Below are 96,688 nucleotides of genomic sequence, written 5' to 3'. Positions count from 1 at the left end.
CGGCCGCCCCCCCCCGGGCGAGGCCGGCCCGCCCCCCCGCCCGGGGGGGGGGGCGGGGGCGCCGTCGTCGTGAGGAGGCGCGGGGCGAGGCCTCAGATCCACATGGCGGGATCGATGTAGGCCGCCGGGTCCACGAGCGGCTCCTGCTTGTCGGGGGTGCGGGCGCGGGCCTTGCCGGGGATGCCGGTGACGACGGAGTCGTCGGGCACGTCCTTGACCACGACCGAGTTGGCGCCCACGGCCGAGCCCCTGCCGATCTCGATGTCGCCCAGGACCTTGGCCCCGGCGCCCACGGTGACGCCGTCGCGGATCGTGGGGTGGCGCTTGACCTTGGCCAGGGAGGTGCCGCCCAGGGTGACCCCCTGGTAGAGCATGACGTCGTCGCCGATCTCCGCGGTCTCCCCGATCACGATGCCCATGCCGTGGTCGATGAAGAAGCGCCGCCCGATGGTGGCGCCCGGGTGGATCTCCACCCCGGTCAGGAAGCGCCCGACCTGGGAGACCGTGCGCGCCGCGCCCTTGGTCCGCTCCCGCTCCCACAGCCGGTGCGAGAGCCGATGCAGCCAGATGGCATGCAGCCCCGAGTAGTTCACGACGATCTCCGCGTCGGAGCGGGCGGCGGGGTCGAAGGTGCGCGCGGTGTCGATGTCCTCGCGCAGTCTGCTGAAGAAGCTCACGGATCTCCTCGTCGAAGCGTCACCGGGCGGGCAGAGCCCGGCGGGGCGGTGGGGCCGTCGGCGTCCGCCCGCGTCCGGGGGACGGAGGACGGCTGCAGAGGCGATGGCGGACGACGGGCCCGCCGCTCATCGACCCTATCGGTGCAGGGATCGGGAGCATGCGGGCCCGTCGTCGGGGCGCAGGCGCCCGGCCGGCCGGGCCGCAGGCGCTCGCGCTCGGCGGCGATCAGCCGCGGATGTCCTCGTACAGGACGGTGGAGATGTAGCGCTCGCCGAAGTCGGCCACGATCGTGACGATCAGCTTGTCGCGGTTCTCCTCCTTCTTGGCCTCCTCGAGGGCGGCGAACACGTTGGCGCCGGAGGAGATGCCGCCCAGGATGCCCTCCTTGGTGCCCAGCTCGCGGGCCACGCGCACCGCGTCGTCGACCTCCACGTCGTAGACGTCGTCGTAGATCTCCCGGTCCAGGACATCGGGCACGAAGTTCGCGCCCAGGCCCTGGATCTTGTGCGGGCCGGCCTTGCCCTCGGTGAGGATGGGGGAGTCGGCGGGCTCGACGGCCACCAGGCGGATGTCGGACTTCTGCGACCGCAGGTAGGCGCCGGCGCCCGTGATGGTGCCGCCCGTGCCGATGCCGGCCACCAGGATGTCGACCTCGCCGTCGGTGTCCTCCCAGATCTCCGGACCGGTGGTGTCGCGGTGGACCTTCGGGTTGGCCTCGTTCTCGAACTGGCGGGCCAGGATCGCGTTGTCGGAGCCCTCGACGAGCTCGCGGGCCTTGTCGACCGCCCCGCGCATGCCGTCGGCGCCCGGGGTCAGGACGATCTCGGCGCCGAACGCGCGCAGCATGGCGCGGCGCTCGGTCGACATGGTCTCGGGCATCGTCAGGATGACCCGGTAGCCGCGGGCGGCGCCCACCATCGCCAGGGCGATGCCGGTGTTGCCGGAGGTGCCCTCCACGATCGTGCCGCCCGGACGCAGATCGCCGGAGGCCTCGGCGGCATCGATGATCGACTTGCCGATGCGGTCCTTGACCGAGTGCGCGGGGGAGTAGAACTCGAGCTTCACGGCGACATTGCCGGGAAGGTCCTTGTCGAGCTGGTTGAGGCGCACCAGCGGGGTGCCGCCGATCAGCTCCGTGACGTTGTCATAGATCTTGCCCATGATGATTCCTTCCGAGGTGGTCGTGGGCCCGGGCTGCTGCGCCGGGGGCGGCGCGGCGGGTCGGCCGGGGAGGTCGGACTCTCTTCGAGCGTAGCGGCCGGGATCCGTGCCGCCGCGCGTCAGGCCGAGGTCAGAAACTCTGCGTAACCTTGCCGGACCTTGGCGAGCTTGGGGTTGATGACGAACTGGCAGTAGCCGTTGTAGGGCTGGCGGGCGTAGAAGTCCTGATGCACCGGCTCGGCCTCCCACACGGTCCCCAGCGGCTCGAGGGTCGTGACGATCGGGCGGTCGAAGTTCTCGGACATGCGCTCGATCGCGTCCTGGAAGAGCTGCTTCTCCTCGTCGTCCGCGTAGAACATCGACGAGCGGTACTGCGGGCCCACATCCGCGCCCTGGCGGTTCAGGCTCGTGGGGTCGTGCGAGGTGAAGAACAGGTCCAGGATGACGTCCGGGGAGACGACGTCCGGATCGAACGTCACGGCGACGGCCTCGGCGTGGCCCGACTGCCCGGAGCAGACCTGCTCGTAGGTCGGGCTGCTGACGTGGCCGCCGGTGTAGACCGACACGACGTCGCTCACGCCGCGCGTCTTGCGGTAGATGGCATCGAGGCACCAGAAGCAGCCGGCGCCCAGCACGTAGGTCTTGAGGCTCATATGCGCTGGAACCGCTCGAGCGCGCCGGGTATTCCGAACGGCCCTCGCCTGGCCGCGCCGCCTGTGCCCGCCGCGCCGTCGTGGTCTGCTCCTAGACTCGGGGCCATGAGCTCGATCCCCGCCCTGGCCGATGTCGTCGACGCCGCGGATCGGCTGTGGCCCTTCCGCACCCAGCAGCCCTGGGACGCCTCCGGTCTGGTCGCCGGGCGCCCGGAGGCCCCGGTGCGCCGGATCCTGATGGCGGTCGACGCCGTCACGCCCACGGTGGAGGAGGCCGCCGAGGTCGAGGCCGACCTGCTGCTGACGCACCATCCGCTGCTGATGCGCGGCGTCACCTCGGTGGCGGCCGACTCCTACAAGGGGCGGGTGATCCACGAGCTGATCGAGCGGCGGATCGGCCTGCTGGCCTGCCACACGAATGCGGATGCCGCGCGCGACGGCGTCTCCGACGTCCTGCTCCGCGCCTGCGGCGTCACCGAGATGACCCCGCTCGAGCCCCTGCCGGAGGACCCCGGCGCCGGGATCGGACGCGTGGGCGATCTGGACGAGGCGGTCACCCTGGCGGATCTCGCCGAGCGGCTGGCCGGGCTGGTCCCGCCCACGGCCCAGGGAGTGCGCGTGGCCGGCGACGCCCGGCGCCCGGTGCGCCGGATCGCGGTCTGCGGAGGCTCCGGCGACTCGCTGTTCGACGCCGTGCGCCGCTGCGGCGCAGATGCTTACGTGACCGCCGACCTGCGCCATCACCCGGCCTCGGAGGCCCGGGAGACGGCGATGACCGGCGGCGGGACGCCGGCGCTGATCGATCTCTCCCATGCGGCCAGCGAGTGGCTGTGGGTGCCGGTCGGGGCACGCAGCCTGGCCGCCGAGCTGTCCTCGCGCGGCTTCGAGGTCGACGTCCGCGTCTCGGCCCGCCGCAGCGACCCCTGGGACTTCCGCGTGGCCAGCCCCCATGACCCGCCGCAGGAGCGCTGGGCGCCCGACGCCGCGCAGTGACCGGCCTGCGCGCGGGACGGGCCGACGGCCCGGCCGAGCGGAGCACGGCAGACCGACCAGAGCAGAGCCGATCGACAGGAGCCGCACCATGACGACCGCCGCACCCGAGCAGTTCGAGGCGCTGCTGGCGCTGCAGACCCGCGATTCCCGCGCCGCCGCCCTGCGGGAGCAGCTGCGCGTCCTGCAGCAGGAGCCGCAGCTCGTGGAGTCCCTGAAGCGCCGACGGGCGGCCGTGGCCAAGGCGAAGGAGCTCGACAGCCGCCGCGGGGAGCTCGAGAAGGCGCGCGATGCCGCGCACCGCAGGGTCGACGACCTGCTGGCCAGGCTGCAGACTGAGCGCGCGCGACGCGATGCCGGGGGTTCGGCCAAGCAGGTCTCGGCGCAGACGCGGCAGATCGAGTCCCTCACCGCCCAGGTGGAGAAGGCCCGGGCCTCGGCGGACACGGCGGATCGCGAGCTCGCCGCCTTCCAGGAGGAGCGGGGGCGGCTGATGCCGCGGCTCAAGGCCGCGGATGCGGATGCCCGCGCCCGGGCGGATGAGGCCCAGGAGGCCGGGCGCCGCATGCGCACGGAGCTGACCGAGCTGGACGCGCGGCGCGACGAGCTGGCGGCCGGCGTCGGCAATGCAGAGCTCGTGGCCCGGTACGAGCGCATCCGCGGCGGCGGCACCGGCCGGGAGAAGATCGCCGCGGCACGTCGGCAGGCCGCAGCCTGCGGGGCCTGCGGCAGCCCGCTGAGCCCCGCGGAGGTCTCGGCGGTGGAGGCCGATCCGCAGTCGGTGGCCGCGTGCGCCGACTGCGGGGCGATCCTCGTCCCCTGAGCCGCGAGGGGGGGGGGAGACCGAGCTCGGCCGAGGTCGAGGGACAGGACGACCTGTAAGCCGGGTTCTGTGCACGCGCCCGGTCGCCCGGTGCGCGGCGGTGATCATCCATCTGGGCCCGTCGTCGCCGACGGGCTCGAGCGGTCTACCCGGATGCAGGACGAGCAGCCCTGTCGCATCCTGTCTGACCTTGCTCCGAACGGGGTTTACCGAGCCGCACCGGTCACCCGGTGCGCTGGTGGTCTCTTACACCACCCTTTCACCCTCACCGCGCGGCCGAGGCCGCGGGCGGTCTGCTCTCTGTGGCACTGTCCTGCGGGTCTCCCCGAGTGGCTGTTGGCCACCGTTCTGCTCTGCGGAGCCCGGACTTTCCTCGAGGCGCGCGAAGCGCCCCGCGATCACCCGGTCGTCCTGTCCGGCGCACGAGTGTACCTGCCGCCGGCCGATACCATGCTCGGATGCTCATCCTCCTGCCGCCGTCCGAGACCAAGACCGCACCGGCCTCCGGCGCCGCGGTGGATCCCGAGCAGCTGTCGTTCCCGTCGCTGGACGACGACCGGCGGAGGGTCCTCACGGCTCTCGAGAGGGTCAGCGGGCAGCGCAATGCCCTGGAGGCGCTGGGCGTCGGGGCCTCGCTGAGCGAGGAGGTGCGGCGCAATCTCTCGCTGCGCACGGCTCCGGCGGCCCCGGCGCTCGAGGTCTACACGGGGGTGCTGTACGACGCCCTGGGGCCGCAGACGCTCACCGAGGCCCAGCGCGCCGCCGCGGCGGAGTCCGTCGTGGTGATCTCCGCGCTGTGGGGCGCTGTGCGTCCGACGGATCGGATCCCGGCCTACCGGCTGTCCATGGGAACCGCCCTGCGGGGCCTCGGCCGGCGCGAGGCCATGCGGCTGTCGTCGTTCTGGAAGCCCCGGCTGAGGGCCGCGCTGGGCCCCGAGGCGGAGGGCCGGCTGGTCGTGGACTGCCGCTCTGCGGCCTATGCGGCCGCCTTCGAGGCCCCCGCGCGGTCGACGGTCGCCGTCCGGGCCGTCAGGGAGCAGGACGGGACACGCAGGGTCGTTTCCCACTTCGCCAAGCACACCCGCGGCGAGCTCGCCAGACATCTGCTGGAGCTCGCGGGCCAGGGCGCGGAGATCTCCACGGCGCACGAGCTGGCCGAGGCGGCCTCGGCCCGGTGGCAGGTCGAGCTCGAGGAGCCGGCCGACTCCCGGCCCGGGCGGCTCACGGTGGTGCTGCCCGGTCCGTGAGTCCGAGCCCGGCGGGGGGGCTCAGTGCCCGAACGGGTCCTCGTCGACCCCGGGCATCCAGGTGCTCCCCGCCTCACGCCAGCCCTCGGCCTTCATCGCCTTCCTGGCCTTGCGGCCCCACCGGTCGTCGAGGCGATCGAGGTAGAGCTTGCCGTCCAGGTGGTCGTACTCGTGCTGCATCACGCGGGCGAACCAGCCGGTGGCCTCCCAGCCGATGGGCTGCCCGGTCACGTCGAAGCCGGCGATGCGCACCCAGTCCGCTCGCTTGAGGGGAAAGCTGTAGCCGGGCACGGAGAGGCACCCCTCGGACTCCTCGTCCGGATCCGGCCTCTGCTCGGAGATCCTCCCGGCCGTCAGCACCGGGTTGATGATCTCCCCGCGGTCGGGGGCGTCGTCGTCGTTGGCGAAGACGAACGTGAAGATGCGCAGGCCCACTCCGATCTGCGGCGCCGCCAGGCCCACGCCGTGGGCGGCGTCCATCGTCTCGTGCATGTCGGCGACCAGCTCGCGCAGGGCGTCGTCGAACTCCGCGACCTTGGCGGCCGGGCGATGCAGGACGGGGTCCCCGGTGATGACGACGGGACGGACGGTCATGCGAGCACTCCTGAGGACCGGGGGAGGGATGCGGGGGCGCCGGGCAGACGGCGCGAGGGCGGCCACGATCCTACCGGGAACGGGCTCGATCGCCGCGTGCGCCCGAGCCCGCGGCCCGGGCGCCGAGCCGCTCGATCAGCCTGCTGTCGGCTCCCAGGCTCTTGTGCCAGATTGGAGGCATGACGAGCACTGCGCCCCCGATCCTCGATGACATCGCCCAGGCCGTCGGAACCACGCCGCTGGTGCGGATGTCCCGGCTGTTCGGCGCCTCCGGAGCGGAGGTGGTGGCCAAGGTCGAATCCCTGAATCCGGGCGGCAGCGCCAAGGACCGGCCCGCGCTCGGGATGCTGCGCGATGCCCTCGACTCGGGTCGGCTGGCCCCCGGGGGCACGGTCGTGGAGTCGAGCTCGGGGAACCTCGGCATGGCCCTGGCCCGGGCCTGCGCGGCCCACGACGTGCAGTTCGTGTGCGTCGTGGACACCCGCGCCAACCGCTCGACGATCGCGGCCATCCGAGCCCTGGGCGGTCGGATCGAGCTCGTGGAGCACCCCGACCCGGCCACGGGGGATCTGCTGACCGCGCGGCTGGCCCGCGTCCAGGAGCTGCTGGAGGAGATCCCCGGCGCGGTCAATCTGCACCAGTACGGCAATCCGGCCAACCCCGGGGCCCACCGCGACGGCACCATGCGCGAGATCGCCGAGGCCATGGAGCACCGGATCGACGACGTCGTCACCGCCTGCAGCACGACCGGCACGATCGGGGGGTGCTCGGCCTACGTGCGGGAGCACCGGATGGATACCCGGGTCATCGCGGTGGATGCCGAGGGCAGCGTCCTGTTCGGCGGGACCGCCGGGACCCGGCGCCTGCCCGGGATGGGCGCCGGGTTCGTGACCGAGCTGTCGCGCGACGTGGAGCCGGATCAGGTCATCCGCGTCAGCGAGCTCGACTGCGTCGCGGGGGCCCGCCTGCTGGCCCGGCGGGAGGGCATCCTGGCCGGGGCCTCGACCGGCGGCGTGGTGCATGCCGTCGCCTCGCTGCTGCCCGATCGCCCGGAGGGGACGCGGATCGCGATGCTGGTCCACGACGGCGGCATGCCGTACCTGGACACGATCTACGACGACGACTGGGTCCGGGAGTCCCTCGGCGCATCACCGGCCCGGGTCGAGGAGGCCGTCCAGGCCCTCCAGGAGCGTGCGGGAGGTGCCTGACGCGCAGCCCGGATCCATGGACCCCGCCTCGTCCCGCAGGGAGCCGGGCCTGCCGGCGCTGCGGATCGCCGTGATCGGCGCCGGGCCGAAGGCGCTGAGCGCGCTGGATTCGCTGGGACGCCGGCTCCGGGCGAGCACGCCGGACGACGGCCGGCCGGCCCGGCGGGTCCTGATCGACGTCATCGATCCGTCGGACCGGCCGGGCACGGGGGCCGCGTATGACCCCCGGCAGCCGTCGCACCTGCGGCTGAACGTCACGGCCTCGATCGTCGACGTCCACGAGCCCGGGGCGCAGGACCGGGTGACCCCGTCCTTCCGGCAGTGGGCCGCCCAGCATGGGGAGCCGGCCGCGGGGGAGGACTACCCGCCGCGCGCGGTGATCGGCGCCTATCTGGAGCAGGCCTGGGACGACGTCGTCGCGGCCATGCCGGAGCGCGTCCGCCTGCGGACGATCCGCGGGAGGGCCGCCGGGCTGCGGCGGGCGGCCCTCGAGCCGCGGGCCTGGGAGGCCCGGATCGAGACCCCGTCCGCGGAGCGCGGCGCGGCGCCGCGATGGCGGGGGCCGTACGACGAGGTGCTGCTGGCCACGGGCCACGCGGCCGATCACCCGGCGGCGCTGCGGCACTCGTGGCGGGGCGGCATCCCGCTCGTCCCGGGGGTCTACCCGACGACCGAGCGGCTCGGCACGGATGCCGTGGCCCCCGGCGCCCGGGTGGCGGTGCGCGGCGCCGCGCTGACCTTCATCGACGCCGCCCTGGCCCTGACCGAGGGCCGGGGAGGAGCGTTCGAGGACGGGCCCGACGGGCGCCTGTCCTACCGCCCCGGCGGGCAGGAGCCCGCGGCCATCCTGCCGACCGCACGCAGCGGGGTCCTGCTCGATGCCAAGCCCGATCCGGGGTCGGCGCCGGCGCAGGCGCTGCAGGAAGGGGCCCTGGCCGAGGTCGTCGCCGCCGGGCGGGCAGAGGTCCTGGCCGCCGAGAGCATCCCGGCGGTCCTCGAGGCCGTCGAGCGCACGGCCCAGCAGATCCTGCGGTGCTCGGAGGATCCGGACGGCGCTCGGGCGGCGACGGCGGATGAGCTGCTCGCCGCTGCGATGCCCGCGCGGATCGTCCGATCGGTGCGCACGACCCTGCACGGCGGGGCCGAGCCGGGGCCGAAGGCGGGCCGAGCGGCGCGTGCGCTGCGGCGCGGCATCGCCGCCGCCGAGGGCAGCGCGCCCGGCGGCCCCGCGTGGGCCCTGGGCCGGGCGTGGTCCCTGCTCTACTCGTCGATCGTGCAGCGGATCAGCTTCGCGCGGATCCCGCAGGAGCAATGGATCCGGTTCCGCACTGCAGCCGCCGCCTTCGAGCGCTGGGCCTTCGGCCCGCCGCTGCTCAACGCCCGCAAGCTCGAGGCGCTCGTCGAGGCCGGGATCGTGGACCTGGCCTGGCTGGACGAGGGCGTGCAGATCGACTCGGAGGGCTGCGCGTGCGCGCCGGACGGCACCCGGCGGCCCGCACCGGACGTGGTCGTCGACGCCGTGCTGGCGCCGCCGGGCATCCCGGCCGAGGACCCGCTGCTGCGCGGGCTGGTCGAGCGCGGCGTGCTGAGCGTTCCGCCGGGGCGCCGGGGCTGCCGCATCACGCGCAGCGCCGCGGCGCTGGATGCGGCCGGACGCCCCGTCGCCGGGCTCTCGGTCCTCGGACGGCCCACCGAGGACGTCGTCCTGGGCCATGACACCCTGAACCGCCGACTGCACAGCCAGCCGCAGCTGTGGGCGCAGCGCCTGATCGAGACACCGCAGAGGAGACCCATGACCGCCACCCCTCCGATCGAGGCGACCCTGCGCTCCGGTGCGCACGGGCGGCCCGCGCTGCCGGCGCGGCTGGAGCCCTGGATGCAGGAGCTGGCCTCCGATCCGCAGGCATGCGCCGACCTGCTGGCGGAGCACGGCAGCCCGGTCAACGTGCTGGATCCCCGGCCGCTGGAGGCCAATGCCGGGGAGCTGCTCGAGGCCGCCGGGCAGCGCGACGTCGATCTGCGGGTGTTCGTGGCGCGCAAGGCGAACAAGATGCTCGCGGTCGTGGACCGCGCCCAGGAGCTCGGGCACGGGATCGACGTGGGCAGCGAGCGCGAGCTGCGACAGGTCCTGGACCGGGGCGTGCCGCCCCGGGACATCGTGCTGACCGCAGCGATCAAGCCCGAGCCCGTGCTGCGCCTGGCCGTCGAGTCCGGCGTGACGGTGGTCGTCGACAACCGGGACGAGCTGAGCCTGCTGTGCGACGTGCTCGCCCGGCGGCCCGAGCCGGCCGGGCCCGTCGGGATCGCCCTGCGCCTGGCGCCGGACCCGGTCCGCGGAATCGCCCCCACTCGCTTCGGGGAGTCCGCGCGGACGTGGCGCCGCGAGCTGGGCGACGCCCAGGAGCTCGAGCGCTCCGCCGGGCTGCGGGTCATCGGCCTGCACTTCCACCTGCACGGCTACGACCCGACTCATCGCAGCGAGGGCCTGCGCCAGGCCGTCGCGCTCGCGGACGCGCTGCGCGAGCGGGGGCACGCGCCCGCGTGGATCGACATGGGCGGGGGAGTGCCGATGTCCTATCTGGAGGACCCCGAGCTCTGGGATGCCTTCTGGCAGGCCCACGAGGAGGCGGTGCTCGGTCGCCGCGAGCCGCTGACCTGGCGCGGGGACGGCTTGGGACTGCGGCGCGAAGACGGGCCCGAGGGCCCGCGGCTGGCCGGGACGCGCGATCTCTACCCGTATCACCAGCAGCTGACCCGCGGCTCGTGGCTCGGTCGGGTCCTGGACGCGGCTCTGGAGCCCGGGACCGACGGCGGCCAGGCCGACGACGAGCGCACCGGGACCTCCGTGGCCGAGGCCCTGCGCGCTCGCGGGCTGCAGCTGCGCTGCGAGCCGGGCCGGGCGATGCTCGACGGCTGCGGCCTGACCCTGGCACGAGTCGTGTTCCGCAAGCACACCAGCGACGGGGTGCCGATCGTCGGCCTCGAGATGAACCGGACGCAGTGCCGGTCGACGTCGGCCGACTTCCTGGTGGACCCGGTGCTCGTCCCGGGCCCGCAGCGCGGCGATGCCCGCGCAGCGGACCCCGATGACCCGTGGGACGGGCCGATCGAGGCGTTCCTGGTGGGCGCCTACTGCGTCGAGGCGGAGCTGATCCTCAAGCGGCGCATCGCCTTCCCGCGCGGGGTGGCCGTGGGGGATGTCATCGCGCTGCCGAACACGGGCGGCTACCTGATGCACATCCTGGAGTCCGCCTCGCACCAGATCCCGCTGGCGGCCAATGTCGTGCGCACGGCCGACGGCTTCGTGCGCGACGACATCGACCGCCTCTGATCGCCGATCCTCCGCGGGCGGGGCTCCCGGTCGCGGAGGGTGATCCAGCTGGCAGACCGCCGGCGGGGATGCGGCTAGGATCGGTGCTCGGAATCCATCGAGGCCCGCGGGACGACCCGCGCTTCCAGGGCACGGAGCAGGGACGGCCCCGCACAGGAGGCCTCGTCCCGTGACCGCACTCTCCCCGACCCTGCGCGACGTGCTGACCCCGTCCGTGCTGCTGCGGCTGCTGCTCGGCTGGGGCGCGTACATCGCGCTGCTGCTCGCCCAGCCCCTGCTCGAGGGCAGCCTCCCGACCGCGGCCCTGCTGACGGTCCTCGCGGCCATCGTCGTCGTCATCGTGATCTGCGCGTCCGGAGTGGTCGCCCAGGCCGAGCATCTGGCCCGCCGGCTGGGCGATCCCTACGGGACCCTGGTGCTGACCCTGTCGATCGTGCTGATCGAGGTCATCCTCATCTCCGCCGTCATGCTCGGCCCGGGGGACCACGCGACCATCGCCCGCGACTCGGTCATGGCCGTCGCCATGATCATCCTCAATCTCGTGATCGGCGTCTGTCTGATCGTCGGCGGGATGCGCCACGGCGGCCTGCGGCCCAACCGCGCGGGCGTCTCCGCGTACCTGACCCTGCTGATCGTCCTGCTCGCCACGGCCTTCGCCATGCCGGCCCTGATCGGCGAGGACGGCGCCTACCGGACCGGTCAGGCCGTGCTGGTCGCGCTGATGACCGTGCTGCTCTACGCGTACTTCCTCCAGCGGCAGATGGGGCCCCAGCGCGGGGACTTCCAGGACGTCGACGCGGCCGCGGGGACGACGGAGGAGCCGGAGGAGTCCTCGACCGGCTCGCTCGCCGAGGTCCTGCGCACCCATCGCAGCGAGATCCTCGTGCGCGCCCTGTTGCTCGTGGCCATCGTCGTGCCCATCGTGCTGCTGTCGCACGACATGGCCGCGCTGCTGGACGACGCCCTGAACCGCGCCGACGCGCCGGCTGCGCTGTCCGGGCTCGTGATCGCGCTGATCGTGTTCCTGCCGGAGACGATCACGGCCGTGCGGGCCGCGCTGGGCGGGGAGCTGCAGCGGGTGTCGAACCTGTGCCACGGCGCCCTGGTCTCGACCGTCGGCCTCACGATCCCGGCGGTGCTGGCGATCGGGATGCTGACCGGGCAGACCGTGGTGCTCGCCCAGACCCCGTCGAACCTCGCCCTGGTGGGGATCTCCCTGCTGCTGACCGTCGCCACGTTCTTCGGGGGCCGGGTCACGGCGCTGCACGGGGCCGGGCACGTCATGGTCTTCGCCCTCTACCTCATGACCGTGTTCGCCTGACGACCGCATGGATCCCGGCCGCCGGGGCCCATCACCGCGCCGATATGGTGAAGCGATGAGTGCATGCGCGGCCTTCGTCATCCCGACGTTCGACGACGACCCCGTCCACCTGCAGGAATCGGTGGCCGCCGCCGCGGCACAGGAGGGTGTCGAGGTCGAGATCGTCGTCGTGAACGACGGGTCCACGCGCGCCGACACGCTGGCGGCTCTGGCGGCCCTGCCGGAGGGCGTCGCTCGCCTGGACCAGCCGAACAGCGGGCCGTCCGCTGCGAGGAACGCGGGCATCGCGGCCACGACAGCCCCCTGGGTGATCCCGCTGGACGCGGACGACCGCCTGAGCCCGGACTACGCCGCCCGCGGCATCGCGGCTCTGGCGGCAGCGCCGGAATGCCGGTTCGCCTACGGGTTCGTGGACCGCTTCGGCGTCGTGAGCGAGCGGAAGACGCCCCCGCCGTCGGTGGACCTGGCGGCTCTGGCAGGCGGCAACCGCGTCGGCGTGACAGCGGTCTTCCGGCGCGAGGACTGGGAAGCCGTCGGCGGCTACGACGAGCTGCTGCGTCGCGGCTTCGAGGACTACGAGTTCTGGCTGCGCCTGCTGGCCCAGCTCGGAGGCCACGGGGCGCGCATCGATGCGGTGCACGAGTATCGGCAGAAGCCGGCATCCCGCCGTCTGGCCGACCTGGGCGAGGGGCTGGCGAGGACCCGTGCGCGGGTCCTGGCCAATAACCCCGATCACCACCACGTGCTCCTGGCCGCGGCCTGGGAGAGGCTGGATGCCGCCGCGGAGGAGACGCAGGCGGCATGGGGCGATCGTCTGCAGCTGCGCCGCTGGCTTCGCCCTGTGAAGCGGCTGATCCGCCGGCGTTCCCGGAGGGCGTGCGCCGCCATGGCGGGGCGGACGAGAAAAGGCCCCCGGGATCCTCAGGATCCCGGGGGCCTCGGCGGGGTGAGCGACGGGGGTTGAACCCGCGACCTCCTGGACCACAACCAGGCGCTCTGCCGACTGAGCTACGCCCACCATGCTGCTCGGATGCGACCGGGCCGTCTCCGGTGAGGAGACGTTGTCAGCCGCTGAGCAACGCGGACCACTGTAACCCATCCCGGGCGTCCGTGGGCGCGCGATGTGGATCGCGTCACGCCCGCGCGGCTCCCGAGGGAGCCCGGATCAGGGCTGCCGCTGGGCGGCGTCGTCCTGCGAGCCCTGCTCGGTCACCCGACGGGCCGCGATCACGCGGGAGGCCACCTCGCGGGCCTGATCCGAGGAAGGTCCGGGAGCGTCGACGAACACGGCATCGCGGTAGTAGCGCAGCTCGTCGATGGAGTCCTTGATGTCGCCGAGAGCGCGGTGGTTGCCGGTCTTCTCGGGGGACTGGAAGTACGCCCTGGGGAACCAGCGCCGGGACAGCTCCTTGATGGTGGAGACGTCGATGATCCGGTAGTGGAGGTGCTCGACCACCTCCGGCATGTCCCGGACCAGGAAGGTGCGGTCCGTGCCCACCGAGTTGCCCGCCAGCGGGGCGCGGCCCGGCTCCGGGACCCACGCCCTGATGTAGTCCAGGACCTGCTGCTGGGCCTGGGCCATGGTGGTCCCCGAGGGCAGCTCCTCGAGCAGGCCGGACTTCACGTGCATGTTCCGCACGAAGTCGCCCATCTGCTCGAGCGCCGCGTCATCGGGGCGGATGACGACGTCGACGCCGTCGCCCAGGACATTGAGCTGATCATCGGTGACCAGGACCGCGACCTCGATCAGGGCGTCGTCCGCCAGGGACAGCCCCGTCATCTCGCAGTCGATCCACACCATTCGTTCGTTTGAGAGAGCCACGCAGGCCACTGTAGTGCGGCCCTCGGACATCCCCGGCGCGCCCGACCGGGCCGGGTGGGCCCGACGGTAGGATGACGGCCAGCGCGCGGCCGGGCTGGGCCTGCGCGCGGCATGCACCGTCCGCGATCCGGGCCGGGCCCGGTCGCCTCGAGCGGCCCGCCATCCACATCCACGAGGGGATCCGTGTCAGAGACGAGCACCGAGAGGACGCCGGAGAGCGCGTCGACCGGCACCACGGCCGCCGAACCGCCCCTGAGGGAGGGCTCGGTGCTGCGCACCGTCGTCTTCGGCACCGTCGGGTCCCTGCTGCTGATGGTCGGCTCGTACGGGGTGGGCTGGCTCGCCGGGGTCTCGGAGCTGCGGCGCCACCCGCTGGTCATCGAGCTGCGCTTCACGACCCCCGGTGCGATCCTGTCGATCATCCTGGTCGCCATCGGGGCCATGATGCTCGTGCGCGAGTGGTTCCGCCTGGGCCAGAAGCTGCAGGGCTGGGGCCCCGGGACGCGGACGTGGGTCAGGGCCGCCATCGTGGCGTGGTCGCTGCCCATGGTCTTCTCGGTGCCGATCTTCAGCCGCGACGTCTACTCGTACATCGGCCAGGGCCGCGTCGCCGCGGCCGGTCTGAGCCCGTACGAATCCGGGGTCTCGACGATCGAGAACTTCTTCCAGCTCGGCGCGGACCAGCTGTGGAGCGAATCGCCCCCGCCGTACGGCCCGCTGTTCATCATGCTGGAGCGGCTGATCGTCGGGATCACCGGGGCCGAGCCCGACTCGTCGGTCTTCCTCTTCCGGCTCCTGTGCGTGCTCTCGGTCATGCTGATCGCCTGGACCGTGCCGCGGCTGGCGCAGCGCCACGGGATCGATCCCACGCGCGCCCTGTGGCTCTCGGCCGCCAACCCCCTGCTGCTCGTCAACTTCATCCTCGCGGTGCACAACGACGCCACCATGACGGCCCTGGCCCTGCTCGGCGTCCTGGTCGCGGCGACCTGGCGCGACTGGCGCGGCGGCATGGCCGGCACCGCCCTCGTCGTGCTGTCGATCGGGATCAAGCCGATCACCGTCGTGCTGCTGCCGTTCATCGGGCTGCTCTGGGCCGGCCGCGGCGCCTCGTGGCCGCGACGGTTCCTGATCTGGGCGCTGACCCTGGCCTGGGCCATCGTCGTGATGGCCGTGCTCGGGTGGATGTCCGGATTCGGCTGGGGCTGGATCGAGGGTCTGTCCACGACGGGCACGTCGTTCATCTGGTACGCGCCCATCGGCCTGCTGGGGCTGGTGGTCAGCGGGATCGTGGGTCTGTTCGGCGACGCCGGCCGCGCCATGGGCGCCGTGCACTCGGCCGGTCAGGCCCTGGCCGTGCCGGTCATCCTGTACCTGATGTTCGTCGGGCGCGACGAGCGGGTCGTGCGGCGCATGACGCTGGCCTTCGCCGCGATCGTGGTGTTCTCGCCCATGATCCAGGCCTGGTACGTCGTCTGGCTGATCCCGTTCTTCGCCGTCACCGGCATCCGCCCCGACTGGCAGACCGACGTCCTGCTGTTCCTCACCGTGTTCTTCATGATCTACGCGGTCTCGGATCAGCTCGACGTCTTCCCGTACCTCGACATCGACATCGGCTCCGGGCGCACGATCGCCGCGGTGATCGGCGTGGCCTACGGCATCTACCTCTGGTTCCTCGATCCCTCCACGAGGCGCAGCCGCAGGACGCGGTCCGCGGACCCGCAGCGGCCGGTCGTGATCTGAGGGCTCAGCTCCGAGCGTCCCGCAGGGCGTAGATCCAGGCCGTGGTCTCGGTGCCGTCGTCGAGCTCGACGCGGGCCTCGGTGCGCAGGTACTCGTCGCCCTCGAAGTCGTCCATCTCCTGCCAGCTGCGCGCCAGCCGGGGTGAGGTCAGCAGCCAGCCCTTCACGGGCTCCCCGGCCTCGTCCAGCTCGATGCCCGGGTGCCCGGTGGCCGCGCCCCAGCCCCGATCGAGCAGGCGCCCGCGGACGATCCCGCGCTGCCAGGTCCCGCCCATGGGCTCCATGACGTGCTCATTGGGCTGGCCGGGCGCCAGGGTGCCGTAGATGAACACGCGCTGGTCGAGGGACGAGCTCATGGGGTTCCTCCTGCTGACGGTGCGGGGTCGTCGCACCGGCCGGGCAGGGCCCTCGAGCGTGCGGGCGACAAAGCCCACCTGCTCGGACGTGAGATCCGTTCAGGTGGGCTTCCAGGTGCCCCGGGAGGGATTCGAACCCCCGACCAAGAGATTAGAAGGCTCCTGCTCTATCCCCTGAGCTACCGAGGCGGGCACCGACCATCCTATCGAACAGGCGCACGGCCCGTGCATCCTCCTCCACCGGCGCAGGATCAGCGCCGGCTCCTGCAGATCGGTGCACACCGCTCCCGCGGCCCGACGGCAACGGGCGCCGGCGGTCCACGCTGAGGCCACCCCGTCGGAGGCCGGCTGTGCGAGCCGACGTCCGACGACCATCGGCCGAGCGATCCCTCTCGGCCTCTTGTTCAGGAGGCGCCATGTTCGACACGATCACGGTCCGCGGCTTCGCGGCCACCAAGCCCGATCTGCGCACGCTGCCCGACGGGACCCCCGTGGCCTCGTTCCGGCTGGCCTCGACTCCGCGCCGCTTCGACGCGGAGTCGAGCAGCTGGGTCGATGTGGGCCCGACCAACTGGTACACGGTCAGCTGCTTCCGCAGGATGGCAGGCAATGCGGCGTCCTCCCTCAAGGTCGGCGACGCCGTGCTCGTCATGGGACGCCTGCGGCTGCGGCCGTGGACCACCAAGGAGGGCCACGAACGGGTCACCGTCGAGATCGACGCGAGCTCCCTGGGCCCGGATCTCGCCATGGGCACCGCCACGTACCGCCGCTCGGGCGGTCACCAGGGGCCGGACGGCTCCCGCGAGCAGTCCGCGGAGCACGAGGACGGCGCGGCCGGCGACGGTGCGCAGGACCGGGGCGACACGCGGGGCCTCGGTGAAGCGGCGGAATCCTCGCGGCGCGGCTGGCCGGACGACGGCCGCGTCGTCGATCCCCTGACCGGGGAGCTGCTCAGCGGCCGTCGGCTGCGGCCCGAGGACAAGGGCGAGGACGAGGGCGAGGAGTCGACATGGGAGGGAGACCCGGACGAGCTGCTGGCCGGCGCCGAGCGCGCCCCGGCCGGGGCCTGAGCCCGGGCGCCCGAGCAGCGGCCGTCGCCCGCCCGTGCCTGCGCCTCGACGGGGCAGGCACGGGTCGACGGCCCGCGACGGATCGTCGTCTCCCGCTATGCCGGGGGAGGAACCGGCGCCGGGGTGGTCCGGGACCCATCCGCGCCGGGTAGCCTGGGGCTCATGGCTGAATTCATCTACACCATGAACAAGGCCCGCAAGAAGGTGGGCGACAAGGTCATCCTGGATGACGTCACGATGTCGTTCTACCCGGGCGCCAAGATCGGCGTCGTGGGTCCCAACGGCGCGGGCAAGTCGACCATCCTCAAGATCATGGCGGGGCTCGACGAGCCCTCCAACGGCGAGGCGAGGCTCTCGCCCGGCTACTCCGTGGGCATCCTGCTGCAGGAGCCCCCGCTGAACGAGGACAAGACCGTCCTGGGCAACGTCGAGGAGGGCGTCGGCGAGATCAAGGCCAAGCTCGACCGCTTCAACGCCATCTCCGAGGAGATGGCCCAGCCGGATGCGGACTTCGACGCCCTCATGGAGGAGATGGGGAGTCTCCAGGCGGATATCGACGCGGCCAACGCATGGGATCTCGACTCCCAGCTGGAGCAGGCCATGGCCGCGCTCCAGTGCCCTCCCGGCGATGCGCCCGTCACGAGCCTCTCCGGCGGTGAGCGCCGCCGCGTCGCGCTGTGCAAGCTGCTGCTCGAGAAGCCGGACCTGCTGCTGCTGGACGAGCCCACGAACCACCTCGACGCCGAGTCCGTGCTGTGGCTCGAGCAGCACCTGGCCGACTACCACGGCGCCGTGCTGGCCGTGACGCATGACCGCTACTTCCTCGATCACGTGGCGCAGTGGATCTGCGAGGTCGATCGCGGCCGCCTGTACCCCTACGAGGGCAACTACTCCACCTACCTGGACACCAAGGCCAAGCGCATGGAGGTCCAGGGCAAGAAGGACGCCAAGCAGGCCAAGCGCCTCAAGGACGAGCTGGAGTGGGTCCGCTCGAACGCCAAGGGACGCCAGACCAAGTCCAAGTCCCGTCTGGCCCGCTACGAGGAGATGGCGGCCGAGGCCGAGAAGACCCGGAAGCTGGACTTCGAGGAGATCCAGATCCCGCCGGGCCCGCGTCTGGGCAACCTGGTGATCGAGGCCAAGGACCTGCAGAAGGGCTTCGGCGACCGCTCCCTGATCTCGGATCTGTCCTTCACCCTGCCCCGCAACGGCATCGTGGGCGTGATCGGCCCCAACGGCGTCGGCAAGTCCACGCTGTTCAAGACCATCGTGGGCAAGGAGCCGATCGACGACGGCGAGCTGCGCATCGGCGATTCGGTGAAGATCTCCTACGTCGATCAGAACCGCGAGAACATCGACTCCGAGAAGTCGCTGTGGGAGGTCGTCTCCGACGGCCTGGACTACATCCACGTGGGGCAGGTCGAGATGCCGTCGCGCGCCTACGTCTCCGCGTTCGGCTTCAAGGGCCCGGATCAGCAGAAGAAGGCCGGCGTGCTCTCCGGCGGCGAGCGCAACCGGCTGAACCTGGCGCTGACCCTCAAGCAGGGCGGCAACCTCCTGCTGCTCGACGAGCCCACCAACGACCTCGACGTCGAGACCCTGGGCTCGCTGGAGAACGCCCTGCTCGACTTCCCGGGCTGCGCCGTGGTCATCTCCCACGACCGCTGGTTCCTGGACCGGGTGGCCACCCACATCCTCGCGTGGGAGGGCACCGAGGAGGACCCGGACAACTGGTACTGGTTCGAGGGCAACTTCGAGTCCTACGAGCAGAACAAGGTCGAGCGCCTCGGCGAGGAGGCCGCGCGCCCGGGCCGCATGACCCACCGCCGCCTCACGCGCGACTGATCGCCTCGGGGGCCTGAGGCTCCGCGGGCACGGCCCGCCGTCGACGAGCACCCCCGGGTGCCCGCGGCGGCGGGCCGTCGTCGTCTCCGGCCCATCACGCGCTCGGCCGCCGCTGCGGCTCGCCGCCCGCATCGGCGCCGGGCTCAGCCCCCCGCCGTCCTCCTCTCGGCCGCCTCGCGGGGGAGGAAGGCCAGCAGCCCGGTCTTGTGCGGCAGCCGGATCTGCGGGCCGAGCTCGAAGCCGGTGCGGGCGAGGCGCTGCAGCGCCGGCCGGTTGCGGGCATCCGGCTCGGCCACGATCCGCCGCGTGGCGGGATCGCCGAGCAGGAAGGGGAGGATCACGGCGGCCAGGGCGCCGGTGAGCCCGGGCACGGGCCGCTCGGCCGGGGCCAGCAGCACGTGGATCCCCAGGTCGCCGGGCTCGGGGAGATACGCGCCGCCGATCGGGTCGGCATGCGGCTCATAGGTCTGCACCAGGCCGGCGGGGCGCCCGTCGAGCTCCACGACGAACGCGTGGTGGGTCGCGGCGGCATCGATCGCGGTGTAGATCGCCGCGATCTGCTGCGCGGTGCAGTCCGTCATGCCCCAGAAGCGGGCGCGCTCGGCCGAGACCCATCCGTGGATCACCGGGGCATCGGCGACCGGCTCCACCCGGCGGAGGGAGACCGCGTGATCGGGCGCCCCGGGCAGCGGGCCCAGCGCCGCGCGCCCCGACGTCCGGGCGGGACGCCCCGGCGCGACCCAGGGCAGCGCCTGGTCGATCTCCCCGCGCGCCCAGCGCCGGACCGGCCGGCTGCCCAGCCGCCCGCGGTCCACCGGGTCGGGGGTGATCCACAGCGACGCCGCGGGATCGGCGAGGTCCCACAGGACGCGCGCGGCGGGGACCCGCACGCAGCCGGCGCCCAGCCCGGGCAGCAGCCCCGTGGCCAGGATCGCGTCGGCGTCCCCGCCCACGGCCACGGCTGCGGGCCGCGGCAGACCGGGATGAGCGCGGAACGGGACGAAGGAGTGCGCCTGTCCCCACGTCGCAGCGTCCGGGCGCCCATCGAGCTCGGCCGCGGCGAGGGCCAGCGCCTCGAGGGCCGCCGGCACCGGGTCGAGCCCCAGACCCGGGCCGCGGGAGGCGATCGACTCGAGCGCCAGGCCGATCCGCCCGGCGGGCCCGAGCATCGGGGCCCAGAGCGGCGAGAGCTCGGTGTCCCGCTGCAGGGGCGCGAGCAGCGGATGACGGGCGATCCGCCGCGCCAGGTGATCGCGCCAGCAGGCGGCGGCCGCGGCGGTCGGGGAATCGGGGTCCATCCGCCCGTCCCACGACAGCAGACGCCGTCGCAGCGCCGCAGCCGCGGGATCCTCCGCCCCGTCAAGGGCCCCGGGCCCGTTCAGCAGGCCTCGCACCAGGCCCAGCAGCGAGGCGGAGTGCGTGTCGAGCTGGGCGGCCAGCAGGTCGTCGTGGGTGATCCGACCGTGCCGACGCAGGGCGCCGCGCAGCAGGTCCTCGGCGCGGCGGGCTCGATGGGCCGGTGCGCAGCCGATGCTCCGCATGCCGCCGGGGCCGTCGTCGCGCTGATTCGCTCGGATCAGCAGGTCCTCCGGCGCCCGGACCGGCGGCAGGGGGCCCGCCGCGGCGCCGGCCGTCAGATGGCGGCATGCGCCGTCGGCATCGGCAGCGATCACGTCGTTCACCGGCACGGCCCAGCCGCGCCAGGCCGCCGCCGCGTCATCGGCGGTGCGTGCCCGCAGCAGCTCGCGGCACGCCGCCAGGGCCCGGGACGGATCGCTCGGGGCGGCCAGGCGCACGGCGACCAGGTCCATCCGCTCGCCGTCGGCCAGCGACGCCAGCCGCAGCCGAGCGGGGTCCGAGACGGGCAGCAGGGGTCCGGCGCTGGAGCGCCGCAGCTCGCGCGTCCCCTCGACGGCGCGGGGCTCCCGCGTGATCTCGATCGGCGCGCCCGAGCCGACCTCCACGAGGACGCCGCCGCGACGGGTCACCGGGACGTCCGCGACCTCTGCGGTGACTGCCATGGCCGCGGTGATGGCCCAGGCCGCGGTGTCGGTGCGGCCGAAGTGCGGCACGCCGGGCAGCCCCACCAGGGCCAGGCCGCGCACGCGCAGCCCGGGCGCCGACAGGCACACCGGCTGGTACGGGCCCGATCCCTCGACCACCCGATGCGGGTCGGCCGCGATCATCGGCGCGCCCGAGACGGACAGCGGCCCCGGCACGAGCCACGCATTGGAGGCCGCGCTGCGCGGGGACTCGGCGTCCAGCACCGCGACCCACTCCTGACCCAGGGTGCGGCGCACGTGCCGCCGCCACAGCTGCTCGGGGAGGCTGCCGGCGAGCAGGTGCGCGTCCAGATGGACGGCGATCGGGGTCCAGGGCCGCCACGGCTCCGGCCGCCTGCCGGTCAGCCCCAGAGCACGGGCCTCGGGGGACCGGGCCCAGGCGTCCAGCTGCCCGTCGACGCCCCGGGCGTAGGCGGCCAGGAAGCGCTGATCCTCCGGGGAGGCCGCCTCGTACCAGGTGCGGGCGGTCTCCTGGACGCCCAGGGCGGCGGTGAGCTCGTCGGCGTCGTCGTGGGCGGGGCCCAGCAGGGCGGCCGAGCGGGCCTCGGCCCGGGTGCGCAGCACCTCCAGGTCCCAGGCGCGATCGACGGCGGTGATCGCCCCGTGCCCCTCGGCCAGCGCCGCGATGGACTCGGCCTGCACATGCGGGACGCCGTGCGGATCGCGGTGCACGCGCCAGCCCGGGCCGCTGAGCACGACGTCGGCTCCCGCGACGGGCTCGCTCGCGGATCCGCTCATGCCGGGCGTCCGGTCTCGAGGCGGGACGCGGCGGCGGCCAGCGGGTTCCCGAGCCGCCCGGCCATCGCCAGGGACCCGGCCGGATCGGAGAGGTCCACCATCTGCTGCGGATCGCGCAGCTGCAGCCGATTGAGGCAGGAGTGCTCGAAGCTCTCCCGCAGCAGGTCGTGGCGCCGCCACAGGTGCGGGTGCTCGTCGCGGTGGTCCCGCAGCACATCGGCGGCCAGCTCCCAGAAGCGGTCCTCGTCCAGGAGCCCGTCGACGTGCAGCAGGGGGGCCAGGTGGCGCAGCACGCCGTCGAGCACATCGGTGTGCACGGAGAGCTCCTGCTGCTCGGGGGCGATCACAGAGCGCAGCCGTTCGAGGCCCTCGGGCAGCGGCTGCTCGTCCATGACCACGATCTCCTCGCCCAGGTCCTTCCAGAACGCGCCCGTCGGCAGCCCGTCGCGCAGGCGCAGGATGACGTTCTCACCGTGCGGCATCAGCGCGATCGACCGGGAGAGCAGCAGATGCGCCACCGGCCGCAGGTACACCGTGAGCAGCGCTCGCACCCACTCCTCGGGGGAGGCCCCGCTGCGGTCGATCCAGGCCCGGACCAGGGGCGTCCCCTCGCGGTCCACGTGCAGGACCCCGGCCAGGCTCGCCGCGTGCTCGTCGGCCGTGAGCCGGCCGACGGGGGATTCGCGCCACAGCCCGGCCAGCTGCTTGGTGTGCTCCGAGCGGATCCCGGAGCGGTGATGCGCATCGCCCAGCCAGCCCACCGACGACCGCTCGCGCAGGACCGTGACGGCTGCCAGTTCGGGGTCCCGTGCGACGATCCCCGCCAGCCAGTCGCTGATCGCGGGCATCGCGCGCATGTAGTGCGGCGAGAGCCCCCGCAGGAATCCCATGGAATGCACGCCCAGGGCGGTCTTGGCGTAGTCGCGGGCGGTGTCCTCGACGTCCAGGAAGGTGCGCACGGACTGCTGGGCGCGCCACCGGTGCTCGCTGGTCCCGGCCGGGATCAGGTCCCCGCGCAGCACGTCGGGCAGCATGCCGGGCAGGATCCGGTGCTCCCACTGCCACGGGTGGACCGGGATCGGCGTGTACTCCTGCGGGTCCTCGCCGCATCCGCGGACCGCTGCCTCGAAGCGCTCGCGCTCGACCGGCAGCAGGTGCTCGGCCATGTGCTCGGCCTCGGTCATGCCCTCCGCCACGGAGACCACGCACAGGGACCGGCGGGCGGCCAGCCAGACGAGCCGCGCGGGCTCGGCGGCCTCCGGTGCCCACGCGTCCTGCTCGCCGGCGCCGAAGCCGATGCGCCCGGAGTTCGCCACGAACCCCGGGTGCCCCTCGTCGAGGTGCTGCTCCACCGTCTCGAGCGGCGCGGCGGCCAGCTCCGCCGCGGACGGGGCCGGCAGCGCCCGGCGCCGGGCCGTCGTGAGCAGCGTGGCCGAGAGCTCCTCGAGGTACAGCGGCAGGACCCGATCCGTCAGCCCGAGCGTGCGCCGCAGATCCAGCACGGCCTGCTGCGCATCCGCAACCGCGTGCTCGGGGGCGCCCGCCTCGTCGAGGCGGCGGATCGAGGCGGGGTCCACGCGCCAGTGCTCCAGGGCGTGGCGGGTCGCGCGGAAGCGCCAGCGCGGGAGGCCGCGGTCGTCGGCCACGACCCATCCGGAGCCGTCGGGCTGCGGCGCGAGAACGCGCTCGTGCGCGAGCTCGCCCAGCAGCTTGGCGACCTGGCGGCGCTGCAGCGCCTCGGCCTCGGCGGGGCCCAGGGCGGGCACGGGGGCGGGCGAGGCCGCGGCGGATGCTGCTGCGGGGGCGATCCGGGGGCTCATGCGGTCTCCTTCGGGTCCTCGGCCGGGACGCGCTCGCGCACCGACAGGCAGGCGGTCTTCCCCGGCAGCTGCACCGGGCCGATCTCGCGGAACCCGGCGGCCCGGTTCAGCGCGCGGATCGCGGCATTGCGCTCGTCGGGCTCCACGAGCACGCGCTGCACGGCCGGGTCGCTGAACAGCAGCTCCAGCGCGGCACCCATCACCGCGCGCGACGTCCCGGGCACCGGCGGGTCGGCCGGGGCCATCAGCAGGTGCAGGCCGGCGTCGCCGTCGCGCACCGGGAACACGCCGGCCACGGGGGAGCGAGCGGGGTCGTAGGTCTCCAGGAGCCCGCGCAGCACCTCGGTCTCGGCGCCGTCCCGGGCCGACTGCTCCGCCACGAGCCAGGCCGTCGCCTCGCCCGAGTCCATCAGGTCCCGGTACTCGCGGGCCACGGCCTCCCGGGAGGCGCCCACCAGCTCCCACGCGGCCGCCCGGGGCTGCGTGAGCCAGTCATGCAGGGTGCCCAGATCGCGGGGCAGCTCGACCGGGCGGATCGTGAAGCGCCGGCCGTCGGCCGTCGTCGTCGCGAACGGCCCCGCGAGGGTCCCCGGCCGCGGACCCCACGAGGACTGGGGGAGGCGGCCGAAGGACTGGAACATCGGGGCGCGCTCGATCGGGTACGGGCGCTCGCCGGTGACGTGATCCAGGATGATCGCCGCGCGCAGCGGCCCCATGCCCAGATCCGGGGCGGTCAGCGCGTGGGTGTGCTCGGTGTGGTTGAGCACGTGCACCGTCCCGTCGGCGCTGGCGCGGTGCTCGCGATCGGGCGTGAGCCGTCCCTGCTCGTCCCAGGTGAGCTGCTCGCGCACCGGGTTCAGCCACGGCAGATCGGCCGGCACGTACCCGGATCCGGCGACGACCGCATCGGTCACCGTCTCGCGCTCGTGCCCGTTCTCGACGCCGCGCCAGCGCAGCAGGGTGCGTCCCGCATGCGGCTGCGCGCCGATCAGCTCCGTGGCCGCCAGCAGGCGCACCGGGGCGCGGTCGAGGTCGCGGCGGATGCTCAGGGCCTCGTAGATCCGCGCGATCGTCGCCGCGGAGATCCCGCGGTGCAGCTGCGGCTGGGCGGCGTTGAGGGCATCGCGCCGGTCCGGGGGCAGCGAGCGGAAGTGGTCCAGGTACTCCGGGGAGGTGAGCTCCAGGGTCAGCTCGGTGTACTCCATCGGGTAGAACCGCGGCGAGCGGGTGATCCAGTCCACCGCCGGGCCGTCGGCCTCGAGCAGGTCCACCGCGATCTCGGCCGCGGACTGCCCGGAGCCCACCACCGTCACGTGGTCCCGGCCCATGAGCTCCTCGCGATGCAGCAGGTACTCGCCGGCATGCAGGGCACCGGTGCCCTCCAGGGCCTCCGGCAGCCGGGCGACGGTGCCGGCCCCCACCACGAGGTGGCGTGCGGACCACGACCTGCGTCGGCCGGCGGCGTCCTGGCTGAGGACCTCCCACGGGCCCTGCCCGGAGGGACGGCGGACCTCGACGACCCGCTGCCCCCAGTGCAGCTCCGGCAGCCGGGCGGCCGCCCACCGGCAGTAGGCGTTGTAGTCGCGCCGCAGCGGATAGAAGGACTCCCGCACGTAGTACGTGTACAGCCGGCCGGTGCGCTTCAGCCAGTTCAGGAACGAGAACGACGACGTCGGATCGGCCATCGTGACGAGGTCCGCCAGGAACGGGACCTGCAGGGTCGCATCGTCGAACATCAGTCCCGGATGCCAGTCGAAGCCCTCCCGCTGATCCAGGAATGCCGTCCGCAGGCCCTCCAGCGGATGGGCCAGGCACGCCAGGCCCAGCCCGAAGGGCCCGATCCCTACGCACAGCAGGTCCAGGGGATCCTGCTCGGTGCCGCGCGCGGCGCTCATGCGCTCACCGCCTGTCGGGCAGCGGCCGTCAGGTCCGCGCCGGCCGCGTGGACGTGCTCGAGCACCTCGGCCAGATCAGCGGTGCCGGCCTCGGGATTCAGGAGGGTCAGCTTGAGGCACGGGCGGCCCCCCACGACGGTCTCGGCCACGGTGCACTGCCCGCGATCCCACACCAGCCGGCGGATCGGGCGCACCCAGGGGTCGGCCGGGCCGCTCGGCGGCCGCCATCGGAACAGCACCGTGGAGATCGAGGGAGGGCACACGAGCTCGAAGCGCTCGTCGTCCTCGATCAGCTCGGCGACCTCCTGGGCCAGCTCCAGGCAGCGATCGACGAGCGCTCCGAGCGCATCCGCTCCGTGGGCGCGCAGCGTGGTCCAGATCTTCAGCGCGTCGAAGCGCCGGGTCGTCTGCAGCGAGCGGTCCACCTGATTGGGTTCCGGGGTGTCCGCGGGGTTCAGGTACGCCGCGTGGTGGGTGCAGTGACGCAGGGTGCGGGCGTCGCGGACGATCACGGTCGAGCAGGCCACCGGCTGGAACCACATCTTGTGGAAGTCCAGGGTCACCGAGTCCGCCTGCTCGATCCCGGCCAGCCGGCGGCGATGCGTCGCCGAGGTCAGCAGGCCGCCGCCGTAGGCCGCATCCACATGCAGCCAGGCGCCGTGCTCGCGGCAGATCCGTGCGATCGGCTCGAGCGGGTCGATCGCCCCGCGGTCGGTGGTCCCGGCGGTGGCCACGACGGCCGCGGCGCACAGCCCCTGCCGCGGCAGCTGCGCCAGTGCGGCCGCCAGGGCGTCGGGGCGCATCCGCCCGGAGGCATCGCAGGCCACGGTCACGACGGCGTCGTCGTCCAGGCCGAGCACATGCGCCGCCGTGCGCACGGAGAAGTGGGACTCGGCCGAGGCGAGGATCCGCAGGCGGGCCGCGCGCTCCGGCCGGGAGCCGCCGGCCCCGCGGGTCCGCTCGAGCGCCTCGTCGCGGGCGATCATCAGCGCCTGCAGGGTCGAGGTCGTCCCGCCGGGGGTGAACATCCCGTCGGCTTCGGGGCCGTCGTCGGCCGGACGGGTCCGGAAGCCCAGGCGCTCGGCCGTCCAGGCCAGGACCCGGCGCTCGATGAGCGTCGCAGCGGTCGACTGGTCCCAGGTGTCCACGGACGTGTTCACAGCGGCGGCCATGGTCTCGGCCGCCACGGCCGCGGTGGCCACCGGGCAGTTGAGATGCGCCGCGGTGCGCGGGTGGTGGAACCACACGGCGTGGGGCAGCCAGACGGCCTCCAGCTCGCGCAGCGCCGCGTCCACGTCGCCCAGCGGGGCGTCCAGGTCGATCGGCTCGATCAGAGCGCTGAGATCGGCGTGATCCGCGCTCGAGCGGGCGGAGCCGGCAGCGGCCAGATGCCGCAGGGCCGTCTGGGCCGCGGCCTCGATCTCGTGCTGCTGGCGCGTCGCGGTGGCTGCGTGCAGCAGGGGAGAGGCCGGCCGCTCGGCGGCTCGGAGGAGGGGGGCTGAGGACACGATCTGGACCTTCCGCCGGGGAATCGGGGCATCGCCGGCACTGCGGCGCCCGGGGACCCGGCGCGCCGCCCGGCGACCGAAGGTGAGGTTAGCCTAAGGTTAGTCATGCCGCAGTCAGCGGCCGGCGGCGCGTCGGAGGCGCGCTGTCCGCCGACCGGCGGCAGCCGGGCTCGAGCAGGAGGACGTCGATGGCGCGCTGGGAGGCCCTGGCCGTGCGAGCGCTGGGCTCCGTGGAGACGGAGCTGACGGTGCTGGCCAAGCAGCAGATCGCTCCGGCGTACCTGCGGATCGAGGTCGAGGACGGCGGCCTGCTGGCCCGGCGCGCGCCGTTCCCGACCATGTGGCTGCGGCTGTGGTTCACCCGCGACGGCAGGGACCACCAGCGCGCCTTCACCCTCGTGGACCCCGATCCGGAGACCGGGCGCTTCGCCCTGGAGTTCGCGCTGCACGAAGGGGCCGCCTGCGACTGGGCCCGGGCGTGTCGTCCCGGCGACCGGATCAGCGCCTCGCTGCTCGGCGCGAAGCAGCCGTGGGCCCCCGGCCGCCGTCATCGGGCCGGGGCGGGGACCGCCGAGCTCGGTGCGGACCTGCCGGACGGGGCGCGCACGGTGCTCGTGGGGGACTCGGCGGCTCTGCCGGCGCTGAACTCCCTGCTCGCGGAGCTGACCGGCCAGGAGGGCGTGGAGATCTGGCTCGAGCACCGGGACCCTGCCGATGCGGCTCTGCCGGTGCGCGCGGGCGCCGGGCACGAGCTGCACCGCATCCGACGCACGGGGTCGGGCGGCGCCCCGGCCGCGCTCGCCGAGCACTGGACCGCGAGACCGCCGGGCCCGGCCGACCGCGTGTGGATCGCGCTCGAGGCCGCTGACACCCGAGCTCTCGTGCGCACCCTGCGCACGGACCACCGCCTGCCCGAGGAGCGCATCTGCGCCACGGCCTACTGGAGGCACGCATGAGCACCGCATCCGGATCGAGCACCCGCGTCCCCGGGGAGCGCGGCCCGCAGCCCGCCGGGCAGACGACCGCGGCCGGAGTGCCCGCCGTCGTGCCCGCGGGGCTCTGGAGCCTGCTGTGGGCGCTGTACACGACGCAGTTCATCGGCGCGTCGTTCCTGTCCACGGGGCTCACCGGCATCCTGCGCGACGGCGGCGCGGCGCTGTCGACCCTGGGGACCCTGCAGCTGCTCGGGCTCATCTGGCCGCTGAAGGTGCTGTGGGCCCCGCTGCTGGACCGATGGTCGCCCTCGCCGTCGGCGGGGCACCACCGCGCCTGGGCGCTGCTGCTGCAGTCGCTCATGGTGGCGACGCTGCTGTGCCTGGCGCTGATCGGCGATCCCGTCGCGCAGCTGGGGCCGGTGATCCTGCTGGCCGGGCTGTTCGTGCTGTTCTCGGCGACGCAGGACATCGCCGCCGACGCCCTCTCGGTCCGTGAGCTGCCCGACGCCCAGCACGACCGCGGGGCCGCGGTGCAGGTGGCCGCCAGCTACGTCGGCACCGTGATCGGGGGCGGCGCCGCCCTGGCCGTGCATGATCTGTGGGGCTGGCGCGCGGCGGTGGGCCTGCTGGCGGTGTGCACCGCCGCGGCCATGATCCCGGTGCTGCGCCATCGCGAGGCCCCGCGGGCGGGGGCCGCCGCGGCCCGGCCGCGCTGGGCGGATCTGGTAGGCGTGCTCGCCGCGCCGAAGGCCCGGCTGTGGGCCTTCGCGGCGCTGCCGCTGGCCACCGGCGGATCCGCCGCGCTGTGGTCGCTCGTCACACCCGTGCTGACCGACGCCCAGTGGTCGCTCGCGCGCATCGGGCTGGTCACTTCGGTGGTGGCCGCCGTCCCCGCCCTGGCGGCCGGGCTGGCGGCCGGGGCGGCGCTGCCGCGCTGGGGCCGGGCCCCGGTGATGGCCGTCGGAGCGGGGATGCAGGCCCTGGGCGGCGTGCTGCTGCTGCCGATGGCCGCCGCCGCGGCGGGACCGGAGGCGGCGGATGCGACCGGCCCCGAGGGGATCTGCGCCGTGGCAGGCGCGTGCCTGCTCCTGGCCGGCTACACGGTGCTCAACACCGGGATGTACGCGGTCAACCTGGACCTGTGCCGCACCGGCCACGCCGGCACCGATTTCACGCTGCTGAGCTGCCTGGCCATGCTCGCCGGCACGATCGGCGCCTGGGCCGGGCTCAGCGCGGCCGCGGCGACCGGGTACCTGGTCGCGATCCTGCTCGGGCTGGCGGTCACCGCGGCCGGGATCGTCGTGGTCCAGCGGCATCAGCGCGCGACGGGCCGCCTCCCGGTCTGATCGGCCGCGCTGGGCTGGCCGGCTGTGCTGGGCTGGTCGGCCGCGGTGAGCGATGTCCCGTCGCCCGTCCGCGGCCGCTCAGGCCTGCGGGGCCGGGTCCCGGAACTCGGGCAGGCGCATCATGCCCTCCTGCATCGTCGTGGCCACGAGCCGGCCCTCCCGGTCGAACATCCGGCCCTCGCCCAGCGCGCGGGCCCCGGAGGCGGACGGCGAGGTCTGCACGTAGAGCAGCCACTCGTCGGCCCGGGCCGGGCGGTGCCACCACATCGCGTGATCGAGCGAGGCCATGGACATGCCCTTCTGGGTCCAGACCTTGCCGTGCCGGCGCAGCGCCGGCTCGAGCATCACGTAGTCGGAGACGTAGGCCAGCGCGGCCTGGTGCAGCTGCGGGTCGTCGGGCAGGCGGCTGTGGGTGCGCACCCACACCGCGTTGAACGGCTCCCGGTCCTCGTCCGGCTTCAGGTACAGCGGCTCGGTGATGTAGCGGATGTCGAACGGCCGCTCGATCACGGTCCGCGCCGCCGACAGCGGGACTCCCCGCAGCAGGGCCTCGGCGGTGGGCAGCGACTCCGGGTCGGGCATGCCCTGCGGCATGCGGTCCTGGTGCGTCACGCCGTCGGCCGGGGCCTGGAACGAGAAGATGCCGGAGAAGATCGTGGCCCCGAACTGGTACGCGTGGACCCGGCGGGTGGAGAACGAGCGGCCGTCGCGCATCCGCTCGACCCCGAACGTGATCGGCTCGCGGATGTCGCCGGCGCGCAGGAAGTAGGCGTGCATGGAGTGGATGGGCCACTCCGGCTGCTCGACGGTGCGCATGGCCGCGGTCACGGACTGGGCCATGACCTGCCCCCCGTAGACCGAGCCGCGCACGGCGGACAGCGTGCGCCCCACGAAGATGTCCTCGTGCGTGCGGGCGCCCCCGCCGTCGGCCAGCCGCAGCATGTCGACCAGGTCCTGGGTGCGCTGCGCGGGGTCCTTGGCCGGCTCCTCCGAGGCGCCCGGCCCGCCTGACGGGTCCGGGCTGCTGGGCACGGCGGTGGAGGGGCGGCGCTCGGCGCTGGGGTTCTCGCTCATGGGGCCCGATTCTACGGTCGCGCTGCGTGCGCGGGTCCGACGGTGCGCCGTCGGGGGCATGTGCTTCCATGGAGATCATGAACACGCTCACCATCCCCATCCAGATGCGCTTCGGCGACATCGACTCCTTCGGCCACGCGAACAACGTCATGCAGCTCCAGTACTTCGAGGACGCCAGGATCCGCCTCGGCGAGATGACGCTGGAGGACGCCCCGGGCGTCCCCGCCGGCACCACGTACCGGGAGATGGTCGGCGATCGGCTGACCGTCATCGGGCGCCAGGAGGTCGAGTACCTCCAGCAGATGAACTACCGGACCGATCCGGTCGAGGTCGAGGTCTGGGCATCGCACATCAGCAAGAGCTCCTACGTGCTCAACTACCGCCTGCAGGAGCAGGGCGGCGGGACGGTCTTCGCGATCGCCCAGTCCACGACCGTCGAGGTCGATGCGGAGACCGGCCGCCCCGAACCGCTCGGCGACGAGCAGCGCGCCTTCCTGGAGCACTTCAGCGGCGAGCCGACCGCCTTCAAGCGCCGTCCCTCCGGGACCGAGGGCGACGAGGAGGGCTGAGATGGGCCGCTCGCTGCGGCTGCTGGACCGGGAGTCGATCGAGGACGTCGGAACGTATCTGAGCCGCGCGCGGTCCGTGGACGACGACGGCGCCGTGCGCTTCCAGGCCGTGGGCGGCGCCGTGGGGATCTGGACCTGCGCGCTGGCCAAGCAGGGGCTGCTCGACTCCACCCCGACCGTGCTGGGCCTGCGCACCGCCGCGCTCGCGGAGCCCTCCGAGCTCGACGCGGTCGTGTCCCTGGGCGGGGTGCTGGACCGCATGCCCCGCGCCGATCGGGAGGACCTCCGTCTGGGCCTGCCGCCCCACGACGCCCAGGCCGCCTGGGCGGGCATCTCCCCGTCGCTGTCCGGCTGGGAGACCGTCGCCTCCGTGCCGGCCCCGGAGCTCGTGGCCACCGCCCGGGAGGGGATCGAGGAGGTCGCCCGCACCGTGCCCACCGATGCGGGGCGCGAGATGGTGGACCGGGTGCGGGCGCAGGTGTGGGGCAGGGTCTCCGCCTGGGGGAGCACACCCGGGGAGGGGACGGACATCCCGGACGGGGCGGCTTTCGCGGCCTGGTCGCTGGGCTTCCTGCGCGCCGACGACGACTCCCGGATCCCGGTGGCCGCGCATGGCGCCTGGGCCCGGCTGGCCTGCCCGGGAGGCTTCGTCCTCATCCGCCGCTGAGGCGCGCGCCCCGCGGGATCACCCGGGGGTGTTCACCAGCGAGCGCGCGGCGCGCTCGAGGTAGTCCCACAGGATGCCCTCGTGCAGGGGCGAGAGGTCCAGGGTGTCCACGGCCGCGCGCATGTGCCGCAGCCATGTGTCGCGGGCCTTCGCGTCCACCGTGAAGGGCATGTGCCGCATCCGCAGCCGGGGGTGCCCGCGCTCCTGCGAGTACGTGGTCGGGCCTCCCCAGTACTGCTCAAGGAACATCCGCAGTCGCCGCTCGGCCGGGCCCAGGTCCTGCTCGGGATACATCGCGCGGAACTCCTCGTCCTCGGCCACGCGCGCGTAGAACTCCCGCGTGAGCTTGGCGAAGGTCTCGTGGCCGCCGATCTGGTCGTAGAACGACGAGTTCTCGGACGCGTCCGCCCCGTCGGGCTCCTGGCCGTCCGGCGACCCGGCGGGTGCTCCCCTCTGCGGTCGGCGCATCGCCGACAGCGGGCGCCCCACCGGGATCAGCCGGGCATCGCTCGGCGCCGAAGCCCCGGTCCCGGTCTGCTGGGCGGGATCCTCGGCGGGGACGGGCCCCTCATCCGGTGCGGCGGGCTCGGTCATGGTGGCCTCCTCGTCGGTGTACCCGGCCCCGGCGGGCCGGTTCGTGGGCGTGGGTCGCGTGCTCCGACCGGGACCGCTCGCCCGAAAGCGGTCCCGGCGGCCCGGGCGTCAGTCCGTCGGGGTCTGCGGTGCGGGGGTCCGGGCCGGGGCAGCCGCATCGGTGTGTCCCGCCGGGCGGGCGCCCCGTGCCTCCGGCGAGGCGGGGTGCGCCGCATCGACCTGCTGCGCCGCCACGGCGCGGACCACGCGGTCGCGGCCCTCCAGGGCCAGTCGGCGCAGCCCGTTGAGGTCGTCGGGCAGCTGCGCCAGGAAGGCATCGGCCGCGTCGACCGTCTGCTGGACGGGGGTGCGGGGGAACAGGCCCACCGCGATCTGCTCCGCGAGCTCGTGCGAGCGGCTCCGGTAGATCTCGGCGATCTGCTCGAAGTAGCGCTGTGTGTACGGCGCGAGCAGCTCGGCGTCCGGGGTGCGGCGGAACCCGGCGATCGCGGCCGCCTGGAGGGAGTTGGGCATGGTGCCCTCGTCCACGACGGCCCGCCAGGTCTCGGCCTTGGCCTCGGGGGTCGGGATCGCGGCCCGGGCGGTCGAGGCGGAGATCGCGCCGTGCTCGGTGTTGTCGGCCTGCAGGGCGGCCTCGATGTCCTCGGCGCCGGCCCGTCCGCCGGCGGCCAGGGCGATCAGCAGGGACCAGCTCAGCTCGGCGTCGATCTCGAGGCCCTCGAGCCGACGCCGACCGGAGCGCAGCTGCTGGACGAGGTCCAGGTGGTCCTCCTCGGCCGCGCGCCGGGCGAAGGAGGTGACGAACTGGAGCTGGTGGTCGGATCCGGGATCGGCCTGCTCGGCCAGCTCCCACAGCCGCTGCGCGGCCTCGCGGTCGGTCGCCTGCCGCGCCTCGGGGGCGACGTAGGAGTCCAGCACCAGGTCCAGCTGCTTGAGCTGCAGGTTCACCGTCGTGGAATCGGTCTCCGTGCCGATGTTGTGCAGCACCGTGTCCACGTAGGCGCGCGCCGGGGTGACGCCGTCGTGCACGCCGTCCCAGACCGCCTGCCACACCAGAGCGCGCGGCAGGGAGTCCGCGAAGTCCTTGAGGTGCTCGGCGGCGGTGTCCCGGGAGCACTCGTCCAGGCGGATCTTGGCGTAGGCGAGGTCGTCGTCGTTGACCAGGACCAGGTCGGGGGCCTCCCTGCCGATCAGCTCGGGGACCTCGGTGCGTGCGCCGTCGATGTCGAGCTCGTGGCGGTGGGTGCGCTGCAGCCGGCCGGTGGCGTCGTCGACGTCGTAGAAGCCCACCGCCAAACGGTGCGGGCGCAGGGTGGGCAGCTGCTCGGGGGCGGTCTGCTCGATCGCGAACGAGGTGATGACGCCGTCGTCGTCGCGCTCGAGCGCGGGGATCAGGGTGTTGACCCCGGCGGTCTCGAGCCAGCGCCGGGACCAGTCCTTCAGGTCGCGGCCCGACGCCTGCTCGAGCTCGACCAGGAGATCCTTCAGCTCGGCGTTGGCCCAGCCGTGGGCGTCGAAGTAGGTACGCAGCCCGGCCATGAACTCCTCCTGGCCCACCCAGGCCACGAGCTGCTTGAGCACCGAGGCGCCCTTGGCGTAGGTGATGCCGTCGAAGTTGACCAGGACGTCCTCGAGATCGGCGATCTCGGCCTTGATCGGGTGCGTCGTGGGCAGCTGGTCCTGCTCGAAGCCCCAGGACTTCTCGCCCGAGGCGAAGATCGTCCAGGCGCCCTCGACGTCCGCGGCCTGGGCACTGGCCAGGGTCGAGGCGTACTCGGCGAAGGACTCGTTGAGCCACAGGTCGTTCCACCAGCGCATCGTCACCAGGTTGCCGAACCACATGTGGGCCAGCTCGTGCAGGATCGTGATGACGCGGCGGTCCTTGCGTGCCTGCGTGGGCCTGGAGCGGAAGACGTAGCTCTCCACGAACGTCACGGCCCCGGCGTTCTCCATCGCCCCGGCGTTGAACTGCGGGACGTACAGCTGGTCGTACTTCTCGAACGGGTAGGGCGTGGCGAACTGCTGCTCGTAGAACGCGAAGCCCTGCTTCGTGATCCGGAACATCTCCTCGACGTCCACGTGCTCCATGAGCGACTTCCGGGCGAACACGCCCAGCGGGATCGTGCGGCCGTCGCTGGAGGTCAGCTCGTCGCGCACGACCTCGTACGGGCCGGCCACGAGAGCGGTGATGTACGGGGGCAGCACCGGGGTCGGGGAGAAGGCCCAGGTGCCCGTGTCCCCGTCGACGACGGGCTCGGGGGTGGGCTGGTTCGACACGACCTGCCAGTGCGCCGGGGCCGTCACGGTGAACGCGAACGTCGCCTTGAGATCCGGCTGCTCGAAGACGGGGAACATGCGGCGGGTGTCGGCGACCTCGAACTGCGAGTACAGGTAGACCTCCCCGTCGGCCGGGTCCACGAAGCGGTGCAGGCCCTCGCCGGTGTTGGTGTACTCCATCGTGGAGGCGATCACGAGCTCGTTCTGCTCGGCCAGCTCCGGCAGGCGGATGCGCACGCCGTCGGCGACCTCGGCCGGATCCAGGTCCTTCCCGTTGAGCGTCACCGAGGCGACCGAGGCCGTGAAGGCATCGATGAACGTCGAGCCGCCCGGCTCCTGCGCCGTGAAGCGGACCGTGGTCAGCGCCTCGAAGGTCTCCTCGCCGGTGGTCAGATCCAGGGCGACGTCGTAGGACTGGACCGAGAGGTCGGCGGCGCGCTGCGCGGCCTCGGCGCGGGTCAGGTTCTTACCGGGCACGATGGGGTCCTTTCGGGACGGGTCAGCCTTCTCGGCCGGGCGACGGGTCTCGGTGCTGGGGCACTGACGGGGGCGGGGCCGTCCGGGCGTTCTGTCCATGATGCCACGGGCCCTGTCCGGGGGATCCGGGGACTAGGCTGGCCCGAGCATCAGGGGCGCCGCCCGAGCGCCCGTCGGAGACCCCTAGGAGCTGAGCGCACATGCGCGTGCACATCGCCACGGACCACGCCGGAATGGAGCTGTCCCAGTACCTCGTGGAGCAGCTGTCGCAGCGCGGCTTCGAGCTGATCGACCACGGCCCGCAGGAGTACGATCCCCTCGACGACTACCCGTCCTTCTGCATCCACGCCGCGCAGGCCGTGGTCGAGGACCGCGCGGCCGGTCTGGACTCCCTGGGCATCGTGCTGGGCGGATCCGGCAACGGAGAGCAGATGGCCGCCAACAAGGTCCCCGGGATCCGGGCGGCGCTCGCATGGTCGATCGCGACCGCCGAGCTGGCCCGCCAGCACAACGACGCCCAGGTGGTCGCCCTGGGCGGGCGGCAGCACACGCGCGAGGAGGGCCTGGAGATCGTGCTCGCGTTCCTGGACGAGCCCTTCTCCGGCGACGAGCGCCACTCCCGCCGCATCGCCCAGATCGGCGAGTTCGAGCGCACCGGTACGGTCGCGGGGCGCCTCGATCAGGTCACCGCCCGCCCCCACCGGGGCTGAGGCCGTGCCCGAGGGGCATTCCGTCCACCGGCTGGCCGCGCAGCTCGGGGACGTCTTCGGCGGGCAGATCCTGTCCGTGTCCAGTCCGCAGGGCCGGTTCTCCGACGGCGCCGCGATGCTCGACGGCCGTCGTCTCGGCCGCTCCCGGGCCCACGGCAAGCAGCTGCTCCTGGAGCTGACTGCCGCGGAGGATCCCGACGACGTCCTCGTGCTGCGCTCGCACCTGGGCATCTACGGCGCCTGGAGCTTCGCCGGCGACGCCGAGTTCTCCGCGGCCTCCAGCATCGGCGCGCCGCGGCGGGTGGGGGAGCGCGAGACCGAGGACTCCCTCCAGGCGGTCCGGCCCGACGACGACGGCCGGGTCATCCCCGATGAGCCCGTGGGCGCCGTGCGCGTGCGGCTGGCCGGCGACCACGGCTGGGCGGATCTGCGCGGGCCCGCCCTCTGCACGGCGGAGACGCCCGAGGAGGCCGCCGCCGCGGAGGCCCGGCTCGGACCGGACCCGCTGGATCCCGACGCCGACCCGGAGGTCTTCCTCGAGCGCGCCGCCAGGAGCCGGCGGCCGATAGGGGTGCTGCTCATGGAGCAGACGGTGATCGCCGGAGTGGGCAACATCTTCCGCGCGGAGTCGCTGTTCCGGCAGGGCACGGATCCGTTCCTGCCCGGCGCCTCGGCCCCGCGGGAGCTGCTCGAGGCGCTGTGGTCCGAGAACGCCGCACTCATGCGCACCGGCGTGCGGCTGGGCCGGATCGTGACGACCGACCCGCAGGACCGGCCCGGCATCGACGAGGTCGAGGTCTGGCCCGACCATGCGAACTACGTGTACGGCCGGGCCGGTCAGCCCTGCCGACGCTGCGGGACCGCCGTGCAGCGCCAGGACCTGGCGGGCCGTGCGCTGTTCTGGTGCCCGAGCTGCCAGCCGCTCGCGGCGTGAGCACGGCGAGGGCCCGGCGATCATCGGATCGCCGGGCCCTCGAACCGCCTCGCGGAGGGGATGACGGGAATCGAACCCGCGTAATCTGTTTGGAAGACAGAGGCTCTACCATTGAGCTACATCCCCGCGCATGCGCTCCCCGATCCGGGGAGCGCGGGCGTCGACGAAACTACCCCACCCGCTCTGCCCCGGCAAACCGGCCCGCGCGTGCTCGGGTGCGGCGCGTCGGCGCGTGCGGCTAGACTCGTGTGATGTCCGTGCCCAGGCACGGGCGCCGCGGACGGTCAGCGGGCCCGCAGCATGTGCCCCCGGCTCCGACGAGGGAGCTTCCCCATGCGCGGCGCCGGTCGCCCACGGGGTGTAGCGCAGTGGCTAGCGCGCCTGCTTTGGGAGCAGGAGATCGCAGGTTCGAGTCCTGTCACCCCGACGCCTGTCCCCGTCTTCGCGCGTTCCGCGCGGGCCCGGCGAGGACGCCGTCCGTGCCCGCGGTCCGGCGACGGGCCCAGGGCAAGCAGCAGACGCATCATCACCGATCCGAATCCACTGAGGAGTGCATCGCCAGTGCAGAGCACCGTCGAGAAAGTCAGCCCCACCCAGGCCAAGATCGAGCTGGAGATCCCCTTCGCGGAGCTCAAGCCGTACCTCGACCGCACCTACAAGTCCCTGGCTGACCAGATCCAGGTGCCGGGCTTCCGCAAGGGCAAGGTCCCCGCGAAGCTGATCGAGCAGCGCGTGGGCTACGACTTCGTCGTCGAGAACTCGATCAACGAGGCCATGGACGCGTTCTTCCAGCAGGCGCTGGCCGAGAACGAGCTCACCCCGATCGCGCAGCCCAAGCTCGAGCTCACCCAGCAGCCCACCTCCGAGTCCCGCGAGGCCGACGTCAAGGCGACCGTCGAGGTCACCGTGCGCCCGGAGATCGAGCTGCCCGAGTACAAGGGCCTGACCGTCGAGGTCGAGGCGCGCGATGCCGAGGACGCCGACGAGACCGAGGCCCTCGACGAGCTGCGCGGCCGCTTCGGCACGCTCAAGACCATCGACCGCCCGGCCGCCGACGGCGACTTCGTGACCCTGGACCTCCAGGCCCTCATCGACGACGAGGAGGTCGACGCCGCGAACGACCTCTCGTACCAGATCGGCTCCGGCAACATGCTCGAGGGCATGGACGAGGCCATCACCGGCCTGTCCGCCGACGAGGACGCGACCTTCGAGACCAAGCTGGCCGGCGGCGAGCACTCGGGCCAGGACGCGACCGTCAAGGTCAAGGTCACGGCCGTCAAGGAGCGCGAGCTGCCCGAGGCCGACGACGACTTCGCCCAGATGGCCTCCGAGTTCGACACCATCGAGGAGCTGCGCGCCGACCTGAAGAAGCAGGCCGCCGACTCCGTGGTCGTCGAGCAGGGCATCGAGGCCCGCGACAAGGTCCTGGACAGGCTCGTCGAGCTGGTCGAGATCGAGGTCCCGGACTCGGTCATCGAGGACCAGCTCGAGCAGCACTTCAACAACCCGAACGCGGAGGCCGGGCACGACACCCCGGAGCACCGCGAGGAGGTCCGCGACAACGCCCGCGCGGCGTTCCGCAACGAGATCATCCTGGACGCGGTCGCCGACGCCGAGGAGATCGGCGTCGAGCAGTCCGAGCTGATCGACTACATCGTGACGACCTCGCAGCAGTACGGCATGGACCCGAACCAGTTCGCCCAGATGCTCGACGGCTCCGGCCAGGCCGGCATGATGGTCGGCGAGGTCCGCCGCCGCAAGGCCCTGGCGAAGGTCCTGGAGTACGCGACCGTCTCGGACTCCGACGGCAAGCCCGTCGACCTGACCGACTTCGTGACCCCGGCGAACGCCTCCGCGGAGGAGAGCTCGGAGGCCGCCGCCTCCGAGGCCGCCGTCGAGGCCGACGAGATCGTCGAGCCGGACGACGCCAAGTGATCTGATCCCGGCGCCGCGCCCCTGACCGAGGGGGCCGCCAGCCGGGCCGTCGGCGCCCCGCCCGAGCGATCGGACGGGGCGCCGTCGTCGTCCTCGGGCGCGGCGGCAGGCCGCGATCGCGGCCCGTCCGGGCCGAGCGGGCGGCCCTGCCCGGGCGGGACAGCCAACAGCGAACACCGCCGCCGAGCTCCCCGCGGCGGCCCGCCGCCGGATTAGTGTCGGAGGCGATGCAGAACGACCCCCGAGAAGAGGACGCACCCATGACTTCGTCGCAGCCGCGAATGGAGACCACGCCCGGGCCCATGGGCCAGGACGACTACGTCTACAACCGCCTGCTCCGCGAGCGCATCATCTGGCTCGGCGCGCAGGTCGAGGACCGCAATGCGAACCTGATCTGCTCCCAGATGCTCCTGCTCTCCGCGGAGGACCCGGAGGCGGACATCTACCTCTACATCAACTCCCCGGGCGGCTCGGTCACCGCCGGGATGTCCATCTACGACACGATGCAGCTGATCCCGAACGACGTCGTGACCGTGGCCACCGGCCTGGCCGCGTCCATGGGGCAGTTCCTGCTCTCGTCGGGAACGCCCGGCAAGCGCTACGCGACCCCGAACACGCGCATCCTCATGCACCAGCCCTCGGGCGGCATGGGCGGCACCGCCTCGGACGTGCGCACCCAGGCCGAGCTGATCATGGACATGAAGCAGCGCCTGGCGGAGCTGACCGCCGAGCAGACCGGGCAGTCGGTCGAGAAGATCCTCGAGGACAACGACCGCGACAACTGGTTCACCGCGGAGCGCGCGCTCGAGTACGGCTTCTTCGACCACATCGCCTCGAACGCCTCGGGCGTCTCGGGAGGCGGCGGCACCATGAAGGACTCCGAGTCCTGAGCCCGCACCGGATCGCAGCAGACTCTCCGAAGGAACCGAGGATGACTTCCATGCACAGCCCCCACGCACAGGCCGCCGCCTACGGCGCCGGCTCCACCGCGTCCCACCTGCCCTCCTCCCGCTACGTCCTGCCGGACTTCGAGGAGCGGACCCCTTACGGCTACCGCCGTCAGAACCCGTACACCAAGCTGTTCGAGGACCGCATCGTCTTCCTGGGCGTCCAGGTCGACGACGCCTCCGCGGACGACGTCATGGCGCAGCTGCTGGTGCTCGAGGCCCAGGACTCGGACCGCGACATCACCATGTACATCAACTCCCCGGGCGGCTCGTTCACCGCCATGACGGCCATCTACGACACGATGCAGTTCATCCGCCCGGAGATCCAGACCGTGTGCCTGGGCCAGGCCGCCTCGGCCGCCTCGGTCCTGCTCGCCGCCGGCACCCCGGGCAAGCGCCTGGCGCTGCCGAATGCGCGCGTGCTGATCCACCAGCCGGCCATGCAGGGCCAGGGCGGCGGACAGGCCTCGGACATCGAGATCCAGGCCAACGAGATCATGCGCATGCGCTCGTGGCTCGAGGACACCATGGCGCTGCACACGGGCAAGACCTCCGAGCAGGTCAACCGCGACATCGAGCGCGACAAGATCCTGACCGCCGCCGAGGCCAAGGAGTACGGGATCGTCGACCACGTCCTCGACTCCCGCAAGGCCGTCAAGCCCAAGACCGTCACCCCGTGACCGGTCGGGCTCCCGCAGCCCGCTGAGACAGCCATCCGCACGAAGGGGCGATGCGCCGCGAGCGCATCGCCCCTTCGCCGTCCCCGCGGCCCGTCCCTCGACCCCGATCGCCGACACCCCATGGACGGTCATCGTGTTGGGCCCCCGTGACCCCTCGCGTATCGTGGTCCCGTCAGCGCCGACCGGCGCTCGTCCCCGCACGCCCGCATCCCGGGCGCGGCAGCCGCCTGCAGAAGGAGAGCATCATGGCCCGCATCGGCGAGAGCGCTGATCTGCTCAAGTGCTCCTTCTGCGGCAAGAGCCAGAAGCAGGTCCGCAAGCTCATCGCGGGCCCCGGCGTCTACATCTGCGACGAGTGCATCGAGCTGTGCAACGAGATCATCGAGGAGGAGCTGACGGAGACGGTCGGCGAGGAGACCTCCGCGCTGCCGACGCCGCGGGAGATCCACGCTCACCTCGAGCAGTTCGTGATCGGGCAGGGCCCCGCCAAGCGCGCGCTGTCCGTGGCCGTCTACAACCACTACAAGCGGGTGCGCGCCGCCCAGGAGGGCCGGCCGCTGCAGCTGGCCACCGACGAGGGCGAGGAGCCCGTCGAGATCGCCAAGTCCAACATCCTGCTCGTGGGCCCCACCGGCTCCGGCAAGACCTATCTGGCGCAGTCCCTGGCCCGGAAGCTCGACGTCCCGTTCGCCGTGGCAGATGCGACCTCGCTGACCGAGGCCGGCTACGTGGGCGAGGACGTCGAGAACATCCTGCTCAAGCTCATCCAGGCCGCGGACTTCGACATCAAGCGCGCGGAGACCGGGATCATCTACATCGACGAGATCGACAAGATCTCCCGCAAGTCGGAGAACCCGTCGATCACCCGCGACGTCTCGGGCGAGGGCGTGCAGCAGGCGCTGCTCAAGATCCTCGAGGGCACCGTGGCCTCCGTCCCTCCGCAGGGCGGGCGCAAGCACCCCCAGCAGGAGTTCATCCAGATCGACACGACGAACGTCCTGTTCATCGTGGCCGGCGCGTTCGCCGGGCTCGACGAGATCGTGGAGAACCGCGCCGGCAGGACCTCGATCGGCTTCGGGGCCCCGGTGGAGCGGATCATGAACCCGCAGCCGTCGATGCTGACCGGCAACGTCATGCCGGAGGACCTGCTGAAGTTCGGGCTGATCCCGGAGTTCATCGGCCGCCTGCCGATCATCGCCACGCTCGACGAGCTCACGACCGAGGACCTCGTGCGCATCCTGCGCGAGCCCAAGAACGCGCTGGTCAAGCAGTACCGCAAGATGTTCGAGCTCGACGGGGTGGAGCTCGTCCTCACCGACGACGCCCTCACCGCGATCGCGCGGAAGGCCGACGAGCGGGGGACCGGCGCCCGCGGACTGCGGGCCATCATGGAGGAGGTCCTGCTCCCCGTGATGTTCGACCTGCCGACCCTCGAGGATGCCGCTCAGGTGGTCGTCGGAGCGCAGTGCGTCACCGACGGCGCCGAGCCGCAGATCATCACCCGGCAGGACGAGGAGTCCAAGTCCGCCTGAGCGGCATCCTCTCCGCCCCGGTGCGTTCGCGGAGTCGACACGCACCGTCACGCTGTCAGCGGACGCTCCGATCCTCGCGGCGCGCGCGTCATAGGTTGGACCCGATGGCCGCGTCCGGTCCCGGGGCGGCCGCCCCCGCACAAGCGGCGATGCCTCGCCGCCGAGAAGGAGTGATCATGTCCGACAAGGTCGACTTCTGGTTCGATCCCCTGTGCCCCTGGGCCTGGATGACCTCTCGCTGGATGGGCGAGGTCGAGCAGCGCCGCGATGTCGAGGTCGACTGGCGCATCATCTCCCTGGGCATCCTCAACGAGGACAACCCGGACAACCAGCACCACGGGCACGAGGAGTCCATGTGGCTCGTGCGCGTGGTCCAGGCCGCCGCGCAGAAGCACGGCGACGAGTACCGCAAGAAGCTCTACGACGCCATGGGCTCGCGCCGCCACCCCGGCGGCTACGGCGACGACCGCCTGACGGACATCATCACGGAGTCCCTCGAGGAGGTCGGCCTGCCGGCGGAGCTGGTCGAGGCCAAGGACTCGACCGACTACGACGCCGCGCTGCGCGAGTCCACCGAGGCGGCCCAGAAGGTGGCCGGCAAGGACATCGGCACCCCGTGCATCGCCGTGAACGGGACCGGCTTCTTCGGTCCGGTCTTCACGCCTGCGCCCAAGGGCGAGCAGGCGGCCGAGATCTGGGACGCCGCACTGACGCTGGCCGACTACCCGGGCTTCTACGAGCTCAAGCGCGGCCGCGAGAAGGGCCCGGACTTCAGCTGAGCACCTGCGCCGCCGAGGCGAGAGCTGCCGCTCGCGGACCCGGCGGGCCGATGACGAGGCCCCCGCGCCGATCGGTGCGGGGGCCTCGTCATGCGCCTGGCCAGCGGGGGATCAGCCCTGCTGGGACTCCTCCGGGGAGGCCAGCTGGACGTCCCCGACCAGCAGCGGCGCATCCCCTGCATCGCCCTCGACGACCGAGAGCTCGCGGGCGTTGCCCGCGGCCTTCAGATCATCCAGGCCGGCCTGCAGCCGGGCGACCTGCTCGGCCGGGGCCGTGATGGTCGCCGAGAGCACCTCGGTGCGCTGCTTGACCTTGGCCTCCGACTTCGACTTGCGCAGCCCGGACAGCGCTGCGCCGACGGTCGCGAGGACCTCGGGGTCGGCGTCGTCGGCCTGCCCGAGGGACTCGGCGCTCGGCCACGACGTGCGGTGCACGGACCCGGCGCGCCACCACGACCAGACCTCCTCGGTCGCGAACGGGATGAACGGCGCGAACAGGCGCAGCAGCGCATCCAGGGCGGTCGCCAGCGCGGCATGGACCGAAGCCTGCTGCTCGGGGCCCTGAGCGCCGTAGGCGCGGTCCTTGACCAGCTCGACGTAGTCGTCGGTGAAGGTCCAGAAGAACGACTCGATGAGCTGCAGCGATCGGGCGTACTCGTAGCCGGCCAGCCACTCGGTGGCCTGCTCGGTCACCTCGCGCAGGCGCGCCAGCAGCGCGCGGTCCAGCCCGTTGACGATCACCGACGGGTCGGCGCCGCCGCCCGAGGCGCCGGAGCCCAGCACCGAGGCCTCGGTGACGCCCTGGTTGAGCACGAACTTCGAGGCGTTGAGCAGCTTGATCGCCAGTCGGCGGCCGATCTTCATCTGGCCCTCGTCGTAGGCGGTGTCCGCCCCCAGCCGTGCCGAGGCCGCCCAGTAGCGCACGGCGTCGGCGCCGTACTTCTCGAGCACCTCGTTGGGGACCACCACGTTGCCCTTGGACTTGGACATCTTCTTGCGGTCCGGATCCAGGATCCAGCCCGACAGCGCGGCGTGGCGCCACGGCACGGACCCGGCCAGGGACTCGGCGCGCACCGCGGTCGAGAAGAGCCAGGTGCGGATGATGTCGTGGCCCTGGGGGCGCAGATCCATGGGGAACGTCGCGGCGTGCAGCTGCGGATCCGTCTCCCAGCCCGTGGCGATCTGCGGGGTGAGCGACGAGGTCGCCCAGGTGTCCAGCACATCGGGATCGGCGGTGAAGCCGCCGGGGACGTCGCGCTGGTCCTCGGTGTATCCCGGAGGCGTCTGCGCTGCCGGGTCGACCGGCAGCGAGTCCTCGTCGGGCAGCACGGGGGAGTCGTAGTCCGGCTCGTCCTGGTCGTCCAGGGGGTACCAGACGGGGATGGCCACGCCGAAGAAGCGCTGACGGGAGACCAGCCAGTCCCCGTTGAGGCCCTCGATCCAGTTCTCGTACCGCGAGCGCATGAACGACGGGTGCCACTCGATCTCCCGGCCGCGCTCGATCAGCCGCTCGCGGCGCTGCGGATCGCGGCCGCCGTTGCGGATGTACCACTGGCGGGAGCTGACGACCTCGAGCGGCTTGTCGCCCTTCTCGTAGAAGTTCACGGGGTGCGTGATCCTCCGGGGCTCGCCCTCCAGGTCGCCGGACTCCCTCAGCAGCTCCACGACGGCCTGCTGGGCGGAGAACACAGTCTTGCCCGCGACGCTCCCGTAGCGCTCGGCGGGGGCGCCGTCGGCGATCCACGACGGCTGCTCCGCCAGGAAGCGGCCGTCGCGCCCGATCAGCGCACGGGTGGGCAGCTCGAGCTCGCGCCACCAGGTGACGTCGGTGAGGTCGCCGAACGTGCAGATCATGGCGATGCCGGAGCCCTTGTCCGGCTTGGCGAGGTGATGAGCCCGGACCTCGACCTCGACGTCGAACAGCGGGGAGCGCACGGTCGTGCCGATGAGGTCCTGGTAGCGCTCGTCGTCCGGGTGGGCGACCAGGGCGACGCAGGCCGGCAGCAGCTCGGGGCGGGTGGTCTCGATGAAGACCTTCTGCCCGTCCGGGCGGTGGAACGCCACGCGGTGGAAGGCGCCTTCGCGCTCCTTGTCCTCGATCTCCGCCTGCGCGACGGCCGTGCGGAACGTGACGTCCCACATGGTGGGGGCCTCGGCCATGTAGGCGTGCCCGGCCCGGAAGTCGCGGAGGAACGCCAGCTGGGACACCCGGCGGGAGTGGTCGTCGATCGTGCGGTAGGTGCGGTTCCAGTCGACCGACAGCCCGAGCGAGGCGAAGAGGTGCTCGAAGACCTTCTCGTCCTCGACCGCGAGCTCCTCGCACAGCTCGATGAAGTTCTGCCGGGAGACCACATCCCAGTCGCGCTGGTTCTTGGCGGGCTTCTCGGGCGGGCGGTAGCCCTCGACATAGGGGTAGGAGGGATCGCAGCGCACGCCGTAGTAGTTCTGCACGCGGCGCTCGGTGGGCAGGCCGTTGTCGTCCCAGCCCAGCGGGTAGAACACGTTCTTGCCGGTCATCCGCTGATAGCGCGCGATGACGTCGGTCTGCGTGTACGAGAACATGTGGCCCACGTGCAGCGAGCCGGAGGCCGTGGGCGGCGGGGTGTCGATCGAGTACACCTGCTCGCGCGGGGTGCCCTCCTGGAAGGCGTACGTGCCCTGCTCGCGCCAGCGCTGCGAGTACTTCTCCTCGAGGCCCTCCAGGGCGGGCTTGTCGGGGACCGTGATCGTGGTGGGCGTGTCTGTGCCCTGCGTGTTGTCAGCCATGGGGACCAGTCTCCCATGCGAGCCCCGTGCCCTGGATCCGAGCGGGTGTCGCCGATCTCACACATCAGGCGGGGGACCTCGCGGCCCGGTCGCTCGGCAGATGAGGTGTATACCAGAAGGTGCGCTTTCACGGAATGCTGCGAAGGCGTCGATCCGCCCGTCTCTCATCTGGTTCTCATCCGGAGAGGGCGGGACAGCGCGCCACGTGAGGGGACCACATGCATCTGCAGCCCAAGGACCAGGAGAAGCTCCTGGTCGTCGTCGCCGCCGATCTGGCCAGACGTCGGCAGGCTCGCGGCCTCAAGCTGAACTACCCCGAGGCCATCGCCGTCCTCACCTACGAGCTGCTCGAGGGGGCCCGCGACGGGAGAACGGTCACCGACCTCATGAACTGGGGCAGCACGATCCTCAGCGCCGACGACGTCATGGACGGGGTCCCGGGGATGATCCCGGACGTCCAGGTCGAGGCCACCTTCCCGGACGGCACGAAGCTGGTGACCGTCCATGACCCGATCCGCTGACCGGTCGCCCGACCCGTCGTCGCCCTCGAAGGAGACCAGCATGCAGCCAGGGGAGTACGTCCTCGCCGACGAGCCGATCGAATGCAACCCCGGCCGCGAAGCCATCGTCCTGGAGGTCCTCAACCGAGGGGATCGGCCGGTTCAGGTGGGATCCCACTTCCACTTCGCCGAGGCGAACCGCGCCCTGAGGTTCGACCGCGAGGCGGCGGTCGGCCGGCGCCTGGACATCCCCGCCGGCACCGCAGTGCGGCTGGAGCCCGGCGATGCCACGACCGTGCGCCTGATCCCCCTCGGAGGGGACCGCGTGGTCCACGGCTTCCGAGACCTCGTGGACGGCCCCCTCGACCAGCGGGCGGCCTCGAGCATGGACCAGGGCTCGCTCGACGAGGATCCCGGCCACCGGCGCAGCGCGGCCGGCGATGCCCCGAGACCGCTGAGGCAGCGCCATCCCGACGACTACTCCAACGAGACGCGCTGAGCGCGAGGGGAGCGCAGAGACCATGAGCTTCGAGCTGAGCCGCGAGCAGTACGCGGACCTGTACGGCCCCACCACCGGGGACGCGATCCGCCTGGCGGACACCGAGTTGTTCGCCGAGATCGAGAAGGACCTCACGACCCCCGGCGAGGAGGCGGTCTTCGGCGGCGGCAAGGTCGTCCGCGACGGCATGGGGCAGAACGGCACGCTGGTCCGCGACGTCGGGATCCCGGACACGGTGATCACCAATGTGGTCATCATCGACTGGACCGGCATCTACAAGGCCGACGTGGCCCTGCGCGACGGGCGGATCTTCCGGATCGGCAAGGCCGGCAACCCGGACACCATGGACGGGGTCGACATCATCATCGGCGTCGCCACGGACATCATCGCCGGCGAGGGGAGGATCCTCACCGCAGGCGGCATCGACACCCACGTGCATTTCGTGAGCCCCGATCAGATCGAGACGGCTCTCGTCTCCGGGATCACCACCATGATCGGCGGCGGCACCGGGCCGGGGGAGTCGACCAAGGCCACGACCATCACGCCCGGCGAGTGGAACATCCACAGCATGCTGCGCGCCTTCGAGGAGTTCCCGATGAACTTCGGCCTGCTCGGAAAGGGCCACGGGTCCGCGATCCAGCCCATGGCCGAGCAGATCCGGGCGGGTGCGATCGGGCTGAAGGTCCACGAGGACTGGGGCGCGACGCCGTCGTCCATCAACACCGCGCTGGAGGTCGCCGACGCCTACGACATCCAGGTCGCGATCCACACCGACACCCTCAACGAGGCCGGATTCGTGGAGGACACCAAGGCGGCCATCGCCGGTCGCGTGATCCACACGTTCCACACCGAGGGCGCCGGCGGCGGCCACGCTCCGGACATCATCGAGCTCGCCTCGCAGCCCAACATCCTGCCTGCTTCGACCAACCCCACCCTGCCCTACACCCGCAACACGGTGGAGGAGCACATGGACATGCTCATGGTGTGCCACCACCTGCGCGCCGATCTTCCCGAGGACGTGGCCTTCGCGGACTCCCGCATCCGCAAGGAGACCATCGCCGCGGAGGACGTCCTGCACGACATGGGCATCTTCTCGATGACCTCCTCCGACTCCCAGGCCATGGGGCGGGTGGGCGAGGTCGTGCTGCGCACCTGGCAGGTGGCCGATTCCATGAAGCGCCAGCGCGGAAGGCTCGCCGAGGACGAGGGCAGCCGCGGCGACAACTTCCGGATCAAGCGCTACATCTCCAAGTACACGATCAACCCCGCGCTGGCGCAGGGGATCGCCGAGTCCGTGGGGTCGGTCGAGGTCGGCAAGCTCGCCGACCTCGTGCTGTGGGAGCCGCAGTTCTTCGGCGTCAAGCCCGAGATGATCATCAAGGGCGGTCGCATCGTGCACGGGATCGTCGGCGATCCCAACGCCTCCATCCCGACGCCGCAGCCGCGCTGGTACCGCAAGGCCTTCGGCGCCTACGGCGACGCGGTGGCCGGGAGCTCGATCACCTTCCTGCCGCAGGCGGCCATCGATCGCGGCGTGCCGAGGGACCTGGGCCTGCGCAAGATCGTGCGGCCCTGCTCCGGAATCCGGGGGATGCAGAAGGCGGATCTGAAGTTCAACGGCGAGACGCCGGAGCTCATCGTGGATCCGGAGACCTACCAGGTCAGCGTCGACGGGGAGCCGGTGAGCTGCCAGCCGCGCACGGAGCTGCCCATGGCGCAGCGGTACTTCCTGTTCTGAGGACCGCTGCCAGCATGTGCGCCGCCTGCGCCGACGTGCGGCGCGAAGGCCAGACGAGGAGAGGAGCTGAGCATTGATCGTCACCGAGCTGCTCGGCAGCGTCAACGACGAGGACGGGCGGGCCCTGGTGGGCCGGCGGCATGTCGAGCGCGTGGTCCTGGCGGATGAGGACCTGTCCAAGCGCATCCAGCGAGTGCGCACCGATCACGACCGGGAGATCGGGCTGCGCCTGCCGCGCGGGTCCGCCGATCTGCGCGACGGCGACATCCTCTCCGTGGAGGGGGACGAGGCCACCGGAGATGCCGTGGTGGTGTCCGTGCTGCCCACCGACGTGCTCGTGATCGCAGCCCGCTCCATCGTGGAGATGGCCTTCGCAGCGCACAGTCTGGGCAATCGGCACCTGCCCGCACAGTTCTTCGACGCGGACAGCCCCTATGGAGCGGAGGTCATGGTGGTCCGCTACGACCACACGGTCGAGGACTTCCTGACCCACCACGGCATCCCCTTCGAGCGCCAGGAGCGGGTCATGCCCGTGCCGTTCCGGCACGCGGAGCACACGCACTAGATGCCTCGGGAATCGAACGACGCTGCGGCGCCCGGCCCGACGCCGCTGCCTCCGGACCCGCTGCTGAGCCTCATGCAGCTCACGGACTCGGCTCTGCCGACCGGCGCGTTCAGCCAGTCGCTGGGCTTCGAGACCTACATGCATCGGGGGCTGATCCAGGACGAGGGCGGCTTCGCCCGGTGGCTGCGCATGTTCGTGGCGCAGCAGCTCACGTTCACGGATGCCCTGGCGATCCGGCTCGTCTACGCCGCCGAAGCCTTCGCGGACGTCGTCGACCTCGACGAGCTCGCGACCGTCCAGGCGCTGCCGCAGCAGGTGCGGGACGGCGGCATCACGATGGGTCGGAGGCTGCTGGCCATCGGCGTCGAGTCCTATCCCGGGCCGTGGGTGCACCGCTGCGCGGAGCAGGTCGAGGCCGGGGCCATGCACGGCCATCAGGCGATCGTCTGGGCCGTGCTGGCCCGCGAGCTCGGCATCGCCGAGGACGGCGCGGTCTCAGCACATGTCCACGCGACGGCCATGTCGCTCACGCAGAACGCGGTGCGCGGCATCCCCCTGGGGCAGAGCGCAGGGCAGCGCATCATCCGGGCCGCTCAGGAATGGACGCACGATGCGGTCGAGGCCTCCCGGGGCCTGGATGTCGAGGATCTGGGGGCGATCGCGCCGGGGCTCGAGATCGCTCAGATGCATCACGAGAGGCAGCGGGCCCGGCTCTTCATGAGCTGAGGCCCCGCCCGGGCCGGCCGCGGCAGGCCCGGGCGGACAGGACGAACGACTTCGCAGGAGGAATGAGAGATGGAACCCGTCATCGTCGGCATCGGCGGCCCCGTGGGCGCCGGCAAGACCCAGCTGATCGAGCGGCTGACGCGCGCCATGAGCCAGGAGATCTCGATGGCCGCGATCACCAACGACATCTACACCATCGAGGACGCCAAGATCCTGGCCAGGGAGTCCGTGCTCCCGGAGGAGCGGATCATCGGCCTCGAGACGGGCGGCTGCCCTCATACCGCCATCCGCGAGGACACGTCGATGAACGAGGCCGCGATCGACGAGCTCAAGAAGCGCCTGCCGGATGTCCGGCTCATCTTCATGGAGTCCGGCGGCGACAACCTCTCCGCGACGTTCAGCCCCGAGCTGGTGGACTTCTCCATCTACGTCATCGACGTGGCGCAGGGCGAGAAGATCCCGAGGAAGGCCGGCCAGGGCATGATCAAGTCGGACCTCTTCGTCGTCAACAAGACCGACCTGGCACCCCACGTGGGCGCCGATCTGTCGGTCATGGAGTCCGACTCCAGGGTCTTCCGCAAGGACAAGCCCTTCGCCTTCACCAACCTGAAGACCGACGAGGGCCTCGAGACCGTCATGGACTGGATCCGATCCGACGTCCTCATGCTCGATCTTGGCTGAGGACGAGCGCGGGCAGCAGACGGAGGGACGCGCACCCACCGGTCAGCTCCGCCTGCGGATCGAGCAGCGCGATGGCCGCTCGTATGCGGCCCGGCAGTTCCACGACGGCGCGCTGCGGATCCTCAAGCCGCTCCGTCTCGATCACTCGGGCCAGGTCTGCTACCCGGTGATCAACCCGGGAGGGGCCTACTTCGGCGATGACCGGTACGTGCTGGACTTCGAGATCGGGGCAGGTGCGTCCCTGCTGTCCACCACGCAGTCGGCCACCAAGGTCTACCGGACCCCGCAGGGGCCGGCCCGCCAGGACATGGAGGTCCGTCTGGCTCCGGGCTCGGTGCTCGAGCACCTGCCGGACCAGCTGATCGTCTACCGGCAGGGCTCCTATCGCCAGCGCACCGTGGTGCGGATGCACCCCACCGCCTCACTGGTCATGGCGGAGATCATCACCCCGGGGTGGTCGCCGGAAGGGGAGCCGTTCCGCTTCGACGAGCTGAGGCTGCGCACGGAGATCCGGGTCGAGGACGAGGAGCACCGGCGGCGCCTGGTCGTGGACCAGCTGCGCATGGTGCCGGGGGACGGCTCGTCGATCGCCGACATCGGCATGATGGAGGGCCACAGCCATACGGGGCAGCTGCTGATCGCGGACCGGCGGCTGGATCAGGAGCTCTGCGATCAGCTGGCCGCGCTGGTCGAGTCCTCCGAGACCTCCTCCGGGATCAGCCGGGGCGGGGTCCCCCACCCCGACGGCGTGCAGTGCGTCGCCATCCGCTCGCTGGCCGATGCGACGGAGCCCATCGCGCAGCTGCACCGCGGTGTGGTCGATCTGCTGCGCGCGCGGTGGCGGGGCCAGGCGCCGCTGAACCTGCGACGCCCATGACAGAGGCCGCGCGCCTGCCGGACGCATCTCGGAAGCAGCTCCGCCACCGCTCCCCGAAAGGACCTTCATGACCGACGTCCTCCGCACGCTGCTGCGCGGGATCTCCCAGATCTTCTTCCTGCGCAGCAGCCCCGCGGGACTGCTCGTGCTGGTCGCAGTCGCTCTGGGGCATCCCGGCGCCGCCGCGCTCATGGCGCTCGGCTGCGCCGTCCAATCGCTGGCGGCCTGGGCCGCGGGACTCCGCGAGCCGGTGCGGGACGGCCTGATGGGCTACAACGGCGCACTGGTCGGCGCAGCGGCTCCCCTGGTGACCCACGGCGTCGATGCGACGGCCCTGGCGATCGGGACGACGGCAGCGGGCGCTCTGGCCTGCGTGCCGGCCCATCTGCTCCTGGAGCGGCTGTTCGCGTCGCGTCCGCTGCACCGGTTCGGGCTGCCCGTGGTCACCGCCCCGTTCTGCCTGGTCGCCGGTCTGCTGTACGGGGCGCTGCAGCCGCTGATCGGCGCCGCGCCGCTCACCTCGTCCCCGGAGCCCGTCTCGGGAACGGTGCTGGGCATCGTCAACGCCTTCGCCGAGGTGGTCCTCGCCGACGGGCTGCTGCCAGGTCTGGTGATACTGGCCGGGCTCTTCGCGGGCGCGGCATCCGCAGGTCTGTGGGGGGCTGTTCGGGGCAGCGGTCGCGCTGGGGATCGGCTTGGCGATCACCGGGGACATGGCCGCGATGTCGACCGGGCTGAACGGCTACAGCGCCGTGCTCGTGGCCATCGCGGTCGGGTCGGTATTCTCCCCGGGGCGAGGCATCGCCCAGCGGCTGCTGTGGGCTCTGCTCGGCGTCGCCGCGGCGGTCGTGCTGCGCTGGGCCCTGGAGCCTCTGCCCGTCCCCACCTACACGTGGCCGTTCGTCCTCTCGCTGTGGGCGGTGCTGATCGGGCGCGGGATGCTCGCCCGCGGCTCCGAGCCCCCGGCGAAGGAGCCCCGGGCGCTCGGGGCCGACCAGATCTAGGCGACCTCTCGGCCGCGCGACAGGCGGCCGCACCCCGGCGCCGACTCCCGACGAGGAGCACCGATACGAGAAGTCAGGAAGTCCCATCGTGACGCAGCTGGAGGATCAGCCGGCCCAGGGGCCCGCTCCGGGAGCGGATGCCCCCGCCGCCGTGGACGACGCCGTCCGTGCCCCCGGGAGCACGATCACCGGCGTGCTGGGTCGGCGTCGTCGTCGCGCGGCACTGTGGATCGCAGCTCTGGCCGTCGCCCTGGGGGCGGCGCTCGTCCTGGGGGTGGGAGCGGGCTCCGTGAGCATCGGCCCGGCGCGAGTGGTGGGCGTGCTCACCGAGCACGTGCTGGGCACCAGGCTCGGCCCGGCGGCGACTCCCACGCAGGAGGCGATCATCTGGGAGGTGCGCGCCCCGCGGGTGCTGCTCGGCGCATTCGTCGGGGCAGGACTGGCAGTGTGCGGCATGGCGCTGCAGGCCATGGTGCGCAACATCCTGGCCGATCCGCAGCTGCTCGGCATCAGCTCGGGCGCCTCGTGCGGAGCGGCGGCCTCCATCCTGTTCGGCATCGGCCTCGGCGGCGGGGAGCACACCCTGCAGGCCACCGCGTTCCTGGGGGCACTGGGCGCCTCCCTGCTGGTGTATGCGACCGCCCGCACCGGCGGCGGGCTGACATCGGTGCGACTGCTGCTCGCCGGAGTGGCCGTGGGCTACGCCCTCAATGCGCTCACGAGCTTCCTGATCTTCGCCAGCGGCAGCGCGGAGGGCACCCGCTCGGTCATGTTCTGGCTGCTCGGCTCGCTGTCGCTGGCCTCGTGGGGCACGCCGCTGGCCGCCGTCGTCGTCATCGCCTCGGTGACCGTCGCGCTCCTTGCGCTGCAGGGACGGCGACTGGACGCCCTGGCCCTCGGCGACGACACGGCCCACTCCCTGGGGGTGGCCCCCGAGCGCACCCGGGCCGCACTGCTGGTGCTGGTCTCGCTGTGCATCGGCGTCCTGGTGGCCGCCTCCGGCAGCATCGGCTTCGTCGGGCTGATCATGCCGCACCTGGCCCGGCGGCTGGTCGGCTCGGCCCACGCCGCGGCCGTGCCCGCGGCCGCGCTGCTGGGCGCCCTGCTGCTGACGCTGGCCGATCTGGCGGCTCGGACGGTGCTGCAGCCGCAGGAGCTGCCCATCGGCATCATCACCGCCCTGCTGGGAGCCCCGTTCCTGCTGATCCTGATCCGCCGCATGCGCCCGGGCGCCGCGGCGCACTGACCGACGACGCAGATCCCCGATCGACCGCCGACCCATCCGCCGCTCACCGAACGAAGGTCCTGAATGTCCCCGTCCCGCCCCCGCACCCGTCGTCCGCTGTCCGCCGTCGCGATGCTCGCGGCCGCCGGCCTCGCGCTCGGCGGCTGCGGCCAGGGGGAGGGGCCTGCGCCGTCGTCGGCGTCCGGCGGGGACGGCCACTACCCGGTGACGGTGAGCAGCTGCGGCGAGGACGTGACCTTCGAGCAGGCGCCGGAGCGAGCAGTGCTGCTCAAGAGTGCCTCCGTGCCGGCCCTGCACGAGCTCGGGGTGCTCGATCGGGCCGTGGCCAAGGCGGGCGCCTATCCGATGGAGTCCTACGACGACGCCACGACGGCGGAGGTCGAGGCCATCCCCTCGCTGGGCGGCGACGTCGATGCGAGCGGTCATCTGCACCTGTCCCAGGAGGCGGTCATGGCGCAGGAGCCCGATGTGGTCATGGGCCAGGTCGAGAACCTGGGCGCCTCGTCGCTGTCGTCGGTGGGGATCCCCGTGCTCGAGGAGCCGGCCCTGTGCCCCGGGGGCATCGAGGACCCCGGTTTCGACGACGTCTACGACCAGCTGCGCGTGCACGGCGCGGTCTTCGACCGCGAGCAGGAGGCGGAGGAGGCGATCGGCCGGCTCGAGCAGCGCGTCGCCGATGTCGAGCGGAGGGTGGACGAGGCGACGGCAGATCAGGACGAGCCCCTGAGCGCGGCAGTGCTGTACCCCACGGTGGGCGGCGGGACCACCTACGCCTACGGCGCGCACAGCATGGCCGCCCCGCAGCTCGAGGCGGCGGGGCTGGAGAACGTGTTCGCCGACGTCGACGACCGCGTGGTCGAGGTGTCGCCCGAGGAGCTGGCCGGTCGCGATCCCGACGTGCTGATCCTGCTCTACGCCGAGGGCGATCCCCGGGCCGTCGAGGAGTCGATGGCCGACATCCCGGGATCCGATCGGATCTCCGCCGTGGCCGACGACCGGATCCTGGCGATGCCGATGAACGAGACGGAGCCGGCCACCCCGCAGACCGTGGACGGGCTCGAGAAGATCGTGGAGCGGTTCGTCGCATGATCGAGGCCTCGCAGCTGACCTGCTCCTACGGCGGCGTCCTCGCCGTCGACGGGGTCGACGTGGCGACGGCGCCCGGACGCGTCGTCGGACTGATCGGGCCCAACGGCAGCGGGAAGTCCACGGTCCTGCGGCTGCTGCACGGGCGGCTGAGGCCGCGGTCCGGGTCGGTGCGTGTGGACGGCGTCGAGCTGTCCCGGATGAGCGCTCGCGACGTGGCTCGCAGCATCGCCGTGGTGGCTCAGGAGCAGGAGGCAGCCGTCGATCTGAGTGCGGCCGAGATGGTCCTGCTGGGCCGGCTGCCGCGGCGCTCGCGGGGAGGACTCGGCGGTCTCGGCGGGTGGTCTGCGGCCGACCGGGCCGCCGCGCAGACCGCTCTGGAGCGGGTCGGCCTGCTGCCCATGGCCGGGCGGCCGCTGTCGGCCCTGTCGGGAGGGGAGCAGCGGCGCGTGATGATCGCCCGCGCCATGGCCCAGGAGACCGATCACCTGCTGCTCGACGAGCCCACGAACCATCTGGACATCCGCTACCAGCACGAGGTGCTGGCCACGGTGCGCAGCCTGGCCCGCACGAGCATCGTGGTGCTCCACGACCTGAACCTGGCCGCCCGGTACTGCGACGAGCTCGTGCTGCTGGACGGCGGGCGCGTCGCGGCGGCCGGGGCGCCGCAGGACGTGCTGCGCCCGGAGATCCTGGAGCCCGTCTACGGCATCGGGGTGCGGCGGCTGGCGGACGAGCAGATCCACCTGGCCTTCGGCCCGGGGGAGGGGCGAGCAGGCACGGGCTGAGGCGCCCCTGCCGGCAGTCGCCGCGGGGCCGGCGGCGGCGATCGCCGGGGCGGGGCATGTCCTCGTCCTTCCGGGGGCCGGTCGTGCGAGCACCGCCCTGCGACCGGCCGGCGCGACCCCGGGCGGGCGGAGCTCGGTGCGCAGCTCCCGGCGCGTAGAGTCGAGCCATGACGCATGTGGAGATCAAGAAGGTCCGCGACGAGCCGGCCGAGGACGACGGCCTGCGCCTGCTCGTCGATCGCATCTGGCCGCGCGGGGTGGCCAAGGACGACGCCGAGCTCGACGGGCACCCGAAGGACGTGGCGCCGAGCACCGACCTGCGGAAGTGGTTCGATCACGACCCCGAGAAGTTCGAGGAGTTCGGCGACCGCTACCGCGCCGAGCTCGACGACAGCGACGCCGCCCAGGACCTCGCCGCGCAGCTGCGCGACGAGCGCCCGCAGCGGGTGACCCTGCTCTACGGCGCGAAGGACGACGAGCACAACCACGCGGTGATCCTGCGCGACTGGCTGCGCGACCACCTCTGATCCCGCTCGGCGGGGAGGAGGGTGGGCATCACTGGGCGTGGCTCGGCGGAGGGCTGCTGGGTAGCGTCGCCGAGCGAGGCGGAGGACGCGCCGGGAGGGCCCGGTGCCGCCGCCCGCAGAGACCTCTCGAGCGAGAAGGAGCACATCATGGACGCCGTGAAGACGAATGCCGCAGGACGCCAGATGGTCGCCGTGGTGACCGGTGCCTCGACCGGCATCGGCGCCGCGACGGCCCGTCGTCTGCGCACCGACGGCTGGGCCGTCTACGTCGTCGCCCGCCGCGCCGACCGGCTCGAGGCGCTGGCGCAGGAGACCGGCGCGGTGGCCGCGCCCGCCGACCTCACCGACCAGGACCAGGTCGATGCCGTGCGCGACCGCGTGCTGGCCGACCATGGGACGGTGGACGCCGTGCTGAACATCTCCGGCGGGGCCCGCGGCGTCGACCGGGTGGCCGATGCCAAGGACGCGGACTGGCAGTTCATGTACGACGTCAACGTCATGGGCACCATGCGCCTGATCCGCGCGTTCCTGCCGGCCCTGCGCGACAACGGCGAGGGCACCGTGCTGAACCTGACCTCGATCGCCGGCTGGCGCGCCTACGAGGGCGGCGCCGGCTACAACGCCGCCAAGTACGCCGAGCGCGCCATGACCGAGGCCCTGCGCCTGGAGGAGGCCGAGAACAACCTGCGCGTCGTCGAGATCGCCCCGGGACTCGTGCACACCGAGGAGTTCTCGCTGATGCGCCTGGGCGGGGACCAGGAGGCCGCCGACAAGGTCTACGCCGGGGTGCAGAAGCCGCTGACCGCCGAGGACGTGGCCGAGGTCTGCGCCTTCGCGGTGAACCTGCCGCACCACGTGGATCTGGACACCGTGACCATCAAGCCGGTCGCGCAGGCGGCGCCGCACAAGATGATCCGGAAGGGCTGAGCGCAGCCGGCGCCTCAGCGGCCGTAGGGCGAGCCGGCGAGCTCGCAGCCCTCCTCGGAGTGGAAGGCCTGGACGTCGGAGACGAACGAGCCGACGTCGGCGGAGCGGCATTGCGTGTACACGTTCGAGGCGTAGGCGCCGACGCCCGCCAGGACGCTGAGCACCAGCAGGAAGGTCAGGGCCGCCGTCAGGAGGGCTCGGCCGGTCAGGGCATCGGTCATGCGGGGCACCTCCTGCTGTGCTGATCGTCGGGCCCGGAAGAAGAACAGGGACCAACGTAGCGACCTCGTGCCCGCCTCGTGGGCGCGGGCAGGCACAAACCGATAACGATCGGATCACCCTGTGATGATCCATTGAGATGGATCACATCCGCCGTGCGATGAGGCCATCGGCCTGTGACCTGCGCCTCGCGCGCCGGGCCGGCCGGGGATCTCGTCGGGAGGTGCCGCCCGACGGCCCTCAGGCGCCGAAGACCACCGTGCGATCGCCGTCCAGGAAGATCCGCCCCTCGCAGTGCGCCTGGACCGCTCGGTGCAGCACGGTGCGCTCGACATCGGCGCCGGCCTGGACGAGGTCGTCCTTGCTCTGCCCGTGGTGGACGCGGGTGACGTCCTGCTCGATGATCGGGCCCTCATCCAGGTCCGCGGTCACGTAGTGGGCGGTCGCCCCGATCATCTTGACCCCGCGGTCGTGGGCGCGCTGGTACGGATTCGCGCCGATGAACGACGGCAGGAACGAGTGGTGGATGTTGATGATCGGCGCCGGCGCCCGCTGCAGGAAGTCGTCGGAGAGGATGCGCATGTAGCGGGCGAGGACGATGACGTCTGCCTCCTCGCCGATCGCGGCCAGGACGGCGGCCTCGTGCTCCGGCTTGCTCAGCCCCTCGTGCGGGACGGCCTCGAAGGGGATGCCGTGGAACTCGCACAGCCTCCGGTGGACGTCGTGGTTGGCCACGACCTTCACCACGTGCCCGCCGAGCTGGCCGGTCAGGTCGCGTCGGATCATCTCGTTGAGGCAGTGGTCGGTGCGCGAGGCCAGCACCACGATGCGCTGGTCGGCCGGGCACGGGCGGATCTCGACCTCCGCGTCGTCGAGCGAGGCGCTGAGGCGGTCGCGCAGCCGGCGGAACTCGTCGTCCTCGGCCTCGGGCGAGCCGAAGCGCTCGGCGGGCGCCTCGATCACCGCGCGGACGAAGAACGAGCCGTCGTTGGTGAACTGGTCCAGCTGGTGGATGTTCAGGCCGCGGTCCGCGAACGCGGTGGTGATGATCGAGACCAGCCCGGGACGGTCGGGGCAGGAGACGCGGACGATGCGCTGGAGCACGGCACTTCCTCGGGAGGACGACGGGACGAAGGGGCGAGGCGACGGGGCGGCCCCGGACGCTGCGGGCGCCGGGGCGCGGGGACCGCCCGACATCGTCGCACAGGCGGGGCCGGAGCGGGTGCGCCGCGGGCGGCGCCGTGGCCTACAATCGACACCGACAGCGAGCACGGATCCGGCCATCACCGGGGAGCTCTTCGGAAGAACGGGGCCCGGGGCCCTCAGTAGAGCCGAACGGGTCGGGCCCGACACAGCCCGGAATGGAGCGGCCCGCCGCCGCCCGGCACGGGCGGCGGCTCCTCGGACACGGGGAGCATCGCGGGCAAGCGAGGTGGTACCGCGTCGGCCCGTCGTGAAGGCGGGGACGGCGTCCTTGCAGCAGGTCCCGAGGACTCCGTCCCCGGGGCGAGGACGACGCGACGATCAGGACGGACCGCATGAGCGAGCAGCATCCCCTGTACCCCAAGGCAGGCGCCGGCGAGGGCCGGGGAGTTCCCGCCTCCCCCCGCTTCCCGGAGATCGAGCAGCGCGTGCTCGAGCACTGGAAGCAGGACGGCACCTTCCAGGCGAGCATCGACCAGCGCCCGGCCGGCGAGGACGGCTCCAACGAGTTCGTCTTCTACGACGGCCCCCCGTTCGCCAACGGCCTGCCGCACTACGGCCACCTGCTCACCGGCTACGTCAAGGACCTCGTCGCCCGCTTCCAGACGCAGCAGGGCCGTCGCGTGGAGCGCCGCTTCGGCTGGGACACCCACGGCCTGCCCGCCGAGCTCGAGGCCATGAAGCAGCTGGGCATGACGGACAAGGCCCAGATCGAGGCCATGGGCATCGATCGCTTCAACGACGCCTGCCGCGAGTCCGTGATGGCCTACGCCTCCGAGTGGCAGGACTACGTCACCCGTCAGGCGCGCTGGGTGGACTTCGAGAACGACTACAAGACCCTCAACGTCGAGTACATGGAGTCGGTCATCGGGGCCTTCAAGTCCCTCGACGACAAGGGGCTCGTCTACAAGGGCTACCGCGTCCTGCCGTACTGCTGGAAGGACGAGACGCCGCTGTCCAACCACGAGCTGCGCATGGACGAGGACGTCTACCAGGAGCGCACCGACCAGTCCGTGACGGTCGCCTTCCGCCTGAACGGGGAGGTCCAGCCCTCCGAGCTCGACGACGAGGCCGCGGGCGCCCGCGCGCTGGCCCGGGACCTCGAGGGCGCGGAGGCGCTGGCCTGGACGACGACCCCCTGGACGCTGCCGACCAACCAGGCGCTCGCGGTCGGGCCGGAGATCGACTACGTGCTGGTCCCGGGGCGCGGCGAGCTGCAGGGCCGCCGGTTCCTCGTGGCCCGCGACCTGCTGGCGGCCCATGCCGAGGCCCTGGGCTACGAGGCCGCGGAGAAGACCGCGGACGCGCCGGCGGCGACGGCCGCCGAGTCCGCCGCGGCCGCCGTCGAGCGCGGCCTCCGGGGCTCCGAGCTCAAGGGCCTGCGCTACGACCCCCTGTGGGAGTACCTGCGCGGTCTGCCCGACTCGGCCGTGGCCCCGGCCCCGGGCCAGGCGCTCGAGCACTCGTGGCAGATCCTCGCGGCCGACTACGTCACCACGACCGACGGCACGGGCATCGTCCACCAGGCCCCGGCCTACGGCGAGGACGACCAGATCGCCTGTGCGGCCCACGGCATCCCCGTGGTGCTCTCCGTGGACGAGTCGGGCGAGTTCCACGGCTGGTTCGCCGACGGCTCCGTGCTGCCCGGCACCCCGCTGGGACCCATCGCCGGGCACAACGTGTTCGACCCCGAGGTCGCGCGCACGATCATCCGCGATCTGCGCGAGCGGGGCCTGCTGGTGAAGCAGCAGTCCTACGCGCACTCGTACCCGCACTGCTGGCGCTGCCGCAACCCCCTGATCTACCGGGCCGTGGACTCCTGGTTCGTCGAGGTCACGCGCATCAAGCAGCGCATGGTCGAGCTCAACCAGGAGATCAACTGGATCCCCGGCAACGTGAAGGACGGGCAGTTCGGCCGGTGGCTGGAGAACGCCCGCGACTGGTCGATCTCGCGCAACCGCTACTGGGGCTCGCCCATCCCGGTGTGGGAGTCCGACGACCCGGCCCACCCGCGCCGCGACGTCTACGGCTCGCTGGCCGAGCTCGAGGCCGACTTCGGCGAGCTGCCGCGCAATGCCCAGGGCGAGGTGGACCTGCACCGTCCCTGGATCGACGCGCTGACCCGGCCGAACCCGGATCACCCGGAGGCCACCATGCGCCGCGTGCCCGAGGTCCTGGACGTGTGGTTCGACTCGGGGTCGATGCCCTATGCCCAGGTGCACTACCCCATGGAGAACCGCGAGTGGTTCGAGACGCACAACCCGGGCGACTTCATCGTCGAGTACATCGGCCAGACGCGCGGCTGGTTCTACACGCTGCACATCCTGGCCACGGCGCTGTTCGACCGCCCGGCGTTCCGCAACGTGATCTCCCACGGCATCGTCCTGGGCTCCGACGGGCAGAAGATGTCCAAGTCCCTGCGCAACTACCCCGACGTCACCGAGGTCCTGGACCGCGACGGCGCCGATGCCATGCGCTGGTTCCTGATGTCCAGCCCGATCCTGCGCGGCGGCAACCTCATCGTGACCGAGGAGGGCATCCGCGAGGGCACCCGCCAGATGCTCCTGCCGCTGTGGAGCACCTGGAACTTCTTCAGCCTCTACGCCAACGCCGCGAACGGCGGCCGGGGCCACGACGCACGGCCGCGGCACACCTCCGAGAACGTGATGGACCGCTACGTGCTGGCCAGCACCGGGACCGCCGTGCGCGAGGTCGGGCGCCGGTTCGGCGACTACGACATCTGGGGAGCGGCCGAGACCCTGCGCTCGCACATGGAGCTGGTCACCAACTGGTACGTGCGCCGCTCCCGGGATCGGTTCTACGACGAGGACGCCGCGGCCTTCGACGTGCTGCACACGGTCCTCGAGACGACCGCGCGCATCGCGGCGCCGCTGCTGCCGCTGATCTCGGAGGAGATCTGGCGCGGGCTGACCGGCGGCCGCTCCGTCCACCTGACGGACTGGCCGGATGCCGATCTCTTCCCGCACTCGGCGGACGACGAGCGCCTGGTGCAGCTCATGGAGGCCACGCGCGCCGTGTGCTCGGCCGGGTCCTCCCTGCGCAAGGCCCACCGCCTGCGCGTGCGCCAGCCCCTGGCCGGGATGACCGTCGTGGTCCCGGACGGCAGGGCCCTGGCCGGGACCTTCGAGTCGATCGTGGCCGATGAGCTCAACCTCAAGTCGGTCACGCTGCGCGACGCCGCCGAGACCAGCCCTGCCGACTACGGCATCTCCCAGCAGCTCAAGGTCAATGCCCGCGCCGCGGGCCCGCGCCTGGGCAAGGGCGTGCAGGCCGTGATCAAGGCCGCCAAGTCCGGTGACTGGTCCGCGGCCGAGGACGGCACCGTGGCCGCCGGCGGCGTCGAGCTGGCCGAGGGCGAGTACGAGCTGCAGACCGTGGTCGGCGACGACGCCGCGGCCGACTCCGCCGTCACGGTCCTGCCCGGCGGCGGCTTCCTGGTCCTCGACACGGCGCTGACCCCGGAGCTCGAGGCGGAGGGCGTCGCCCGGGACATGGTCCGGGCCGTCCAGCAGGCCCGCAAGGACGCCGGGCTGCAGGTCTCGGACCGGATCCGCACCACGATCACGGACACGCCGGCCGTCGTCGCCGCCGTGGACGCCCACCGCGATCTCGTCGCCGGCGAGACGCTGTCGGTCGAGCTCGAGCTGATCGAGGCGGCCGACGCCGAGCAGGCGGGCATCACGGTGGCCGTCGAGGCCGCGGCCGCGCCGGAAGGAGCACGATGAGCAGCGATCCCTCGGACCTGGGCGCCTCGCAGCTGTCGCAGGACGACTCGGTCTGGGCCGCCCCGACGGTCGGATCGGTCGAGGACGTCTACCGGCAGCTGCTGGCCCGCGCGCCGGAATCCGCCATGCAGCCGCGCATGGAGGCGGTCGAGCAGGCCGTCGAGCTGCTCGGCGACCCGCATCGCGCGACCCCGGTCATCCACATCACCGGCACCAACGGCAAGACGTCGACGGCGAGGATGATCGAGGCCCTGCTGCTCGCGCAGGACCTGCGCGTGGGCCGCTACACGTCGCCGCACCTGCAGTCGGTCACCGAGCGGATCTGCGTGGACGGCTCTCCGGTGACCGAGGAGACGTTCGTGCGGGTGTTCTCCGAGATCGCGCCGCTGATCTCGGTCGTGGACTCCGGCCTGGAGGCCGAGGGGAAGCCCCGGCTGACCTACTTCGAGCTGCTGACGGTCCTGGGCTTCGCGATCTTCGCCGACGCCCCCGTCGACATCGTGGTCCTGGAAGTGGGCCTGGGCGGTCAGTGGGATGCCACCAACGTGGCCGACGCCGCCGTCTCGGTCGTCACCCCGATCGACCTGGACCACACCGATCTGCTCGGCGACACCGAGGAGGACATCGCCCACGAGAAGGCCGGGATCCTGAAGCCGGACGGCTTCCTGGTCTCCGCGGCCCAGCAGCCCGAGGTCGCCGACGTCCTGCTCGATCGCGCTCGGGAGCTGGGGATCCCCTTCCGCTTCGAGGGCGTCGAGTTCGGCCCCTCCGAGCGGGTCCCCGGCGTGGGCGGCCAGCAGGTCTCCATCCGGGGTCTGGCGGGGGAGTACGACGAGCTGCTGCTGCCGATCCTCGGCGCGCACCAGGCCGAGAACGCCGCCCTGGCCGTGGCCGCCGTCGAGGCCTTCGTGGGCGGCGGCGAGAAGGCCCTGGACATCGAGGTCGTCCGCGATGCCTTCGCGGCCATGACCTCGCCCGGGCGGCTCGAGCTGCTCCGGCCGTCGCCGCCGGTGATCCTCGATGCCGGGCACAACCCGCACGGCGTGAAGGCCAGCGCGGAGGGGCTCGTGGAGGCCTTCCACCCGGAGCGGCTCTACGCGGTCGTGGGAGTGCTGGCCGACAAGGACGTCGACGGCATCCTGCGGGCCCTGCACGACGGCTACGGCCACGCGAGCACCCAGTGGTGGTTCACCCGGTCGGGCTCTCCGCGCGCCGTGGCTCCGGAGGAGCTGGCCGAGGCCGCGATCGCCCTGGGCTACGACGAGGCCTCCGTGCGCACGGCCGAGACCGTCGGCGAGGCCGTCGAGGCGGCCCTGGCCGCTGCCCGGGGCGAGGCCGGCGGCACGGGCGAGTCAGCGGTGCTGATCACCGGGTCCATCACCGTCGCGGGCGAGGCCCGCGAGATCCTGGGGAGGTGAGCCGATGGCTCAGCGCAAGCGCGGACTCAGCCGGGCCCAGCGGGAATGGCGCCCCGGGCAGCGCAAGAAGCCGGCCTCCGTGACGGTCATGTTCGGGGCCACGACCCTGCTCATGGAGGCGTTCGTCGCGTTCTTCGGGGGCCTGGCGCTGTTCGGGCTGTGGGGCGAGGGCCACCCCGGGCGCGTCGCGGCGCTGATCGGCGCCGTGGTCCTGGCGGCGCTGTTCGTCGTGGCCGCCGGCCGCGTCAGCAGGTCCTGGGGCCCGGCCTTCGGCTGGGTCCTGCAGGCCGTCCTGCTGGCCACCGGGTTCATCCTCCCCGCCATGTTCCTGATCGGCGCGCTGTTCGTCGTGCTGTGGTGGTACTCCCTGCGCACGGGCCGGCGCCTGGATCGCGAGAAGCGCGAGCGCTACGAGGCCGAGCTCGCGTGGGACCGGGAGCACGGGCTGGACTGAGCCCGCCCGGCCCCGGGATGCGGTGGGAGGACGCCGCCGACGCCGATCACGATCGGTGTCGGCGGCGTCCTTCGCCGCGCGCGGAGGGCGCTGGGACCGCGGCGGCCCAGTAGGCGCCGCGGCCCGTGATGACGGCGCGTCCCGTGCGCAGCAGGATGAGCAGGTCCTGGACCATCGACCACTGCTCGACGTAGAGCAGGTCCAGGCGCACCGAGTCGTCCCATGACAGGTCCGAGCGCCCGGAGATCTGCCACAGGCCGGTCAGCCCGGGGCGGACCAGCAGGCGGCCGCGGGTGCGGGTGTCGTACAGGGCCACCTCGCGGGGCAGGGGAGGCCGCGGCCCCACGAGGCTCATGTCGCCGCGCAGGATGTTGATCAGCTGCGGCAGCTCGTCCAGGCTCGTGCGGCGCAGCAGCGCGCCGACGCGGGTGATGCGGGGATCCTGCGCCATCTTGAACAGGCCGTCGCCCGAGTACTGCTCCCGCACCATCAGCTCGGCGAGACGGTCCTCCGCGTCGGTCACCATGGTGCGCAGCTTGAGGATCTGGAAGGTGCGCCCGTCGCGGCCCACGCGCTCCTGGCGGAAGATCGCCGGGCCGGGGCTGTCCATCCGGATCAGCACGCACAGCAGGAGCAGCAGGGGGGCCACGGCGATCAGGCCGAGCGCCGCCACCGCGGCGTCGAACAGGCGCTTGGACGTCGCCCGCCAGCCGGCGCTCTCGGGGGCCGGCAGCTGGATCAGCGCCATGCCCGCCAAGGGCTGGTGCACCGTGCGCGGGCTGGTGATGCCCATCAGCGACGGGGCCATGATGACGGTGATGCCGGCTTCGTGCAGGGCCCAGGTCAGGTCGTTGAGGGTCTCGCTGGGCAGCGGATCGGAGCCGGTCAGCGCGACGGCCTCGGCCCCGGTGCCGCGGGCCATCGCGACGATCCCGGGGACGTCCTGGCGCCCGCGCAGAGCCGGCAGCTCGGCGTCGTGGGGGACTCCGCCGTCGGGGAGCACGAGGGCCACGGGGCGGTAGCCCGCAGACGGGGTGCGGTCCATGGCCCGGCCGATGGCCGCGACCGACCCGGCGCCGCCGACCAGCATGACCCGGCGCAGGCCGCGGCCCTCGGCGCGGGCGCGGGACAGCCGCACGCGGACCTGCCGTCGCCCCAGGAGCAGCAGCGCGACTCCCAGGGGGAACAGCACCACGACGTAGCCGCGGGCGAGCTGGAGCAGCAGCAGGTAGCTCGTCGTCGTGGCCAGGAGGTAGACGGCGATCGAGCCGTTGACGACGGCCCGGTACTCCGCGGAGCCGGTGCCGAGCAGGCGGAGGCTGCGCGAGTCGCTGAGCCCCAGGGCCATCCACCACACGGCGATGACCGTCAGCGAGATCAGTGCGTAGGGCAGCCCGCCCGGGCTCGTGGCGGCGGGGTCGGGGCCGAAGCGCACGAGGTGGCTGATCACGGCCGCTGCGCCGAGCGCGCCGAGATCCACGAGCCGGACGGTGCGCAGCAGATGGCGGTGCCACGGTCGGTCGAACGTCCACGGGTCGGCGACCGAGGCGCCGGGCTGTGCCGGGGCGCGGTCGCGCTCGGGGGCGGAAGTCTGCTTCACGGGGGAGTCCTGCGGATCACGTGGGGGGCTCGTGCGTGCGCGAGGACAGACGGGGAGCCCGTTTCACCCATCGCGGCCTCGGGGGCGGCCGCCGTCGACGACCGGGTCGTCGACGTGTATGAGAACGCAACGAGAATACGCGACCCTCAACGATTCCATGCGTTGTCATGTCATCCTACCGGAACCCATATCAGGGGACAACGCATCCGCCGAGGGGGGGCGCTGGTCGTCGACCGATGCGCATCCCGGGATAATGGGCAGCCATGATCCGCATCCTGGCCGTGTGCACGGGCAACGTGTGCCGCTCCCCCTATCTGGAGCGTCGGCTGCAGGCCGCGCTCGAGGAGACGGCCCCGGGCGGATTCGAGGTCCGCAGCACGGGCACCGCCGCGCTGCTCGGCGCACCCATGGAGCCGGGCAGCCGCCGGGAGCTGGCGCGCCGGGGGATCGACGGCGGGAGCTTCCGCGCCCGGGATCTGGAGGAGGCCGAGGTGCGGGCGGCCCAGATCGTGCTGACCGCCGAGCTCGCCCACCGGCGGGCAGTGGTCGAGCTGGTCCCCGGAGCCCTCAAGCGCGTGTTCACGGTGCGGGAGTTCGCCGCGCTGCTGGAGGCCCAGGGCGCGCTCCCGGAGGCCGGTCTGCGCGGCGGGGACGGGCCGCGGCGCTCGCGCACGCGGTGGGAGCGGCTGCCCGATGCCCTGGCGCCGCTGCGGGCCCAGGTCCGCAGCCGGGCCCTCGAGGTGGCCGATCCCTATCGGCAGGGCCCCGAGGCCTTCGGCAGGATGGCTCGCGAGCTCGACGCCGCGGTCGAGACGGTCACGATGTGGGAGCGTCGCATGCGCCGGGGCTGAGGGCCTGCGCTCCGGGCGAGGGGATCAGCCCCAGCGCGGAGGGCGGGCCCGAGAGCTCCATGACCCCCTGCTCCGCGAGCTGCCGGACGGCGTCCAGCACGAGCCCGCGGGCCCCCGGCGGCGCCTGCGGATCGGCGCACAGCTGCTCGACGGCCCGATCCAGGGGGATCCAGCCCGGGGCGGCGCGCCACAGCGCCTCGCCGAGACCGGCGATCAGGTGGAAGCTGCGCCCGCGCAGCAGCGCCAGCACGGGCGACGGGCACTCGAGCTCGACGGCATCGCTGACAGCACGCCGGCGCAGCATCCCGTAGCCCGGGGCGGGCTCGCCGACCGGGGGCGCCAGCTCGGCCTCCGGAAGGGGCCGGGCCGTGTGCGCCGGAGCGCGGGCGGGCCGACAGCCCTGGTCCAGGGCCTGGCGGATCAGCTCGTCCAGCTGCTCGGCCTCGGAGTAGCGCAGCAGGCGCACGCCCCCGGCCTGCTCGATCACCCGGATGAGCCGCAGCACCCCGCGGTCCAGCTCGGCCAGCGACGAGGTCTGCGGCACGAGCAGCTCGAGCGCCCGGTGCAGCGGCAGGTCCTCCGCCGCGGGTCGCTCCAGCGCCTCGGGCGGGACCCGCTCGAGCACGGCCAGCGCCGCGAGTCGGGAGTCGGGGGCCGGCAGCAGTCCGAGCTCATCGGGCCCGGTCTGGTGCTTGGGCCGCAGCCCGGAGCCGTCCAGGACCGACAGGGGCTTGGGGAACGGGACGATCTCCGGGGGCTCCTGCCCGGCCGGCTCGATGGCGGCGGTCTCATCGCTGAGATAGCCCAGATGCCGGCCGAGTCGCCGCGCCGCCGTCGTCTTGCCCGTCCCGCTGGCCGCGGCGAGGACGACGGCCCGGCCGTCCGGTCCCGCCAGGGCTGCGGCATGCAGCAGCAGGCGACGGCCCCGGCCGTCCTCGATGGTCTCGCGCGTGGCCCGCTGGACGAGCTCCTCGTGGAAGTCCGGCCACGGCAGCGCCTCGCCCTGCGGGCCCCGTCGGGCGAGCTCGACCGAGCGCACCCGTGCCGGATCCTCGGCGGGTGCCAGGCAGCGGCTCCAGTCCCGGCGCAGGACGCGCGCCTCCTGCTCGTCCAGCCCGGTGACCGACAGCACGGTCCGCGTCCCCAGGGCCAGCTCGACGGTCTGCTCGTGCCGGGGCTGCTGGCTCATGGGGTCCTCATTCGGGGCGTCGTCGGATCAGCTGCTGCGGGCGTCGCCGCCCCAGGGCCCGTCCGGGGCCTCGGTCGTCGACGAGCCGACCGGCTCGGCCGTCTGCTGGGGCGCCGTCCCGACCTCGGGGGCCGCCGCCGCGGACGTCGACGCCGCGGAGGAGCCCGAGCGCTCGGACCTCTCCGAGCGGGACTTCCTGCGGGACTCGCCGTTGCGGGCGTAGTAGTAGGTGTCCGAGTAGTGGCCGTAGCTCTTGGCCGCCGAGCCCTTGCGCGGCACGCGGTTGACCACGACGCCCAGCATCGTCACGTTGAGCCCGCGGAGGCGGGCGACCGCCTTGCGGATGTCCTCGAGGTTGGTGCGTCCGGCCTGGCCCACCAGGATCACGCCGTCGGCGCTGCGGGCGAGGACGGCGGCATCCGTGACCGGCAGGACCGGGGGCGTGTCCAGCAGGACGGTGAACTCGCGCGAGAGCTCGGCGATCAGCGTGCGCATGGACTCGGAGCCGAGCAGCTCGGAGGGGTTCGGGGGAGTGCGCCCGGAGGTCAGCACCCACAGGTTGGAGCCCTGCGGGCCCGGCTGCAGGACGTCCTCGACGCGGGCGCCGCCGGAGAGGACGTCGGTGAGCCCGGCCCCGCCCGGGACGCCGAAGAACTCGGCCTGCATGGGCCGGCGCAGGTCGGCGTCGATCACGAGGGTGGGCTGACCCGCAGCGCCCAGGGCGGAGGCCAGGTTGGCGGTCACGGCCGACTTGCCCTCGCCGGAGATGGACGAGGTCACCACGATCGAGCGCGGCGGGCGGTCCACATTGGAGAAGGCGAGGTTCGTGCGCAGCAGGCGCAGGGCCTCGGCCGTGGCCCAGCCGCGGTTGTCCTTGCGCGAGGTCTTCAGCGGCACGAGCTGACGCGAGCCGGACAGGCGGGAGTCCACCGGGATGGTGCCCAGCAGCGGCAGGCCGGTCTGCGCCTCGACGGCATCGCCGGAGCGGATCTTGCGATCGAAGGCATGCCGGAGGAAGACGTAGAGCAGGGACAGCACGAGCCCCGCGGCCAGCCCGATCAGCAGATTGCGCTGCAGGTCCGGCGACGACGGGCTCGCAGGAGGCGTCGCGCTGCTCAGCGGGACGATCTGGACGAGGTTGCCGTCGACGATGGCCTCCTGGACGGCCAGCTCCTGCTCGGTCATCCCCTCCGCGTCCTCGCCGGTGGGGACCTCCTGGCCCTGGGCCATCGTCGCCTCGATCGAGGCGGCGTGCTCGGAGAGGGCCTCGGCATAGGCGTCGGCCACGACCACCGCGTCCTCGGGCGTCGAGGCCCGGCCGACCACATCGATCTCGGTGGTGCCGGGGGCGACCGAGACGTCGACGCCGGAGGGCTCCACGCCGCCGAGGCGCTCCTGGGCCAGTGCATCGACCTCGGGGGAGCCGACCGCCGCACTGTAGGTCTCGGCCTTGCTCGCGGCCAGGGTCTGCGCGGTCTCGTAGTTCGCCAGGCTGGTGGCGCCGCCGGCGACGACCATGGTCTTGCTGGTCGCCGAGTACGTCTTGGGCATCAGCAGCGTCACCAGGCCCGCCACGAGCAGGCTGGCCAGGAGGATGCCGAGAATCGCCTTCCAGTGCATGATGAGCAGCCGCAGCCCCGAGCGCAGCTGATCTGCGATCGAGGGGGTGCTGTCCAGATCCGGCGCGATGATCGGCTGAGTCACGGGAGGCCTTCTGTGCTGGGGGAGGGCGGCACCGGGGGCGGCCTCCGATGGACGGGGACGCCGCCTCGACGCCGAGAAGTGCATGCAAGAGTATATGATAATTTCTGGACCATCTGCCCGACAGGGGATGGGGGCGGGCGATGCTCGTGCGTCATCGCACCCGAACGATCCTAAGGGGCTGAACTGCGCTATGCCGGACACCGAGGCTCCGCTGACCTGGGCAGATGCGGTGACGGCTGTCATCCCCTTCTACGGCGACCCGGTCGAGGCGCAGGCTCTCGCGACCGCTCTGCGCGAGCATCCGGCCCCTCGGCTGAAGGAGATCGTGATCTCCGACGACTGCTCGCCGTCCCCCTTTCCGGGGAATGCCTTCCCTGCCGATCCGTCAGGGGCCCGCGATGCCGGTGCGGGGGCCGGCGCTCCTGCCGTGCGCGTCATCCGCCGCGAGCGCAACGGAGGGTTCGGCGCGGCGGTGAACACCGGGCTGGAGCAGGTGCGGACCCCGCTGGCCCTGGTCCTCAACTCCGACCTGCGCATCGACGGGGAGCAGATCACCGCGCTGCTGGACCAGGCCGCCGCGTGGCAGCCCGCCGTCATCGGTGCCCAGGTCGTGGGCCCCGGTGGAGCCGTGCAGTGGTCCGGGCGGCATTTCCCCACGATCGCCCACCAGGTCACCGAGTGGCTGACCCCGCTGGCGCGCTGGCGCCACCACCGGCTCCTGCACGAGATGGTGGGCCACGACATGCGGGCGGTCGAGGCCGATGCCCCGATCGCGGTGGACTGGGTCATGGGTGCGCTCATGCTGCTGCCGGTGGCGCAGGTCCGTGCGATCGGCGGCTTCGACGAGTCCTTCCACATGAACAGCGAGGAGGTGGACCTCCAGCTGAGGCTGCGTCACGCGGGGGTCCCCTCCGTCGTCATCCCCTCCGTGCGGGTCGAGCACGCCGGCGGCGGCTCGTCCGATCCGGGGCGCCGACGCCAGTGGCTCGTCGACTCCCGCTTCCGCTACGCGGGCAAATGGGGCCGCCCCCGTGCGCTGGCGGCGGCGCTCGGCGCGGCCAGCGTCGTCAACTTCGCGGCGAACTGCCTCCGGCGCGGCCTCGGCAGCCCCGTGCGGCCCGCGGCCACGCTGCGCACCGAGCTCCAGCTGATCCGACGGGGGATCCGATGCGCACTCTGATCGTCGCGCCGCGCTTCCACGGCTACGGGGCCTCGGTGGCGCGCGCCCTCGAGCGATCCGGGCACGAGGCGGTGCTGCACAGCTACGACCGCCCCGCCACGACGGCCGCGCGGGTGCGCAACAAGGCGGTGCACGACCTGCCCCCGGCCCTCGTGCCGGCCCCGTGGCGCGGAGAGCCGTCCCGGCGCGCCGTCGAGCGGCTGCATGCCGTCCGACCCGCCCGGGTGCTGGTGATCAAGGGGGATCTGCTCGACGAGCGCTGGTGGGAGGCCGTGCACAGCTGCGGGGCCTCGGTGCTCACGTGGCTGTACGACGAGGTCGCGCGCATGGACTACAGCTGGCAGCGGCTCGAGACGATGCCCGTGATCGCCTCCTATTCCGCGGGCGACGTCGAGACGATGCGCGCCAGGGGGCTCAACGCCCATCACCTGCCGAACGCCTTCGACTCCCTGCTCGGGTTCGCGGTGCGCCCGGAGCCGGCGGTCTCCTTCATCGGAGCGCGCTACGACCAGCGGGTGCGCCTGCTCGTCGAGGCGCACCGCCTGGGCGTCCCTCTGCGGGTCTACGGTCGGGACTGGTCCCGCCGCCCCCGGGACGTCGCGGCCACCCGCATGCTCCCCGTGCGGGGCCTGCCCACCGGGCCGCAGCTCGAGCGGGCCGACGGGTACGGCGTGATGGCCGGCAGCCTCGCCTCGCTGAACACCCACAGCCGACAGGACGGATTCACGATGCGCACGTTCGAGATCCCCGGGGCCGGCGGGATCCAGCTGGTCGACCGGCGGGACGTGGCGGAGTTCTACGAGCCGGACCGGGAGGTCCTGGTCTTCGACGACGCCGCCCACCTGAAGGAGCAGGTCGACCGGATCCGCCGCGACCGGGCCTGGGCGCGGTCCCTCCGCGAGCGGGGCCGCAGGCGCACCCTGGCCGAGCACACGTTCGTGCGCCGGGCCGAGCAGATGGAGCAGCTGTGGGGCTGAGGCATCCGCAGGACCTCGAGCAGTGGCGGCGGTGGGAGCGGCCCTCCGGCATCCGCCGTGCCGTGGCCGCCGTGCGCCGCAGGGGGCGGCCGGCGCCGACCTCCGACCTGCGGATCGTCCTGCCCGACGGCCCTGCCCGCCTCCTGGTCGCGCTCGACAGCGCCACGCCGTCGAGCCGGGCGGCCGTGCTGGAGCCGGCGCGGCGGCTCGATCAGGACCACGTGGCCTACCTGGGCCCCGCGGGGGCCCCTCGAACGGACGGGGGTCGCGGCCGATGCGTCGACGGCGCCGGTCTGGGACCCGGAGGACCCGCGCCTGCACCGCGTCGAGCGGGTCCTGAGCATCGGCGCCGCGTTGGCCGCCGGCCATGCCGCGTGCACCTGGGCCGCGGCGCGCGGGCTCGACAGCGTCGTGGTCCAGCACGGCCTGCTGACCCCCTGGGCCCCGCCGCTTCCGGCCGACACCACGCTGCTGTCGTTCACCGCCGAGGACGGCGCGTTCTGGGCGAGCGGCCGCCGCGACATCACGGTCCTGCCCGTCGGCTCCCAGGCGATGTGGGAGGCGGCCGCGTCGTCGGGGCCCGCCGAGGCCGCGGCGCACAGACCGCTGGTCTTCCTGGGACAGCTGCACGGCCGTGAGCTGCCCCGCCGGGAGATCGTGGGCCAGACCGTCCGGTTCCTCCGGCGGAACCCGCAGGCCGTCTACCGCCCGCATCCCTCGGAGACCGATCTGCTCAGCCGCGCGATCCACGCGGCGATGCTGCGCAGCGGCACGCGGTTCCAGGAGACCGCCGTGCCGCTGGCCCGCTTGCAGGCCGATGCGGTCTCGGTGTTCTCGACCGGCGTCCTCGAGGCCGCCCAGCGCGGGCGCCGGGCCTGGGTGCACCACGACGATCCGCCGCCCTGGCTCGAGGAGGTATGGCGCCGCTACGGGCTCGCGCGCTGGGGCGAGGAGCCGACCGCGCCCGTGCGCTGGAGCGATCGCGAGCCCGCCGAGACCGTGGCCGAGCACCTGAGGACGGGAGAGCCGAGGTGACCATCCTGTGCGTGATCCCCGTGCGGGGCGGCTCCAAGGGCGTCCCGGGCAAGAACATCCGCGATCTGGCCGGCCGGCCGCTCGTGGCCTGGACGATCCGCTCGGCGCTGTCCGCGCACGAGGACCTGCGCGTCGTCGTCTCCACGGACTCGCCGCGGATCGCGGACACCGCCGCATCGGCCGGGGCCGAGGTCCCCTTCCTGCGCCCGTCCGAGCTCGCCCAGGACACGACGCCCACCGAGCCGGTCGTCGAGCACGCGCTCGCCGATCATCGGCTGACCCGCGGCGAGCCGGAGGCCGTGATGCTCCTGCAGGCCACCAGCCCCCTGCGGCTGCCGGGGACCCTGGACCGGGCCGTGCGGCAGCTGCGCGCCGAGGGGCTCGACTCCCTGGTCGGAGCCGTGCCGGAGTCGCCGTTCCTGTGGGCCCGCGGGCCGCAGCCCGGCGACGGCGCCCGCCCCGCCTACGACGTCGATCATCGCCTCCGCCGGCAGGAGATGACGCCTGCGGACCTGCGCTACCGGGAGAACGGGTCGCTGTACGTGACCCGTCCCTGGGTCTACGACGAGCGGCACAACCGACTGGGCGGACGGATCGGGCTCTTCGAGCTCGATCCCCTCGAGGGCGTCGACATCGACACCGAGCTCGACTTCCAGCTCGCCGAGCTGCAGGTCCGCGCGCATCGCGACCGACTCGGCCGCTGAGCCTCGCCTCCCCGCCCCTCACCCCCCATCCGCAGCAGCTGAGGATCCTCCTTCCGTGATCATCGAACGCCATCTCACCGCCTACCTGGTCTTCCACGACGAGTCCGTCGTGGTGGCCCTGCGCAAGATGACCGGCAACGCCGAGCGCATCGTCTTCGTCGTCGACGGGACCGGGACGCTGCTGGGCTCCCTGACGGACGGGGACTTCCGCCGCTGGATCGTGGCGCACCCGGAGGCGGATCTCGAGGTCCCGGTCGAGCAGGTGGCCAACCGGCATCCGGCCACGGTCGGCCCGGAGGCCACCGAGGACCAGATGCGCGCCGCCCTGCCGACGGGCGCCAGCCATCTGCCGGTCCTGGATGACCGGGGGCGGATCACCGCGATCGCGATCGACCGCCCCGCCCAGCTGCGGATCGGGGACCGGCGCATCGACGAGCACAGCCCCGCCTACGTGATCGCCGAGATCGGCAACAACCACCAGGGCTCGGCCGAGCTGGCGCGGCGGCTCGTGGACCTGTCCGCCGACGCCGGTGCCGATGCCGTCAAGTTCCAGCTGCGGGACATGCGGACGCTGTACCGCGGCGAGGGCACGTCGACGGCGGGGGAGGACCTGGGAGCGCAGTACACCCTGGACCTGCTCGCCAAGTTCTCCCTGCCGGCCGAGCAGCTCTTCCCGGTCTTCGACCACGCCCGCGAGCGCGGGATCGAGGTGCTGTGCACGCCGTGGGACGAGGCCAGCGTGGAGGCCCTGGTCGGCTACGGGATCCCGGCGCTGAAGATCGCCTCGGCGGATCTGACCAACCACGGGCTGCTGCGCGCCGCCGGCTCCCACGGGCTGCCGCTGATCATCTCGACCGGCATGAGCCGCGAGAGCGAGATCCGCGACTCCGCCGCACTGGTGCGCTCCCTGGGGGTGCCCTTCGCGATGCTGCACTGCCAGTCGACCTACCCCGCCCCCTACAAGGACGTGAACCTCGCCTACATGGACCGCCTGGCCGAGATCACCTCGGCGCCGGTGGGGTACTCCGGCCACGAGAGGGGCTGGCACGTCCCGCTCGCGGCCGTCGCGCGCGGCGCCAAGATCATCGAGAAGCACGTCACGGTGGATCGCGAGCTCGAGGGCTCCGATCACCGGGTCTCCCTGCTGCCCGACGAGCTCCGGCAGATGGTGGGGCAGATCCGCGACATCGAGCAGGCCATGGGCACCGATGACGAGCGCGGCGTCTCGACCGGCGAGGCGATGAACCGCAGCAACCTGGCCAAGTCGCTCGTCGCCGCCGGGCCCATCGCCGCCGGGCAGCGGCTGCGTCAGGCCGATATCGAGGTGCGCAGCCCCGGCCGCGGGCTGCAGCCGGACCGGCTGCCCCAGCTCATCGGGCGGACCGCGCACCGCGACATGGCCGCCGGCGACTTCTTCTTCGACGGCGACCTGGCGGATGCCCCGCCCCGGGGCCGCGCCTATCGCTTCGAGCGGCCGTGGGGGCTGCCCGTGCGCTATCACGACGCGGCCGCGCTGCTCGAGAGCACGGCCCCGGACTTCCTCGAGTTCCACTTCTCCTACAAGGACCTGGACGTCGACATCGACGCCGCCCTGCCGTCCAGGCTGCCGCTGGGGTTCACGACGCACCTGCCCGACCTCTTCGCAGGCGACTTCCTGGTGGATCTGTCCTCGACCGATCCCGAGCACTGGGAGCGCTCGATCGCGGAGGTCCAGCGCACCATCGACGTGACCCGGCACCTGCGGGGGGAGGTTCACCCAGGACGAGGACCCGATCATGGTGGTCACCATGGGCGGCTTCACCACCGACGGGCATCTGCCGCCCGAGCGGCGCGCCGACAAGTACCAGCGCATCGCCGACGCCCTGCGCCGGCTCGATGCCTCCGGGGTGCGCCTGGCCGCGCAGACGCTGCCGCCGTTCCCGTGGCTGATGGGCGGGCAGCAGTTCCACAACCTCTTCCTGGACCCGGCGGACACCGCGGACTTCGCCCGCAGCACCGGCACCGATCTGTGCCTGGACATCTCCCACACCCGCCTGGCCGCGACCTTCCTGGGCCTCTCGTTCGCCGAGGCCGTGGAGACCCTGGCGCCGCTGAGCTGCCACCTGCACCTGGTCGACGGCACGGGCGTGGACGGCGAGGGCGTGCAGGTGGGCGAGGGGGACGTCGACTGGCCCGTGCTCGCCGAGCAGCTCGACCGGCTGGCCCCCGGCGTCGGCTTCATCCCGGAGATCTGGCAGGGGCATGTGGACGGCGGCGCCGGGTTCTGGACCGCTCTGGAGCGGCTGGAGCCCCTGCTGTGAGGGGCGCGGAAGCACTGGCGGACCCGCTCGTGCTGTGGGTCGTGCCCGTCGCCGAGCTCGGCGGCGTCGGTCGTCATGTGCTCGACGCCCTGGGCCACGGCCTGCCCGGTCTGCGCACCGTGCTCCTGTGCCCCGAGGGGCCGCTGGCGCAGCGCGCCCGCCGCGCCGGGATCGCGGTGCTGACCGACGAGCTGGGCCCGCAGGCCGGGCTGGCGATCTCGGTGCGCAGCCTGCGCCGGGCGGTGCGCAGGCTGCGCCCCCGGGCAGTGCACACGCACCTGGCCTACGCCGATCTGATGGGCGCGCTCGCGCTCGCGGGCGATCGCAGCACGACTCTGATCAGCACGGAGCACGGCATCGCTCCGGACCAGCGGCTGTACCAGTCGAGCCGGCCCCGCGCGGCCGCCGCGCGGGCCGGGCACCGCGCACGGCTCCGGCGCGTCGACCACCTCATCGCCGTGTCGCGCTCCACCCGCGATGTCGTGCGCCGGGTCTGGGATCCGGGCTGCCCGATCTCCGTCGTCCCCAACGGCGTGGACGGGCAGCGCGTGCGAGCTGCCGCGGGCGCGGGCCCCCGGCGCGGCCTCGGCCACGGGCTGCGGATCCTCGCCCTGTCCCGGCTGGCGCCCGAGAAGAACATCGGCGCGCTGATCCGCGCGATGCCCGCGATCCTGGAACGGGATCCGCAGGCCCGTCTGACGATCGCCGGGGAAGGCCCGCTGCGCGCGGCACTGGAGCGGCTGAGCACCTCCACCGGCCTCGGCAGCGAGGTGGCCTTCGTCGGCCAGGTGGACCCGTGGCCCGCAATGGCCGCTCACGATGTCCTGGTCCAGCTCTCGGCCTGGGAGAATCTCAGCTACAGCCTGCTCGATGCCGCGGCGGCGGGCATGCCCGCGCTGGCCACCGAGGTGGGCGGCAACGCGGAGATCCTGCGACCCGAGGCGCTGATCGCCCAGCCCTGCACGCCGGACATCCTGGCGGGGCTCGAACGGGTCACCCGCCGGGAGATCGGGACCCGGCCCGTGTCCGATCTCGAGACCATGACCCACCGGATCGCCCGGATCGTGAAGGGAGCCCTGCGATGAGCGCCGAGCCCATCCGCCGACCATGGAACCGCCCGCAGATGCCGGAAGCGCCCGGGGCGGCCCCGCACGGGGCGGGGCAGCGGCGGGCCCCGGGGTCGGGCGCTCCCGTCCTGGCCTGGAGCTCGCCCGCCGAGTACTTCCGCCTGGCACTGGGACGCTCGCCCCTCGTGTTCGTCCTGGGCATGCTGCTGATCGTCGAGGACTCCGTGCCGGCGCTCCCGGCGGCCCTGCCGGTCAGCGAGACCGTCATGGGCATCCTGATCGTCGGCACGCTGCTGCGCTCCGGGCGCCTGCGCCCGGTACGGCTGCCCCTCGTCATGGCGCTGCTGAGTGCGGCGTTCCTCTGGCTGCTCGCCGTGTCGATCGCGGCAGACGTCGACTGGACGCGGCGCATGGTCCGCATCGGCATGCTGTTCTGGTTCGCCCTCGTGCTGGCCACGGGACGCGTTCCGCTGCGGCCGCTCGTCCTGGGCATGGGAGCGGGCCTGCTGGTCAACGCCGTGCTCTTCTACGCAGGAATCGCCCCCGACAACTACGGCGGGGCCCTGTCCGGCTATCTCATGGACAAGAACGTCGCGGGCTTCGTCTACGCGATCGTGCCGCTGCTGATCGTGCCCTTCCTGCCCCGGCGGTGGCAGCGGTGGCTCTGCCTGGCCGTGGGGCTCCTGCTGGTCTTCCAGACCGGCTCGCGGACCGGGCTGGCCGCCATGATCCTCGCCGTGGCCTGGATCGCCCTCGGCGGACGCGGCGGTCCGTTCCTGCGGGCCGCGCTGCTGGCCGTCTTCTACGTCGTGTTCATCTGGGCGGAGCGGAACCTGGCCACGCTCGACGTCTTCGGGGACCGGACGGGCACGGACTGGTTCCGCGAGCGGATCGACGAGGCCGCCTGGACCAAGACGCAGGGTGCGATGCCCTGGGGAGACGGCGCAGGGGAGGCCGTCGTGACCCTGCCGCCCGATCATCTGCCGTTCTTCTTCCACAACTCCTACTGGGCCCTGATCGTCGAGGGCGGCATCCCTCTGCTGGCCCTCGTGGTGGCGGCCTTCGCCCTCGGGGGATTCGGAGCGGGCGCCGTCGTCCGCACGACGAGGGCCACGACATGCGCCCAGGCCTCGGTGATCGTGGTGCTGCTGGTCGCCTTCCGCCTGGGCGAGGTCTTCCTGACCGTCCCGGCCATGGTCGTGCTCGGCGGCTCGATGGCGCTCTGGGAGCTCGAGCGCCGTCGCCGCCGACAGGAGCGGCGCCATGAGCGGCTTCAGGGCACGCTGCCGACGGCTCGCGCGCGAGCGGACGGCGCATGGGTGCCCCGGTGAGGCCGGGGATCCGGCTGCTGGCCAATCGCGGCGACGTCGGAGGAGGCGAGGTCATGCTCCTGCGGCTGGCCCAGGCGCTGCGCGATCTCGGCCGGGCGGTGACGATCGTGGCGCCGGCGTCGCCGGGGGAGGCCGCCGAGCTCCTGGCGGCGGCGGGCTTCGAGGTCGAGCGCATCCCGGCGACGTCGCGCCGCGGCTACCTGCTGGGCCTGCGGCGGTGGACAGGCGGCCACGGGGATCTCCTGTGGTGCAACGGCCTGCTGCCGGCCGTCGCGCTGAGCGGGCGGGCCCGCAGGGTGGTCCACCTCCATCAGCTGCCCGACGGCCGGCGGCAGCGAGCACTGGCCGGGATCGCTCGGAGGGGCGCCCTGGCGACCCTCGTGCCGTCGGGATGGATGGCAGCTCGGGTGCCCGGGAGCAGCGCGCTGGAGAACTGGGTTCCGGGCCCGGCGGACGCTTCGGCACCGGGGTGGGATGCCCACGGGCGATCGGAGGGCCCACGGCGCGTGGGGTTCCTCGGGCGGCTGTCGGCGGACAAGGGCTTCCTCGACCTGCTCCGGGCCGCGGAGCTGATCGAGGACCGTCGACCGGGATCGATCCGGCTCCACGTGGCGGGCGACGACCGGTTCGTCCGCCGAACCCAGGCCCGAGAGGTGGCCAGGGCCGTCGAGACGGCCGGGGGCCGTCTCCGGATGCTGGGGTGGGTGCCCCGCGAGCAGCTTCTGGGCGAGGTCGACCTGCTCGCGGTGCCCTCGGCGGCGCCGGAGTCCTTCGGTCTCGTGGCGGCAGAGGCCATGGCAGCCCGGGTCCCCGTGCTGGTCTCCGATGCCGGAGCGCTGCCCGAGGTCGTCGGGCCGGATCACCCGCTGGTGTTCCGGGCCGGGGATCCGGAGTCCCTGGCGCAGGCCATCGAGCGCGCCGCGGCGCTCGATCCGGGGGCTCTCGTGGAACGGCAGCATCGGCGATGGGCGCAGCGATGGTCCCCGGAGGCCGGACGACGGCGCCTGCAGGACCTCCTGGACGAGAGGGGACTCTGATGAGCACCGCATCGGCGGGGGCCGGGGAGCGAACCGCCCCGGAGGCGAGCGTGATCGTGCCCACGCGCGGGGGAGCGGGCCGTCTGCCGCGGCTGCTGGGTGCGCTGGCCGCCCAGCAGGACGCACCGGCCTTCGAGGTCTGCGTCGTGGTCGACGGGGACGTCGACGGGACGCAGGCCGTCCTGGACCGGTGCGCGGCACGGTGGCCCCGGCTCGCCCTGCACCGGGTCGTCTTCCCGGAGAACCGGGGGAGATCGGCCGCCCTCAACGCCGGCGCCGACGCGACGACCGGGCGCATCCTGATCCGCGCGGACGACGATCTGGAGCCCGGGCCGCACTACCTCAGGGATCATGTGGCGGCGCACGAGGGCGGGGACCGCGGGGTGATCGGGCTCCAGCGCCACGTCCTGCCGAGCACCGCCTATCAGCGGGTCTACGGCACCGAGGCGGATCGGCGGCACGCCCGCGAGGCCTATGCCCTGCCGTCTGAGGGAGCCTGGCGGCACTGGGCGGGCAACGTGTCCGTCCCGCGGCATCTGCACGAGCGGATCGGCGGGTACAGCGACGCCTTCCGCCGCTACGGCTGGGAGGACGTGGACTACGGCTACCGCCTCCACGAGCTGGGTGTCCCGGTGCGCCTCCACCGGGGGCTCGAGGTCGCGCACCGCGCCGCGGCGACCACCACGCTCAGCAAGGCGCGGCGCGCGCTGCACTCCGGGGCCTCCCGCCGGATCTTCATCGACCGGCACGGCGCCGCCGCGCTGGGCGGCGACCGGGCCCCCGGCGGGCTGTGGGGAGCGCTCGTGCGCCTGACGGCAGCCGGCACGACGGAGCGGACGCTGCGGGCGACGGCTCCGGCGATCGACCGCATCGTCGAGCGCCTGCCCCGCCCCGTGGGGGTCAAGCTCATCGCCCTCCAGGTCGAGGCCGCGGCCGAGGCCGGCCGCCATCGCCCCGACCGCGCCGCGGCGACTTTCTGACATGATGTTTATGCATCCGTAACCGCGGAACAGCGGACCTACCCCCCGAGAGTCCCGAATGAGCCACCCCCACGCAGATGAGCACCGGCGCCCCCCGCTGGCCATCGCCCACGACTACCTGACGCAGCGCGGCGGCGCCGAGCGCGTGGTCCTGGCGCTGCACCGCCTCTACCCGGAGGCTCCGATCCACACGCTGTTCTACGAGCCCGAGGCCACGTTCCCCGAGTTCCGCGACGCCACGATCATCACCTCGCCGCTGAACCGGATCGGCCCGTTGCGCCGGGATCCCCGCAAGGCCCTGCCGCTGCTGCCGTGGGCGGCCTCGCAGCTGAGGGTCGATGCCGATCGGGCCGTCGTGTCCACCTCCGGCTGGGCGCACGGGTTCCGGTTCACGGGTCGCACGGTGGTCTACTGCCACACGCCGGCCCGGTGGGTCCATCTGCTCCAGGACTACGTGGGCGGCCCCTGGTGGTCCTCGGCCAAGGGCATCGCCGCCCGTGCGCTGCGCCCGATGCTCGAGCCCTGGGACCAGCGGGCCCAGAGCCGCCACGAGGTCTACGTGGCCAACTCCTCGGAGGTCCAGGGCCGCATCGCCCGCGTCTACGGCCGCGACGACGTCAAGCTGGTCTTCCCCCCGCACTCGGTCGAGGCCGGGGAGGCCGAGCTCGAGCCGATCCGCGACGCCGCGCTGTTCGCGCAGCGGGGGCGGTTCATCCTGTGCGTGGCACGGCTGCTGCCGTACAAGAACGTCGATGCGGTGATCCGGGCGGCGGAGGCGCTCGACGTCCCGCTGCTCGTGATCGGGCGGGGTCCCGAGCAGCAGCGGCTGCGGGCTCTGGCCGGCGACGGCGTGGTCTTCGCCCAGGACGTCTCGGACGCTCAGCTGCGCTGGGCCTACGCGCATGCGGATGCCCTGGTCGCGGCCAGCTACGAGGACTTCGGCATCACCCCGCTGGAGGCCAGCGCGTGGGGCGTGCCGACCGTGGCGCTGCGCGGCGGCGGCTATCTGGACACGATCCGAGAGGGCGTCAACGGCACGTTCGTGGACGAGGCCGATCCCGAGGCGCTGGCCGTGGGGATCCGACGAGCGCTGCAGCGCGACTGGGATCCGGCCGCCATGCGGGAGCACGCGGCGATGTTCTCCGAGCGGCGGTTCATGAGCAGGATCCGGCACCTGGTCGAAGGGCGGGGCGCCGCCGTGTCGCATCTGCCGGCGCGCGAGGACCTCGTCGCCCGCGGCCGCCTCACGGGCGGGGAGCATCGCTCCTCCGTCGCCTGAGGCGGCGGCCGATCAGCTCTCCGGGCGGATGAGCCCCTGCGCCGCGAGGTCGCGGAGGAAGGCCCGGATGTCCGGCTCGATCTCCCGGGCGTCGAGACCCGTGGCGACAGCCAGGTCCGCGACGAGCTCGGCGGGGAAGGCGCCGCCTGCCGTGCGGTCCGCCGCCGTGGCGAGCCGCCTGGCCAGGGCCGACCAGATCAGCGCCGCGGATCCCTCCAGGACCACGGGGATCTCCGACCGCAGGTCCAGGAGGTAGACCCGCTCGGGCAGCTCGGGGTCCTGAGCCCCCGGATCGGGAAGCCACACGACGTCCGCGCCCGGGCGCCAGGCGGTCTCCGGCGCATTCCCCGTCATCGTCGCCCCCTCCTCTGCGGGCCGCGCAGGGCCGCCGCGATCCGCGCCCGGTACTCGCGCAGGTAGTCGGGCAGGGCCGGCTCGCGCCGCAGCTGCACCCGCAGGTGCGCTCGGTTCGGGACCAGTGCTCCCAGCGCGATCCGCGCCCTGTCCGCCCGGCTCTCGGCGGCGTGGAGACGCGCTCGCAGCAGCGATGGCCGGTCGGCGCCGGTGTGCAGGGCGCGCAGGAGCTCGACCTGGTTCAGCGGGGCCGTGACGGTCTCCTCGGTGGCCACCGCCCAGGCGGCGGCGGCGTCGAGCTCGAGGGCGCGGGAGCGGACCTGCTCCCACTCGTCGTCGGAGAGGATCGAGCGCAGGTGCGCCACGTCCTGGGCCCCGCGCTCGGCATCGCGGGCCGCGTGGATCACGATGAGCGCGATGTGGTCGAGGCGCTCGGGGACGTTGCACTCGCGCCCGCCCATCGACTCCGCGGCCCGGTGCCTCCACAGCCGCTCGAAGACCTCCTCGGCAGGCGCCTCGACCCCGGGCAGCAGACGATGGATGTCGGCGTAGCCCAGGTGGCTGTGCCAGAGCGAGGCGGCGTGCTTGAAGATCGAGCCGTCCTCGTAGTCGGCGACCAGCTCCCAGCCGCGCTGCTCCAGGGCTGCGACCGCTCGCCGCGCGTCGGCCGCGGGCACCAGGACGTCCGCATCCGAGGAGGAGCGTCCGGCCCGGTACGTGCCCGCAGGAGCCGTGTGGCCCTTGTGGTGCAGGCCGCGGATGCCGGCGGCCCGCAGGACGTGGGAGATCATCGCGTGAGCGAAGCGCACGCGCACCTCCGGGGGCAGCGGGCTCTCGGCGGCCATCAGGAGACCCCGGTGCTCGGGCGGCCGGCGGCAGGAGGCGGGTCCTCGTCCAGCAGGCCCAGCAGGTAGCGGCCGTAGCCGCTCTTGAGCAGGGGCTCGGCGCGCTCGCGCAGCTCGTCGTCGCTGAGCAGGCCCAGACGCCAGGCGATCTCCTCGGGGGCGCCGACCTTGAGGCCCTGCCGGTTCTCGACGGTGCGGATGAAGTCCGACGCGTCGTTGAGGTCCGAGAAGGTCCCGGTGTCGAGCCAGGCGGTGCCGCGCGGCAGGAGGTCGACGGCGAGCCGCCCCCGCTCGAGGTAGATCCGGTTCACGTCGGTGATCTCCAGCTCGCCGCGGGCGGAGGGCCGCAGGCTCCGGGCGATGTCGATCACCTCGTTGTCGTAGAAGTAGAGCCCGGGCACCGCATAGGGGCTTCGGGGGGAGCGCGGCTTCTCCTCGAGCGAGACGGCGCGGCCGTCGTCGTCGAGCTCCACCACGCCGTAGGCCGCCGGATCGCTGACCCGATAGCCGAAGATCGACGCGCCGTCGACGCTCTGGTGGCGGCGCAGCTGCGTGCCCATGCCGGGGCCGTAGAAGATGTTGTCGCCCAGGATCAGCGCGACCGATCCGTCGCCGATGTGCTCCCGGCCGAGCAGGAAGGCCTGGGCGAGGCCGTCGGGGGAGGGCTGGGCCCGGTAGCCGAGCCGGATGCCGAAGCGCGACCCGTCGCCGAGCAGGCGCTGGAACGACGGCGCGTCCTGCGGCGTGGTGATGATCAGGACGTCCTCGATGCCGGCCAGCAGCAGCGTCGAGAGCGGGTAGTAGATCATCGGCTTGTCGTAGACCGGCATCAGCTGCTTGGAGATCCCGAGCGTGATGGGGTGCAGCCGGGAGCCGGTGCCGCCGGCCAGGATGATGCCCTTCATGTGCACGATCCTCTCAGGGTCGAAGGGAGATCAGTCGAGATCGCTGAGCTCGACCAGCCGGGCGAACGCGGGGCTGCGGTCGCGGAGCTGCTCGAAGGTGCCCTCCGCCGCGACCCGGCCGCGCTCCAGGAAGATCAGGTGGTCGGCGGAGCGCACGGTCGAGAGCCGATGGGCCACCATGATGATGGTCAGCTCGCCGGACAGCGACTCCACGGTGCCCATGAACTGGCGCTCCGTCACGTTGTCCAGCGCGGAGGTCGCCTCGTCCAGGACGAGCACGGTGGGCTCCCTGTACAGGGCGCGGGCGATCCCGACGCGCTGACGCTGCCCCCCCGACAGGCGCACGCCCCGTTCGCCCATCTGCGTGCCGATGCCGTCGGGCAGCCCCTCGACCACCGCCGTCAGCTGGGCGGCGGCCAGGGATCGACGGACCTTCTCGTCGTCGATCCTCTCCCGGGGGACGCCGAAGGCCACGTTCTCGCGGAGGCTGGCGTTGACGATGTAGACCTCCTGGGACACGACGCCGAGCGCATCGACCCACGCCGCCGGATCGTCGCGGATGTCGCGACCGCCGCAGGTGATCGTGCCGTGCGTCGGTTCGAGCAGCCCCAGCAGGAGGTCCAGGGCCGTGGACTTGCCGGCCCCGGAGGATCCCACGATGGCCAGCGAGGTCCCCTGGGGGACGGCGAAGGAGAGGCCGTGCAGCGTCCGCTCGGCCGCCCCGGGATATCGGTAGGCCACGTCCTGGGCCCGCAGATCGCCCCCGTACTGCTCGGGCGAGCGCCGGCGCAGCATCCGACCGGTCCGCGGGATCGATCGCAGCGTGCGCTCGAGCTCCTCGAGCCCCGCGACGGAGGCTCGGACGAGCCCGACATTGGCGCCGAGCCGGTTCAGCGTGGGCAGCATCCGGCTCGCGGCCGCCACGAAGACTCCGAGCACCGTGATCGTCTGGGCCGCGTCGCCGAGCAGGGCGATGGCACCTGCCACGACGCCGATGCTGACGATCAGGGAGATCTCCAGGACGTACCGGGGCGCCTCCGAGAGCAGCGACAGCACCTGACGGCTGCGTGCCGCCTTCCGCCGGTTGAGGCGATAGCGCTCGACGAACGTGTCCGAGCTGTCGGTGAGGCGGACATCGCGGAACCCCTCGGTGACGGGGCCGCGCGAGCTCCACTGGCTCATGCCGAGCTCGGACTGCTCCCTGCCCAGGCGATGCTGGTGCGGGCGCAGCAGCGCCTGCGAGATCAGGACCGTGCCGCCGAGGCACACGACCGCGGCCATGGCGCCCGCCGGCGAGACGACGAGCAGGACGACGGCGGCCAGGGCCAGGGTCAGGGCGTCCGCCAGGATCATCAGCAGGCCGTTGAGCATCCCGCTGAAGGTGTTCGGCACCGACATGTCGAGCTGACGGTGGACGTCGGCCACGGATCGCTCGCGGTGCGCCTGGAACGGGCTGCGGGCGAAGAGGTCCATGAGATTCGCGAGGGCCTCGGCCTCGAGCCCGGTGGTCCTCCCCACGAGCCACCATCGGAAGATCAGCGCGAAGACGGTCTTGACCAGGAAGGCCCCGCCCACGAGCAGGGCGAGGGCGATGATCACGGCCGTGGGATCGGTGATGCCGATGCCCGCGACGGACTCCCTGATGCGCTCGGCGCCCGGTGCATCCGTCGCGACCATCATGAGAGGCACCATGGCGGCGATGCCTGCCATGTCCAGCAGCCCGAGGCCGAAGGAGCCGGCGACGGCGAGCGCGATCCATCCCCTGCCGGTGCCGGGGACCAGCTCGTCGATGACGGCGAGGAGCCTGCGGATCATGCGGGGGAGCTTCCTGGGATGGCGGGGACGTCGGGCGGCGGCGGTGTGCCCAGGACGCGGTAGCGGAGATGGCCCTCCACCAGGCCCAGGGACCATCCCCAGGCGCGCGCCGCATCCGATCGGGCAGACCGGGATCTGGCGAGCAGCAGATCCGGAAGGCCGCCGAGGGCGCCTCGCAGGGCGCTGCGGAGACTGACTCCGTGGGGATCCACCGTCTCCGGGCGGCGGACCCACAGCTGGACGGCCGTGCGAGCGTAGTTCCTCCGCTGCCGCAGGAGCGCGCGGGTGCCCGAGCGCTGCACGTAGTCGATGCGGGCTTCGGAGGCCAGTGTCGTCCGCCAACCGGCGGCGGCCGCGCGCCAGGCGAGGTCGGTCTCATCATGCCCACCCGAGAACGACTCGTCGAATCCGCCGACGGCCCGGATCACGCGACGATGCACCCCCATGCACGCACCGAGCGGGTAGGGAGGCCCGCCGAAGATCTCCTGGAGGGCGAGGTCGGGACCGAGACGGGATCCGTCCGCGTCCACCGGGGTGGCGACGCCCCCCGCGATGCCTCCGTCGGACAGGGCGCTGCGAAGCGCCTCCACCCAGCCGGGCCGCACCCGGTCATCCGCATCGCAGAGCAGGAGGACGTCCCCGGAGGCGACCCGCATGCCCGCGTTCCGGGCGTGGTTCGCGCCGGGTCGGTCATCGGCGTCGCAGACCACGATGCGGGAGTCGGCCGCTGCGGCATCGCGGAGGACCGCCTTCGTCCCGTCGGCGGAGCGGTTGTCCACGAGCACGAGCTCATCCGCCTCGCGCAGCTGGGGCAGCACGGCATCGATCTGCCCGCGCACGAGCGGCTCCACGTCGTGGCAGGGGACGATCACGCTGACCGGGATGCTCATGCGTGCACCCTCTTCAGGCGGGCGCGGAACTGCTCGGCCCCGAAGCGCGCCGCGACCGGGGACGCCATGCGGCGGGCATGCGCCTCGGCCGCGCGGGGACCGTGGAGGATCTCGACGACGGCGGCGGCGAACGACTCCGGGGAGTCTCGGACGACCGCGGCATCCGAGGGCGAGATCCCCTCGCCGCCCACGGCGGTGGTCACGACCGGAACGCCTCGGACCAGGGCCTCGACGACCTTGAACTTGACCCCTGCCCCGCAGCGCAGCGGGACGACGACAGCAGCCGCCTCGGCGTACAGGGCCTCCAGATCGGCGACGTAGCCCAGCACCTCCACGCCGTGCCGTCGCAGCCCCTGCACGACGTGGTCGCGGAGCCCGCCCCCGGCCACGGCCATGCGGGCCTGCGGGAACTCGGCGCGGATGATCGGGAGGATCTGCGTCGAGAACCAGTGCATCGCGTCCTCGTTCTCCCACCTGGCCATGAAGCCCACGAAGAGCAGCAGGGGATCGGGGACCGGGAGGCTCCTCCCGGGGCGGCGGAGGTCGCCGTCGATGGGCGGGGGCACGACATGGATCTCGGCGCGGGCGCCGTGCCTGGGCAGCAGGGCGGCGTCCTTCTCGCTGAGCACGACGACTCGATCCGCCAGGTGCATGATGCGCCGCTCGAGAGCACGGGCCGCCAGCCACCGGCCGTGCCAGACGGCGCGCCGCCGAGGATCCGACTGCTGATCCCGCTGGCGGGCGAACTTCTGGGAGAGGACGTCGTGCAGGGTCACGACGGTCAGCGCACGGGGTGCGAGGCGGCGGACGGCGGGGAGGAGCAGCCCGTTCTCCTCCCACTGCAGATCCACGACGGCCGAGCGGCTCAGCGTGCCGGCGACCGACGACAGCCGGCGGGGCTCGATCGCCGGCGCCATGCCGAGCGCCCGTCCGATGCGCGAGAGCGCGGTCCGCTCGGCAGGCAGCATGATGTGCTCGGGGACGCCGCCCCGGGCCAGGGCCCGGCGATTGGCGGGCCCGTCGCCGCTGACGAGCGTGAGCTCGGCGTCCTCCGCCATGACCCCGGCGATGCGGTGCAGCAGCTGCTCGCCCGCCGACTCGTGCTGCCCCGCCGAGGGGATCAGCGGCGTCACCATGGTCATCCGGCGGATCATGCCGCGGCTCCTGCCGACTCGGCCACGGCGGCCTCGACCGCCTCGCGGACCTGCAGGGCCCAGGCATCCCACGTGAGACGGCGCCCGGCGTCGAGCAGGGCGCTCTCGGAGGCGGCTGCCACATCATCGGGAGTGAGACGGGCCAGCAGGGCTCCGGCGGCCTCGGTCGAACCCCGCGGCCCGACCAGCCACCCCGTGCGGCCATCCGCGACGATGCTCTCGACGCCGCCGGCCCGGTGCGCGATGACGGGCAGGCCCGAGACGAGCGCATCCGTCATCACCACGCCCGCGGCATTCGCCGCGCTGAGATCGAGCAGGACGTCGTGCGATGCGTAGAGCTCGGCGAGCCGCTCCTGCGGGACGAGCCCGGGGGCCGCGACCCAGCGCGGCAGGTCCGCCGGGGCGCTGCCGACGACTGTCAGATCGACGTCCCGCCGGACTCGGGCCATCGCGACGGCCTCGACGACGGCGCCGCCGCGCTTGCGCTTCCAGTCCGCTGCGACGGCCAGGACGCGCAGCGGGCCGTCCACGCGCCGGGCAGCGGGATGCGGCGGTGCGGCGATGGCCGGTCCGAAGGCGGCGGTGAGGATGCGCTGCGGCTCGACCCCCACGTCGTGGATCAGGCTCTCGGCCGCCCAGTCGCTGGCCACGACGTACCGGGAGGTCCGCGCGGCCCCGGCTCGCTCGACGGCGCGGCCCTGGCGCTCGCCGCGAGGGCCCAGGCCGGTGGCCATGGGATAGAAGCCGAGCAGGGCGGGGAACGTCGCATCGGTGATCTGGACGAGCGGCAGATCCTCCGGCAGCGACAGCACGTCGGTCGAGGCCGCGATGGCCACCAGTGCCGCCAGGGGCGGTCCGGAGCGTCGCTGCAGGCTCCGGGCCAGCGCACGGCTGCGACGGGCCGCGGTGGCCATGGTGTGCGTGGGAAGGCTCCTGCCGCCTGCGGCGCCGCGCAGCCGTGCGCGCACCCGCTCGCCGAGAGCATCGGATGCCGTGACAGCGGGGATGACCTCGACGTCCATGACGCTGCGGAGCCCATCCGCCATGGGCTTGACCACGCCTGACCAGGACCTCGGATCCTCCGTGTCCCACGGGCTGTAGAGCCCGACCCTGAGCGTCATGCGATCCTCGAGCTCCCGTTCCCTGCGCCGTGCGTCGTCGGGCCTGGCACGGAGGGGCGGGCCCTGACCGCTCGGCCGAACAGCGTAGTGTATGAGGATACATGAGAGCGGCGCCGGGGCGGCGGTCGCGATGCTCGTCCGCGGCCGGGCTCCGCGGCCGCTGCCCGGCTCGATAGGCTGGAATCCATGCATCTCCTGGTCACCGGCGGGGCCGGCTTCATCGGCTCGAACTTCGTCCACCACGTCCTGGGCGCCACCGAGCACACGATCACGGTCCTGGACAAGCTGACCTATGCCGGCAGCGAGGCCTCCCTCCAGGGCGCCGATCCGCGGCGCATGACCCTGGTGCGCGCCGACATCTGCGATGCCGAGGCGGTGGATCGGCTCACATCCCGGGCCGATGCGATCATCCACTTCGCGGCCGAATCGCACAACGACAACTCATTGGCGGACCCGTCGCCGTTCATCCGGACCAATCTGGTCGGCACGTTCACCCTGCTCGAGGCGGCGCGCCGCCACGGCACGCGCTTCCACCACGTGTCCACCGACGAGGTCTACGGCGACCTCGAGCTGGACGACCCCACGAGGTTCACCGACGCCACGCCCTACCGCCCCTCGAGCCCGTACTCGGCGTCGAAGGCCGGCTCCGATCACCTGGTCCGGGCCTGGAGCAGGTCGTTCGGGCTGCGGGCCACCCTGAGCAACTGCTCCAACAACTACGGCCCGCGCCAGCACGTGGAGAAGTTCATCCCGCGCCAGATCACCGAGCTGATCGACGGCCGTCGTCCGCGGGTCTACGGCGCCGGAGCCAACGTGCGCGACTGGATCCACGCGGAGGACCACTCCTCGGCCGTGCTGCGCATCCTCGAGCGCGGGGAGATCGGGCGGACCTACCTGATCGGGGCCGACGGGGAGCGCAGCAACCTGGAGATCGTGCGGATGCTGCTGGAGATCTTCGATCGCCCCGCCGATGACATCGAGTTCGTGCGGGATCGCGCCGGGCACGACCTGCGCTACGCGATCGACGGCTCGCCCCTGCGCGAGCAGCTCGGCTGGTCGCCGCGCTACACCCGGATCCGCGAGGGCCTCGAGGCCACCGCGGCCTGGTACCGGGAGAACGAGGGCTGGTGGCGCCCGGCCAAGGACGAGACCGAGCGCCGGTACGCGGCCGCGGGCCACTGAGGAGAGGCGACGACGATGAGGATCACCGAGACGGCCGTTCCCGGTCTGCTGCTCGTGGAGCTCGACGTCCACGGAGACTCCCGCGGCTGGTTCAAGGAGAACTGGCAGCGGCGGAAGATGGTCGCCGCCGGGCTGCCGGACTTCCTCCCGGTGCAGAACAACATCTCCTTCAACTCCTCCGCGGGCACCATCCGGGGGATCCACGCCGAGCCGTGGGACAAGTACGTCTCGGTGGCCACCGGCCGGATCTTCGGCGCCTGGGTGGATCTGCGCGAGGGGGAGTCCTTCGGGGCCGTCGCGACCCTGGAGATCGCACCCGGGCAGGCTGTGTTCGTCCCCCGCGGGGTCGGCAACAGCTTCCAGACCCTCGAGCCGGACACGGCCTACACGTACCTCGTGACCGGCCACTGGTCCGCCCAGGCCCAGTCGCAGTACACGTTCCTCAACCTCGCCGACGAGACCGCCGCGATCGAGTGGCCCATCCCCCTGGAGCAGTCGGAGATGTCGGAGAAGGACCGGGCGCATCCCCGGCTGCCCGACGTCCGGCCCATGCGGCCGGCACCCGTGGTGATCCTCGGCGCCGGGGGCCAGCTCGGCCGGGCGCTGGTCGCCGCGTGCACGCGCGACGGCATCCCGTTCGAGGCGTACACGCGCGCGGAATGGGATCTCGCGGAGCCGTCGTCGTGGCCCGTGGAGACGCTGCGCGGCACTCGAGCGGTGCTCAACGCGGCCGCTCACACGGACGTGGATGCCGCGGAGATCGACCGCGCGGCCGCCTGGGCCGTCAACGCCACGGGGGTCGGTGCGCTCGCGGGTCTGTGCCGCGACTCGGACGTGCCGCTGGTGCACGTCTCGACCGACTACGTCTTCGACGGCCGGCTCGATGCCGAGCTCGATCACGCGGTCGATCATCCCGTGGCGCCGCTGTCCGTCTACGGGCAGTCGAAGGCCGCCGGCGAGGCCGCCGCCCGCACCTGGGCCAAGCACTGGATCGTGCGCACCTCGTGGGTGATCGGCGAGGGCGCGAACTTCGTGCGCACCATGGCCGCGCTGGCCGAGCGCGGCGTCGACCCGGCGGTCGTGGACGACCAGATCGGGCGGCTCACCTTCGCCGACGATCTGGCCGACGCGCTGCTGCGGCTCGTGACGGAGGCCAAGCCGTACGGGACCTGGCACCTGACCAATGCAGGTCCGGCGATGAGCTGGTTCGAGGTCGCGCGGCAGGTCTTCGAGCTGACGGGCCACGATCCGCAGCGCGTCCGGCCGGTGCATGCCGCGGACTACTTCGCCGACAAGCCGCACGCCGCGCCACGACCGGCCAACTCGCGGCTCTCCTCGGCAGCCGCCGAAGCCTCGGGCATCCGGATGCCGGATGCGCGGCAGTCGCTGCGGGCCCACCTGGCCTGAAGGGCGTCGTCGCGGACCCGGCCCCCCCCCCGCCCCGCGCACCCCCGGCGCGCGGGGCCGGCCGCCTCGGGTGGGGAGGGGCGGGGGCGGGGCGCGCGACGACGCCCTGGTCACCCGAGGCGAGCGGGCACGCCCGGCTCGGATGCGCGGACCGAGCCCCGGACGAGGCCGATCGCCGCCCTGGCCGCTGTCATCGCGGGGCGCTCGACGAGGCGCCACGAGGCCGCCGCGGCCAGCAGCGTCAGCGCCGTGCTCGCCAGCACGTGCAGCAGGGGCCGATCGACCTCGGGGTGCGCCATCGTGACGAGCTGCTGGACGGGGAAGGCGAAGAGGTACGTCCCGTAGGAGAGGTCGTTGCTGACCCCCAGGCGCAGAGGCAGCACGCCGCCCAGGCCGAGGAGGCCGTAGGCCAGGGGGAGCTGGGCCACGTGCCCGCCCCAGTCCGTCGTCAGCAGCGCGAGGGCCAGGGCGAGGCCGGCCGCCGCCGCCCAGCCGCGCAGCGGGAGCCGATCGCGCAGGCAGTGCAGGAGCATCCCGCCGACGAAGTACGAGCCCAGACGCCCCAGATGCAGATAGAGGTTCGTGGTCACATCAGCGGCCGGGACCACCACGAGGTTGAAGGCCAGCAGGCCCAGGAGGACGACCGCGCATGTCGCCGTGGGCCGTCTCCGGGTCCCGGGGACCCAGAAGAGGACCAGGCATCCGAGGTACGCCAGGAGCTCGTAGGACAGGGTCCAGGCCGACCCGTTCCACGCGTCGTAATGGGGCATGGCGATGCCGTCCATCGTCCAGGACAGGCCGAACGTCGTCGCGTTGTCCGCGATGTACCCCAGGGCGACGGCAGGGTCCCACTGCCCGAATCCCCATGCCGCCGCCGCAGGGGCGGCGGCCAGGCCCACGAACAGCAGCTGAGCCCAGTAGGCGGGGAAGATGCGTGCCAGTCTGCGGATCGTATAGGACCACCAGCTGCTCCTGAGCCTGCTCCCCACGATGAGATAGCCGGAGATCGTGAAGAACCCCAGCACGGCCCATCCGCCGAGGGCCTCGACCCACGACGGCCACGAGGTCGTGCCGGTCACGGCCGGGGTGTGCGAGACGATGACCAGCAGGGCCAGGAGCAGCCGGAGGGCGTTCAGGGCATTGGCCGGGGTGGACAGCGCCGCCCCGAGCGTGCGGCCGCGCGGGGGGTCCGGCGACCGGGCGGGGTCGTCCGCCAGCGGCGCACCCAGTGATGTCATGCTCGACCAGCTCTCGTCGCGGCGATCGCCGCGGCAGCGGCCCGCGCAGTCTATTGCCTGCGCACACGAAGACTCCGCGGGACGGGGGACGAGTCGCTGCCCGCACGGAGGCGGACTCACGCGCGCGACGCGCGACAATGGGGCCGTACATCCCCGCGTCCGAGGAGGGCCACGCATGTCCCACCAGCCGCTTCCGGTGCCCGCCCCGGAGGAGACGATCGACCGCTTCCTGTCCGCGGCCCGTCCGCTGCTCGACGACCGGCAGATGCGCCAGGCCGACAGCGCCGCGCAGGTCTTCCTGGGCGGCGACGGGCCCCGTCTGCAGGCCGAGCTGGAGGGCTTCGCGCAGGACCGGGCCGAGGCCGGCTCGAGCTGGCTGGCCCGGGCGTGGCTGGAGGGCTACCTCCGCACTCGCGACTCGCTGCCGCTGAGCACGAGCGTGGGGTTCCAGCTCGCCGACGAGCCGGGGACCCCGGGGCTGGACCGGGCCGCGCGCTTCATCCACCGCGCGGCCGCCGTGCACCTGCAGCAGCTGCGCGGCGAGACCCCCGTGGAGGTCAGCCCGCGCGGCGCGCAGATGTGCATGCAGCAGTGGGAGGCGCTGTGCGGCGGGCTGCGGCACCCGCTGCCGGGCATGGACGAGATCCGCCGGCCCGAGATCGCGGCGGCCGACGCCGAGATCGGGATCGTCCACCGCGGCCGGATGCGGGTCGTGCCGATCGCCGATGACCGGGGTCGTCCCCGCAGCGTCGCCTGGATCGCCCAGGCGCTGCGCACGATCGTCGGCACCCCCGCGACTCCGTCCGCCCCGTCCGCCGAGGGCCAGGACGGGCCGCCCTTCGGCGCGGTCTCCTGGCTGCCCGCCGACGAGGCGGCGGAGCTGCTCGAGGAGATGCTGCGGGACGACGCCAACGCGCAGACCTACGAGCGGCTCACCCGTCTCGTGCTCACCGTGACCCTGCAGGAGGACGCGGCCACCTCCGCCGAGCACGAGCAGCGCCTGGCCTTCGGGTTCGAGGACGCGTGGGTGCGCAAGCCGCTGTCCTACGAGATCGGCCTGGCCGACGGCTGGACGGGCGTGCATGTCGAGCACAGCACGATCGACGGCGCCACGGTGCTGGCGGCCGTGCACCGCATGCGGGAGCACGAGATCGACGACGCCCCGGCAGCCGATCCGGACCTGGCTGTCGCGGTGGACGAGCTCGTCTGGGCCATGAGCCCTGAGCAGGTCGAGCGGGTGCGCACCCGGCTCGAGGCCGTGCGTCGGTCCGCCGAGCCGCTGAGCGTCCGGATCATCACGGTCCCGCGGGTGGCCGCGGAGCAGCGTCCGTTCAGGATGAGCGACGACGCCGTCCAGCAGCTGATCTTCACGATCGCGCAGCTCTCGGCCTTCGGCCGCGTCCGCGGCGTCTACGAATCCGTCGACGTCCGGGAGTACCAGGCCGGGCGCACCGAGTGCCTGCGCCCGGTGACATCGCAGGCCGTGGAGTTCGCGGCCGCTGCGCTGGAGGGCTGTGCGACCCGGGAGCAGCTGCGCAGCGCGATCGACGCCCACAAGGACTGGATCAAGGCCTGCAAGTCCGGCCGCGGTCCGGACCGCCACCTGAGGGGCCTGCGGCTCATGGCCGGCGACAGCGGGGCGGGGGAGGAGCTCTTCGGCTCCGAGGCGCTCGCGGCCGTCTCCGAGGACTTCCTGTCGACCACCTCGGTCGGCGGCCCGGAGGCCATCGTCCGCTATGCCTTCGCCCCCAGCGCCCCCGGGGGATTCGGCATCGCCTACACCAAGGGGGAGGAGGAGTTCGAGTTCTGCCTCAGCTTCCGCGCCGACTCCGCGGAGGACCCCGAGGGCTTCGCGGAGGCGCTGCGGCGGGCGGCCGCGGTCTTCTGGGAGGCCGCCGCCGGCATGCGGGATCGCTGATGCCCGGGAGGATCCCCGTAGGGTTGTGGCGACGACATGTCCGGCGCGCCGCCCCGGCGCTCCGGCAGAACCACGCACAGCGAAGGAGCACCGCATGACCGAGCGCACCCTGATCCTGGTCAAGCCCGACGGCGTCGAGCGCGGCCTGACCGGCCAGGTCCTGGCCCGGGTGGAGGCCCGCGGCTTCCGACTGGCCGAGCTGAAGAAGCTCGAGGCGACCCGCGAGATCCTGGAGCAGCACTACGCGGAGCACCAGGGCAAGCCGTTCTTCGAGCCGCTCGTCGAGTTCATGATGTCGGGGCCCGTCGTCGCCGCCGTGTTCGAGGGCGAGTCCGTCATCGAGTCCTTCCGCGCGATGGCCGGCGTGTCCGACCCGGTCAAGGCCGCGGCGGGCACGATCCGGGGGGACCTGGCGCGGGACTGGGGCGAGAAGGTCCAGAAGAACATCGTCCACGGCTCGGACTCCCCGGAGTCGGCCGAGCGCGAGATCGGCATCTGGTTCGCCTGAGCCCGCGGTGCCCGACGGCCGTCTCCGAGCAGCTCGGAGGCGGCCGTCGTCGTCTTGATCGCGGGGGCCGGCCAGGGGTCGGTGTGACCCGTTGCACGTGCCCGCCGGCTCCGCTAGGTTGCTGAGAATGTCCGCAGATCCCGGATCACCGATGGCGGAGGAGTCGTCATGAGCAATCCAGAGCGCAGGGCCCAGGACCTGCTGGAGCAGGTGGCCGGGACGGGGGTGCGGGTCGCGGAGCTGCTGTGCGATCGCCACGACCCGCAGGCCGTCGCCTTCACCGTGGTCGAAGAGGACCTCACCCGCCGCGAGCTGACCTACGGCCGCCTCCGGGAGCGCTCGGAGCGCGCCGCCGCCGCGCTGTCCGGGCTCGGCGTGGGCCCGGGGGACCGGGTCGCCACGCTCATGGGCAAGGGCGAGGAGCTCGTGGTGACCCTGCTGGGGATCTGGCGCCTCGGGGCGATCCACATCCCGCTCTTCACGGCCTTCGCGACCTCGGCGATCGCCCAGCGGCTGATCCCGAGCGCTCCTGCGGTCGTGGTCTGCGACGCCTCGCAGCGCAGCAAGCTCGAGGCCCCGGAGCTCACCGGCCCGGATGCCGCCTGGACGGTCGTGACCTCCGACGACGGCTCCGGGGAGCCCGTCGTGGAGCCGGCGCTCCCGGAGCTGCTCGAGGCGCAGTCCACGGGGTTCCCGGTCGCCGAGCGCTCCGGCGACGACCACCTGGTGCACATCTACACCTCCGGCACCACGGGCAGCCCCAAGGCCGTGCCGGTCCCCGTCCGGGCCCTGGCGGCCTTCGGGATCTACCTCGAGTACGGGCTCGACGTCCGCGAGGACGACGTCTTCTGGAACGCGGCCGATCCCGGCTGGGCCTACGGCCTCTACTACGGCATCCTGGCCCCCCTGTTCGCCGGACGCGCCAACATCCTGCTGCGCGGGCGCTTCGACCCGGCGGCGACCTGGCGCGTGCTCGCCGAGCTGGGGGTCACGAACCTCGCGGCGGCGCCCACCATGTACCGGACCCTGCGCTCGAGCCAGGGGCCCGCGCAGCCCCTGAGCCTGCGGGTGGCGTCGTCGGCCGGAGAGCCGCTGAACCCGCAGCTCGTCACCTGGGCCGAGCAGACGCTGGGCACCGAGATCCGCGATGACTACGGCCAGACCGAGATGGGGATGTGCATCGTCAACGGATGGCATCCCGACGTGCAGCGCCCGATCGAGTCCGGTTCGATGGGCCGACCCCTGCCCGGGTTCGCGGCGGAGGTGATCGACCTGGCCGACGACGACCCCGCGGGGACCGACGAGCCGGGCCGGCTGGCCATCGTGCGGCCCGACAGCCCGCTCATGTGGTTCCCGGGGTACGTGGACGACCCCGCGCGCACCGCCGAGCGGTACACCGCCGACGGCCGCCTCTACCTCACGGGCGACGTCGCGCGGCGCACCCCCTCGGGGGCCTTCGCGTTCTCCTCGCGCGACGACGACGTCATCCTCATGGCCGGGTACCGCATCGGCCCGCTCGAGGTCGAGTCGGCCATGATGGGCCACCCCGCCGTGGCCGCGGCCGCCGCGATCGGCGTGCCCGACGAGATGCGCGGCGAGGTCGTCGAGGCCTATGTCGTCCTGCGCGACGACGCCGAGCGCACGGAGGGCCTCGAGCACGAGATCGCCCAGGTCGTGAAGACCGAGTACGCGGCGCACGCCTATCCGCGGCGCGTCCACATCGTCGACGAGCTGCCCACGACCGCCTCCGGGAAGATCCAGCGCAATGTGCTGAGGGACCGGCACCGCGGCCAGGCTCCCGCCGACGAGCCCGGATGAGCCCATCCGACTCCGGAGCCGCCGCGCGGCTTCCGGCCCTCCCGTCCACCGACCACCCACGCACACCTCAGGAGAGACCATGCAGCTGAAGGACACCGTCGCGATCGTCACCGGAGCGGCCTCGGGACTCGGCGCGGCCACCGCCGCCGAGCTCGTGGGCAAGGGGGCGACGGTCTACGGGCTCGACCTCCAGCCCGCGATCGAGAAGGCCGAGCCCGCCGAGGGAGTCACCTTCGTCGCCGCGGACGTCACGGATCCGGAGGCCGTGCAGGCGGCCGTCGACCAGGCCTCGGCGGCCGGGCCGCTGCGCCTCGCGGTCAACTGCGCGGGCATCGCCCCGGGCCAGCGCATCCTGAGCAGGAAGGGCCCGCATGACATCGGCCTGTTCCAGAAGGTCATCCAGATCAACCTCGTCGGGACGTTCACGGTCCTGACCACCGCCGCGGCGGCCATGTCCGAGCTGGACCCGGTCGACGAGGACGGCCAGCGGGGGCTGATCGTGAGCACCGCCTCGGTCGCGGCCTTCGAGGGGCAGGTCGGGCAGGCGGCCTACGCCGCCTCGAAGGGCGGCGTCCACTCGCTGACGATCTCCGCGGCACGCGATCTCGCCTCCCGCGGGATCCGCGCCTGCACGATCGCCCCGGGGATCGTCGAGACGCCGATGATGGCCGGGATCGACCCCGACTTCCGCGCCGGGCTCGAGGCCACCGTCCCGTTCCCGGCCCGTCTGGCCAAGCCCACCGAGTACGCCCGCCTGGTGAGCATGATCGCCGAGCACGACTACCTCAACGGCGAGACGGTGCGGATGGACGGCGGGCTGCGGATGCCTCCGCGCTGACCCGTCCGGATTGCGACCGCTCGGGAGCGCCCCTAGGCTGAGGGTCCCTCCCGATCGCGGACCGGCCGCCAGCGGCCCCGGACCGACGATGCGGGGGAATGACAGAGGCGCCCGCCCCGGGCGTCATCCCGCGGGGGGGCTCCCTGCGGTGCCGGCGGCCCGCCCCGGCCCCC

At 72.9% G+C, this 96,688-nt stretch carries 81 protein-coding genes, 4 tRNA genes, 1 other RNA gene and 2 pseudogenes; 57 read left to right on the top strand and 31 right to left on the bottom strand.

Annotated features, from left to right (window positions below):
- Positions 1-92: 92 nt before the first annotated feature.
- The 3 genes from epsC to msrA form a co-directional block, all read right to left on the bottom strand.
- Entirely contained in the window at positions 93-677 is a 585-nt protein-coding gene (gene epsC / locus FSY66_RS04975; protein WP_144791835.1) for a serine O-acetyltransferase EpsC, read from the bottom strand.
- Positions 678-903: 226 nt separating this feature from the next.
- Positions 904-1,839, bottom strand: coding sequence for a cysteine synthase A (gene cysK / locus FSY66_RS04970; protein WP_144791833.1), 936 nt, complete (start codon positions 1,837-1,839; stop codon positions 904-906).
- Between the two features lie 119 nt (positions 1,840-1,958).
- Positions 1,959-2,492 carry a peptide-methionine (S)-S-oxide reductase MsrA gene (gene msrA, locus FSY66_RS04965; RefSeq protein WP_144791831.1) on the bottom strand — a complete coding sequence of 178 codons (534 nt, stop codon included), beginning with the start codon at positions 2,490-2,492 and terminating at the stop codon, positions 1,959-1,961.
- A 105-nt stretch (positions 2,493-2,597) separates the two neighbouring features.
- Here msrA and FSY66_RS04960 point away from each other — a divergent pair, with 105 nt between their 5' ends.
- On the top strand, positions 2,598-3,485 hold the full coding sequence (locus FSY66_RS04960) for a Nif3-like dinuclear metal center hexameric protein (protein WP_144791829.1): 888 nt from the start codon (positions 2,598-2,600) through the stop codon (positions 3,483-3,485).
- A gap of 88 nt (positions 3,486-3,573) precedes the next feature.
- Positions 3,574-4,305, top strand: coding sequence for a zinc ribbon domain-containing protein (locus tag FSY66_RS12530; protein WP_186304426.1), 732 nt, complete (start codon positions 3,574-3,576; stop codon positions 4,303-4,305).
- A gap of 40 nt (positions 4,306-4,345) precedes the next feature.
- Here the strand turns inward: FSY66_RS12530 and rnpB are convergent.
- Positions 4,346-4,719: RNase P RNA component class A (gene rnpB / locus FSY66_RS04945), an RNA gene on the bottom strand.
- Between the two features lie 44 nt (positions 4,720-4,763).
- On the opposite strand from rnpB, the gene FSY66_RS04940 reads away from it, so the two are divergent.
- The gene (locus FSY66_RS04940; protein ID WP_144791823.1) at positions 4,764-5,552 is read left to right on the top strand and encodes a YaaA family protein; all 789 of its coding nucleotides are present in this window, start codon (positions 4,764-4,766) and stop codon (positions 5,550-5,552) included.
- A 21-nt stretch (positions 5,553-5,573) separates the two neighbouring features.
- Here the strand turns inward: FSY66_RS04940 and def are convergent, their stop codons facing one another.
- Positions 5,574-6,146: a peptide deformylase gene (gene def / locus FSY66_RS04935; RefSeq protein WP_144791821.1), complete on the bottom strand. Its 573-nt coding sequence runs from the start codon at positions 6,144-6,146 to the stop codon at positions 5,574-5,576.
- A gap of 179 nt (positions 6,147-6,325) precedes the next feature.
- Here def and sbnA point away from each other — a divergent pair, with 179 nt between their 5' ends.
- The 4 genes from sbnA to FSY66_RS04905 all read left to right on the top strand — a co-directional run bounded on the left by sbnA (position 6,326) and on the right by FSY66_RS04905 (position 12,970).
- The gene (gene sbnA, locus FSY66_RS04930) at positions 6,326-7,354 is read left to right on the top strand and encodes a 2,3-diaminopropionate biosynthesis protein SbnA (RefSeq protein WP_186304425.1); all 1,029 of its coding nucleotides are present in this window, start codon (positions 6,326-6,328) and stop codon (positions 7,352-7,354) included.
- Entirely contained in the window at positions 7,347-10,685 is a 3,339-nt protein-coding gene (locus FSY66_RS12525) for an FAD/NAD(P)-binding protein (protein ID WP_186304423.1), read from the top strand. Before sbnA ends, FSY66_RS12525 begins: the two co-directional genes overlap by 8 nt.
- Before the next feature lie 169 nt (positions 10,686-10,854).
- On the top strand, positions 10,855-12,006 hold the full coding sequence (locus FSY66_RS04910) for a calcium:cation antiporter (RefSeq protein WP_260853463.1): 1,152 nt from the start codon (positions 10,855-10,857) through the stop codon (positions 12,004-12,006).
- Positions 12,007-12,061: 55 nt separating this feature from the next.
- On the top strand, positions 12,062-12,970 hold the full coding sequence (locus FSY66_RS04905) for a glycosyltransferase family A protein (RefSeq protein WP_186304421.1): 909 nt from the start codon (positions 12,062-12,064) through the stop codon (positions 12,968-12,970).
- Here the strand turns inward: FSY66_RS04905 and FSY66_RS04900 are convergent.
- Positions 12,952-13,024: transfer RNA gene (locus FSY66_RS04900), tRNA-His, on the bottom strand. The two genes, FSY66_RS04905 and FSY66_RS04900, sit on opposite strands and share 19 nt — an antisense overlap.
- A gap of 147 nt (positions 13,025-13,171) precedes the next feature.
- Positions 13,172-13,807, bottom strand: a complete 636-nt coding sequence (gene orn, locus FSY66_RS04895; RefSeq protein WP_144792171.1) for an oligoribonuclease — start codon at positions 13,805-13,807, stop codon at positions 13,172-13,174.
- Between the two features lie 204 nt (positions 13,808-14,011).
- Between orn and mptB the strand changes: the two genes are divergently transcribed.
- A complete protein-coding gene (mptB, locus tag FSY66_RS04890; protein ID WP_144791815.1) occupies positions 14,012-15,568 on the top strand; it encodes a polyprenol phosphomannose-dependent alpha 1,6 mannosyltransferase MptB in 1,557 nt (518 codons plus the stop codon).
- A gap of 4 nt (positions 15,569-15,572) precedes the next feature.
- Here mptB and FSY66_RS04885 read toward each other — a convergent pair whose 3' ends face one another.
- Both FSY66_RS04885 and FSY66_RS04880 read right to left on the bottom strand, forming a co-directional pair.
- Positions 15,573-15,923 carry a gamma-glutamylcyclotransferase family protein gene (locus FSY66_RS04885; RefSeq protein WP_144791813.1) on the bottom strand — a complete coding sequence of 117 codons (351 nt, stop codon included), beginning with the start codon at positions 15,921-15,923 and terminating at the stop codon, positions 15,573-15,575.
- 116 nt (positions 15,924-16,039) lie between these two features.
- A tRNA-Arg gene (locus FSY66_RS04880) sits at positions 16,040-16,112 on the bottom strand.
- Between the two features lie 227 nt (positions 16,113-16,339).
- Between FSY66_RS04880 and FSY66_RS04875 the strand changes: the two genes are divergently transcribed.
- Together FSY66_RS04875 and ettA are read left to right on the top strand one after the other, a co-directional pair.
- Positions 16,340-16,993 carry a single-stranded DNA-binding protein gene (locus FSY66_RS04875; protein WP_144791811.1) on the top strand — a complete coding sequence of 218 codons (654 nt, stop codon included), beginning with the start codon at positions 16,340-16,342 and terminating at the stop codon, positions 16,991-16,993.
- Positions 16,994-17,155: 162 nt separating this feature from the next.
- Entirely contained in the window at positions 17,156-18,838 is a 1,683-nt protein-coding gene (gene ettA / locus FSY66_RS04870) for an energy-dependent translational throttle protein EttA (protein WP_144791809.1), read from the top strand.
- A 143-nt stretch (positions 18,839-18,981) separates the two neighbouring features.
- Here the strand turns inward: ettA and FSY66_RS04865 are convergent, their stop codons facing one another.
- From FSY66_RS04865 to FSY66_RS04850, 4 genes are read right to left on the bottom strand one after another with little or no spacing between them, the layout of a single operon-like run.
- Entirely contained in the window at positions 18,982-21,639 is a 2,658-nt protein-coding gene (locus FSY66_RS04865; RefSeq protein WP_260853462.1) for a GNAT family N-acetyltransferase, read from the bottom strand.
- Complete coding sequence (locus FSY66_RS04860) at positions 21,636-23,459, bottom strand: IucA/IucC family protein (RefSeq protein WP_144791807.1); 1,824 nt, start codon at positions 23,457-23,459, stop codon at positions 21,636-21,638. Before FSY66_RS04860 ends, FSY66_RS04865 begins: the two co-directional genes overlap by 4 nt.
- Positions 23,456-25,354 (bottom strand): GNAT family N-acetyltransferase, encoded by a 1,899-nt coding sequence (locus tag FSY66_RS04855; RefSeq protein WP_144791805.1) that lies wholly within the window; start codon positions 25,352-25,354, stop codon positions 23,456-23,458. Before FSY66_RS04855 ends, FSY66_RS04860 begins: the two co-directional genes overlap by 4 nt.
- Positions 25,351-26,862 carry a pyridoxal phosphate-dependent decarboxylase family protein gene (locus tag FSY66_RS04850; protein ID WP_260853461.1) on the bottom strand — a complete coding sequence of 504 codons (1,512 nt, stop codon included), beginning with the start codon at positions 26,860-26,862 and terminating at the stop codon, positions 25,351-25,353. The genes FSY66_RS04855 and FSY66_RS04850 overlap by 4 nt, the downstream gene beginning before the upstream one ends.
- 188 nt (positions 26,863-27,050) lie before the next feature.
- On the opposite strand from FSY66_RS04850, the gene FSY66_RS04845 reads away from it, so the two are divergent.
- Both FSY66_RS04845 and FSY66_RS04840 read left to right on the top strand, forming a co-directional pair.
- A complete protein-coding gene (locus tag FSY66_RS04845) occupies positions 27,051-27,818 on the top strand; it encodes a siderophore-interacting protein (protein WP_144791803.1) in 768 nt (255 codons plus the stop codon).
- Entirely contained in the window at positions 27,815-29,143 is a 1,329-nt protein-coding gene (locus FSY66_RS04840) for an MFS transporter (RefSeq protein ID WP_186304419.1), read from the top strand. Before FSY66_RS04845 ends, FSY66_RS04840 begins: the two co-directional genes overlap by 4 nt.
- A gap of 78 nt (positions 29,144-29,221) precedes the next feature.
- Here FSY66_RS04840 and FSY66_RS04835 read toward each other — a convergent pair whose 3' ends face one another.
- Positions 29,222-30,085 carry an acyl-CoA thioesterase gene (locus FSY66_RS04835; protein WP_144792163.1) on the bottom strand — a complete coding sequence of 288 codons (864 nt, stop codon included), beginning with the start codon at positions 30,083-30,085 and terminating at the stop codon, positions 29,222-29,224.
- A 209-nt stretch (positions 30,086-30,294) separates the two neighbouring features.
- Here FSY66_RS04835 and FSY66_RS04830 point away from each other — a divergent pair, with 209 nt between their 5' ends.
- Together FSY66_RS04830 and FSY66_RS04825 are read left to right on the top strand one after the other, a co-directional pair.
- Positions 30,295-30,786, top strand: a complete 492-nt coding sequence (locus FSY66_RS04830; protein ID WP_144791801.1) for an acyl-CoA thioesterase — start codon at positions 30,295-30,297, stop codon at positions 30,784-30,786.
- A gap of 1 nt (position 30,787) precedes the next feature.
- A complete protein-coding gene (locus FSY66_RS04825) occupies positions 30,788-31,453 on the top strand; it encodes a DUF8185 domain-containing protein (RefSeq protein WP_144791799.1) in 666 nt (221 codons plus the stop codon).
- 18 nt (positions 31,454-31,471) lie between these two features.
- On the opposite strand, the gene FSY66_RS04820 is transcribed toward FSY66_RS04825, so the two are convergent.
- Together FSY66_RS04820 and pepN are read right to left on the bottom strand one after the other, a co-directional pair.
- Positions 31,472-31,921 carry a globin gene (locus tag FSY66_RS04820; RefSeq protein ID WP_144792161.1) on the bottom strand — a complete coding sequence of 150 codons (450 nt, stop codon included), beginning with the start codon at positions 31,919-31,921 and terminating at the stop codon, positions 31,472-31,474.
- Between the two features lie 234 nt (positions 31,922-32,155).
- A complete protein-coding gene (gene pepN / locus FSY66_RS04815; RefSeq protein ID WP_144791797.1) occupies positions 32,156-34,801 on the bottom strand; it encodes an aminopeptidase N in 2,646 nt (881 codons plus the stop codon).
- A gap of 200 nt (positions 34,802-35,001) precedes the next feature.
- On the opposite strand from pepN, the gene FSY66_RS04810 reads away from it, so the two are divergent.
- Together FSY66_RS04810 and FSY66_RS04805 are read left to right on the top strand one after the other, a co-directional pair.
- Complete coding sequence (locus FSY66_RS04810; protein ID WP_144791795.1) at positions 35,002-35,511, top strand: ribose-5-phosphate isomerase; 510 nt, start codon at positions 35,002-35,004, stop codon at positions 35,509-35,511.
- Between the two features lie 4 nt (positions 35,512-35,515).
- Positions 35,516-36,445: an Fpg/Nei family DNA glycosylase gene (locus tag FSY66_RS04805; RefSeq protein WP_144791793.1), complete on the top strand. Its 930-nt coding sequence runs from the start codon at positions 35,516-35,518 to the stop codon at positions 36,443-36,445.
- Positions 36,446-36,500: 55 nt separating this feature from the next.
- On the opposite strand, the gene FSY66_RS04800 is transcribed toward FSY66_RS04805, so the two are convergent.
- Positions 36,501-36,571 (bottom strand) — tRNA-Gly (locus FSY66_RS04800).
- Between the two features lie 228 nt (positions 36,572-36,799).
- Here FSY66_RS04800 and FSY66_RS04795 point away from each other — a divergent pair.
- From FSY66_RS04795 to FSY66_RS04770, 6 genes are all read left to right on the top strand, one after another.
- A tRNA-Pro gene (locus FSY66_RS04795) sits at positions 36,800-36,872 on the top strand.
- A gap of 134 nt (positions 36,873-37,006) precedes the next feature.
- Positions 37,007-38,380: a trigger factor gene (gene tig, locus FSY66_RS04790; RefSeq protein WP_186304416.1), complete on the top strand. Its 1,374-nt coding sequence runs from the start codon at positions 37,007-37,009 to the stop codon at positions 38,378-38,380.
- 260 nt (positions 38,381-38,640) lie between these two features.
- Entirely contained in the window at positions 38,641-39,270 is a 630-nt protein-coding gene (locus FSY66_RS04785) for a ClpP family protease (RefSeq protein WP_260853460.1), read from the top strand.
- 50 nt (positions 39,271-39,320) lie between these two features.
- A complete protein-coding gene (locus tag FSY66_RS04780) occupies positions 39,321-40,007 on the top strand; it encodes an ATP-dependent Clp protease proteolytic subunit (RefSeq protein ID WP_144791791.1) in 687 nt (228 codons plus the stop codon).
- Between the two features lie 245 nt (positions 40,008-40,252).
- Positions 40,253-41,539: an ATP-dependent Clp protease ATP-binding subunit ClpX gene (gene clpX / locus FSY66_RS04775; protein WP_144791789.1), complete on the top strand. Its 1,287-nt coding sequence runs from the start codon at positions 40,253-40,255 to the stop codon at positions 41,537-41,539.
- Between the two features lie 176 nt (positions 41,540-41,715).
- Positions 41,716-42,318 carry a mycothiol-dependent nitroreductase Rv2466c family protein gene (locus FSY66_RS04770; protein WP_144791787.1) on the top strand — a complete coding sequence of 201 codons (603 nt, stop codon included), beginning with the start codon at positions 41,716-41,718 and terminating at the stop codon, positions 42,316-42,318.
- 111 nt (positions 42,319-42,429) lie between these two features.
- On the opposite strand, the gene valS is transcribed toward FSY66_RS04770, so the two are convergent.
- Entirely contained in the window at positions 42,430-45,084 is a 2,655-nt protein-coding gene (gene valS, locus FSY66_RS04765) for a valine--tRNA ligase (protein WP_144791785.1), read from the bottom strand.
- Between the two features lie 218 nt (positions 45,085-45,302).
- On the opposite strand from valS, the gene FSY66_RS04760 reads away from it, so the two are divergent.
- From FSY66_RS04760 to FSY66_RS04700, 14 genes and pseudogenes are all read left to right on the top strand, one after another.
- On the top strand, positions 45,303-45,605 hold the full coding sequence (locus FSY66_RS04760; protein WP_144791783.1) for an urease subunit gamma: 303 nt from the start codon (positions 45,303-45,305) through the stop codon (positions 45,603-45,605).
- A 40-nt stretch (positions 45,606-45,645) separates the two neighbouring features.
- Positions 45,646-46,083 carry an urease subunit beta gene (locus FSY66_RS04755; RefSeq protein ID WP_144791781.1) on the top strand — a complete coding sequence of 146 codons (438 nt, stop codon included), beginning with the start codon at positions 45,646-45,648 and terminating at the stop codon, positions 46,081-46,083.
- A gap of 22 nt (positions 46,084-46,105) precedes the next feature.
- Positions 46,106-47,821 carry an urease subunit alpha gene (ureC, locus tag FSY66_RS04750; RefSeq protein WP_144791779.1) on the top strand — a complete coding sequence of 572 codons (1,716 nt, stop codon included), beginning with the start codon at positions 46,106-46,108 and terminating at the stop codon, positions 47,819-47,821.
- Between the two features lie 73 nt (positions 47,822-47,894).
- Positions 47,895-48,386, top strand: coding sequence for an urease accessory protein UreE (gene ureE / locus FSY66_RS04745; RefSeq protein ID WP_144791777.1), 492 nt, complete (start codon positions 47,895-47,897; stop codon positions 48,384-48,386).
- Entirely contained in the window at positions 48,387-49,112 is a 726-nt protein-coding gene (locus FSY66_RS04740) for an urease accessory protein UreF (protein WP_144791775.1), read from the top strand.
- A 69-nt stretch (positions 49,113-49,181) separates the two neighbouring features.
- Entirely contained in the window at positions 49,182-49,793 is a 612-nt protein-coding gene (gene ureG / locus FSY66_RS04735; RefSeq protein WP_144791773.1) for an urease accessory protein UreG, read from the top strand.
- Entirely contained in the window at positions 49,786-50,670 is an 885-nt protein-coding gene (locus FSY66_RS04730) for an urease accessory protein UreD (protein ID WP_144791771.1), read from the top strand. Before ureG ends, FSY66_RS04730 begins: the two co-directional genes overlap by 8 nt.
- A gap of 67 nt (positions 50,671-50,737) precedes the next feature.
- Positions 50,738-51,271: pseudogene (locus FSY66_RS13095) on the top strand (urea transporter); the annotation flags it as partial.
- Between the two features lie 94 nt (positions 51,272-51,365).
- Positions 51,366-51,674, top strand: coding sequence for an urea transporter (locus tag FSY66_RS12825; RefSeq protein ID WP_260853459.1), 309 nt, complete (start codon positions 51,366-51,368; stop codon positions 51,672-51,674).
- An 88-nt stretch (positions 51,675-51,762) separates the two neighbouring features.
- Positions 51,763-52,920: a FecCD family ABC transporter permease gene (locus FSY66_RS04720; protein WP_260853458.1), complete on the top strand. Its 1,158-nt coding sequence runs from the start codon at positions 51,763-51,765 to the stop codon at positions 52,918-52,920.
- A 63-nt stretch (positions 52,921-52,983) separates the two neighbouring features.
- A complete protein-coding gene (locus tag FSY66_RS04715; protein ID WP_144791769.1) occupies positions 52,984-54,009 on the top strand; it encodes an ABC transporter substrate-binding protein in 1,026 nt (341 codons plus the stop codon).
- The gene (locus FSY66_RS04710; protein WP_144791767.1) at positions 54,006-54,794 is read left to right on the top strand and encodes an ABC transporter ATP-binding protein; all 789 of its coding nucleotides are present in this window, start codon (positions 54,006-54,008) and stop codon (positions 54,792-54,794) included. Before FSY66_RS04715 ends, FSY66_RS04710 begins: the two co-directional genes overlap by 4 nt.
- Positions 54,795-54,961: 167 nt before the next feature.
- Positions 54,962-55,321: a DUF488 domain-containing protein gene (locus tag FSY66_RS04705; RefSeq protein WP_144791765.1), complete on the top strand. Its 360-nt coding sequence runs from the start codon at positions 54,962-54,964 to the stop codon at positions 55,319-55,321.
- A 147-nt stretch (positions 55,322-55,468) separates the two neighbouring features.
- Complete coding sequence (locus FSY66_RS04700) at positions 55,469-56,248, top strand: SDR family oxidoreductase (RefSeq protein ID WP_144791763.1); 780 nt, start codon at positions 55,469-55,471, stop codon at positions 56,246-56,248.
- A gap of 14 nt (positions 56,249-56,262) precedes the next feature.
- Here FSY66_RS04700 and FSY66_RS04695 read toward each other — a convergent pair whose 3' ends face one another.
- Both FSY66_RS04695 and purU read right to left on the bottom strand, forming a co-directional pair.
- Positions 56,263-56,469 carry a hypothetical protein gene (locus FSY66_RS04695; RefSeq protein ID WP_144791761.1) on the bottom strand — a complete coding sequence of 69 codons (207 nt, stop codon included), beginning with the start codon at positions 56,467-56,469 and terminating at the stop codon, positions 56,263-56,265.
- Between the two features lie 238 nt (positions 56,470-56,707).
- Complete coding sequence (gene purU, locus FSY66_RS04690) at positions 56,708-57,571, bottom strand: formyltetrahydrofolate deformylase (RefSeq protein WP_222115510.1); 864 nt, start codon at positions 57,569-57,571, stop codon at positions 56,708-56,710.
- A 434-nt stretch (positions 57,572-58,005) separates the two neighbouring features.
- On the opposite strand from purU, the gene ileS reads away from it, so the two are divergent.
- Genes ileS through FSY66_RS04675 form a run of 3 tightly spaced genes read left to right on the top strand, consistent with a single transcriptional unit; the run spans position 58,006 to position 63,288 of the window.
- On the top strand, positions 58,006-61,416 hold the full coding sequence (ileS, locus tag FSY66_RS04685; RefSeq protein ID WP_144791757.1) for an isoleucine--tRNA ligase: 3,411 nt from the start codon (positions 58,006-58,008) through the stop codon (positions 61,414-61,416).
- Positions 61,413-62,834 (top strand): bifunctional folylpolyglutamate synthase/dihydrofolate synthase, encoded by a 1,422-nt coding sequence (locus FSY66_RS04680; protein ID WP_144791755.1) that lies wholly within the window; start codon positions 61,413-61,415, stop codon positions 62,832-62,834. Before ileS ends, FSY66_RS04680 begins: the two co-directional genes overlap by 4 nt.
- 4 nt (positions 62,835-62,838) lie before the next feature.
- On the top strand, positions 62,839-63,288 hold the full coding sequence (locus FSY66_RS04675; RefSeq protein WP_144791753.1) for a DUF4233 domain-containing protein: 450 nt from the start codon (positions 62,839-62,841) through the stop codon (positions 63,286-63,288).
- A 46-nt stretch (positions 63,289-63,334) separates the two neighbouring features.
- Here FSY66_RS04675 and FSY66_RS04670 read toward each other — a convergent pair whose 3' ends face one another.
- Positions 63,335-64,888: a sugar transferase gene (locus FSY66_RS04670; protein ID WP_144791751.1), complete on the bottom strand. Its 1,554-nt coding sequence runs from the start codon at positions 64,886-64,888 to the stop codon at positions 63,335-63,337.
- Between the two features lie 263 nt (positions 64,889-65,151).
- Between FSY66_RS04670 and FSY66_RS04665 the strand changes: the two genes are divergently transcribed.
- Complete coding sequence (locus FSY66_RS04665) at positions 65,152-65,739, top strand: arsenate reductase/protein-tyrosine-phosphatase family protein (protein WP_144791749.1); 588 nt, start codon at positions 65,152-65,154, stop codon at positions 65,737-65,739.
- Here FSY66_RS04665 and FSY66_RS04660 read toward each other — a convergent pair.
- Entirely contained in the window at positions 65,705-66,928 is a 1,224-nt protein-coding gene (locus tag FSY66_RS04660; RefSeq protein ID WP_144791747.1) for a hypothetical protein, read from the bottom strand. The two genes, FSY66_RS04665 and FSY66_RS04660, sit on opposite strands and share 35 nt — an antisense overlap.
- A 27-nt stretch (positions 66,929-66,955) precedes the next feature.
- Positions 66,956-68,632, bottom strand: a complete 1,677-nt coding sequence (locus FSY66_RS04655) for a tyrosine-protein kinase domain-containing protein (protein ID WP_144791745.1) — start codon at positions 68,630-68,632, stop codon at positions 66,956-66,958.
- Positions 68,633-68,822: 190 nt separating this feature from the next.
- On the opposite strand from FSY66_RS04655, the gene FSY66_RS04650 reads away from it, so the two are divergent.
- The 11 genes and pseudogenes from FSY66_RS04650 to FSY66_RS04605 all read left to right on the top strand — a co-directional run bounded on the left by FSY66_RS04650 (position 68,823) and on the right by FSY66_RS04605 (position 80,522).
- On the top strand, positions 68,823-69,812 hold the full coding sequence (locus tag FSY66_RS04650) for a glycosyltransferase family 2 protein (protein WP_144791743.1): 990 nt from the start codon (positions 68,823-68,825) through the stop codon (positions 69,810-69,812).
- Positions 69,800-70,789 carry a glycosyltransferase family protein gene (locus tag FSY66_RS04645; protein WP_144791741.1) on the top strand — a complete coding sequence of 330 codons (990 nt, stop codon included), beginning with the start codon at positions 69,800-69,802 and terminating at the stop codon, positions 70,787-70,789. Before FSY66_RS04650 ends, FSY66_RS04645 begins: the two co-directional genes overlap by 13 nt.
- A 354-nt stretch (positions 70,790-71,143) precedes the next feature.
- A complete protein-coding gene (locus FSY66_RS04640) occupies positions 71,144-71,824 on the top strand; it encodes a hypothetical protein (protein ID WP_144791739.1) in 681 nt (226 codons plus the stop codon).
- Positions 71,821-72,528: an acylneuraminate cytidylyltransferase family protein gene (locus FSY66_RS04635; protein ID WP_144791737.1), complete on the top strand. Its 708-nt coding sequence runs from the start codon at positions 71,821-71,823 to the stop codon at positions 72,526-72,528. The genes FSY66_RS04640 and FSY66_RS04635 overlap by 4 nt, the downstream gene beginning before the upstream one ends.
- 127 nt (positions 72,529-72,655) lie before the next feature.
- Positions 72,656-73,885 (top strand): annotated as a pseudogene (locus FSY66_RS12820) (N-acetylneuraminate synthase family protein); the annotation flags it as partial.
- Between the two features lie 418 nt (positions 73,886-74,303).
- Complete coding sequence (locus FSY66_RS12815; RefSeq protein ID WP_313955538.1) at positions 74,304-74,828, top strand: sugar phosphate isomerase/epimerase family protein; 525 nt, start codon at positions 74,304-74,306, stop codon at positions 74,826-74,828.
- On the top strand, positions 74,825-75,913 hold the full coding sequence (locus tag FSY66_RS04625) for a glycosyltransferase (protein WP_186304414.1): 1,089 nt from the start codon (positions 74,825-74,827) through the stop codon (positions 75,911-75,913). Before FSY66_RS12815 ends, FSY66_RS04625 begins: the two co-directional genes overlap by 4 nt.
- On the top strand, positions 75,910-77,226 hold the full coding sequence (locus FSY66_RS04620) for a hypothetical protein (protein WP_144791733.1): 1,317 nt from the start codon (positions 75,910-75,912) through the stop codon (positions 77,224-77,226). Before FSY66_RS04625 ends, FSY66_RS04620 begins: the two co-directional genes overlap by 4 nt.
- A 53-nt stretch (positions 77,227-77,279) precedes the next feature.
- Positions 77,280-78,263 carry a glycosyltransferase family 4 protein gene (locus tag FSY66_RS04615; protein ID WP_260853457.1) on the top strand — a complete coding sequence of 328 codons (984 nt, stop codon included), beginning with the start codon at positions 77,280-77,282 and terminating at the stop codon, positions 78,261-78,263.
- On the top strand, positions 78,263-79,243 hold the full coding sequence (locus tag FSY66_RS04610) for a glycosyltransferase family 2 protein (RefSeq protein ID WP_186304413.1): 981 nt from the start codon (positions 78,263-78,265) through the stop codon (positions 79,241-79,243). The genes FSY66_RS04615 and FSY66_RS04610 overlap by 1 nt, the downstream gene beginning before the upstream one ends.
- A 58-nt stretch (positions 79,244-79,301) precedes the next feature.
- Positions 79,302-80,522: a glycosyltransferase gene (locus FSY66_RS04605; protein WP_186304411.1), complete on the top strand. Its 1,221-nt coding sequence runs from the start codon at positions 79,302-79,304 to the stop codon at positions 80,520-80,522.
- Positions 80,523-80,534: 12 nt separating this feature from the next.
- Here FSY66_RS04605 and FSY66_RS04600 read toward each other — a convergent pair whose 3' ends face one another.
- The 7 genes from FSY66_RS04600 to FSY66_RS04570 are packed head-to-tail and all read right to left on the bottom strand — an operon-like array spanning position 80,535 to position 87,606.
- Complete coding sequence (locus tag FSY66_RS04600; protein WP_144791729.1) at positions 80,535-80,876, bottom strand: PqqD family protein; 342 nt, start codon at positions 80,874-80,876, stop codon at positions 80,535-80,537.
- Entirely contained in the window at positions 80,873-81,721 is an 849-nt protein-coding gene (locus FSY66_RS04595; RefSeq protein WP_144791727.1) for a nucleotidyltransferase family protein, read from the bottom strand. Before FSY66_RS04595 ends, FSY66_RS04600 begins: the two co-directional genes overlap by 4 nt.
- On the bottom strand, positions 81,721-82,626 hold the full coding sequence (gene rfbA / locus FSY66_RS04590) for a glucose-1-phosphate thymidylyltransferase RfbA (protein WP_144791725.1): 906 nt from the start codon (positions 82,624-82,626) through the stop codon (positions 81,721-81,723). Before rfbA ends, FSY66_RS04595 begins: the two co-directional genes overlap by 1 nt.
- A gap of 30 nt (positions 82,627-82,656) precedes the next feature.
- The gene (locus FSY66_RS04585; protein ID WP_144791723.1) at positions 82,657-84,441 is read right to left on the bottom strand and encodes an ABC transporter ATP-binding protein; all 1,785 of its coding nucleotides are present in this window, start codon (positions 84,439-84,441) and stop codon (positions 82,657-82,659) included.
- Positions 84,438-85,331, bottom strand: coding sequence for a glycosyltransferase family 2 protein (locus FSY66_RS04580; protein WP_144791721.1), 894 nt, complete (start codon positions 85,329-85,331; stop codon positions 84,438-84,440). Before FSY66_RS04580 ends, FSY66_RS04585 begins: the two co-directional genes overlap by 4 nt.
- A complete protein-coding gene (locus FSY66_RS04575) occupies positions 85,328-86,485 on the bottom strand; it encodes a glycosyltransferase (protein ID WP_144791719.1) in 1,158 nt (385 codons plus the stop codon). The genes FSY66_RS04580 and FSY66_RS04575 overlap by 4 nt, the downstream gene beginning before the upstream one ends.
- Positions 86,482-87,606, bottom strand: coding sequence for a glycosyltransferase family 4 protein (locus tag FSY66_RS04570; RefSeq protein ID WP_186304410.1), 1,125 nt, complete (start codon positions 87,604-87,606; stop codon positions 86,482-86,484). Before FSY66_RS04570 ends, FSY66_RS04575 begins: the two co-directional genes overlap by 4 nt.
- 186 nt (positions 87,607-87,792) lie before the next feature.
- Here FSY66_RS04570 and rfbB point away from each other — a divergent pair, with 186 nt between their 5' ends.
- Together rfbB and rfbD are read left to right on the top strand one after the other, a co-directional pair.
- The gene (rfbB, locus tag FSY66_RS04565) at positions 87,793-88,788 is read left to right on the top strand and encodes a dTDP-glucose 4,6-dehydratase (protein WP_144791716.1); all 996 of its coding nucleotides are present in this window, start codon (positions 87,793-87,795) and stop codon (positions 88,786-88,788) included.
- Positions 88,789-88,803: 15 nt separating this feature from the next.
- Positions 88,804-90,195, top strand: a complete 1,392-nt coding sequence (gene rfbD / locus FSY66_RS04560) for a dTDP-4-dehydrorhamnose reductase (RefSeq protein WP_144791714.1) — start codon at positions 88,804-88,806, stop codon at positions 90,193-90,195.
- Positions 90,196-90,305: 110 nt separating this feature from the next.
- On the opposite strand, the gene FSY66_RS04555 is transcribed toward rfbD, so the two are convergent.
- Positions 90,306-91,433 carry an acyltransferase family protein gene (locus tag FSY66_RS04555; protein WP_186304409.1) on the bottom strand — a complete coding sequence of 376 codons (1,128 nt, stop codon included), beginning with the start codon at positions 91,431-91,433 and terminating at the stop codon, positions 90,306-90,308.
- A 175-nt stretch (positions 91,434-91,608) separates the two neighbouring features.
- On the opposite strand from FSY66_RS04555, the gene FSY66_RS04550 reads away from it, so the two are divergent.
- The 4 genes from FSY66_RS04550 (at position 91,609) to FSY66_RS04535 (ending at position 96,515) form a co-directional block, all read left to right on the top strand.
- Positions 91,609-93,351, top strand: coding sequence for a choline/carnitine O-acyltransferase (locus tag FSY66_RS04550; protein WP_144791710.1), 1,743 nt, complete (start codon positions 91,609-91,611; stop codon positions 93,349-93,351).
- Between the two features lie 94 nt (positions 93,352-93,445).
- Positions 93,446-93,859: a nucleoside-diphosphate kinase gene (ndk, locus tag FSY66_RS04545; RefSeq protein ID WP_144791708.1), complete on the top strand. Its 414-nt coding sequence runs from the start codon at positions 93,446-93,448 to the stop codon at positions 93,857-93,859.
- A 168-nt stretch (positions 93,860-94,027) separates the two neighbouring features.
- Positions 94,028-95,677 (top strand): AMP-binding protein, encoded by a 1,650-nt coding sequence (locus FSY66_RS04540; protein ID WP_144791706.1) that lies wholly within the window; start codon positions 94,028-94,030, stop codon positions 95,675-95,677.
- Positions 95,678-95,756: 79 nt separating this feature from the next.
- Positions 95,757-96,515: an SDR family NAD(P)-dependent oxidoreductase gene (locus FSY66_RS04535; RefSeq protein ID WP_144791704.1), complete on the top strand. Its 759-nt coding sequence runs from the start codon at positions 95,757-95,759 to the stop codon at positions 96,513-96,515.
- The last annotated feature ends 173 nt before the right edge of the window (positions 96,516-96,688 follow it).

This window comes from Kocuria palustris (assembly GCF_007666205.1).
GTDB classification, from domain to species: Bacteria; Actinomycetota; Actinomycetes; order Actinomycetales; family Micrococcaceae; genus Kocuria; species Kocuria palustris_A.
The sequence above is the reverse complement of the archived record's forward strand: the minus strand, read 5'-3'. Positions and strand labels throughout refer to the sequence as shown.

Coding starts and splice junctions, on each gene's coding strand:
- FSY66_RS04540 (WP_144791706.1), top strand. CDS start 94,028: ATGAGCAATCCAGAGCGCAGGGCCCAGGACCTGCTGGAGCAGGTGGCC.
- valS (WP_144791785.1), bottom strand. CDS start 45,084: ATGGCTGACAACACGCAGGGCACAGACACGCCCACCACGATCACGGTC.
- rfbD (WP_144791714.1), top strand. CDS start 88,804: ATGAGGATCACCGAGACGGCCGTTCCCGGTCTGCTGCTCGTGGAGCTC.
- FSY66_RS04680 (WP_144791755.1), top strand. CDS start 61,413: ATGAGCAGCGATCCCTCGGACCTGGGCGCCTCGCAGCTGTCGCAGGAC.
- FSY66_RS04600 (WP_144791729.1), bottom strand. CDS start 80,876: ATGACGGGGAATGCGCCGGAGACCGCCTGGCGCCCGGGCGCGGACGTC.
- ileS (WP_144791757.1), top strand. CDS start 58,006: ATGAGCGAGCAGCATCCCCTGTACCCCAAGGCAGGCGCCGGCGAGGGC.
- FSY66_RS04940 (WP_144791823.1), top strand. CDS start 4,764: ATGCTCATCCTCCTGCCGCCGTCCGAGACCAAGACCGCACCGGCCTCC.
- FSY66_RS04555 (WP_186304409.1), bottom strand. CDS start 91,433: ATGACATCACTGGGTGCGCCGCTGGCGGACGACCCCGCCCGGTCGCCG.
- FSY66_RS04845 (WP_144791803.1), top strand. CDS start 27,051: ATGGCGCGCTGGGAGGCCCTGGCCGTGCGAGCGCTGGGCTCCGTGGAG.
- FSY66_RS04585 (WP_144791723.1), bottom strand. CDS start 84,441: ATGATCCGCAGGCTCCTCGCCGTCATCGACGAGCTGGTCCCCGGCACC.
- FSY66_RS04595 (WP_144791727.1), bottom strand. CDS start 81,721: ATGGCCGCCGAGAGCCCGCTGCCCCCGGAGGTGCGCGTGCGCTTCGCT.
- FSY66_RS04740 (WP_144791775.1), top strand. CDS start 48,387: ATGCCTCGGGAATCGAACGACGCTGCGGCGCCCGGCCCGACGCCGCTG.
- cysK (WP_144791833.1), bottom strand. CDS start 1,839: ATGGGCAAGATCTATGACAACGTCACGGAGCTGATCGGCGGCACCCCG.
- FSY66_RS04710 (WP_144791767.1), top strand. CDS start 54,006: ATGATCGAGGCCTCGCAGCTGACCTGCTCCTACGGCGGCGTCCTCGCC.
- FSY66_RS04700 (WP_144791763.1), top strand. CDS start 55,469: ATGGACGCCGTGAAGACGAATGCCGCAGGACGCCAGATGGTCGCCGTG.
- FSY66_RS04755 (WP_144791781.1), top strand. CDS start 45,646: ATGCAGCCAGGGGAGTACGTCCTCGCCGACGAGCCGATCGAATGCAAC.
- FSY66_RS12530 (WP_186304426.1), top strand. CDS start 3,574: ATGACGACCGCCGCACCCGAGCAGTTCGAGGCGCTGCTGGCGCTGCAG.
- ndk (WP_144791708.1), top strand. CDS start 93,446: ATGACCGAGCGCACCCTGATCCTGGTCAAGCCCGACGGCGTCGAGCGC.
- FSY66_RS04825 (WP_144791799.1), top strand. CDS start 30,788: ATGGGCCGCTCGCTGCGGCTGCTGGACCGGGAGTCGATCGAGGACGTC.
- FSY66_RS04535 (WP_144791704.1), top strand. CDS start 95,757: ATGCAGCTGAAGGACACCGTCGCGATCGTCACCGGAGCGGCCTCGGGA.
- def (WP_144791821.1), bottom strand. CDS start 6,146: ATGACCGTCCGTCCCGTCGTCATCACCGGGGACCCCGTCCTGCATCGC.
- FSY66_RS04860 (WP_144791807.1), bottom strand. CDS start 23,459: ATGAGCCCCCGGATCGCCCCCGCAGCAGCATCCGCCGCGGCCTCGCCC.
- FSY66_RS04615 (WP_260853457.1), top strand. CDS start 77,280: ATGCTCCTGCGGCTGGCCCAGGCGCTGCGCGATCTCGGCCGGGCGGTG.
- FSY66_RS04885 (WP_144791813.1), bottom strand. CDS start 15,923: ATGAGCTCGTCCCTCGACCAGCGCGTGTTCATCTACGGCACCCTGGCG.
- FSY66_RS04820 (WP_144792161.1), bottom strand. CDS start 31,921: ATGCGCCGACCGCAGAGGGGAGCACCCGCCGGGTCGCCGGACGGCCAG.
- FSY66_RS04675 (WP_144791753.1), top strand. CDS start 62,839: ATGGCTCAGCGCAAGCGCGGACTCAGCCGGGCCCAGCGGGAATGGCGC.
- FSY66_RS04705 (WP_144791765.1), top strand. CDS start 54,962: ATGACGCATGTGGAGATCAAGAAGGTCCGCGACGAGCCGGCCGAGGAC.
- FSY66_RS04660 (WP_144791747.1), bottom strand. CDS start 66,928: ATGAGCCAGCAGCCCCGGCACGAGCAGACCGTCGAGCTGGCCCTGGGG.
- FSY66_RS04810 (WP_144791795.1), top strand. CDS start 35,002: ATGCGCGTGCACATCGCCACGGACCACGCCGGAATGGAGCTGTCCCAG.
- FSY66_RS12815 (WP_313955538.1), top strand. CDS start 74,304: ATGGTGGTCACCATGGGCGGCTTCACCACCGACGGGCATCTGCCGCCC.
- msrA (WP_144791831.1), bottom strand. CDS start 2,492: ATGAGCCTCAAGACCTACGTGCTGGGCGCCGGCTGCTTCTGGTGCCTC.
- FSY66_RS04695 (WP_144791761.1), bottom strand. CDS start 56,469: ATGACCGATGCCCTGACCGGCCGAGCCCTCCTGACGGCGGCCCTGACC.
- FSY66_RS04715 (WP_144791769.1), top strand. CDS start 52,984: ATGTCCCCGTCCCGCCCCCGCACCCGTCGTCCGCTGTCCGCCGTCGCG.
- FSY66_RS04770 (WP_144791787.1), top strand. CDS start 41,716: ATGTCCGACAAGGTCGACTTCTGGTTCGATCCCCTGTGCCCCTGGGCC.
- FSY66_RS04785 (WP_260853460.1), top strand. CDS start 38,641: ATGACTTCGTCGCAGCCGCGAATGGAGACCACGCCCGGGCCCATGGGC.
- FSY66_RS04780 (WP_144791791.1), top strand. CDS start 39,321: ATGCACAGCCCCCACGCACAGGCCGCCGCCTACGGCGCCGGCTCCACC.
- FSY66_RS04855 (WP_144791805.1), bottom strand. CDS start 25,354: ATGAGCGCCGCGCGCGGCACCGAGCAGGATCCCCTGGACCTGCTGTGC.
- FSY66_RS04875 (WP_144791811.1), top strand. CDS start 16,340: ATGTTCGACACGATCACGGTCCGCGGCTTCGCGGCCACCAAGCCCGAT.
- ureG (WP_144791773.1), top strand. CDS start 49,182: ATGGAACCCGTCATCGTCGGCATCGGCGGCCCCGTGGGCGCCGGCAAG.
- FSY66_RS04575 (WP_144791719.1), bottom strand. CDS start 86,485: ATGATCCGCCGGATGACCATGGTGACGCCGCTGATCCCCTCGGCGGGG.
- ureC (WP_144791779.1), top strand. CDS start 46,106: ATGAGCTTCGAGCTGAGCCGCGAGCAGTACGCGGACCTGTACGGCCCC.
- ettA (WP_144791809.1), top strand. CDS start 17,156: ATGGCTGAATTCATCTACACCATGAACAAGGCCCGCAAGAAGGTGGGC.
- rfbA (WP_144791725.1), bottom strand. CDS start 82,626: ATGAAGGGCATCATCCTGGCCGGCGGCACCGGCTCCCGGCTGCACCCC.
- FSY66_RS04960 (WP_144791829.1), top strand. CDS start 2,598: ATGAGCTCGATCCCCGCCCTGGCCGATGTCGTCGACGCCGCGGATCGG.
- clpX (WP_144791789.1), top strand. CDS start 40,253: ATGGCCCGCATCGGCGAGAGCGCTGATCTGCTCAAGTGCTCCTTCTGC.
- rfbB (WP_144791716.1), top strand. CDS start 87,793: ATGCATCTCCTGGTCACCGGCGGGGCCGGCTTCATCGGCTCGAACTTC.
- sbnA (WP_186304425.1), top strand. CDS start 6,326: ATGACGAGCACTGCGCCCCCGATCCTCGATGACATCGCCCAGGCCGTC.
- FSY66_RS04610 (WP_186304413.1), top strand. CDS start 78,263: ATGAGCACCGCATCGGCGGGGGCCGGGGAGCGAACCGCCCCGGAGGCG.
- orn (WP_144792171.1), bottom strand. CDS start 13,807: ATGGTGTGGATCGACTGCGAGATGACGGGGCTGTCCCTGGCGGACGAC.
- FSY66_RS04665 (WP_144791749.1), top strand. CDS start 65,152: ATGATCCGCATCCTGGCCGTGTGCACGGGCAACGTGTGCCGCTCCCCC.
- FSY66_RS04905 (WP_186304421.1), top strand. CDS start 12,062: ATGAGTGCATGCGCGGCCTTCGTCATCCCGACGTTCGACGACGACCCC.
- FSY66_RS04835 (WP_144792163.1), bottom strand. CDS start 30,085: ATGCTGCGGCTGGCCGACGGCGGGGGCGCCCGCACGCACGAGGACATC.
- FSY66_RS04550 (WP_144791710.1), top strand. CDS start 91,609: ATGTCCCACCAGCCGCTTCCGGTGCCCGCCCCGGAGGAGACGATCGAC.
- FSY66_RS04620 (WP_144791733.1), top strand. CDS start 75,910: ATGAGCGCCGAGCCCATCCGCCGACCATGGAACCGCCCGCAGATGCCG.
- FSY66_RS04865 (WP_260853462.1), bottom strand. CDS start 21,639: ATGAGCGGATCCGCGAGCGAGCCCGTCGCGGGAGCCGACGTCGTGCTC.
- FSY66_RS04645 (WP_144791741.1), top strand. CDS start 69,800: ATGCGCACTCTGATCGTCGCGCCGCGCTTCCACGGCTACGGGGCCTCG.
- FSY66_RS04840 (WP_186304419.1), top strand. CDS start 27,815: ATGAGCACCGCATCCGGATCGAGCACCCGCGTCCCCGGGGAGCGCGGC.
- FSY66_RS04580 (WP_144791721.1), bottom strand. CDS start 85,331: ATGAGCATCCCGGTCAGCGTGATCGTCCCCTGCCACGACGTGGAGCCG.
- FSY66_RS04570 (WP_186304410.1), bottom strand. CDS start 87,606: ATGACGCTCAGGGTCGGGCTCTACAGCCCGTGGGACACGGAGGATCCG.
- FSY66_RS04605 (WP_186304411.1), top strand. CDS start 79,302: ATGAGCCACCCCCACGCAGATGAGCACCGGCGCCCCCCGCTGGCCATC.
- FSY66_RS04650 (WP_144791743.1), top strand. CDS start 68,823: ATGCCGGACACCGAGGCTCCGCTGACCTGGGCAGATGCGGTGACGGCT.
- FSY66_RS04760 (WP_144791783.1), top strand. CDS start 45,303: ATGCATCTGCAGCCCAAGGACCAGGAGAAGCTCCTGGTCGTCGTCGCC.
- FSY66_RS04830 (WP_144791801.1), top strand. CDS start 30,295: ATGAACACGCTCACCATCCCCATCCAGATGCGCTTCGGCGACATCGAC.